The sequence below is a fragment of the Nonomuraea helvata genome (assembly GCF_039535785.1).
GTDB classification, from domain to species: domain Bacteria; phylum Actinomycetota; class Actinomycetes; order Streptosporangiales; family Streptosporangiaceae; genus Nonomuraea; species Nonomuraea helvata.
In genome coordinates this window covers 2356752-2469738 of record NZ_BAAAXV010000009.1, presented here as the reverse complement: position 1 = coordinate 2469738, position 112987 = coordinate 2356752, and the positions used below count along the sequence as shown (strand labels likewise).

Below are 112987 nucleotides of genomic sequence, written 5' to 3'. Positions count from 1 at the left end.
TAGGCGGGCAGCATGGCGAAGCCGCACGGGTTGAACGCGGCCACGGTGCCGGCCGTGAGTGCCAGGGCGAGCGGCAGATCGCTCATGCACGCTCCTGCGGGATGGATGAGGACATGGGAAAGTTACCGAACGAGGAGCTCGCGGAGGTGCTCGTCCAGCTTGTCCCGACTGAGCGGACCCGAGGCAATCGCGGTGGAGCCGTCCGGTTTCATGAACACGAACGTGGACTGCTGGCTGACACCCAGCTTCGTCCAGACCACCCCCTTGGCGTCTGACAGGTGCACGAGGTTGCCGGTGCCGGTGCGCTGGACGAATTCCTTCATCGCCGTCTCGGTGTCCAACCCCGCGACCCCGACGAACGCGACCTCGCTGTATTTGCCGGCCACGGCCTTCACTGCGGGCGCTTCGGAAAGGCACTTGGGACACCACGGCGCCCAGAACCAGAAAACCACCGGCCTTCCCGCCAGGCTCGCCCCCTGAAAGGCCTCACCGTCCAGCGTCCGGGCGGAGAACTCCAGCGCGGCGGGCGCAGAAGCCTTGCCTGCCGCTTCCGCTTCCTGGGACGCAGTCGGTAAGGGCGTCACGGAGGCCGCCGGGGACGCCGTCAGCGTGGAGGTCGCAGTGGAGGTCGCAGTGGAGGTCGCCGAGGCCGACGCGGTGCCACTCGCCGCCTCGCCCTGCCATGCGCCGCCGCACCCGGCCGCCAGCAGGGCAACTGCCGCCATCGCGGCCGCCGTTCGTACTGGGAACATGCCGTCCACCCTAGAAGCGCTGCTCTGCGTCACTTCTTACAAGCCGATGACGGCGACAGCCAGACCGGCACGACACGAGCCACACGCTGGTGCGACGCTCTCCCGGACACGCTGACGCGGCTGCCCTCAAGCACCGCCGAGCTGCTGGAAGGCACCGCGCTCGCTGAACGTTCGTGCCGCCGGCCTTCATGCCGATCCACGTCTGGGGCTGAATCGAGCGCACATCACTAGCGGATACCGGGCCATCCGGCAAGAGCCCTCATTTCGGTTCGGCGAGCCGTAACGAGCCGTAAACGTCCGTAAGAAACCCGCAATCTCCCCAGGACGAGGCCCATGGCACGATCTGGATGCGCTCGCTGGCGCAGTGCGTGATCGGTCTCGGTTCACAAGCGGAGAGGACAGTACATGCGCCGCTACATCACAGAGTTCATCGGCACCTTTTTCCTGGTTCTTACGATCGGCGCCACGGTCTTGACGAAGACGCCCCTGGCGCCCGTGGCCGTCGGCGCGATCCTGATGGTCATGGTGTACGCCGGAGGACACATCTCCGGCGCCCACTACAACCCAGCCGTGACCTTGGCCGTGCTGCTCCGCGGCCGGATCAGTCTGGCCGACGCCGTCCCGTACTGGATCGCTCAGCTGGCCGGAGGCGTCATCGCCGCGCTCACCGCTTCCTACCTCGTCAATCCCGGCAGCGTGCCACCGCTGTCACCCTCAGGCCGAGGGCTGGGGGTCGCGCTGCTGGCCGAGGCGCTGTTCACGTTCGCGCTCGCGTACGTGGTGCTGAACGCGGCCACCAGCAGGGACCACCCGAGCAACAGTTTCTACGGCCTGGCCATCGGATTCACCGTAGCGGCCGGCGCGTTCGCGGTCGGCGGTATCTCTGGCGGGGTCTTCAACCCGGCCGTCGCCGTCGGCGCCGCCTCCATAGGACTGTTCGCCTGGTCCAAGATCTGGATCTGGCTCCTGGCCGACCTGGCGGGCGGTGCCCTCGCCGGGGTGGCCTTCCTCGCGCTCAACCCCAAGGAACGTGCCCCGCTGGAAACCTCCGCAACCTGACCGCCTGGAGCCGACATGATCAGTGCGCGCGAAGTCGTCGAGCGAGCGGGCATCGATGTGACCATCCTGATCGACCGGCTCACCTCCGCTGCCACGGCGGAGCTGAGCGCCGTCTACCGCTACACGATCCTGACCGTTCATCCGCTCGGTTTCGCCGATGAGGGACTACACCAGATCCTCAAAGACATCCGCGATGAGGATCGCCGCCATTTCGACGCGCTCGTCAGCCGCATCCACGAACTGGACGGCAGGCTTCCCGAGGACATCCGGCAGTTCCTGGAAGGTGGGCCTGCACGGCCGGAGGACAGCTCTGCCGACGCGGAGGATCCGGTCACGGCGCTCGTCGAAGAGGTACGACGCGCCGTCCACCCTTATGGCGGCCTGTGCGACCTCACCGTAAGCAGAGATCAACGCACCTATCTCCTGGCCCGGGCGATCCACAACGAGAAGATCGAACACGTGGCGTGGCTGGAAGAGTTCCAGGGCACAGGACCGCCTGGGCGCTTCCACCGCGGCTTCCGCGGCCGCTCCCCCTTCCTCGCCCGTCTGCCCGCCGCTCCCGAGGGGACCGAACCACCCGTGTGACCCCGCCTCCTGATGATCTCTATCAGGTTCGTCTGGAGCGTCGCGAAGTGCTGTATGGACTCGCCGCTGGTCCTTGAGCGGGACGTGGGAGAAGTGTGCGATGGAGCCCGACCGTGCTTGGCGCATAACGCGGGGAGGCTCAGTCCGGGCGATGTAGCAGGACTGCGGTGAACTGCTGGGTGCTGCCCCAGGGGTCACCTGGTCTTCGCCGCTGGTGGCGATCATCTCGTAGTTCGGGGCGCAGGCACCGCTCGATCAAGGCGAAGTAGTCGGCATGTTCGTCAGGCTCGATGAGGAGACGGTAGACGCACGGCCGTGCCAGAGCGTGTATTGGCGGTTCGGATGCAGTCGAGGACGTCGGCCGGCTGGAAGATCACATGCTTCCGGGGGCCAGGTGGGAGCGGACGGTGTCGAGCACTGTCGTGGACAGGTCGACGGCGGTCATGTCCCGGTACTTGCGATCGACGAGGGTGGACCAGCCGACGCCGACCTGCTGGAGATGAGCGAGGAGACCTGGGACGACGTGTTCGCGGTGAACCCGCACGGGGCCTCCACCGGCGCGCGAGACGGCCCACCGCATGGCCGCGAGCTCGGACGGTGGCAGGGGCCGCGTCCAGCTCACGGCACGAAACCGGGTTTCCGAACGGGACAGGATGCCGAATGTCAACTGATTCACAGAATGATCGTCTGCGCGCTACTCTGCCTCCGGCCTAACTTGACCTGCTCCTCGCCCTGAAGGGACGGGGATTCCCGTGCCGCTATGCGGCAGCTCGTGCCACTTGCGCGGCCCGTGCTGTGGAACGGGGTGCTTGACGTTTCGCGGACCCGGGTGGGTCTCCACGCCCCTCAGCCGCGCTGACGCGACTCAGCCGCGTTCGCGCATCGTGAGGAAGCAGACGGCAGCCGCCACCGTCAGGACCGGAACTCCAACGAGGATCGGCGCTCTCAACCCCCACTCAGCCGCAAGCAGGCCACCGAGGAGGGCTCCCAGCGGAGACGCGCTCATCACCGCGGTCATCGCCGCGCTGCTCACTCGACCCAGCATCTCGGCTGGAGTGAGCCGCTGACGAGTAGTACGGGCCACGACGGCCCACACGCCGAACGCAGCACTGGTGATGACCAGACCCGCGGCCACCACCACGGCAGAAGCGGTAAGGCCGATCATCAGTTGCCCGATCGCGGCGCAACCGAGGCACCCGGCCAGAGCTCCCGCGGGTCCGATCATTCGCGTGACCCGTGTCGCGAAGAACCCTCCGGCGAGCCCGCCAACGGCGCCGATGCCCAGCAACACGCCATAGCCCCAAGCCGGTAGACCGAGGACCTGAGGCACGTAGAGCACGAGCACGGCGAACCAGGCACTGTCCATCGCCGCGAACACGGCGCCCAAGCCCACGATCATTCGCAGGCGAGGATGTTTGATCAGCCACCGCAGACCGGCGCGAGTATCGCTCCAGATCTGGCCCTTGCTGCTGTACGAACCGGCTTTCGAAGTAAAAACGTCAGGCAGGCTGAAGATCAGAGCGGCCGCCAAAGCCAGTGCTCCGCCATTGACCGCGAACGGGAGCACCAGCGCTACGCCGAAGAGATATCCGCCGATCGGCGGCCCTACCAATTCGTTCCCCGCGACCTCAGCGTTGACCAGCCCACCGTTGGCCCGATCGAGATCGGCGTCTTTCACCAGAGGCGGAAGGAGGGTGGCCGTTGCGGTGTCGCGCAGTGTCTCGCCCACACCACAGACGAACGCCACCACGTAAAGCAGCGCGATCCCGGCAACATGCAGAGAGACCGAAACGACCAGGACGGCCAGCATCGACACCCGAACCACATCGACGGCCGCGGCAAGGCGACGCTGGTCGAATCGATCAACGATCGCCCCGGCGAACAGCCCGAACAACAGCCACGGGCTCTGTCCGGCGATGGCGACACCAGCCACCGCAACGGGATCAGAGGTGATGGCGGCTGCCAACAACGGCAAGGCAGCCATCCGAATCCCATCGCCCAAATTGGACAGCGCCGTTGCCAGCCATAACCGGCGGTACGCCGGTCCTAATGACGCCGAAACCATCGGCTCCCTCTCCCCGCAATCTGATCATCTATGTGCAGGCAATCTGAGGCAGGCTTAGAAGATCAGATCACAATGGCGTTCGAGAGGTCTATCTTGATCCACTCTCGGCGAACAAGCTGAAGCAGCGCGCCCGCCTCCCCGGCCCCTCGTCGACGGCGCCTTCAGGAACACCCGGGCCAGACCATGAGACGCGGTCGTATGCCCCGATGCTCGTCGGCCGCACGCACGGTCAGCGCGTGCACGAGGTAGATGTCGCCCGGCAGCCCGGTCGCGCCCCCGCGACGGTCGCGGCTGTGGCGGGCCGGCACGGCCCCTTGGCGGCCGGGGCCGGGCCGGGGAGTCGACAGGCGCATGAGCCGGCGGCGTGCCGGACGGGTTCCCGTCAACCGGTGGGTGCCGCCTTGCTGCCGAGTGCGCGCTCGTCGTGGCGGGCCGCCCTTTCACGGCGGACCTGTTCGCTTCGGCGTGTCGCCTCGGCGCGGAGGGCTCGCTGGTTGCGGTGGGCCGCCATGACGACCAGGGCTGCCAGCAGCGCGGTCATGACGGCCGCCACCGCGAATGCGGTCCACGTGGCCGCGTCGGGGTGGATCAACGACTGGCCGCGCAGAGCCTGCCAGGCGGTGATGGCGAACAGGGCGCTGTAGCCGAAGATGACGACTCCGGCCAGTTGGGCGCGTACGCGTTCACGGCGCAGCCAGCCGATCCGGCCCCCAAGAAAGGTGAGAACCAGCACCGTGAGCACGAACAGCTGGATGGAGTGCAGGCTGATGAAGTGCGGAACGCGCAGGTCGCCGCCTGTGGTGCTCCAGTTTGTGATCGGCATGCCGCTGCCGTCCAGTGTCCCGACGCCGTGTCCGCCGACCAGCGGAACCGAGTTGCCATAGGCGTCCTCGACCGTGCGGGGTCCGGCCGATTGTGCCGACCCGGTGATGAAGGACGCCAGCGCCATACCGAGGACGGCCAGCCCGAGCCCGGCACGCAAGGACCAGGTGAATGCCGCGTTACCGATGCGCTGGAACAGCAGCATGACAGCCACGACGAGGCTCGCCCCGAACAGGCCGAACACGCCGGTCTGGAAGATCCGCTGCCCGATCTGGTCGAACATGTCGGTGCTGGCGTTGAAGTGGCTGTAGGTGCCGCGGGCGGCCTGCACGGCGATGAACCCGACGTCGATCAGCCCGGCGACGGCGAAGAGCGTTCCGACGGCCCACATCGTGCGCCGTGCCCGGCTCAGTTGCGGTATGAGCCAGGCGAGCGTCGCGCCGTACATGACGAACGACACCCCGAACTTCAGCGGCTTGGCCCACACCGACGCGTGCATGAGCTCACGACCGTCGACGAAGAGGCCGACGCCCGCGACGACGACGAGCGCGGACATGGCCGCCGTCATGATCATGAGCGGCTGGTGCCACGACCGTACGTCGATAGAAGAGAGGTTCAACTCGTCTCGCAACCGGTTCATGCCGCTTCCGATCCCGTACGGTCCCTGCCGTTGTGTGCGGCGGCGCGCATGAAGGGAGCGCCGTACGTTCCTTGCCTGGTTGTGCCGTACGCCCGTCGAGCGCGTGCGTACGATGTACTCATTGTCATGCGTACATCGTAGGCAGGCACCGGAAAGACATCGATATAAACCGTTCGATTGCGTACACAAAGTGCTCTAGTGTACTAGGAGGTGAACTAGTACACTCGGAGCTGGCATCGACCAGTTTTGAAGGAAATCGGAGGGCGCCGATGACCTCGGCCACACACCGTCCAGATCCGCCCTACCGGCGCATCGCCGCGGAGTTCCGTACTCGGATTCTGGCCGGCGACCTGCGGCCCGGCGATCGCGTGCCGTCCATCAGGCAGATCGCCCAGCGATGGGGTGTCGCGGTCGCCACCGCGACCAAGGTGGTGGCGGCTCTGCGCGAGGAGGGTCTGGTCGAGGCGAAGGTCGGCGCCGGTACGGTGGTCAGCGTCCGCGCAGGCCGGAACGAGGGGCCCTCGGCTCCCTCCGGGCCGCCGAAACCGCGGCAGGCCGGCGCCCCCAAGGGGTCGCTGAACCGCAGGTACGTCCTGCATGCCGCCATCGCGATCGCCGACGCCGAAGGGCTCGACGCCGTGTCCATGCGGCGGCTCGCGGCCGAGCTCGGGACGGGCCCGATGTCGCTGTATCGGCACGTGACCGGCAAGGACGAACTGGTGACGCAGATGGCCGACGAGGTGTTCGGCGAAACGGAGCTGCCCGACCCCGGGCCGGAGGGATGGCGGGCCAAGCTCGAGCTCGTCTCGCGCCGGCAGTGGGAGCTGTGCCGACGGCACTTCTGGCTACCCGAAGCCGTCTCCTTCACCCGCCCGTTGCTGGTGCCCAACATGATGGCCCACACCGAGTGGACCCTGCGCGCACTCGACGGGCTCGGGCTGCCCCCGCAGATCCGGATCCGTGAAGCGCTCACGCTGCCCGCGCTGGTCAGCACCGTGGCACTGTCCATGGCGCAGGAGGCCGAAGCCGCGCAGGAGACCGGTATGACGCACGACGGCTGGCGGCTGATCCAGCGCAATCGCGCCGACGAGCTCCTCAGCAGTGGACAATTTCCGCTGCTGGCCATGGTCCCCGAGGAGACGGTGGCGGACCTGGACGGGATGTTCGACTACATCTTGGCACGCCATCTCGATGGGTTCGCCGCCATGGTGGAACGGGGATTCGACTCGTCCTCGGTGACCGATTGACCGCCGAGAGTCCGTTCAACCTCGTACCGCAGGCCGGGGGTCGGTGGTCGGCGTCCGGCGGGTGGCGGTCAGGTAGGCGACCGCCGCCCCGAGGACCAGCAGCGCGGTCCAGACGTTGAAGCGGAGCCCGAGGACGACGGGGGCGGGGTCCATGCGCAGCCACTCGATCCAGGCGCGGCCGGTGGTGTAAGCGGCGGCGTACAGGGCGAACACCCGGCCACGGTCCAGCCGGAAGCGCCGCTCGGCCCAGAGGACGAGCCCGGCCACACCCAGGTCCCACAGCGACTCGTAGAGGAAGGCCGGATGGTAGGTGGCCGTGGATTCCATGCCCGGCGGTCGGTGGGCGGGGTCGATCTCCAGGGCCCAGGGCAGGGTGGTCGGCCTGCCGTACAACTCCTGGTTGAACCAGTTGCCCCAGCGGGCGATCACCTGCCCGAAGGCGATCCCGGGCGCGGCGGCGTCGGCGAAGTCGCGCAGCGGAATGCCGCGCCGGCGGCAGGCCAGCCACGCGCCCAGCGCGCCGCCGGCGACGGCGCCCCAGATGCTGATCCCGCCCTCCCAGATCGCGAAGGCGCGCAGGGGGTCCTTGCCCGGGCCGAAGTACTGCTGCCAGTCGGTGGCCACGTGGTAGATCCGCGCACCGATCATGCCCAACGGCACGGCCCAGGTGGCGATGTCCCCGACCGTGCCACGCTCGCCGCCGCGGGCGGTCCAGCGGCGCTGGGTGGCCCAGATGCCGACGGCGACGGCGAGCACCATGAGCAGGGAGTAGGCGCGGATGGGCAGCGGGCCGAGGTGCCAGACGGCTTGGGACGGGCTGGGGATGGCTGTCACACCGTCGAGTCTGGCTCCGGTACGGCCGCACGCACATCGAGCGGGACACCGATCGCCGGGTCAGTCGACTGGTTGATGCCGGAGCGGCGGATGGCTGATTATCGTCGGTGCTGTGGAGTCCTGGGAGCGGTCCCGACGCCGGTGGCAGCACGCCTTCTTCGCCTCGTGGCTGGTGCTGACCTCGGCCGGGCCGCTGATGGAGGTGGGGCAGGCCCTGCCGGTGGCGCTCGTGGCCGGGCTGGCCGCCTGGTATGCGGTGTGGTTCGTGCTGCGCACGCCTCCTGCGGGTGAGGTGCCCCTGCCGTACGTGGTCGGCGGCGGGCTGCTCTGGCTGGGGCTGTTCGCGATCGACTCGTCCTTCCTGGTGGTCGGCCTGAGCGTGCTCGTGCCGTACTGCATGGACGCCGTACGTGTCGGGCTGGTCGCGGTGCTGTCGTGCGCCGGGGCGTGGTTGTGGCACAGCTACCACGAAGGCGGGTCGATCACCTGGACCGAGATCGCCATCACCGCGCTGATCGCGATCAGCGCGGCCACCTCGGTCGGGTACTTCTACTCGGTGGCCCGGCAGAGCGCCGAGCGCAAGGAGCTGATCGACCAGTTACAGGCCGCCCAGGAGGCGCGGGCGGCGGCCGAACGGCAGGCGGGTGTGGCCGCCGAGCGGCAGCGGCTGGCTCGCGACATCCACGACAGCCTGACCCAGGGGTTCGCCAGCGTGGTGATGCTGCTGGAGGCGGCGCAGGAGCGGTTGCCGGACGACCGGCACCTGACCCAGGCGTTGCGGGCGGCCAGGGAGAATCTCGCAGAAAGCCGCCGCGTGGTGCGGGCGCTGCGGCCCGGCGAGCTCGACGACGGCGGCCTGCCGGAGGCGCTGCGGCGGTTGTCAGGCCGGCTGTCCGACGAGACCGGCATCGACGCGCACACCGTGATCACCGGGGCGCTGCGGCCCCTGGACGCGCACATCCAGGTGGAGCTGCTGCGGGTGGCGCAGGAGGCGGTCGCCAACGCTCGCCGCCACGCCCATGCCGAGCACGTCACCCTGACCCTGTCGTACATGGAGGACCTGATCGTGCTGGATGTCCATGACGACGGCGACGGCTTCGATCCCGAGCGGGCCGCCGCCGGCCACGGCCTGCTGATCATGCTTGAGCGGATGGAGCAGCTCGGCGGCACGCTCCTCGTGGAAAGCGCGTCCGGGGAGGGCACCACGATCGTGGCCAGCCTCCCGGTGGCGGCGCGATGACCGCGCCGGCCGCGATCCGGGTCCTGATCGCCGACGACCACCCGGTGGTACGTGACGGCATCCGGGCGATGCTCGGCACCCAGGACGATCTGGAGGTGGTCGGCGAGGCGGTCTCAGGCTCGGACGCGGTACGACTGGCGCGCGACCTGCGGCCGGATGTCACGCTGATGGACCTGCAGATGCCCGAGCTCGACGGCGCGACAGCGATCAGCCGGATCCGCGCGCACGACCCCGGCGCCAGGGTGATCGTCCTGACCACCTATGACACCGACAGCGACATCTCCCGTGCCATCGACGCAGGAGCGATCGGCTACCTGCTCAAGGACACCCGCCGTGAGCAGCTGTTCGACGCCATCAGGGCGGCGGCCCGAGGGGAGAGCGCCCTGTCGCCGGCGATCGCGACCCGGGTGTTGTCGTGGGCGCGCACGGACGCGCCCGGCGCCCTCAGCGGCCGGGAGATCGAGGTCCTGGGCGCGGTCGCCCAGGGGATGAGCAACAAGGCCATCGCCGCCCACCTGTGCATCAGCGAGGCCACGGTCAAGACGCACCTGCTGCACATCTTCGCCAAGCTCGACGTTGACGACCGCACCGCCGCCGTGACCGTGGCGGCCACGCGGGGGATCATCCGCCTCGGCGGCTAGGAGAGGCCTTCCGCGCTGCCTTCTTGGAGCGGTCGGGAACCGGGCCGCCCTCGTAAGCGGCCGCCTCAGGCAGCGGTGCGGCCGTCTTGGGCGGACGCGCCCATGTACAGCCTTGTAACCCGTTCTGAGCTGGCGTTTCTCGCCATCGGATCACCCGTCAAACGGCGCGTACGCCCGTACGGAGGAGCCCGTCGGACAGGCTGACAACACCGATCTTCTTGCGGACATGTGCGCAACCCGGAACGTTGAGTCCCGCCACACCGGAACCGCCGCCACCACCTGAACCAGGAGTAACGATGAAGCTGCCCGCACGCGCCGCCGCCCTCATGCCGGCCGTCCTGTTCACTTCGCTGATCGGAGTGTACGGGGCGTCGGCGGCACAGGCGGCCGACGCTGGGGCGCTTCCGAGCGTGAACATGGAAGCCACGGTCAAGGCGGCCCAGATCGACCCGCGGCGGCCCGACAGCACGCTGACGCCGGGTGCCAAGGCCAGCGTGCTCCTCGTTGAGCAGGCGCTGCGTGACCGAAACCTCCTCGACGCGAAGTGGGTGGACGGCTACTTCGGCACCACAACGGTCACCGCCTACACGAACTACCAGAAGTCGCTCGGCCTCACTGGTCTGGACGCCAACGGCCTGCCGACCAAGGCATCGCTCACCAAGCTCGGCACCGGCCGCTTCAAGGTCACGGACTCCATCGACCCGGGCGGCCGGGTGTCCACCGACGGTTTCGTCGTCAACAGCCGTACGCGAAGCATGCTGACAGAGGCCAAGCGGCTGCTCGGCCGCGACCTCAAGCTGGATCAGGGTTCGTACAACCCCGGTGGCGACCCCACGTCCGCGGGCACCCACGACGGCGGCGGCGTCGTCGACGTCTCGGTGCAGGGGATGACCTCCGCCACCCGCACCGCGGTCGTCCGCGCGTTGCGCCGTGTCGGCTTCGCCGCATGGCTGCGCAACCCTCAGCAGGACGACTGGCCGTGGCACATCCACGCCGCCGCCATCAACGACACAAGCCTCTCCGGTCAGGCCCAGCACCAGATCGGTGACTACTACCTCGGCCTGAACGGGCTCGCCGGCCGTGGCCCGGACGACGGCCCGAAGGTGACCATCCGCACCTGGGAGGAGTACCAGCGCCGCTGACTGATCCGAAACCCAGGCTCCGCAGACCATCCCGAATCCCAGATTTCGCAGACAGATTTCGCAGACAGAAGGAGAACAGCATGAGAACGGCAACCAGGATCCTCGCCGCGGCAACCACTGCGATGGCGCTCGGTGGGACGGTCCTCGCCACCGCATCGCCCGCCTCGGCGGCAAGCCGCGACGGCGTCTGCGATACCGGCGAGTTCTGCTACTACTTCAACAGCAACAACCAAGGATCCGTCTCCGACTTCACCGAATCGGTCGACGACTACGCCACCACGCAGCCCACCTGCTACGACTTCAAAGGCCCCGGCGAAGGCAAGGGCCAGTGCATCAAGAACGCCGCCGCCTCCGCCTGGAACCGCAGCAGCAAAACCGTCCGCGTCTACTTCAACAGCGGCCACACCGGCACCTACCAGGACTTCGCCCCAGGCGCCAAGGGCAACCTGAACGCCACGCTCAAGAACCAGAACGCCTCGCACGAGTTCGGCCCGGGGTCGTCGGGGTCGCGCACCAACATGTCGTACTCGCTCTACGCGACCAGCGGCGGCTCGATCACCTGTGGCTTCGACGGTTACAGCTCCACCCCCGGTCGGCACGAAGGCATCGACATCGCCCGCCGCGTGGGCTCGAGTGTGCACGCGCTGGTGGCGGGCACGGTCATCAACGTCGCACGCGGATCCACCGGCAGCGGGGGACTTTCCACGATCGCCATCTACAACTCCGCAGCGAACAAGACGGTGATCTACCTGCACTCCGCTCCTTCCTCCTCCTTGCGCGTGGGCCAGTCGGTCAGCCGCGGCCAGGTCATCGCCACCGAGTCGTGGCATGGAGTGTCGAGCAGCTCCGCCGCTCACACCCACGTCGAGATGCGCCCCGGACGGGTCACGCTTGCGGCCAAGAGCGTCGGCGACCCGCGCCTGGACAACCCGAACCCGACCTCGTTCTGGAACTCCCAGGGCTACAACGTCCGATAACGCTTCGCGGCCACTGACAGGAAGAGGAAGACGACTGTGCCTTTACGAACTGTCCGGCTGATCTCGCGGTTCGCCGCGGCGACCGCCGCGATGGCGCTCGGTGGGACGGTCCTCGCCACCGCATCGCCCGCCTCGGCGGCAAGCCGCGACGGCGTCTGCGATACCGGCGAGTTCTGCTACTACTTCAACAGCAACAACCAAGGATCCGTCTCCGACTTCACCGAATCGGTCGACGACTACGCCACCACGCAGCCCACCTGCTACGACTTCAAAGGCCCCGGCGAAGGCAAGGGCCAGTGCATCAAGAACGCCGCCGCCTCCGCCTGGAACCGCAGCAGCAAAACCGTCCGCGTCTACTTCAACAGCGGCCACACCGGCACCTACCAGGACTTCGCCCCAGGCGCCAAGGCCAACCTGAACCCCACGCTCAAGAACCAGAACGCCTCGCACGAGTTCCTGGGTTCCACATCGCCGACGCCGACGCCGACCGAGTGCAAGACCGACGGCACGGACACCAAGCTGCCCACGTCGATCCTCGTGTACCGGAAGGATCTCGATCGCGTGGAGCGGGTGGAGTTCAAGACCTACGTCAAGAACGTCCTGCCCAACGAGTGGGTGTCGAGCTGGCCGAGCGAGTCACTCAAGGCCGGTGCGATGGCCGTGAAGAACTTCGGCTGGTACTGGGCGCTGCACTCCAACCGCAAGACGTCAGACGGCCGGTGCTTCGATGTCTACGACCACACGTCGAGTCAGGTGTACGTGCCCGGCTCCGCGAAGGCGGTGACGAGCGCCGCGGTGGACGCGACGTGGGGCACCCGGCTGACTCGCAGCGGGAAGATCTTCCGGGCCCAGTACTGCTCCACGACGACGGCGTGCGGCAATTGGGTCGACGGGGACTGGATGTCGCAGTACGGCTCCCGCGACAAGGCGAGAGACGGCTGGAGCTACTCCAGAATCCTCAAGTACTACTACACGGGGATCGTTCTCAGCTCCTGACCCCCTGAGACCGTCCCACCCCGGTTCCCCGCCGTGCCACGCACGGCGGGGAACTATGGTGTTTCGACGATGATCTGGAAGTTGATCGGCCGGCTCCCCGGGAACGCGACCGCTCCCGAACCGTCCACCATCTTGAATCGCACGTAGCACAAGCCCGGTTTCCTGGGCGTGGTGATGATGGTCTGGATGTCGACCGTCTCGCCAGGTTGCGTGTCCTTGATCGGCACGTCGGAGATGGTCTGGCACTGATCAGCCTGCTGCGTGACGTCGAGGCGGCGCAGCGAATATCCCTTCCATGGCACGTTCCCGGCGTTCTTGAGCCGCCATACCTTGGTCATGGTCTGGCCGGGAGCGACGCGCGTGCAGTCGGTGAGCGTGACATCTTCAATGAACGCGGCCGCATCACCCTTGTGCAACGGCGGGGCCCAAGGTGGGTTGGTCGAACGCACGGGGCAGTCGGCTGGGGACGCCGCGGCAATCGATGGGCTGCCGGTCGGGTTCAGGCTGTGCCCCTCGGGCCCGGAGCCGCGATTGACGGCGACCACGACGAGGACCGCCGCCCCCATGATCACAGCCGCTGCCGCGAACGCGGCCGGGGGGACCAGCCGTGATCGCCCTCTGCTCCCCGGCTCAGGAAGCAGAGGCTGCTGCAGGTCGCCCGCGAATTCGTCGGACAGTGGCGGCGAAGTGGGCACCGCCGCCGAGGTCTCGCCGGCCGACCAGGGCGCTTGTGACTCGAGGGTGAGGCGCACGGTACGAAGCTCCACGGCGCCTGTGGCGGAGGCTGCGAGTTCACCGGACGAGGGGGCCACCGAGGTGTCCACGCGCATTGAGGGATTTCCAGCGCTCGCCGATCTGACCGCCCTGTTGGCTCTTTCCCAGAGTTCGCGATACGCGGCCGGATCCGCGTCGCACGCCTTGACGAACTCGACGGTGGTCTCCCAACTCGGGAGCCGGTTACCCTTCGTGGCTTCGTGCAACGTCGTGTGAGAAATCGCCCCCGAACGGCCGGACATCTCTCGGAAAGGTGGATTACCGACCGCGTTGCGCAGTTCTCGCAGGGTAGTCGCGAAATCCTCGATTATCTCCGCCCGTGCACGCCTGTCGTCCACCGTGTGAAGGTAACAGCACCCACGGTCTTCACTCAAGCGGAACCGGAATCTGCGCGAAGCCAGGCGGATGAGCGGGCAAAAAGCCATACGGGCCCATCCCCGCTGCCACTGAAAGCGGCCGCTTACCAGGCCGAACAGGCCTTTGTCCGGGCCGAACGCGACGACGGAGACCCGATAATGATGGACATAGGCGATTACGCCCAGGAGTCGGGGCGCTACAAAAACGAGACACGTCGGCAGAGCGATACATTTGAATACGGTGCGCAAGCAGCCCGAATTGCCAGAACTGTTGTTGTGGGTCGCCATGCGCCACACTTGTGTCGTGTCAGATCGGGCCCCACGTTCGCTCGCGACGCCGCGACCGCCGCCTATTACGAGCGGCTCGCGTGACGTGGTCAAATCCGTCACGATAAAGCTGCGCCGGGTTCCTGTCAGGCTCCGGCGGCGTCGAGGCGGGCGAGCTGCTCCCCGGTGAGCGTGACGTCGAGCGCCGGCAGCGCCGCCTCGTACTGCTGGAGCGTGCGCGGCCCGATCAGCGGCACGATCGCCGGCGACGTCTGGTGCAGCAGCCAGGCGAGGACCAGCGCGTTCGGGGTGACGCCGGTCTCGGCGGCCACCTCGGCGGCAACGGCGAGTCGGGCCTCGGCGTCCGGGCCCTGGTAAGGGTCCATCGCCCCGTGACCCGCGCGCTTGGCGGGGTCGTCGTAGATGCCCTTGAGGATCGGCGAATAGGCGACCAGGGTCAGGTCGTCGTGCGCCTGCAGGTAGTCGAGCTGCTCGTCGTCCACGATGGACGCGTGCCGGAGCCCGGCCCGGCGCCGCAGGTAGGAGTGCTGCTGCTGGAGCGCCACCGGCGCCGGCCAGCCGTGCTGGGCGCACAGTTGGCGGATCCGCTCCAGCCGCCAGGTCCGTACATTTGACCAGCCGATGTAGCGGGCCTTCCCCGCCTGGACGATGCCGGCCAGCGCCTCCAGCGTCTCCTCCAAGGGCGTGGCGCGGTCGTCGACGTGCACGTAGTACAGGTCGACATGGTCGGTGCCGAGCCGGCGCAGGCTGCCGTCGATGGCCTCCCGCAAGGTCTTCGCCCCGGCCCCGACGAACGTCCGGTAGGCGGCGTCCCAGTCAGGCCGGCCGTCGGACCAGACCGCGTCCAGGTCGCGTACCACGGCGCTGCCCTTGGTCGCGAGGAACACCTCATCGCGCCGGCCGTTCCTGGCCAGCCAGCGGCCCAGCAACTCCTCGCTCTCGCCGCCGTGGCTTCCCCGGCTCTCCCACCAGCAGTAGCAGTCGGCGGTGTCCAGGAAATTGCCTCCGGCCTCGTGGTACCGGTCGAGGATCGTGACGGCTTCGTCCTCCGGCGTCACCGTTCCCATGATCATGCACCCCAGGGCGAGCTGGCTGACCTGCTCGCCCGTACGGCCAAGCTGCACAGTTCTCATGTGATGTGCTCCCTTCTCGGTGCCGCCGACGCTAGGAGGTCGAGCGCGCTCCAGGTCAAGGGCCTACTGGTGGCTGCTCCTGTGACGTCCAGCACGCGGACGTATACGTACAAGAGCTATTGTGCAATGGCTCTTGTACGTATACGCTCCTCGCCATGCCCGACGACCAATCTGGGATCCTCGACTCGCGGGTCCTGGCAGCCATGGCGCACCCGGTGCGCCGCCGCCTCCTCGACCTGCTGAAACTCGACGGCCCCGCCACCGCCAGCACCCTGTCGGAACAGACCGGGGAAGCCGTCGGCAACGTCAGCCACCACCTGCGCGCCCTGGCAGCCGCCGGGCTGATCGAGGAGGCGCCGGAGCTGGCCCGCGACCGGCGCGAGCGCTGGTGGCGTCGGACCACCCCCACGCTCTGCTGGTCCTCCGCCGATTTCGCCGGCGACGCCGCAGGGGAAGCGGTGGCTCGGGCCGTCGAATCGCTCAACCTGGAGCGGCAGACCGGCCACGTGCGCCGCTGGGCGGACCAGCCCCAGTCCGAGCAGGAACGCTGGCCGCTCGGGCCGTTCTCCACCGAGGCCTGGATCCGCGTCACCGACGAAGAGCTGGCCGAATACGCCGCCGAGATCAAAGCCGTGATGAACAAGTGGGCAGAGCGCGAGCTGCCCGACGACGGCCGGGAACGCGCCACCGTCTTCACCTTCGCCCGCGCGGTGCCGGGCCGACCTTGACGATCATCGAGGGGACCCGTTCAGGGCTGCTGCGCCGGCGTGACTTCCGGCTGCTGTGGATCGGGGAGAGCATCAGCAGCCTGGGCAGCTCCGTCACCGGCGTCGCGCTGCCCCTGGTCGCGGTGACCGTGCTGGACACGCCGCCGTTCGCGGTCGGCGTGCTGGCGGCGGCCGCCTGGCTGCCCTGGCTGCTCATCGGCCTGCCCGCTGGTGTCTGGGTGGACCGCCTCCCCCGCCGCCCCGTGATGCTGGTGGCCGACTGCGTGTCGATGGCGGCCTTCCTCAGCGTCCCGATCGCCGCCGCTCTCGGCCGGCTGACGATCGGCCAGCTGATCGCGGTCGCGCTGGTCGCGGGGACCGCCAAGGTGTTCTTCGCCACCGCCTATCGCGCCTACCTGCCGTTCCTGGTGGACGGGCCCGACCTGCTGGAGGCCAACGCCAAACTCCAGGGCAGCGAGCAGGTGGCGAACCTGGCCGGGCCGGGTCTGGCCGGGCTGCTCGCCCAGCTCTTCTCGGCTGTCGGCAGCCTGGTCGCCGACGCCGCCAGCTTCGCCGTCTCGGCCATCTGCCTTGCCCGCATCGAACGCCGCGAAGCCCACACCCCCAAGCCCCGCCGGCGTCTCCGCGCCGAGATCCGCGACGGCATTCTCCTGGTCGCCCGCGATCCGTTGCTTCGCGGCAACACGTTGTACGGCTGCGCGGCCAACTTGGCGCTGACCGGCTACACGTCGTTGACCGTGCTGTTCCTGGTGGACGACGTCGGGATCGGCGCCGGCGAGACCGGCCTGCTGATCGCGGCCACCGGGCTGGGCGGCATCGTCGGCGCCATGGTCGCGCGGCCGATGGCGGCACGGTTCGGCAGCGCGCGGGCCGTTCTGCTCCGGTGACCTCCAGCGTGCAGCTGGTCAACTTCGGCGCGATGCCGCTCGGGGGCGTCCTGGCCGGCGCGCTGGCCGATGCGTTCACCGTCCGCACGGCGTTGTGGGTGATGCTGATCGGGTTCGCGCTGAGCGGCCTGATCCTCCTCGCCGGTCCTCTGCGCCGCCTGCGTGATCTGCCGTCCGGCCGGTTGGACACCCGCCTGTGACCCATGCCGGCTCTCCGCATTCCCTGAGTCAAGAGAGGACCCCCTATGAGGTACCGCACGATCGGCAGTGATCCGAAGACCCGCCGTGATGTCAGCGTGCTGAGCCTTGGCGCGATGCTGTTCGGCACCGCCGTCGACGAGACGACGTCGTTCGCCATCCTCGACCGGTTCGTCGAGGCCGGCGGCACCTTCATCGACACCGCCAACAACTACGCGTACTGGGTCAACGGCACTCAGGGCGGAGAGAGCGAGGCGCTGCTCGGACGCTGGCGCCGCAGCCGCGGCGTTGCGGATGAGATCGTCATCGCCACCAAACTCGGAGGGCGGCCCAACGCTCCGGCGACCACCCTCACCCACGACCTCGAGGGCTTGTCCGCCCAAGTGATCCGGGAGTCTTCGGAGCGGAGCAGGGAACGGCTCGGCGTGGACAAGCTGGACCTCCTGTACGCACACGTCTACGTCGAAGGTTCCAGCGTGCCGCTGGAAGAGACCGTCGAGGCTTTCGCAGGTCTGGTCGAGGAAGGCACTGTGGGTCTCCTCGGGGCGAGCAACCACTGGGCCTGGCGGCTCGAGCGGGCCCGGAGCCTGGCGGCCGTGGCAGGGCTGCCCGGCTATGAGGTCCTGCAGTATCACCACACCTACCTACGTCCGCGTACCGATCTGCCGACCCTGCGGTCCGAGGACGGCAACCTCGGCGTGGTCAGCGGAAACCTGCTCAGCTACCTGAGGGCCGAGCCCGGACTCACGCTGGTCGCGTACTCCCCCTTGCTGGGCGGCGGTTACGTCCGCCAGGACAAGCCGCTCGGCGCGGCGTTCGACCACGCGGGCACGCCCGTGCGTCTGGCCGCGCTGCGGGAGGTGGCGCAGGAGACCGGAGCGACCGTCAACCAGGTGGTGCTGGCCTGGCTCATGGGCGGCGCGATCCCGGTGATCCCGCTGGTCGGCGCCTCCTCGGTGGAGCAACTGAACGAGAGCCTGGCAGCCGTGGACCTGGAGCTGACCGCGGAACAGCGGGCGAAGCTGGACGCTGCGCATTGAGCAAGCAGCACCCGAGGTGATCGCCTCGAGGCCGGCGAAGACGAACCGTGCCTTGGCGCGGTGGGCTTCCGGAAGCAGAACGTCCGGAATGGACTCTACGGTGGCGCCATGACCAACAGCGATTACTGGTGGGAGCCGCCCCTCGCCGGCACCGAGGCCGAGCACCTCATCGGTGCACTCGACCGCCTGCGCACGACGTTCCGCTGGAAGACCGACGACCTCGACGCGGCCGGGCTGCGGACCCGCATCGGCGCCTCCTCGCTGACGCTCGGCGGCCTGCTCAAGCACCTCGCGCGCGCCGAGGATCAGATGTTCAGCACCAAACTCAGCGGCGCGCCGATGGGCGCACCGTGGGACACCGCGGACTGGTCCGCCGACCCCGACTGGGACTTCAACTCGGCCGCCGAGGACGCCCCCGAGGACCTTTACGCGCTCTGGGACGCCACCGTGGAGCGGTCGCGGGCGAGGCTCGACGCGGCGCTGGCCGCCGGCGGACTCGACCAGCTCGTCCACCTCACCTACGCCGACGGGCGCCGTTTCAGCCTGCGCCGGCTGCTCTGCGACCTGATCGAGGAGTACGGGCGCCACACCGGCCATGCCGACCTGCTCCGCGAGGCCGTGGACGGGGTCGCCGGCGAGGACCCACCGCCTGGATGGCACGCGAAGTCCAACCGGCCATGAAACGGCCTACCCGGGCCTGGGTTCACTTGCGGAATTGACCTGCACCTCGCCCTGAAGGGACGAGGATTCCCGTGCCGCCTGCGGCGGCAACCCACAGCGCTGAGCCGGCCGTCGGAGACGGTGAGCAGCCAGGCGGGGTAGCTGCCGTCGGCCGCGTCGAGCACCGCCCGCGCGTTCCCGCCGTCGCCGAGGAGGTGCGGGTTTCGGAGTTCGTCATGGCGAGAACGATCGCGCCCTCGGCCGGCACGGCACTGCCACGGCACTGAGACGCCGTGACAGCGGGAACCCCGGCGGGGTCAGTTCTCGGCGAGCACGATGACCAGGTCGCGGGGGCCGAGGGTGACCGGCTCGGATTTGCCGGGGTTGAGCACGACGCCGTAGTTCGGCGGGGAGGTGGATTCGACCTGCAGGCGGTAGCCGATGGCGGTCTCGCCGCGCATCCGGGCCGAGGCGACGAGGGTGGCGAAGCTGACCGTGACCCCGGGCTGGACGTAGTCGGTCGCGGGCTTGAGGTAGATCTCCGAGCCGTCGGAGTCGAAAAGGTAGCGGAAGACCGCGCCCAGGTGCGGGTTCTCCGAGAGCTGCGTCATCAGCAGGCTGATCAGCTTGTCGCTGACCACGAAGTCGTCGGCCTTGGTCACCTGGGCCAGGCGGCGGTTGCGGTCGTCGTTCATCTCGCTGACGATCGGGAAGCGCTGCCCCGTACGCGAGGCGAGGTCACGCAGGTGCAGCAGCGTCACCAGCGTGCGCGAGTCGGCGTGCTGTCCCTCCAGCCGGTCGTCGGCCAGCACGATGATGTGGTCGAACACACCCGGCTCCAGCGCCTCCAGGGTGATCCGGGAGGTGGTGTCGCACTCCTTGACGTTGACGGCCAGGTTGCGCAGGCCGACCTTCAGCTGTGCCAGGCGGTCGTCGTCCTCCATGACGTCGGCCGCGATGTTCAGCGTGGAGCCGGGCGCCACGTACTGGTCCATCTCGGCGACGATCTTCGGGGCTCGGCTGTTCCAGCCGATCAGCAGCGTGCGCTCCGGAGGTGCGGGCTGGCGGACGGGGTGGGCGATCGCCTGTTGGACGACGGGTGGGAAGCTGCGTACCAGCCGGATCGTGGAGTCGTCCTCGGCCACCACGATCATCTCGTCGCTCGGCTGGATCTCGGTGTTCATCGGCGGGTTCAGCACCACGGACCCGTCCCCGCGCCGGATCCCGATCAGGGAGGCGGTCTCGTACGCGAACAGCGCCTCCCCGTACGGGAACCCGGTCAGCTTGGGCTCGGGACGCATGTAGATCTCGTCGCCGCCGAAGTCCAGGAGGTCGGTGCAGACCACCGACAGGCCGGACTGGCGGGAGGTCTGCACGATGAGCCGTGAGGCGATGTCGTCGGTGTCGACCACCTGCGCGTGCCCGCCGCCGGCCAACTCGGCCGCCACCAGGTTGTCGGTGTCGGTGACCGAGGCGATGATCGGCGGGCGCCGTCTGCGCCAGTTGCGGTTGGTCAGCCCCAGCAGCGTCTTGATGACGTGCGCGTCCGAATCCTCGCCCTGCGGGGACAGCACGATGACGGAGCGGGCGGTGTCCAGGCTGAGCAGGTCGAGATCGGTCGGTTCGATGGGGCTGCCGCTGCGTACGACGATGCGGGTCTTGCCGGTGTCCCCGACCCGGGCGCGAAGCTCCTCCTCCATCTCCAGCTTGTCGCGATCGCCCAAGATGGCGATGCAGGATCTGGACTCGCTCGCGTTGGCCTCGACCAGTTCGGGGATGATGGTGAAGATCTGGTCCGACCAGCCGATCAGTGCCGTGTGCCCGGACTCGACGATGCGGGAGCGGCCCTTGCGCAGGTCGGTCAGCTTGTTGTCCAGGCCGGTGGTGAGCACACCGACCAGGCTGGAGACGATGAGCAGGCCGCCGATCGTGATGACGAACCCGAGGACGGTGAAGGCGGGGCTGCTGGCCTCGTTGTCGCCTGCCATGGTGCCCGCGTCCATGGCCCGCATGAGGCTGCCCCACAGCGCCTCGTACCAGCTGTTGTGCACGTCATCGTCGGCGAGGACCACGGACAGGGCCGCGAACACCACGACCATGACGACGGTGACCAGGGCGAGCCAGCCGATGAGGGCGGGCGTGCCCCTCGACATGCTGTTGTCGAACCAGTAACGCAGACGTTCTCGCCGTGTGGCCATGACCACCCTGTCCTCTCGGCCCGGGCCACCTGGGGATCTACTCGGTGAACGCTGGAGCTGAGAGCCGGGGGGAGGTGACCAAGGGATGCGCGAATATTAACACTTGCAACAATTGTCGCTTTGGTCCTTGCCCGTCGCTTGCATTTTCCTTGAAAATCATCGATCAGGCCCGCGCCTGGCTGATGTTGACCATCCACGGCACGCCGAACTTGTCGACGCACATGCCGAACTCGTCACCCCAGGCCTGCTTCTGCATGGGCATCGTGATGGTCCCGCCCTCGGACAGCTTCTCCCAGTATCCGCGCAGGAGATCGGCGTCGTCGCCGCTGAGGCTCAGCGAGGAGCCGGCCATGGGCTGGAATTCCATGTCGCCGGTGACGTCGCTGGCCATGATCGTGTAACCGGCGTCGGTCTCCAGCATCGCGTGCATGGTCCGGTCGGCGTCCGGTGAGTCCGTGGCGCCGAACTCGGCGAACGTGTTGAGGACCAGATTTCCGCCGAACACGTCCGCGTAGAACTCCATCGCCTGACGGGCGTCGCCGTTGAAGGTGAGGTACGGGTTGAGTCGTGAGGACATGACTTCTCCTGGAACTACGGTCGTACCATTCCTCAGCCTACGTCTCACGGTAAGGAGGAGACCGCGACGGGGCGGCCGAAGGTCAGCGGGTCGTCGAGGTGGTCGATGATGAAGGCGGCCAGGTCGGCGCGGGAGGTCCGAGTGCCGAGGCGCTCGGTCGCTCCGAGGGAGACGCGGGGGCGGCCGGTGCCCGGCCTGTCGGTCAGGCCGGTCGGCCGCACGGCCGTCCAGCTGAGGCTGGTCCCGGCGAGCAGGTGCTCCATGCGGTCCATGTCGGCGTACGGGTGACGCATGACGTGGTGCAGGACGCGGCCGAAGAGGCGGGCGGCGGGTCCGGCGTCGGCGGGGGTGGCCAGACCGGCCGAAGAGATCACGACGAGCCGGGCGGCCGGGGGCAGCGCCGCGATGATCGCGGCCGTGCCGGCCGAGTAGAGGGTGGTCGGGCCCCGCCCGGTCGAGCCGAGGGCGGAGACCACGATGTCGTGTCCGGCCAGCGCCTCGCGCAAGCGGGCGGGGTCCATCACGTCGGCGGCGCGGCGCGTGAGGTGGGGGTGGTCGAGCCCGAGGGCTGCGGGGTCGCGGGCGACGGCGGTGACGGAGTGTCCGGCCGCCAGGGCGCGTTCGACGACGAGGCGTCCGGTGCGCCCGGTGGCGGCGACGACGGCGAGCGAGGTCATGTGGGGATCTTCCGTACGCGTTCAGGCGTGGGCGGCGGCGGGCTTGCTGGCAGGCTGGAACTTGAAGGAGACGGCTTCCATGACCGCCTGGTGCTTGGTGTTCTGGAAGGCGGCGATCTTCCACTCGCCGTCCGCCTGGCGGGTCAGGGTGTAGGTCTGGATCTTGTGGAGCTTGCCGGGCCTGCCCTTGTAGGTGTCGCCACGGGTGACGACCAGGGCGGTGTCAGGGCCGGTGAAGCGGATGCTGACGGTCCTGGCGGCCAGTTTGGTGCCCTTGACGAAGCTGTCGAACAGCGCCTGGTGTGCGTCGCCGATCTCCTGGGCGCCGACGTACAGGGTGCCGACGTAGGTGATGTAGGTGGCGTCGGGGGTGAACAGCGCGCCGTAGGCGGCGCCGTCGCCCCGCTCCCAGGCGTCGGCCAGGCGGTCGAGCACGGCGGTGATGGCGGCGGTGTCGGCGGTACGAACGTTCATGATCTATGCCCTTTCGTGATAGCTTCTTAGAGGAAGTTGATTCCTCGAAGATTTATCTTCTCTGAAGAAGAGATTAAGCGGGAGGGCGGAACGTGTCAACACCCGAGAACGCCGGTGCGGTCTACCGGCGGTACCTGAGCGCCGTCATGCTGCACGGCCATGCCAGCGCCAAGGCCGTCGACCTGGGCGCGACCGACCTGTACGCGCTGAACATCCTGACCCTGAGCGGGGCGCTGACCCCCGGCGAGCTCGGCCGCCGCACAGGCCTGACCACCGGCCCCACCACCCGGCTGATCGACCGCCTGGAGCAGGCCGGCTACGTCCGCCGCGTCCCCGATCCCGGCGACCGCCGCAAGGTCATCGTCGAACCGATCGCCACCCCGTCCGGCCTGGACGAGGTCCTCGCTCCCGCCCGCGACAGGATCGCCGCGATCATCCAGCAGTACTCCCCCGAGCAGCGCGGCGTCCTGTTCGACTACTTCGCCAACGCCGCCACCGCCTACCAGGAGGCCGCCGACGAACTCCGCGGCCGCACAGCGGCCGAATCAGACTGAGCGGCGACATTCATGCGACACGATGTGCTCATGGTGGTCTATTGGCGAAAAATGCCCTTTGGGGTATAACAGCGACATGTCCGCATTTGGGCGGAAGTGAAGAAAAGGGAACGGTCCATAGGTGAGCGCTGAACCAGCCGGGCTCCAGTTCTCCGTCTTGGGTCCGCTGGTGGTGACGCGTGCGGGCGAACAACTCGACTTCGGGGGCACCCGTGTCAAAGCCCTGGTCGCGACCCTGCTCATAGCGCAGGGCAAGGTGGTGACGACCGACCGCCTCCTCGACGCCATTTGGGGGAGCAGGTCCCGAACAGCGGCATGTCCACGCTGTATTCGTACATCACCAGATTGAGAAAGGCCCTGGAGCCGGACCGCCCTCCGCGTGCGGCCACGGGGCTTCTCGACCGTCAGGGCCCCGGCTACGTCCTGCGGGTCAGGCCGGAATCGGTGGACTCCGAACGCTTCGCCGCTCTGGCGGAGCACGGCGCGAGGCTGCTGTCCGACGATCCGCCGGCGGCGGCGGAAAGCCTCGCGACGGCGCTGGCGCTGTGGCGCGGCCCCGCGTACGCCGACCTCGGCGACGCCGAGGTGGCGAGCGCCGAGATCGCCCGCCTGGAGAACGCCCGGCTGGCCGCCCGCCAGGACCACGCGGCGGCCCGCCTCGCGATGGGCGCGGCCGTCCAGGCGGTGGGCGAACTGGAGTCCCTGGTCCGTGAGCACCCTCTCGCGGAGCGGTCCTGGGAGTTGCTCGCGCTCGCCCTGTACCGGAGCGGGCGGCAGGGTGACGCTCTGGCCGCCCTCCGCACGGCACGCGAGCGGCTGATCGAGGAGCTCGGCGTGGACTCCGGTCCCTCGCTCCGCGCCATGGAGGCCGCGGTGCTCCGGCAGGACCCCGCCCTGGAGCAGGCGGCTCCTAAGGAGGCGGCGACGGTCGCCGAGCCGAGAGAGCCCGCCCGCCCGCGGCTACCGGTGCCGCTCACCCGCCTCATCGGGCGTGAGGCCGCCGTGAGCGCGGTGCGGGATCTGCTCGCCGCGCACCGGTTGGTGACGATCACCGGTCCCGGCGGCGCCGGCAAGAGCCGCGTGGCCCTGGAGATCGCCCGGGAGCACCCGGACGAGGACGCAGGCGGCCCGCCTGGTCGTGCACCTCGACCGCGTGCAGGACGTGACCTCCTGGCTGGCCTGCGCCCACGTGCTCGCCGGAGCCCTCGGCATGGCGGGCCGGGCGGTGGACGGCGCGGTGCTCCTCGGCGCGGTCTCGGCCCTCGGCTCCCGGGTGGGCTACTCCCCCGAGATCATGGATCCGCTGGACGGGCCCAGGAACGTGGCCACCGTGCGCGCCGCTCTCTCGCTGGAGGCCTAAGACGAGGCGACGGCCATGGGGGCGAGCCTCACGAAGGAGGACGCCACCGCGATGGCACGCCGCCTCATCGTGAGCACCCCTGGCGACGACGGCCGGCGTACGGTCCTGCGCCACTACTGAACCGGCGAGGGATCTTCCACGTTTCCGGGATATGCGCCTTCTCTGGACGTTTCTGATGACAGCTGTTTCGATGCTGCCGGCCACCGGCCACCCCGCCTCTGCCGAGGCCGCCCGGCCCGCCGAGAGACCGGCCGGCCGTCAGGTGGTGGCGATGCTGCGGGATTCGGGGGGCTACATCCGGCCCGGGTTCAAGGCGATCGATCCACCCGAGATCATCGTCTACGGGAACGGCCTGGCGGTCGCCGACGCCGACCGCCGGCTGCGGCTGACGTCCGCCGATGTCAGCGCCCTCGTCCGGTCACTCAGGAAAGACCTGGACGACCAGCCTCGGACCCCCACCCCGAGCGGACCGAGGGTCTACGACGCCACTACGACGACCCTCGGTGTCTGGACCGGCGGCAGCACCCTGCGTACGGTCAGCGCCTATGCCCTGGGATTCGGTGGCAAGCGCTACCCTGACGCCCTCTACCGCGCCCAGCGGACCCTGACCACGCTCGCCGACCGGGTGCGGCGCGAAGGAAGCGCCTACAGCGCCGACCGGGTACGGCTGGTGGCCGAGCGCTCGTCCGAGCGGAAGGCGGATGCGCCGTGGCCGTCCTCGATCCGGCAGCCTGCGAAGGGGGAGCCGGACGTCCTGGTCAGGAAGCTGACGGGCCGCCAGGCGAAAGCGGCGATCCGGTCCGTCAAGCGCGTCAAGGGGCCTGGAGGGTGGCCGCTCTATCGGGACGGCCATGGCCAGGTCTACGCCGTGACCTGGCGGTTCCTCCTGCCGTCGGAGTGATCCGCCGACAGATCAGGATTTATCCCGTTAGGGTGCAGAAGGTCCGTCCCGGCCGTCACAGGAGTAACTTCGCTCATGCCGAACGCCGAACCCCTGCGCCCAGGAGACCCCCAGACGATCGCGGCCTATCGGATCGTCGGGCGGCTCGGCGAGGGCGGCCAGGGCATCGTCTACCTCGGCCAGGCACCGGACGGGCGGCCGGTGGCGGTCAAAGTGCTGCGGCAGTCCGTCGGCGCCGGCGACCACTTCGCCAAGGAGATCGCCGCGGCCCGGCGCGTGGAGCCGTTCTGCATCGCCCAGGTGCTCGACGCGTCGATGGGTACGCGCCCGTACATCGTCAGCGAGTACGTCGAAGGGCCCTCGCTGGAGCGGACGGGCCGCTATTACGGCGCCGACCTGCAACGTCTGGCCGTCAGCACGGCAACGGCGCTGGCCGCCATCCACCGGGCGGGCATCGTGCACCGCGACTTCAAGCCCGCCAACGTGCTGCTCGGGCGCGACGGGCCGCGCGTCATCGACTTCGGCATCGCGCGCGTCGCCGACTCCGCGGTCACCGTCACCAGCAGTGTCGTCGGTACGCCCGCGTACATGGCCCCCGAGCAGCTCGCGGGCGCGTACATCGGCCCGGCGGCGGACGTCTTCGCCTGGGCTTCCGTCATGGTGTTCGCGGGGACGGGCACGCCGCCGTTCGGCGACGACTCGCTGCCCGCGGTCATCAACCGGGTCCTGAACCACGAGCCGTTCCTGGGCGACCTGCCGGAGCCGCTCCGCCCGATCGTGTACGCCTGCCTGGCCAAGGACCCCGGAGCCCGCCCGCAGATGCAGGACGTCCTGCTCCGCCTGCTCGGCGGGCAACGGTCCCCCTCAGCCGGCACGCCGGGGCAGCACGCCGCACCCGCCCCCTGGCACGCTCCGGCAGGCGGCGGGTCCCCCACCCTTCCGCCGCGGCGCACTGCCCTGCGGTTCCCGCTGATCGCCGGCGTCTCCGGAGCGGTCGCCGTGTGCCTGGCGGCCGGCGTCGTCGTCTGGAACGCCTCGGTGAACAGGGATCCGAACCCGGCGGCGCTGGCGGCCGGCTCCAGCGCGCCGTCCCCCTCCGCCACCACCAAGCACAGAAAGACCGTGGCGCCCAAGAAGACACGGACCCCGACGGTCACGCCGAAGAGCACGCGCCCGCGCCCCACCCCCTCGCCGTCACAGGAACGCACGACCGTCCGGCCCACGCCCACGCCCACGCGGACGCGGACGCCGACGAAGAAGCCGACCACGACGCGCCCGTCGCCCACCGCGAGCAGGACCAGGACCGCCTCGTTCAGCCTCGCCTACGTACGGGTCGCCGGCTCGTCGAAGATCAACCAAGAGGGCGTCACCTGCTACTCGGGCTCGCTGAGCTTCGGCATCGGCCTGGACTCGTCGCAGACGGGCGCCCCGTTCTCCTACCAGTGGCTGGTCGACGGCCAGGTGATCGAGAGCGGCTCCAGGCGGATCCCGTCCTACGGCCGGAGCGACTATTTCGGCTCGAAGAAGCAGATCACGCCTGAGCTCGGGTCCAGGCACACGGTCGTCTTCCAGCTCACCTCGCCGGTGCGCAAGGCGAAGTCGACCTCGTGGACCATGTGCTGACCCCGCTCGCTCCCGGTCAGGAGCCGTTGGGCGGGTTGTCCGTGAAATAGGCGGTCACTTTCAGCTCTTGCGGGACTTCCAACAGCCTGCGGACCAGCTTGCCGTCGAAGTCCATGACCTGCAGCTCGGTGTTGGTCCCGTTGTCCCACTCCCAGCAGTACAGCCGCGTCTCGTCGTACCAGCCGAGCACCTTGTCGCAGTCGGAGGAGAACTTGCGGATCTGCCTGCCGGTGGCGGTGTCCCAGAGACAGGTCTCCCCGTCGCGCCCCTGGGGGCATTCGGTCGCGAACGTCCTGCCCGAGGGCGAGAAGATGTCCCTGGCGTCGGACTGCAACGAGCCCACCCCCGGCAGGTCCCGCGTTCGCTTGCCGGAGGCGTCGAAGAAGCGCAGCCCTTCGTCCTTGCCGTAGACGATGGCCACGCCCTGCTCGTTGCCGTCCCAGGCGAAGTCGGAGCCGCGGATCGAGTCGTCTGCCACGTTCACCACGCCGACCTTGCTCTGGGCCAGGTCTCCCGCCCCCACCTCGACGACGGCGAAGCCCACCGTGACCCAGTCCTTCTTGATCTTCTTGTTGACGTTCAGCAGGATCCTGGTGCCGTCCTTCGACCAGGCGCGGATGGGGCTGTCCAGTGGCTTGCGCACGGTCTTGACCCGGAAACTGGATCCCGCCACCCTGTCGGCGATGAGGATCGAGTCGTAGCCGTCCGAGGTGTAATCCTCGGGCCGTCCCGCCAGATAGCGCCCGTTGGGCGAGACCCGCGACTCCAGGTTGCCGGGATACTTCGCGAACCTGCCGTGCAGCGACTCCCTCGCGTAGTCCACGCGGTCATCGGACTTCTTGTCGTAGATCTCGTACGCCGTCAGCGTCTTCGGGGCGGACGGGTATTCGTAGAGGGTGAGCGAGCCGCCGGGGAGTGTGGTCTTGACGGGCTCGGCGGGAGTCGAGGGCGGCGGCGTCTGAGCCGGCTTCTTCGATGTCGCGGCCGTGGATCCGCCGGCCGTGGGCGTACGCTTCGACAGCGCCACGGCCGCGACCATCCCGGAGACGAAAAGGAGCACAGCGGCCAGAACGGCCGCGCCGATGATGATCGGCTTGCGCGCCGACCGGGGAGCGGCCTGCTCGCCTCGCTCCTCGGGGATGTCCTGGTCAGGCGGCGGGTTCCACGTGGTGCCGGAGAATCCCTGCTCCTCTGGAGGGTCGGGAGCAGGCGGATTCCAGGTGGCGTCCTGGTCGGAGCCGGTGGACGGGTTCCGCAGCAGCCGCATGATCACTTCTCTGGCGGTCGGCCGCTGCGCCGGATCCTTGGCGAGGCACTCCCGCACCACGTCGAGGAGTGGCCCGTCGAGCGAGCCCAGGCGGGGATCGTTGTTGAGCACCCGGGCCCACACCGCGTGCGGCACGTCGTTGCCGAACGGCGCCCGCCCGCAGGACGCGAAGACCATCGTGCCGGCCCAGGAGAACATGTCCGCCGCGGGCCCGACCGCATGCCCCAGCACCTGCTCGGGAGACATGTACGCAGGCGTCCCGATCTGCGTGCTGCTGGTCATCGTGGCGGGACCCAGCTCCCGCGCGATGCCGAAGTCGATCACACGCGGCCCGTCGGCGGCGATGATGACGTTGGCCGGCTTGAAGTCCCGGTGCACGACGCCGGCCGCGTGGATCGCGGCCAGCGCCGACGCGGTGTTGATGGCCAGCCAGTCCAGCGCCGAGCCGGTGCGCGGGCCTTCGTTCCGGACGACCCGCGCCAGAGAGGGCCCCTCGACGAACTCGCTCATGATGTACGGACGGTCGTGCTCGACGCCCGTGCTCAGCACGGCCGCGGTGCAGAACCGCGCCACCTGCTGGGCGATCCGCGCCTCGCGCAGGAAACGTTCGACGCTCTTCTCGTCGTCGGACTGGTCGAGCCGCAGCCACTTGACGGCCACGTGCGCGCCCATGGGGGTCTCGGCCAGATAGACGACGCCCTGCCCGCCCTCGCCCAGCCTGCCAAGAAGCTTCAGGCCGGCCAGCCTCCCGGGATCACCGGGCATGAGCGGCGTGAAGGATGGCATGCGGTAATTGTGACCCTACGCAGTAAATCTACGGCACCTTACTGGACGGTAGCTTGCCCGGAAGACCCTTCTGTGAGGCGTGCGGGGACGGGCTCTCCCGTACGGCCTCGCCTGTGCCCGACCCCATCCCCAGCCCCGCGCCCGACGAAGGTCGCGAGCAGCAGCATGAGGGCGGACTGGGCGAGCATGCCGGGCGCGAGCGGCGGCGCCGGGCCCATGGTCTTGGTCAGCGCATACCACCAGCGCGTGACGGCCGGCAGGGCCTCCCACATCGTGGCGTAGCGCTGGTCGAGCGGCCCGCGTCGTAGTTCGCCGCGACGTGCGCTTTCGGGAACCTGGGGAGAACATGAACGGCGGCTGAGAACGTCAGCGATTGACCAGGGCGTCGCCGAGCGGCGTGCGCGCGTACAGGACGCCGCGGCCGACGCGAGTGCCCACGATCAGGCCCGTCCGGCGCAGCGCCGACAGATGGCCGCCCGTGGTGCCCAGGCTCTGCCCGAGCAGGGCCGCGAGCTGCGTGGTGGTGGCGGGCTCGGTCAACTCGGCGAGGATGCGGGCGCGGCTGCGGCCGATCAGCGTGGACAGGTCGGCGTCGGGCGCCGCCGGCGTGACCCCGGTGCCCCTGGCGGGATAGATCATCGCGTACGGCCAGGCGTCCTCCAGGTAGGCGCCGATGCGGGTCGTGAACGCCGAGGGCATGAAGAGCAGCCCCTTGCCGTCGAGCCGGTGCAGCCCGCTGGAGAAGATCATCTCGATCTCGATCTGGCCCCGCGGACGCCAGTGGACGCGCGGGCTGAGGTCCTCCAGTGCCGCCGCCCAGCCGTAGGCCGCCAGCCGTCCCGCCCGATGGGCCACGTCCCGCTGCAGGATCGCGCGGAAGCGCGGCCAGTCGTGGGAGATGATCTCCGTCCAGAGCGCCTCGTACGCGTCCGCGACCCGCTCCACCACCCGCGGCCCCGCCAGCAGGTCCCGGACCCATCCCGTCACGGGCCGCCCGGCCAGTGCCCTGGCGATCTCCGCGTGGGCCTGCTCCAGCGGCGTCGCCCGCATGGCGGCCAGCTCCGACTCGAACGGCACGTCCACCGCCGTGGGCGGCGGCGCGATGAAGTCGACGTTCGCGTCTCCCTTGTTGCCGCTGATCGCAGCCACGGCCCGCAGCGCGGGGTGGGCGCGTTCGAGCTCCCGGTACGTCCCCCGCCACCGCGCGGCCCACGGGCCGTGCACGCCCGCCTCGACCCGGCCCGCCAGCACCCACTGCGCGTGCATGGTCTCGATCAGCGGGGAGATCGCGAACCTGCTGGCCACCAGGTCCTGCGGGGTGACCTCGATCGTTACGAGCACCTTTCGGTTATATCCGAAACAGTCGCCAATTCGCCGGGCCGGTCCGAGCATCGTGGGCGTGAAAGCGGCGACGTTCGGCGAGGTGTTCGCCGTCAGGGAGTTCAGGGTGCTGTTCGGCAGCTTCGCGCTGCTGGTCGGCGGCGACTCGATCAAGATGCTGGCCATGTCCGTGCTGGTGTACGCGCAGACCGGCTCCCCCGGCCTGTCGGCCGCCGCCTACATGGTCGGTTGGCTGCCCTTCGTCCTCGGCGGGTTGTTCCTGCTCTCGCTGGCCGACCGGATACCGCCGCGAGCGCTGATGGTGGCCGGCGAGTTGGTCAGGGCGGTGACCTGCCTGCTGCTGGCGTACGCGGGGCTGCCGGTGTGGGCGATGCTGGCGCTGGTTCTGGTCACGGGGCTGTTCTCGCCGGTGTTCTTCGCCGCGCGGGCGGCGATGCTCCCCGAAGTGCTGCCGGGGGACGCGTTCGTGCTGGGGCGGTCGCTGCTGAACGTGGCCTCCGCGAGCGCGCAGATCGTCGGGCTGGCGGCCGGGGGCGCGTTTCTGGCCTGGGCAGGACCCACCGGGGCGCTGGCCGTGACCGCGGGCCTGTCCGTGGTGGCGGCCGTGGTGCTCAGGGTCGGGCTGCCGTACCGACCGGCGCGCGGCACGACCGAAGCAGGCACGGCCGAAGTGGGCGCGGCACGTGAGAAGAGGCCGGGCACAACCAAGGCGGGCGCGATACGTGAGACGGTGCGAGTGAACCGGCAGTTGCTGGCCGACAGGCGGGTGCGCGGGCTGCTGCTGGCCGGGTGGCTGCCGTGCGTGTGCCTGGCCGGGGCCGAGGCCATGGTCGTGCCGTACCTGGGCGGGCAGGGTCAGGCCGGGGCGGTGCTCGCGGCCGCTGCCGGCGGGATGGCGGTCGGGGAGTTCGCGGTGGGCAGGTTCGCCGCGCCGGGGCTGCGGGAGCGGCTTTCGTTGCCGCTGGCGGTGCTGCTCGGCGTGCCCTGGCTGGGCTTCGCGCTCGGGCCGGGGATCGCGTGGGCGGCCGTGCTGGCCGCGGTGGCGACCGCGGGGCTGTCGTACCAGCTCGGGCTGCAGCGGCGGTTCGTGGAGTCGGTGCCGGAGGAGGTGCGGGGCCAGGCGTTCGGGCTGCAGTCCTCCGGGCTGATGACGGGCCAGGCGGCCGGGGCGGCGCTGGTCGGAGCGCTGGGCGAGGTGCTCGCACCAGGGCCCGCGATCGCGGTGGCGGGCGGCGCCGGGGTCCTGGTCGCGCTGGCCCTGGCGGGCGCGCTGCGACCGGCGAGGACGCCGGTCAACAGCCCCGCTTGACGATGCTCTTGCGCTCGATGAAGCACTGGAAGCCGTTGGCGAAGTTCGATCCACCGTGGACGTTGTTGCTCTTCGGGGAGTTCTTCGCGAACGAGAAGTTGCCGCTGTTGATCTGGCGGCCCTTGCTCCAGTAGTTTCCGCTGTTCCAGGAGTTGCCGCCGTCCCTATGAGCTGCGTGCGGCATCGACATCGCGGTCGTCGCCATCATCAGCCCGAGATAGCACACGACCGCTCCTGCCCTGCGTATCACCGGCCACCGAGCCGCTGGGAGCCATTGGCGGTGTTGCCGCCATTGATGGTGTTGCTGCTGGCGGTGGAGCCATTGGTATTCGAGAAGTTACCGCTGTTGATGGGATTTCCGTCATTGTGGTAGTTGCCGCTGTTGGTGGAGTTTCCAGAGTTCTCCGGGCCGTTGATGCACTTCGTCGGCGAATTGGGCGCCGGCGAGTTGTAGTTCACCAGTCGATTGCCGCAGAAAACGCTGGGGAGCGCGCTCACCACCGAACCGAGGTCAGCGCCGAACAGGCCGGCGAGCAGGGATTTCTCGCGAGGCGGCGTGGAGGCCGACGCGGCGTTCGCGGCCAGCAATGCACTGCAGCCCATTACGGCTATTACGGCGATCCGTACGAATGTCCGCAACGTTCCCCCCGACAATCATGACGACATGACCCCCCGACGATAGCACTGAGTAATCAATGATTACGGAAAGCGATAGCCGTCATGTGAGAGTGAATGTCGCGATCGCCAGCGCGAGGAAGAGCCCCGGGAAAGCGATCTTGCCGTACGCCCGCGCCCGCACATGGGCGACGACGGCGCCCACGAAGAACAGCACGAGGCCGGCGGCCGCCATGCGTCCGACGGCGGGCACGCCGAGCAGCCCCAGCAGCAGGCCCGCCGAGCCGGCGGCCTTGAGCGCGCCCAGCGTCGGCAGCCACGCCTGGGGGACATTCACCTCGGCGGCGTTGGCCAGGACGAACTTGGCGCGGGCGAAGTCGGCGACGGCAATCCCCAGGTTGGCCGTGATGGTGACGACGGCCAGCGTGACGTAAGCGATCGACATGTGCAGGGGACGACGCAGCCGCGTGAAGTGTGAGGTCGTCCGCCGGGGGTCGGTGTCGCCTCACACTTGGAGATGGTGTTTCGTCATTACTGTCGTGATGAGTCCATTGGCAGAAGCGGAGAGAATGACGTTGCCGGCGGTGGACCGAGGGGTGCTCATGAGCGTCGCCTACCGTCTGCTCGGTTCGGTGTCGGAGGCGGAGGACGCCGTTCAGGAGGCCTACACGCGGTGGTACGCCCTGCCGGGGCCGCGGCGGGCCGAGATCGTCTCCCCGACCGGCTGGCTCGTCACGACGGTGAGCAGGATCTGCCTCGACGTTCTCGGCTCCGCGCGAGCCAGGCGCGAACGGTACGTGGGCGAGTGGCTGCCTGAGCCTGTTCCGACCTCGACCCGGTGGACCAGCCAGGCCGTCTCCGACAGAGCGGACGATCCGGCCGACCGGGTCTCGCTGGACGAGTCGATCAGCATGGCGCTGCTCGTCGTGCTCGACTCGATGACTCCGGCCGAGCGGGTCGCGTTCGTCCTGCACGACGTGTTCGCGTACACCTTCGTCGAGATCGGCGACATCGTGGGCCGATCGCCGCAGGCCTGCCGCAAGCTCGCCTCATCGGCACGCCGTCGCGTACGGGAACGCGGCGACGACCACGTGCCTTCGGAGGAGCGCACGCGCATCGTCACCGCGTTCAAGTCGGCATGGGAGAGCGGTGACCTGACGACCCTCGTCGAACTGCTCGACCCGGACGCGACCGCCATCACCGACGGCGGCGGCCGCGCCAGCGCGGCAGCCGAGCCCATCAAGGGGGCCGAACGGATCGCCCGGTTCATCCTCGGCGTGCGGCAGCGGCAACCCACGATGACCGTGCAGACGACCACCGTGAACGGACAGCCGGGGCTCGTGGTCCGGGATGAGGCAGGGCAGGTCCTCGCCGTGGCCTCGGCGAGAATCGCGAACGGTCGCATCGAACACCTCTGGGCCATGCGCAACCCCGAGAAGCTCACCGCCTGGTGAAAAGGCGAGCGCCGCCTCCTGGCGTACGGTGGAGGCGGCGCTCGCTAACTACCATCCCGGGTAGTTGTCTCAGCGGCCCTTGGACGGGATGCGCCTGGGTGGCGCGACCGGGCGTTGCGGCATCCTGGGCATTTGCCGTGGCGCGGGCAACTCGGGCCGGTTCTTCTTCTTGGCTGAACGAACTCGCATAAGGAAGCTCCTCTACGTAACTCGCGACGCGGCTCGTGGAGGCCGCTCGACATGCACAGCTGCCGCGTCTGGGTGGACTGAGGCGGTTTCGCTGCTGAGTGCGAATTACAGGTAAAGGCGCATGTCCGTAACCGTATGGGCTTGCCGAAACCCGGCGCAACCGAATTAACGGCTCACCAGGCCCCGCCGCCGCCGTCGCTGGAGCTGCTGCCGGAGCTGCCCGAGTCGGAGCTGCTGGAGCCGCCCGAGCTGCCGAAGTCGTAGCTGCCGGAGCTGCTGGAGCTGCTGGAACTGTCGGAACCGCTGCTCCAGGTGGTGTGCGAGTGGTAAGTGTGCCGGTGATAGGAGCGCGGGCGTGACGTCCCGGAGGACCACCCTCCCGCTCGGCCGGCCCTGGCCAGCAGGGACACCACGGCGATGATCAGGATCAGCACGAACATGATGCCCATCCACCCGGTGGACTCCGTGGGCGAGGAGCCGGTGTCTGAGAACGCGTCGAGCGGTTCGTAGTCCTGCTCCGCCGCAGAGCCCTCCAGCACGCACTCAGAGGTCGTGGCCGCCTCTGGCACGCTCTTCCCGAGCTTGGCCAGCCTGGCCGCGCCGGTCCCCTTCTGAGGGGTCACGTCGGTCAGCTGGGCAGTGGGGAAGGCCAGGTCGAGCGAGACGGGATGCCCGGCGGCCACGTCCCGGGCGGTGCCGGTGACGGTCCGCCTGTCCTTGGAGAGGGCGGGCTTGAAGCCGCTGTCCGAGCGTCCGTACGCCCGGTACTGCTCGTGGCCGCCCTTGGCGGCTCGCGGCAGCCGTACCGAGACCCGCAGCTCGTCCAGCCCGCCCTTCCAGCCGCTGCCCCAGAGCGGGAGGTGCAGGAACGCGTGCTTCTTGTACGCCGTGACCGCGCTCTTCAGCGTGTACGCCAGCCGGAACGTGTGCGTGCTCCCGGGCTCGGCGGAGAAGTACCAGACCACCCGATGCGGCCCGTCCGTGCAGTCGCCCTCCGCGAACGTCTCCCCCGGACGCTCCACGTTCAGCTCCGGCGTCCCCTCGGCACGGTACTGGGCCTGGCCTTCGCCGACCGTGACGTTCTCCACCTCGGTCCCGCCCAGGCGCGGGATGTCGACGTAGGCCCCGTGGCCGGCGGCCGAGAACCGGAACGTGTGGTCCTCGACCACCTTCACCGTGCCGTCGCGGTTCACCGTGGCGGTGACGACCGTCTCGGGCAGCGTGTAGGACGGTGCGGCGGCCGCGGCCGGCACGGGTGCCAGCACGAGGACCGAACCCAACGCGATCAGCATTCGCCGCATGTACAACCCCGTGACAGTAGGCGTATTTACCCCAGCTTGCGCCGAATTCCTTTCACCTTGCTGGATATTCACCTGATTCGGTCTTTCCGACCGTCACTCGCGCGCCCCGAGCGCGTCGGCCGGTCGGGGTCGCAGCGCGAACCTGGCCGGGATCGCCGTGGCCGCCAGCGCCAGCCCCGCCACGGCGGCGACCACCGCGAGATAGGTGAGCGGCGGCACGTACGGCAGCGCCGACCCCGTCATCCCCATGCTGAAGGCCGCCAGCGTGACCAGCGAGATCGCCGTCCCGACAACCACGGCGACGGCCAGCGCCGTCAGCGTCTCCGCGCGCAGCATCCGCGCCGCCTGCCGCCGGGTGGTGCCCACGATCCGCAGCAGGGCGAGCTCGCGGGACCGGGCCAGGGTGGACATGGCCAACGTGTTGACCACGGCGATGGCGCAGAAGGCGATGATCAGCCCCATGGCGACGAACGCGACCGCCCCGTCGGCCCCGCCGCCCGAGGTCTGGGCGAGCGCGGTCCCCGCGGGCAGCGCCGCCCCACCGGCCACCAGGAGCGTGCCGCGGGCGTCGTCCACGTGGCCCGCGACGAGCCCGCGTGACAGGGTCAGGTCGCCGAAGCCCAGGCCGCGGGTGTAGATCGCGGCGATCCGCACCGCGGCAGGAGTGCCGTCGCCGAGCACCAGTGAGACCTGGTCGCCCACGCCCACGTCCAGCCGCGCGGCCGCGGTGCGGCTGATCGCCGCCGACGTGTCGCTCAGCCCGTCCAGCGAGCCCGCCACCACGCCCAGGTCCATCGTCTGCTTCAGGCCGTCGAGGGTGACGGCCTGGGCCTCGTACTTCTCGAGGTCGATCCTGACCGAGGTGTGCAGCACCTCGGTCACGGCGCGCACGCCGGGCGTCCGGCGGACGGCGGCCACGGACGCGCCCGGGGCGAGCACGTGGTCGGCCATGACGCCCGCGGTCACCTCGCTCCGGGCGGCGTGGCCCATGGTGGTCTGCACGAACAGGATCGTGCACGTCATCGCCGTCATCAGGGTCAACGGCGTGATCAGCGAGGCCAGCCGCCCGGTCCCGGCGCGCAGGCTCTTCCGCGCCAGATAGCCCGCCACGCCGGGCGCCCGCAGCGGCAGCGCCGTCGCCGCTCGCGCGATCGCCGGTCCCAGCAGGGCGACCGCGATCGTCCACAGCAGCGCGGTCAGCATGGTGACGGGGGTGGATGCCGCCTCCGTGGACAGGTTGGACAGCACGATCGTCACCGCCACCCCGCCGGCGAGGGCGAGCAGGCCCGCGATCAGCCGGACGGGCGCGAGTGAGCCGGCGGGCATCGCCGTCTCCCCCAGCGCCTCCACCGGCCTGATCCTCGTGGTACGGCGGGCGGAGACGCGCGCCGCCACCCACGCGGCCGCCAGAGTGGTCAGCACCGCGACGATCGCCGGGAACGGGCTGACGACCAGCCGCAGGTTCGCGGGAATGGCGCTCAGTTCGACGAACCTGTCCCGCAGCCAGAACCCCAGCAGGATCCCGCCCCCGGAGCCGAGCACCCCGGCGGCCACGCTGATCAGCAGAGCCTCGCCGCCGATGAGCTTCCTGGCCTGCCGTGGCAGGGCGCCGACGGCCCGCAGCAGGGCGATCTCGCGCCGGCGCTGCTGCATGGAGAGCGCGAACGTGCCCACCACGACGAGGATCGCCACCAGCAGCGAGGTGCCGCCGAGCGCGCCGCCCAGGCTGACGAGCTTGACCCGGGCGCCCTCCGCCTCGGGGAACTCGACCGCGCCGCGCGCGTCGCCGGTGTAGGTGAGCGCGCCCTCGAGGGTGACGTCCAGGGCGGGCCAGACGCCGATCGCCGTGACCAGGCCGTCGCGTCCCGCCAGGCGGCGGGCCTCGCCGGTGGCGAAGAAGAGCGTGTCCTGACCGGGCAGCGCCTGCGCGGTCACTCCCACGACGCGGTAGCCGGGGACCGTCCGCCCGGAGTGGCGGGCGTCCACGACCACCTCGTTCGCGGCCCTGGGGGCGCGCCCCTTGGCGAGCGTGAACGGGGTGAGCGCGGCGGACTCCCACCCGTGGGCGGTGAACCCGGCGTAGGGGAAGGTCACCTCGGTCACCGCCTTGGTGACGCCGGGGACGCGCCGGATCTTCTCGGCCAGCGAGGCGGGGATCCATCTCCGCTCCGACAGGAGCTTGGCCTTCTCCTTGCCGCTCTCCTTGAGCTGCCTGACGTACTGGTCGCCCGCCACGATCACGGGGGCGCCGGCGTACCGCTCGGGCGCCACCTCACCGCGCAGGCCGGTCTCCAGCAGCATCCCGCACGCGGTCACCAGCGCGGCCGCGCACAGCAGGGCCACGAACGCGCCGGCGAAGCCGGCCTTGCGGTGCCTGAGCGTCCTCAACGCGAAGGAGATCATCACTTCCACGCCCCCAGCCGGGTCATGCGCTCGGCCACCTTCTCGGCGGTCGGGGCGGTCAGCGCGTCCACGATCCGGCCGTCGGCCAGGAAGAGCACGGTGTCGGCGTAGGAGGCGGCCACCGGGTCGTGGGTGACCATCACCACGGTCTGGCCGAGCGCCGAGACCACCTCCCGCAGCAGGGTCAGCACGTCGCGGGCGGTCATGGTGTCCAGCGCGCCGGTCGGCTCGTCGCCGAACACCACCTCCGGCCTGGTCACCAGCGCCCTGGCGATCGCCACCCGCTGCTGCTGGCCGCCGGAGAGCTGGGCCGGACGGTGATCGGCACGTCCGTCGAGGCCCACCCTGTGCACGACCTCCTCCAGCCAGGCCCCGTCGACGCGGGCGCCCGCCAGCTTGAGCGGCAGCGTGATGTTCTCCGTCACGGTCAGCGCGGAGACCAGGTTGAACGCCTGGAACACGAAGCCGACGCGCCGCCGCCTCAGCTCGGTCAGCGCGTTCTCGTCCATGCCGGTCAGGTCGGCGCCGCCCAGCCGTACCGCGCCCGAGCTGGGGACGTCGAGTCCGGCCGCGCAATGCAGGAACGTGCTCTTGCCCGAGCCCGAGGGCCCCATGACGGCGGTGAAGGTCCCCCGGGGGATGCCGACCGACACCTCGCGCAGGGCGGCGACCGCGCTCTGGCCCCTGCCGTACACCTTGCTCACCGCGTCCAACCGGACTGCTTCTGTCATGGGACCAAGCCTGCTGATCTGCGCTTTCACCCACCAGAGAGCCGGTCATGACCCCACCATGACCTCATCATGATCCGGACATAATGGTCAGGTGATTCGTATGCTCCTGGCCGAGGACCAGCACGTCATCAGGGAAGCCCTCGTGACCCTGCTCAGCCTCGAACCCGACATCGAGGTCGTCGAGGCGGTCGAGTCCGGGGACGCGGCGGTCTCCGCCGCCCTGGTCCACCGGCCGGACGTGGCCGTCCTGGACATCGACATGCCCGGCGAGATCGACGGCCTCGGGGCCGCCGGCGAGCTGCGCTCCAGGCTGCCGGGCTGCCGCACGCTCATGCTCACCGGCCACGGGAAGCCGGGCCACCTGCGCCGCGCGCTCGCCTCCCAGGTGGACGGCTTCCTCCTGAAGACCGCCTCGCCGGAGGAGCTGAGCGCCGCGATCAGGAAGGTGGCCAGGGGCGAACGCGTCCTCGATCCCTCGCTCGCCATCACCGCGTGGAACCTGGCCGACAACCCGCTCACCCCGCGCGAGGCCGACGTCCTGCGGCTGGTCGCTGCGGGCGCCGAGGCCACCGAGATCGCCGGTCAGCTGTTCCTGAGCGCGGGGACCGTCCGCAACTACATCACCGCGATCGTCACCAAGCTCAACGCCCGCAACCGCACGGACGCCGTACGGATCGCCACCGAGGCCGGCTGGATCTAAACGGGTACCCATGACTGCGTGGGCACCGTGGCGGTCAGCTCGAACCAGTCGTGCTCGCGGACGACTGCCAGCCGCCCGTCGAGCGCCGCCAGCCGGGTGGTGAGGTTGCCGATCCCGGCCGAGCCGCGGCGCCCCTGCGAGGAGCGCACCCCGTCGTTGCGCACGCTCAGCCGGACGGCGCCGTCCCGTACGGAGGTCGTGATCGTGCACCGGCCGGCCGAGCTGTGCCGGAGCACGTTGGTGACGGCCTCCCTGAGCACGATGCCGAGCGTGGTGTCCACCTCTCTGCCGAGCCGGTCGTGGCCCAGGTCGAGGACGGCCTCGATGCCTGCGGCGGCCAGCACCGAGCGTGCCGATTCCGCCTCCGCGGTCAGCGACAGCTCCCCGTGCTCGCCCGACACCGTCCGCAGGTCCTCCCTCGCCCGCTCGGTCATCGTCAGCACGTCGTCGAGCTCCTTCCGTGCCCGCTCGGCGTCGAGCCGGCGGGCGAGCTCGCATTTGAGCAGGATGGCCGCCAAGGTGTGGCCGAGGAGGTCGTGCAGGTCGCGGGCGGCACGCAGGCGTTCCTCGAGCACGGCGGCGCGGGCCAGGCCGTCCCTCGACTCGCGCAGCTCCCTGGCCAGCTGGGCCAGCCTGAGCAGCCCGTACACGGCCAGGCCGGTCACCAGAGTGCTGATCGCGTAGTTCACGGTCAGCGGGACCGGCAGGCCCAGCAGCACGCCGGCGGTCGCGACGACCGTCACGACGGCCGCCACCAGCGGCAGCGCCACCGCCCATGAGAAGGCCAGCAGGACCGGCCCCGCCAGGAACCCCGCCACACCCAGCCAGGCCTGGCCGAAGAGCGGAATCGGGGCGAACGTCAGCACCGCCATGATCGACAGCGCCACCGGGTGCCGCCCCTCGACCGATCGGAGCTGCATGACGACGATGACGGCCAGCAGGCCCGCCGGCCACAGCGAGCCGGCCAGCAGGAGCGCCTTGGCCGAGAACCCCACCAGCACGGCCGCCAGCAGCGCCATCGACAGGGCGCTGTCGCGGGCCGGCCGACCGGGCGGGCGCGTGGTGGGCAGCGTGGCCTCCACGGTCATCGAGGCGTTACCGGCGAGCCCGACGGTGAGCGTGCCGCCTGCCGCCTCGACCTGGGCCGGCAGGTCGCCGAGGCTCTCGTCGCCGGCCGTGCGCGCGCCGTCGTTGGAGACGCGCAGCCGTACCGTGTCGCCCCCGGCGAGAGGCTCCGTGAGGGTCTCGATGAGGCAGGTGGTGGCCGTGCGCCGCCGGACGATCTCTGTCACGGCCTCCCTGAGCACCGCCGCCAGGAGTGCGCCCGCCGGGCCGAGCGGCTCGGTGTGCCCCATGCGCACGTCCACGGTGACGCCCGCGGCGGTCAGCATCGCCTTGGCGGTGGTCATCTCGGGGGCCAGCGACATGGCCCGGTAGCTCGCCGCCGCCGCCCTGGCCTCGGCCAGAGCCTGGCGCGCCGTCTCCACGTCGGGGATGCCCGTACGCGCTCCGCCGGCGATCGTGGACAGTGCCCGGCCCAGGCCCGTGCTCAGCTCGGCGGCGATGCGCAACCGCTCCTCGGCCGCCGCCGCCACGGCCAGGGACAGCCTGGCCGCGTTCACCTCCTCGATCCGGTCGATCATCCTGGTCAGGCCGTAGACGACCAGGGAGATCAGGATCATGCTGATCACGGGGTCGGCGGGGCCGAGCAGGGCGGCACTGGCCACCACCGCCAGGGCGAGCGGCCACAGCGAGGTGAGCAGCAGCGACCCGCCGACGAAGCCGAGGATGCCGACGGAGGAGCCGTAGAGCAGCACGGAGGCGTACGCCAGCGCGGCCTGGAGGGCGACCAGCCACCACGATCGCCGCCGGGCGAAGGCGGCCTGCACCCCGAACGCGGCCAGCGCCAGGGGCGAGCCGGCCACCACGTAGATACTCGCGAAGGCCGCGAACGCCACGACCACGATCAGCTCCGCCTGCCTGCGCACCCGTGCAGCCTAAGAGACCTCTCGCCGCCGCCCGGACGCGGGGACCGGCTCACCGCCGGTGGACGGGAGGTCTCCGAGCCTCACCGCCCGGCGAGCGTCGCGGCCGGACGGACGGGCACGTCCGGTAGCCCGGCACGCCGGGTCGCGGAGACGGCCAGGACCACGACCGTGGCGACGGACACCAGTGCGACGAGCCCCGCGGCGGCCCCCAGCGTGAGCGCGTCGGGGTGGACGAGAGCCTGGCCGCGTTGCGCCTGCCACAGCACCAGCGCGGTGAGCCCCGCGTACCCGAACGCCGCGATGATCACCAGCGCCGTACGGGTGGCACCGCCCGCGAGGACGGCGAAACGGCGGGAGAGCAGGCGCAGGCCGATCGCGACCAGCGGGAGCACCTGCAGGGCGTGCAGGCCGACGAAGTGCGCCACCCGCAGGTCGCCCGAGCCGGTCTCCCAGCCGGTGACCGGCATGCCGGGGCCGCTGTCGGGTCCGCCGACGCTGTGCGCGCCGACCGTCGCCAGGCTCAGCCCTCTGGCCAGCTGCTGCGCCTGGTCCGGGGTGGGGGCGGTCATCAGGTAGCCGATGGACATGCCGGCGAGCGAGACGGCCAGCCCGAGCGGGATCGCCCACGCCATCGCCCGGTCCACCCGGCGCTGCGCCACCAGGAGGACCCCCATCGCGAAGGTCAGCAGCCAGCCGAGGTAGGCCGCGCCACCCATGATCATGAATACCGTCGTGTCCAGATGGGTGGAGAGGTTGAAGTGGCTGGGGACGCCGCGGACCGCCTGGAAGGTGATGGCCGTGATCTCCGGCGCGACGAACAGGGCCACGGTGACTGTGCCCAGCCACCAGAGCGCCCGCCGCCACCGCCCGGCTTGAGCGATCATCCAGGCCAGCGTGGTGGCGTACAGGCCGAAGGAGACCGCGAACTTGAACGGCTTGAGCCACACTCCCTGGTCGAGCACCGTTCGCTCGTCCACGACGAGCCCCACCACGCTGACGGCGGCCAGCACCGCCATCGCCACCGCACAGAAGCTCAGCGGGCCGTGCCACTTCCTGAGCAGGACACCCATGACGACTCCTTCAGATCGACTGGGTACAACCCTGCTGGCCTGCGAACTCGCCCACCAGAGACGCGATCATGAGCCGGGCATGACCTCATCATGAACCGGGCATCTCCGGACACCATTGACCTCAGGGGCCACCTGTCATACGTTCGCTACCGAAATATTCGACACCAGCCCGAAATTTTTCGGGAGACCGGTCCATGGGTAGGGCGCTGAAATTGGCCATCGTCGCGGTTCTGGGACTCGCCATGGGCACGGCGGGAGCGGCTGACGGGTCCTCCGAGCCCAGCGGACACTGGGTCACCACGTGGACGGCGATGCCGCAGCTCACCGAGCCCGGCAACATGCCGCCCGCGCCGTACACGCAGGAGGACCTGGTCCTGGCCGACAGCACGGTACGGCAGACCCTGCGGGTGTCGGTCGGCGGGCAGCGGATGCGGCTGCGCTTCTCCAACGCGTTCGGCGGCGCGCCGTTACCCATCACCCGCGTCACCGTGGCGCTCCCGAGCGACGGCAAGGCCGGGGTGAGCGCGATCCAGCCGCAGACCCTCCAGCCGGTGACCTTCTACGGGCGCCCCTCGACGGTCGTCTCCGTCGGCGCGCAGGTCGTGTCCGACCCGCTCGACCTGGCGCTGCCCGCGGGCACGGTCCTGAGCGTGACCGCGTACCTCGCCGACGGGCAGGCGTCCACCGACATCACGTCGCACCCCGGCTCCCGTACCACCTCCTACCTGGCGAAGGGCAACCAGGCCGAGGCCGCGGACCTGACCGGCGCCACCCCCGTCGACCACTGGTACTTCCTCAGCGGCATCGAGGTCTGGTCCAAGCCCGCCACCGCCACGCTCGCCCTGCTCGGCGACTCGCTGACCGACGGCCGGGGCTCCACCACCAACCAGAACAACCGCTGGCCCGACCAGCTCTTCGACCGGCTGCGCACCGATCGCCGCACCGCGGGCGTCGCCATCGCCAACCAGGCGGCCGGGGGCAACCGGGTGCTGAACGACGGCCTCGGGCCCAACGCCCTGGCCCGGCTCGACCGGGACGTGCTCGCGCAGAGCGGCGTCAACTGGCTGATCGTCTTCGAGGGCGTCAACGACCTCGGCACCGCGGCGGACACCCAGGACGCCCAGAAGAAGGTCGCCGACGAGCTGATCGCCGCCTACGACCAGATCATCGTGCGCGCCCACGCACAGGACATCCGGGTGTACGGCGCCACGCTCACCCCGTTCGGCGGCAGCTTCTACGACGACGCCCAGGGGCACCGCGAGGCGGCCCGGCAGGCGGTCAACGAGTGGATCCGCACCAGCGGCCGGTTCGACGCCGTGATCGACTTCGACCGGGCCACCCGCGACCCCGCCGACCCGCGCCGCCTGGTCGCGGCCTTCGACGTGGGCGACCACCTCCACCTGAGCCCCGCCGGCTACAAGGCGCTGGCCGACGCGGTCCCCGCCCGGCTGCTGCACCGGTGAGGGCGGCCTGAGCTATATCCATTTGCTTATGCCTTGAGGCGGATGGATGTCCGCGTACGTACCTCCATGCGGCAGATTCCGGTTTCGGGAGGTACGAATGCACCGCAGAGTCGTCCTGCTCTCCGCCGTCGCGATCACCGTGGCGGGCGCCCTGGCCCCTGTGAGCACCGCGCAGGCCGGCACCACGAACGGCCTCGACCCCAGGCCGGCCGGGTGGTCCGCCGCGGACTCCTGGTCGGAGGCCAGGAGCGTCCAGCAGTACTGGACGCCGCAGCGCATGCTGGCGGCGCAGCCGCTGGACACGCCCAGGCCGCGACGCACCCGCTCGGGCGGGCCGACCGAGGGCGACCCGTGGGCCACCCGCGGCGCCTCCGACACCACCATCCGGCGCACCCCTTGGACCACCCGCGGGGCCGCCTCGACCGTCCAGGGCTCCCCATGGTCGGTACGCGGCACCGCGGCCGTCGACGTCCAGCAGGTGGCCGCGGTGCCCAACAGCCCGGGCCTGCGCTGGACCGACGGCGGCGCGGTCGTGCGCACCACCGGGCGCGTCTTCTTCACCACCGCTGACGGCAACAACGCGTCCTGCTCCGGCTCCGCCGTGACCAGCGCCAACGAGAGCGTCGTGATGACCGCTGGGCACTGCGTGAAGCTGGACGGCGCCTCGCACCGGAACTGGGTGTTCGTCCCCGGGTTCGACAACGGCCGGCGCCCGTTCGGCACGTGGGTGGCCACCAGGCTGCTGACGACCCAGCAGTGGAACGCCAACGAGGACATCAACTTCGACGTCGCCGCCGCCGTGGTCGCGCCGCTGCAGGGGCGGACGCTGACCGACGTCGTGGGCGGGCAGGGCGTGGCGTTCAACCAGCCCAGGGGGCGGCAGATGTTCTCCTTCGGCTACCCGGCGGCGGCGCCGTTCGACGGCTCCCGGTTGATCTACTGCAGCGGGCGCACGTTCAACGACACCGTCATGACCACGGACCAGGGGCTGCGCTGCAACATGACCGGCGGAGCGAGCGGCGGGCCCTGGTTCCAGAACTTCAACGAGTCCACCGGGCTCGGCATGCTGAACTCCGTCAACAGCTTCAAGTACAACTTCGCCCCCGACTTCATGTTCGGCCCGTTCTTCGGCAACGAGGCGATGGCCGTCTACCAGGCGGCACAGCGCGCCAACACCCTCTGAGCCGCCGACCGTGCGGCCGGTGCTGACCCGCCCCGGCCGCGGTCACAGGCTAGGCGCAGGTCTTCTTCTCCGGGGCACAGAACTTGACCTCCGGGTAACGCGCCGACGGCTTGTCCAGGAGCGGCTGCGCCTGCTTGCGCACGTGCAGGTCGAAGAACGCGCGCACGTACTGGCGGGTGATCTCCAGGGATCGGGCGCCGGGCAGCTTGGCTCCGGAGTCGACGCCGATCTGATCAGTCAGCAGGCCGTAGTCGGTGAAGGAGACGTGCACCGCCCCGGTCACGACAAGCCAGCGCTTCCAGCCGGTCATGTTCTTCCAGTCACGCTCCCACGAGGCGGCCTCGTCCCCGGTTCCCGGCGTGTACATGGACTGCCTGCCCAGGAACATGAACGGCCGTGACAGCCCGTCGGCCGGGAGCGGAACGTCCGTGGTCCCGTCCATGTCGATCCCGGCGCGTACCCGGGAGTCCGCGACCATGGTGGTGATGGCGCTCGCGCCGCCGACCGACTGGCCGGCCATCGCGATCTTAGAGGAGTCGATCAGGCGAGCGCCCTTCCACTTCGGGTGCGACCCGGTCAGCTCGTCGAGCACGAAGGAGACGTCGGCCGCCCGGCTCTTCTCCAGCTTCTCCCACCACGTCGGGGTCTTGTCGATCTCGCACACGACACACGTGGTGACCCGTCCGTCGGGGAAGGTGGTGGCGACGCTCTCGTACGTGTGCTCGATCCCGGCCACCACGTATCCCTGGCTCGCCAGCTCCTCGGCCAGCCCCGTGAGCTCGCTCCTGGGCTTGCCGAAACCGGGCGAGAGCACGACAAGGGGCAGGCCGTGCCTGTGGCCCGCCGGCTTGGCATCGGTGAAGGCGTTGGTGCGGGTCCTGCTCAGCACGTCGGAGGGCACCCCGGTGATCTCACTGGCCTTCAGGAGGAGCTCCGACTCCTTCGCCGTCATGTACGGCGCCCGGTCACGGCCCGGCGCCTTGGCCGGGTACCAGAGGGAGACCATGAGCTCCCTGGCCTTGGCCGTGGGGACCCAGGGGTCCGGGCGGGAGGTGTCCGTGAGATGCAGGGATGTGGTGCCGACCGGATGCGCTCCGGTCGGCCGCGGGAGAGACGGCGTGGCGGACGCGGACGCCGCGGGCGCGGAGAAGAGGCCGGCGGTCGCCGTCACTGCGAGCAGGCCCACGGCGAGCGGGCGGATTGCCTTGGAGAGAGCGATCATGTCGTGGGACTATACCCTGAGTATATACATGCGAGGCATACGGCACCCGTACCCAGTCGCGGCGATTGTCTTATTAAGGCGGTCGCCTTATATTCGGAAGCGTCGGGCCTTTCGAGCTGAAGGACGAAGATGACTGCTGACGCGATCCCGGAGTTCCCGTTCGACCGTCCCACGGCCTTGGAGCCGCCGCCGCAGCTCGCGGAGTTGCGGGAGAAATGCCCCGTGGCGCACGTACGGCTGCCGAGCGGCGACGTGGCCACCCTGGTGACGAGGTACGACGACGCCCGCGCGGTGCTGGCCGACCCGCGCTTCAGCCGCAACCTCGCCAGGGAGGGCGCCGCCCGGCTGGCCACCACCGAGGACGGCGGCCTGTTCAACCGGCGCAGGGACGAGACCATGGACATCAGCGAGGGGCAGGGCCACATGCGGTGGCGACGCCTGCTCAGCCGCTGGTTCACCGCACGGAAGATGGAGGTGTGGCGGCCCAGGGTCCAGGCGATGGCCGACGACCTGCTGGACAGCATGCTGGCCAAGGGCTCCCCTGGCAACCTGGCGACCGGGCTGGGGCTGCCGCTTCCCGTGCGGGTCATCTGCGCGCTGGTCGGCGCGCCGCCCGAGGACCAGGACAAGTTCGCACGCTGGTCCACCACCATGCTCACGCTCACGCGCAACACCCAGGAGGAGGTCGACCAGGCCTACCAGGAGTTCACCGCGTACGTGTCGGACCTGATCGACCACAACCGGGAGAACCCCGGCGACGACCTGCTCAGCGAGCTGACCCAGATCACCGACGCCGAGGACGGCCGGCTCAGCAAGCCCGAGCTGATCAGCACCGTCAGAGGGCTGCTGCTGGCCGGCCACGAGACGACCTCGAACATGATCTCGATCATGATGGCGATGCTGCTCGCCGACCGGCAGCGCTTCGAGGCCGTGGTCGACGACCTCGACCTGGTGCCGGGCACCGTCGAGGAGGTGCTGCGCCTGGACAGCACGCTGTCGGCCATCGGCGGGGTGCCCAGGTACCTCACCGAGGAGATCACGCTCAGCGACGTCGATGTGCCCGCCGGCGCCACGCTGATCCCCAGCATCGCCGCCGCCAACCGCGACCCGGGCAAGTTCGCCGATCCGGATCGGTTCGACGCGCGCCGGCAGAACAGCAACCAGCACCTGACCTTCGGCGCGGGGCCGCACTACTGCCTCGGGCAGCCGCTGGCCAGGGTCGAGCTCCAGGTCGTGCTCGACACGCTGGCGCGCAGGCTGCCAGGTCTGCGGCTGCGCGACGCTCCCGAGGATCTGCGGATGCGTACCGGCGGGATGACCGGAGGTCTCCAGGACGTATGGGTCACGTGGTGACCGGGTAAGGGGCGATAATCGTCGGGGGACGGTGCAGAAAGAAGAGATCAAGGATCAGCCATGCAAGTCAGTACGGCGGTCGCCACGCCGTCTCCCCGATCGACGCGCGCCCGAGACAAGCTGATGCACACCGCCGAACGGCTCTACGCCGAGCACGGGTTCGCGAACGTCTCGATCAGGATGATCAGCGAGGCGGCCGGCCAGCGCAACAAGTCCGCCGTCCAATACCACTTCAGCACCCGTGACGAGCTGATCCAGGCGATCCTGGCCCGCCACGCGGCCGCCATCGACGAGCACCGGATCCCGATGGTGGCCGCGCTGGAGGCGTCGGGCGAGGTGTCGCTCCGAAGGTGGATCACCTGCATCCTCACGCCGCACATCGAGCACCACATCGAGCTGGGCACACCGTCCTGGTACGGGCGCTTCCTCGCCCAGGCCGTCGTCGAGCCCTCCCTGCGCGAGCATGCCACCCAGGCAAGCATGCGGACGCCCTCGTTCCAACGACTGGAGAAGCTCTGGCCCCCGAGGCAGGACCGTGACCCCGACCTGTCCGCCCAGTACCGGGCCATGATCCGCCTGCTCGTCGTGCACATGTGCGCCGAGCTCGAAGGCGACCTGGCCAGCGGGCTGGTTGCCGTGGCCGACGCCGAGCAGTCGTGGCGCCGGCTGGGCGAGCACCTGATCACGGCGGTATGCGGGCTCAGCACCGCCCTCCTGGAGATCTCAGAGCCCTGATCTCTCAGCCGTGGCCCTGACGACGACGCGGCCGGACCATGAGGACGACCATGGCTCCGGCCCCGATCGAGCACAGGGCCGCCACCGTGACCAGCCAGGGGATGCCGGTGTAACCGGTGGTCCTGTAGGCCACCGGCCGGGGCCGGGCCTGGACCGCCGCCGCGGTACGGAAGATCACGTCCGAGCAGGAGTAATAGGTGTCCGGGGTGTCGGAGTTCTGCCAGATCGTATAGATCAGGTGGCGACCGGTCCTGCCGGAGGGCAGGCGGCCCTTGATGACATAGGTGCGGACTTCGAGCCCCTTGAACTCGGGGATGCCGCCGCTGCACAGCTTGCCGTCCGGGATCACCTCGCGGTCCTTGCCCGCGACGTTCGCCACCCGCAGGTTGTCCCAGTCGGCGGGCATGGCCTTGCCGCTCGCCACCACGGCCGCGCGGCAGGCGGCCGGTCGTGTCTTGAGCGGGCTGTCGGCGCCGCAGGCCGCCGCCCGGCTGAGCGGTTTCTGCAACGCGCCGTGCGCACCCGCCGGTGCCCCGACCAGCGACAGCGACAGCAGCAGCCCGACGCTCACACTCGTGATCCGGCGGCGCATGTGGCCGACCTCCCCATCTCGCCCTACAGCGAGGTACGGCCCTCCGGCAGCGCGGGTTCAGCGGATTTATCACTGAGCCCCAATGACACCGCCGAGCTCGCCTGATACAAAGGCAAAAGCCTCGCAAGATGCATACATACGTAGATGCGACATATCGACATAAGAGGTGAAGCTCTTCGTGACGGACGACTCACCCCTGGACCCCGCACTCCTTTCCAGGATCGACACCAGCAAGCCGCACCAGGCCAGGGTGTGGAACTACTGGCTGGGCGGCAAGGACAACTACCCTGTCGACCGGCAGCTCGCGGAGAAACTCCGGGACGTCTATCCGGGGATGGAGGACATCGCCCGTCACACCCGTGTCTTCCTGGGGCGAGCCGTCAGGCATCTCGCCGGAGAGGCCGGCATCCGGCAGTTCCTGGACATCGGCACGGGCCTGCCGACCGTCGACCACACCCATGAGGTGGCCCAGCGGGTGGACCCGGCGAGCCGGGTCGTCTACGTCGACAACGACCCGCTGGTGCTGGTGCACGCGCGCGCCCTGCTCGCCAGCGACCCGCGAGGGGCGTGCGACTACATCGAGGCCGACGTGCGCGAGCCGGACACCATCTTGGAGTTCGCGTCCAAGACGCTGGACTTCAGCCGGCCGACCGCGCTCATGCTCCTGGGCGTGATGGGCACGATCTTCGACGACGACGAGGCGTGCGCGCTGGTGCGGCACCTGATGGACGCGCTGCCCTCGGGCAGCTACCTGGTGTTCGAGGACGGCACGAACACCGTCAAGCCCGAAGCGGCGGCGGAGGCCGAGCGGCTGCGCGACAAGGGCGAGGTGTACGAGTACCGGCTGCGCACCCCCGCGGAGATCGCCCGCTTCTTCGACGGGCTGGAGCTCGTGGATCCCGGCATCGTGTCGGTCTCCCGCTGGCAGCTGGAGTCCGACGTGTTCGGGCTGCCCCCGGAGGTCGACGCGTTCTGCGGGGTGGGCCGCAAACCGTGACGGTCAGAGCGAGTCGATGATCTTACGCAGGATGGCCGGGGTGTCGGGCGCGGGCGCGGCCTGCACGCCGAGCTCGTCCATCAGCGTCTGGTACGGCAGCACCTCGGACTCCTTGCCGAGGTACTGCGCGCCGGCCAGTTGCTCGAGGTAGACCACGTCGCGCAGCCCGGCCTGAGCGAAACGCAGGATGGTGACGGGTCCGACGCCGCCGACGACCCAGCCTTCGGTGAACGGGACCACCTGCACCGTGATGTTGGGCTGCGCGGCCATCCGGTCAAGGTGCTCGAGCTGGGCCCGCATGATCTCCGGACCGCCGACGCGGTGGTGCAGCACCGCCTCGTCCAGCACCACCCAGAGCTTGCGCGACATGGGCGGGGCGAGGATCCGCTGGCGGCGCATGCGCACCTCGACGCGGCGCTCGATCCGCTCCGCGGACTCGCCCTTGTTGCCCAGGCTGAAGATCGCGCGGGCGTACTCCTCGGTCTGCAGGAGGCCGGGCACGAACTGCACCTCGTACGTGCGGATCAGGGCGGCGTCCTGCTCGAGCCCGAGATAGTCCTCGAACCAGTCGTGGACCACGTCGCGGTAGTCGTGCCACCAGGAGGGCTCGTTGGCCTGCTTGGCCAGGGCGAGCACGGCCTCGCGCTCTTTCTCGTCGGCCACGCCGTACAGGGTGAGCAGGTCGGCGACGTCGCGCATCTTGAAACTCGTGCGCCCGCCCTCCATGCGGCTGATCTTGGAGTGGGATCCCCGGATGGCGTATCCGGCGTCCTCGCGCGAGATCCCGCCGGCCTCCCGGAACCGACGCAGCTGCGCCCCGACCAGGATGCGCAGCGCGGTCGGCCCGGACCGGGCGGCATCCTTACCGGGTGTTTCGGCCAGGTCACCCTTATCGTGAGCAGTCGCCATCCGTGCTCCTCAATCGGCAAACTCGCCACAGTCCGGCCCGCTCAATCTTGCCACGTCGCCCGCGGCAGATCGGATATTTCCCGGTGGTGAGATATGCGCCACCACTGAGCGCACCGCCGCTGCGGGCTGGGGTCCGTTGAGCGGGTGACCGGGGCCGGGTGGCGGGATGCTATGCGCCGCGAGGCGGTGCGGCGGAGGCGGACGTGAGGATCAGGGCGATCTCGTCGTGCAGCACCTCGGCCGCTCTCGGCCGGAGGTGCTGCTGGACGATGGTGCCCAGCAGCCAGGACACCAGCGCGTGGGCGGTCCTGTCGGGGCCTTCCGGTGCGAGCTCGGCCACGAGGTCGAGCAGGAGGGCGTGGACCTCGCCCAGCATGCGGTCGGCCACGTCAAGGGAGTCGCGGCGTCCCGCGTTGATCCAGTACTCGAACCAGAGGAACGCCGCGTGCGGCTTGTCGGCGAACGTGGTGAGGTAGGCGTCCACCACGCGCAGCAGCCGCTCGTACGGGTCCGCCGTCTCCCCCGCCACCCGCCGAAGGTCGTCGAGCATGGTGTCGACGTGCGCGAACACGGCGCGATCGACGATCTCGTTGATGTCGTTGAAGTAGTAGTGGATGGCGCTCTTGGTGAGAGGGCTGGCGTCGGCGACCGCGCGCGCCGTGCAGGCTGCCACGCCCTCACGGGCGAGCACGTCCTTGGCCGCCTCGATGATCTGCTCCTGCTTGGCCCGCCGGTTGCCGTCGGTGTGCTTCGCCCTGCTCGCTGAGGATGCCGCCACGGCGGCCAGCGTACCTCACGTCTTGACCGATCAGGACACGTGTCCTAAATTCAGGACGCATGTCCCAACTTACCGAAGGGAGGGAAGCATGAACCACCCGTTCGTCTTCATGGATCTGCGGACCACCGACCGCGAGCGATCCCGCCGCTTCTACGGCGAGTTGCTCGGATGGACGGTCACCGACGTGCCCGCCGGGTCCGGGTCCGTGCCGATGTTCACCGACGGCGGCGCTCTGTGGGGTGGCCTCACGCAACTCGCCGAGAACGACGGACGCCGCCCGCAGTGGATCCCGTACGCGCCCGTGGCGCACCTCGACCGGGCGGTGAAGCAGGCCGTCGAGCTGGGCGCGACCGTGGTACGGGCCCGGGTGGACCTTCCCCAGGGATCGGTCGCGGTGATCGACGATCCCACCGGCGCCACTCTCGCGCTGTGGGAAGCCAGGCGATGACGCCCCGATATTCGTGTGCCCTGCCTCCCGGCGCCGACATCGTCGACAAGGCCCGGCTGGCCGAGCGACTGGGCTACCACCGCGTCTGGGTGTTCGAGTCACCGGCCGTTTACGGCGACACCTGGATCGCGTTGGCCCGCGTCGCGGAGGCGACCGAGCGCATCGGCCTGGCCACCGGAGTCGCGATCCCGGGGCTGCGGCACCCGATGGTGACGGCGTCCGCCGTGGCCTCGGTCGAGGAGCTGGCGCCCGGCCGGCTGGTCGTCACCTTCGGTACGGGCTACACCGGCCGCAGCACGCTGGGACAGCGGCCCGTCACGTGGTCGGAGCTGGCGCGCTACGTCCGCCAGGTGAGGTCCTTGCTGCGAGGCGAGGCGGTCGAGATCGACGGCCGCCCGTGCCAGATGACGCACCTGCCCGGCTCCGCCCCGGACCGTCCGATCGGCGTGCCGGTGTGGGTCGCGGCTTCGGGGCCGAAGGGCTTCGGCGTGGCACGGGAGCTCGGCGTGCCCGGAGTGATCGTGACCGCCGTTCCCGAGGGAGGCGACCAGAGCGGCTGGCCCGAGTTCGCGCTGCTGCGCTTCGGCACCGTTCTGGAGCCCGGCGAGGATCACACCAGTCCACGCGTGGTCGAGGCCGCCGGACCCGGCTACGCCAGCACCGTCCACGCCGTGTGGGAGCACGGGAAGGAGGCCGTCGACGCCGTGCCCGGCGGCGCCCGGTGGCGGGCGGCCCTTGAGGCGGACCGCGCGGAAGGCCTGCGCCATCTCGTCGCCCACCAGGGCCATCTCGCGTCGCTGACCGACCGGGACCGCAGCCTGGTCGCCGCCGCCGGGCCCGCCTTCCTGCACGCCGGATGGAGCGGCGACGCCGCCTCGATCGGCGAACGGGTCCGCAAGGCCGGCGTCGCGGGCGTCACCGAGATCGTGTACATCCCGGCCGGTCCCGATGTCGAGCGCGAACTGCACGCCTTCGCGGCGGCCGCCCGTTCCTAGATGTTGACGTCTCCGCACACGTGCACCTCCACGCCCAGGCGGTGGAAGAACCTCGTCGTGACGTTCTGGATGCGGCGCAGCCTGCACGAGACCCCCGTCTTCACCGAGGCCGTGGCCGCTCGGCCTCGAGAAGACCCGTTCGCGGTGTACAAGGCGCCGGAGTCCTTCCGCCGCGACCTCAGCGCCACCGGCGAGAGCGTGCGCTGATCAGTGCTCCCAGTGGTCGGCCGGCCCTTGACCCATGGGGCCGGCCGGGCTGAACAGGACGGGCAGCTCCTCCAGCCCGCGCACCCAGACGGAGGGCCGCCAGCGCAGCTTCTCCGGCTCCACCGCGAGGTGCACGTCGGGCAGCCGGTCCAGGAGCACTTCGATGGCCGTCTTGGCGATGATCTCGGCGAGCTCCGGTGCCGGGAAAGGGCAGCCGTACTCGCCGTGGCTGAACGACATGTGCGCCCTGTTCGCGTCGGAGTGGACCGGCGCGGCCGGGCGCACCTGCGGGTCGGCGTTGGCCGCCGCGAGGCCGAGCACCAGGAGGTCGCCCTTGCGCACGCGCCGCCCGGCCACGTCGCAGTCGCGTACGGCCCAGCGCGACGGCATGGCCTGCGTGGGCGGGTCCCTCCACAGCACCTCGTTCAGCGCCTGGCCGACGCTGCTCCGGCCGCCCTGGAGCGTCATCGAGAAGTGGTCGTCCACCAGCATGAGCCGCAGCGTGTTGCCGATCCAGTTCACGCCGCTGCTGTGCGAGGCCAGGACCAGCACCATCAGGTCCTGGACGATCTCCTCGTCGGTGAGCCGCGCGGCGTGCGCCAGCAGGTGCGACGTCACGTCGTGCCCCGGCCGGGCGCGCTTGGCGGCCACGAGCCGGCTCACCTGCTCCACCATCCGCAGCCACGCCGGGAAGGACTCCTCGCCCACGTCCGTCACCAGGAAAGCGTCCTTGACCAGCTCGGGCAGCTCCGCCGGCGGCAGGCCGTACAGGCGGGTGACGACCTGGGCCGGGATCTGGGAGGCGTACTGGCTGATCAGGTCGGCGCGGCCGTCGCCCGAGAACTCGTCGATCAGCAGGTCGGCGACCCGCTCGCAGATCATGGTCAACTCGATACGGTCGACGGAGTCCAGCGCGTCGGCGATCGCGCCGCCCCGGCGCTTGCGCTCCGCGCCCTCGGTGAAGACCATGGACGGCTGCCAGGTCACGAACGCGCGCGACGGCCAGTTCTCGGGGAGGTGGTCCCACAGGTTCCAGCGCCTTGAATCGCGGCCGAAGAGCTGCGGGTGGCTGGTGACATGGTGCAGCTCGCGGTAGCCGACCACGAGCCAGGCGGGGATGTCGTCTTCGAGCAGGACCGGCACGATCGGCCCGTGCTTGCGGCGCATCTCCTCGTACAACGTGAACGGGTCGGCGCAGACCTCCGGCCCGTACAGCCGCATGGCGTCGACGTGATCGGGATAGCCCTCCATGAGTGGGTTCGTCATGACTTGCCCTCCCGCGTGCCGGCGATGTGCTTCACGAGCGTGATGAGCACGTGCTTGGACGAGGTGCGCTTGCGCGCGTCGCACTCGATGAGCGGGACCTCGGGCGACAGCGCGAGCGCCTCGCGCACGGCGTCCAGCGAGGGGCCGTCGGCGAAGCGGTTGACGGCCACGACGAACGGCGTCTTGTGGTGCTCCAGCCGGTCGATGGAGTACCAGGAGTCCTGCAGCCGACGGGTGTCCACCAGCACGACCGCGCCCAGGCTGCCGGCGAACAGCTGGTCCCACACGAACCAGAAGCGCTGCTGCCCCGGGGCGCCGAACAGGTACAGCACCTTGTCGGGGGTCACCGTGATCCGGCCGAAGTCGAAGGCGACCGTCGTGGTGGTCTTGGCCCGCACCCGGCTGGCGTCGTCGATGCCCTCGCTGGCCTGGGTCATGACCTCCTCGGTGCTCAGCGGGCGGATCTCGCTGACCGAGCCGACCATGGTCGTCTTGCCCACGCCGAAGCCGCCGACGATCACGATCTTCAGGGCGTCGAGTGCGGTTCCGCTCAGCGGTGTGCGTACGTCATCAGAGGTCGTGGAGGGCACTGAGCACCTGCCTCAGGGTCTCGGGGTCCGGCCGCCCGGCCTGCAGGGCGGACGACGGATGGCGGACGGTGATGCGGCCGGTGTCCAGCAGGTCGCGCAGCAGGATCTTCACCACGCTCACCGGCAGCCGCAGCTCGGCGGAGATCTCCACCACTGCCACCGGCGCCCGGGTCAGCTGGAGGATCTTGACGTGCTCCGACTGCATGCCGGGGGCCGGCTCGCACTCGCTGACGATCAGGGAGACGGAGTCGAAGGCGTTCTCGTCGGCGCGGGTGCGGCCGCCGGTGACCGTGTAGAGCCGGTCCGGGTCCTCCCGGTCGACAGGGCGCGGTGTCATGGGCGCTCGCCGCTGTTCCCCGCTCGACGCGGCGCCGCGCTGAGGTAGACCCCGATCTGCTCGACCATCTCGTTCATGTTGTGCGCGACGAGCCCGACGTCGCCGTCCTCGTCGGCGATCACGGCCAGGTGGGCGCCCTCGCCTGCGGGGACGATGAGCAGCAGCCCGCCGGCGAACTCCACCATCGCCTGCCCGGCGCCGATGCCGTCGCCGAACTCGGCGGAGGCGCTCAGCGACAGGCTCTGGATCCCGGCGGCCAGGGCCGCGAGCTGGTCGGCCTTGTCGCGATCAAGGCCCGAGGTGATGCACATCTTGAGACCGTCCCTGGTCAGGACCAGGACGTGCCTGACTCCAGGGGTCTTCTTCCTGAGGTTCTCCAGCAGCCAGTCGAGCTCGCGATCGGCGGTGCCTGCAGCGTCGGTAGTGCTCATCGAAACGACGGGACGCGCGTGTACGGCGCGGGCGTCCCTGCCTCCTTACTGTGATCAGAAAGTTCCGGGGGCCGGCGACGGGTGCTCACGCGTCGTCGGTGACCGGAGAAGACGTACGCCCACGGCCGCCCGCCTGGCGGAACGCGGCGAACCTCGCCGCCGAATCACGCCCGTCGCGGGCCACCGCCTTGGCCTCCGGCGCCTGCCGCGCCCCGCTCGCCTCGGCCAGCGTCTGCCCGCGACGCCGCCTGGGCAGCAGCTCATCGCCGGTCGGCAGCTCCTCCACCGGCGGCGCCTGCGCGGGCACGGCCGGCGGCTCGGCGGCCCTGGGCTGTGTGATCAGTACGCGCGGGATCAGCATCACGACCCCGGTGCCGCCGCGGGCCGACGGCCGGAAGCTCACGGTCAGGCCGTACTTGTCGACCAGGCGGCCCACCACCGCGAGGCCCAGCCTGGTGCCGGAGAGCGTGCGCAGGTCGAGCGGCTCGGAGACGAGCTTGGCGGCGTGCTGCCGCTCGCGAGGCCGCATGCCGAGGCCGCTGTCGTCGATCGTGATCACGATGCCGGCGTCCTCCTCGTCCACGTACACGTGCACCTCCGTGCCGTGCGCCGAGAACGTGGCGGCGTTGTCCATCAGCTCGGCCAGCGCGTGCATGACGCCCTCGGCGGCGTACCCGACCACGGCGGCGCCGCTGGTGGAGTGGAGCCGGACGCGGCGGTAGGCGCCGATGCGGCCCATGGCGCCGCGCAGGATGCTCTCCATCACGATCGGCCGCGTCCACCGCCGGCCCGAGCGTCCGCCGCTCAGCAGGGCGATGTTGTCGGCCAGCCGGCTCATCTGGGAGACGCGGTGGTCCAGGTCGAGCAGGTCGCTGAGGACGTCCTCCTGCTCGCCGTACTGCTCCTCCAGGCCGCGCAGCTGCGCGAGGAGGCTGGTCGCCTGGGCCTGCACCCGAGCCGCGGCGCCGGCGCAGGCGGCCATCACGGCGGCTCCTCTGCGCTCACTCTCACCGAGGTGCCGCGCCGTCTCGCCCAGCAGGTCGCGCAGGGGGTCGTGCTCCGGCTGCGGCACATCCGCCAGCGCGGCGCCGACCGACATCCGCTCCTTCTGGAGCCGGCGTACGAGCTCCGGCAGCGTGTCGGAGGACAGCCGGGAGATCTCCTGCTCCAGCGCCTCGCGGGACGCCCTGGCGCCGGACTCGGCCGACTCGCGGGCCTTCCTTGCCGTGTCGAGCTCGCGCCGGAGCACGCCGAGCTCGTTGCCGGCCGCTCGGAGCACCCGCTGCAGCGAGCTCTCGCCGAGGCTCGGCATCTGGGCGAACGCGTCCACGACCGGCACGCCCTCGCGCACCTGGCGCCCCAGCACGGGCAGCGCCTCCTCGGCCACCCGCACGTTCTCCTGCCGCAGCCACATGTACCGCGACTCGGCCCACCTGGCCTGCCGGCGCAGCTCGCGGCCGGTGGCGGCGTAGTAGGCGGCGGCCCCGGCGGCGCAGGCCAGCAGCAGGGTCGAGCCCGCGCCCACGGCCGCCATCAGTCCCTCGGCCCCGGCAGGCGCGGCGGTCACCGCCCACAACCACACAGCAGCCGCGACCACCATCGTGCCCACGAAGGCCACGACCGCCAGCTCGTTGGAGGTGAGCTTCCGCTCGGGCGTCCGTTGAGGTACGTCTGCTTGCATTCGGGGGTCCTCAGGGCGGGGGGTCATGCAGGACTTAAGGCCCACGACTTACTGTGTCCGCCTCACGACCGTGCGCGAACGCGAACGGCACTCACCGTAGCACCGCGAGTACCATAAGAACAGACAACCACCCTGGAACCGGTCGCTTCACCAGTAACAGAACATTCGTCACACCTCCTCGGCGACGCCGAGATACATCACCCCCGGGTTGGAGGGGTTGAAGGCGATGGAGGTGACCCGGTCGTAGGAGTTGTGGTGGACGGTGACCCGGTTCAGGCGGGAGTCGTACCGGTAGATGTCCGTGCCGATGCCCGACCATCCCGTGCCGAAGTCGAAGTAGAGCACGCCCGGGTCCGTCGGGTGCGGGGCGAGCAGCGGCCCGTTGGGGATCGTGACCTCGCCGCCCTGGTCCACGACGCGCGTGAAGCGCCGGCCTCCGTCGTAGGACCGGTAGATGTGCCGGCCGCCGGACGGCGCGCCCGCCTCCGACTCCGCGATGTCGAGCCCCATCGCGTAGACGACGTTCGGGGCGGCCGGGGAGATCGCGGCGCTGAACACGTTGACCTTGCCGCCGGTCGCGCTCAGCCCGGTGGACGTGCGCCACGTGCGGCCGCCGTCGAAGGTGACGCGGGCGCCGGTGTTCGACGCGCCGAGCACCACATGGTCCAGGTCGTACGGGTCGAACACCGCCGTGTAGGCCATCAGCAGGTCGCTCTGCGGCCAGGCGGGCACCCCGATGGGCCGCCACGTACGCCCGCCGTCCCTCGAGTCGTACAACCGGCCGGAGCCGTCGGCCGCCCGCAGGCGGTCGCCGCGGAAGCGGTCCACGCCGAGCCCGGTCAGCTCGCCGGCCGGTGAGGTGAGCGGGGTGACGCCCTCGGGCATGGCGAGCGTGAGGTTGCCCTCGCGGTCCCAGGCATAGGCCCGCCCGCCCCGGGCCGGGACCAGCTCGATCTGCGAGCCGCTCACCTCGCCCGCCGCCGTCCACGTGCAGCCCGCGTCCTTGGAGCTCAGCAGCTGGTTGTTCGACATGGCGAGCAGTTCGTTCGGGCGGTCGAGGGCGACGACCCCGGTGGTGTAGACGACCGGGCGCAGCACCTGGCTGGTGGGTGCGATGGTCCTGCCGTCGTTCCGCGTGTACGTCACCGACCCGTCGCCGGTGACCGTCCGGCAGACGGGCTGGCGCCAGAAGCCGGCGAGCCCGTCGCCGGTGGGCTCGTCATCCGCGCGTGCGGGTGTGGTGGCCGACAGGACCGCCAGCGCGGTCGCGAGTCCGATGGTCAACGCCTTGTTCAACACTGCCTCCCCGACAGGGCCGGTCTTACAGGAGTCCGTCCTATCGGGGAGCGGAGCGCCCGGGCCAGCGCAAATGGCGGCAGATTTGTGCCATGGCAGGCATCTGACACACTGATCGATCATGAACGCGGACGACAACGCGCTCGCGGCGGTGGGGGTCGACGCCGAGGACGAGCGGATCTACCGGGACCTGCTGCGGCACCCGCGTGCCACGCTGCCCGAGCTGGCCGCGCACACCGGCCGCACCGCCGTGGCCCTGCGCCGGGCCTGCTCAAGGCTCGAGGCGCTCGGCCTGGTCAGCCGCATGGCGGGCCGCCCCGTCCGGTGGGTGCCGACCAGGCCCGACGTCGCGGTGGCCGCCCTCATCTCCCGCCGCGAGGAGGGGCTGGCCCAGGCGCGTCTGGCCGCGCTCGCGCTGCTGGCCGAGACGCCGCGGACGGAGAACCAGTCCCCCGAGGAGCTGGTCGAGGTCGTACAGGGGCAGGCGGCCGTGGTGCAGCGGTTCACGCAGTTGCAGCAGACGGCGACCGAGGAGTTGCTGGTGCTGGACCGGCCGCCGTACGCGCAGGACCCCGCCAAGCAGAACGTCGCCGAGATGGAACGCCTCGCGCACGGCCTCCTGGTGCGCGGCATCTACGACGCCTCGGCCCTGGAGATCCCCGGCAAGCTGCGCCTCGCCCAGGAGTCGGCGGCGGCGGGAGAGCAGGCAAGGGTCAGCCCCGAGGTGCCGATGAAGCTGGCCATCGCCGACAGGAAGACCGCGATCCTGCCGCTGAGCACGGACGCGTCCGCCTACGCCGACAGCGCGGTCATCGTGCACTCATCGACGCTGCTCGACGCGCTGGTCACCCTGTTCGAGGTCCTGTGGCGGTCGGCGCTGCCGCTGCCGGTCAAGCCCTCGGCCGCCGGCTCCTCCCCCGCCGAGCTGCCGGATCCTGAGCTGTTCACGCTGCTGGCGGCCGGGCTCAAGGACGAGTCCGTCGCGCGTCAGCTCGGGGTGAGCCTGCGTACCGTGCACCGGCGGGTCAGCGAGCTCATGGACCTGCTGGGCGCCCGCACGCGGTTCCAGGCCGGGCTGCTCGCCGCGCGCCGCGGCTGGTGGGGCGCGGACTCCTGACCGTCACAGGCGGTCGCCGTGCGCCATCAGGTGGGCCGCCGCCAGTGACCGCCATGGGCGCCACCGTTCATGGCAGGCGGCGGGGTCGAGGCCGAGGCCGGCCAGCGCGGCGCGGAGTGACGCGTCGCCGAGCGGGAACGCCTCGCGGCTCCCCAGCCGGAAGGCCAGGTCGTGGCGGAGGTCGTGATCGGCGTAGGGCAGGGTGGCCGGCGCGTCCAGGCCGGTGCCGTGGTCGAGCGCCCCGTGCCCACGGGCGACGTCGGCCGCCAGCGCCCCGACCAGCGCCGCTTCCTCCTCCGTGACCTCGGCCCGGGCGATCGCGGCGGCATCGGGAAAGGTGTGTGTGAGGCCGCCCGGCAGCCCCGGCACCTTCGTCCCCAGCCTGTGCGTCAGCGCCCCGAGCCGGTCCGCCGCCTCGCGCGGCGTCCTGCCGCGCCCGAGCACCGCACGGACACCGGCCTCCAGGGCGTTCCACGCCACCGGCACGGCGAGTCCGGGGCGGGCCCGTACCAGCGGGCCGAGCACCGGATCGGCCGACAGGGCCGCCACCCCCGCCGTGTGGTCGGTGTCCACGCCGAGCATCCGTCCCGCATGCCCCACCACGTGGATCAGCCCCTCCCAGTAGGGCAGGTGGGCGCGGAGCAGCAGGTGACCGTCGCCGCCCGGCGACACCTCCAGCACCCCCGGCGCGCCCTCCACGGTGATCGTGCGGCGGTAGGTGTCGCCGTCCACCTCCTCGACCCCCGGCACAGCCCGTACGCCGAGGAACTCCCGCACGGCGGCCCAGTCGTAACCGGGCACGAACGGCAGCCGCAGCACCAGCCCGCCGTCGGCCACCAGCCGGTCGGCGCGGCGGCGCCGGTCGCGCAGGTCGGTCGGCGAGGCGCGGAACACCTCCCGCATGGTCCTGTTGAACTGCCGCAGGCTCCCGAAGCCCGAGGCGAAGGCCACGTCCAGCACCGTCAGATCGGTGTCGTCGAGGAGCCGTCTGGCGAAGTGCGCCCGCCGCGAACGCGCGAGCTGGTCCGGGGTCGCCCCCATGTGCTGGACGAACAGCCGGCGCAGGTGCCGCGGCGACAGGCCCATCCGCGCCGCCAGCGCCGCCTCGGTGCCGTCGTCCAGCACGCCGTCGATGATCAGCTGCCACGCCCGGCACACCAGCTCGGGCGCGCCCGCCGCGACCGGCGCGGCCACCCGGTAGGGCCGGCAGCGCAGGCACGCGCGGAACCCGGCGGCCTCGGCGGCGGCCGGGTGCTCGTACGTGCGCGTGTTGCGGGCCAGCGGCTTGGCACCGCACCCCGGCCGGCAGTAGATGCCGGTGGTGACGACGGCGGAGTACGTGGTCATGCCCCATGTGTACGTCACCCGCGACCCGCCCACCGGCCGGATCCGGACACGCTCGTGACTGCTAGCGGGTGGCCTGGAAGCGGTGGACAACCTCGTGACCACGTGAAACACATCGAACTCTTTTTCGATTACACTGCTGGCCATGCCAACCCCCCTGGCCCTCAGCCTGGAGACCGCGCGGCGGCTGGCCGTGACCTGTCAGCACCTGGCCGGGCCGCGGCCCGGCGGCGGCGTGGAAGGGATGCGTCAGGTGCTGCGCACGTTGCGGTGCCTGCAGCTCGACCCGATCAACGTGGTGGCCCGCAGTCACCTGCTGGTGCTCTGGAGCCGGCTCGGGGCCTACAACCCCGCCGACCTCGACACGTTGCTGTGGGAGGAGCGGTGGCTCTTCGAATACTGGGCGCACGCCGCGTCCATCGTGCTGTCGGAGGACTATCCGATCCACCAGGTCATGATGCGCGGCTATCCGCGGGGGGAGTCGGCCTACGCGCGGCGGGTCCGTGACTGGCTGACGGCCAACGACGAGCTCCGGCAGCACGTGCTCGACCGGTTACGCGAGGCGGGGCCGCTGCCGCCCGGGGCGTTCGACGGCCGCGTGAGCGTGGCGTGGCAGTCCTCCGGGTGGACCCACGGCCGCGGTGTCGAGCGCATGCTCGACTTCCTCTGGCTCCAGGGCCACATCATGGTCGCGGGCAGGGCGGGCCGCACGCGCCACTGGGACCTGGCCGAGCGCCGGCTGCCTGCGTGGACCGGCGCCACGCCGCTGCCGCGGCGGGAGGCGGTGTCCCTGGCGGCCGAGCACTCCCTGCGCGCGCTCGGCGTGGCCCGCGCCGCCGACATCGAGCGCCACTTCGTCCGCGACCGCTATCCCGGCCTCGCGGAGGTCCTGCACGAGCTCGAGCACTCGGGCCGGATCCTGGCCGCCGAGGTCGAGGGCGGCCAGGAGCGCTGGTACGTGCACCGCGACGCCCTGGGCCTGCTGGAGCAGGACTGGCAGCCGCGCACCACGCTGCTGTCGCCGTTCGACAACCTCATCTGCGACCGGGCCCGCACCGAGCGGCTGTGGGGCTTCGAGTTCCGCACGGAGATGTACGTGCCCAAGGCCAAGCGGCGGTACGGCTACTACATCATGCCGATCCTGCACGGCGAGCGCCTGGTCGGGCGGCTCGTGCCACGCCTGGACCGCCGCCGGGGCGTGCTGGAGATCGAGGGCGTGTTCCCGGAGCCGGGTTTCCCTGGCGACGAGGCGTCCGTCGGGGCCATCGGCGAGTCGGTCGCCGAGCTGGCCGCGTTCGCGGGGGCAGGCGAGGTCTCCTACGCGCACACCGTCTCAGCGCCGTGGCGGTCCGGCCACGGGTCCGTCGGCCCGGAGGCCGGGCCGACGCTGGTGCGGGCGTGACCCGCCGCTACCCGTGGCGGCAGTCGCGGGGCCGCTGGGGACGGTCGTCGGTCCAACCGGACTCCGACGTCGATGCCATGTAGTCCACGATCGTCCCCTTGGGCAGTCCCTCCGTGCTCTCCCCCGCCGCCGTGACATCCGCCAGGATGACGCCTGTGCGCAGGTCGAGGATGGTCGTATGGTCCTCGGTAACCTCGTCGTCCTTGCCGAACTCCCGGAAGGAACGCTTGCCCTTGACCAAGTCCACCTCAAGGCCGGCGCGTCCCAACGGGTCGGTGGCGCGGCCCCGCACGTCGGTCGTCGGCAGGTCCGCGAGCAGGCGCAGCACGGCGGCCCTGGCCGCGGGCCTGATCGGCATTTCCAGCAAGAAACGGGAACGGGCAAGCACCTCGTCGTCCGTCTGTTTGACCTTCCTGCCCATGGCCGCCCAACGGCCGCGCACCCATTCCCGCAGCCCTCTGTCGTCGGTGGGCAGGGCAGCGAGCTCCGCTACGGTGACCTCCCCTACCCGCCGGTCGCCGAGCAGGCCGTCCGGCTGGACCGTGCGCGTGTAGCGGCAGTCCGGGTTCTTGGACTTCATCGCCAGCTTCGGGCAGTCGCCTGCTTGGGTGCCGGGCGTGCACACCCTCTGGACCTTGGCAGGAGACCCGGCCGCCCGCCACGCGCGCTCGTCCGCCGGGGTCGCGGGGCGCAGGCCCAGGTCCTCGATCTGATTCTGGAAGGTGTCGCCGGGATCACGCGGCTGCCAGAGCTCGAGCCGGGTCGAGAAGATCGCGTTGAAGGTCTCGCCGCCCGCCCGTACCCGGGTCAAGCCATCGTCCACCAGTGACCTGCGCCAGTACGCGCCGCTGTCGTCCGGCAGTTTCGCCACCCGGTCCGCCAACTGGCGCAGGGCGTCGTTGCCACGGGGCGGCACCAGCACGGGCGCGGGCACGGCGGTCATGTTCGACACCAGCGTGACGACGGCCATGACGACGGCGATCGTGACCACGGCCGTCCCAAGAGCCCAGCCGAAGCGGCGCCGTACCGGCCGGAACTTCAGGGACGGCAGGGTCGCATCGAACCGCGCGGACGGCCGTACCGGCCCGAACCTCACGGACCGCCGGGTCGGCTCGTGCTGGGCGGCGGAGAGGCGGGCGCGGGCCCGCTCGACCACCTCCGCCGAGGGCGGCGGCGCGTCGGGCAGCGATCTGGCCAGGAGGTCGAGCTCATCCATGGGACTCCTTCAGGGGGTTCACTTCGCCGAGCGCCGTGCGGAGTTTCTTGCGTGCCCGGTTGAGCCGGGACGCGACCGTGCCCTGCGGAATCCGGAGTGCCGCGGCGACCTCGGCGTGGCTGAGCTCGCCCAGGGCGCTCAGCAGGACCACGTCGCGGTCGCCGCGGTTCAGCCCGGCCAGCGCCTCCGCCAGCCTCCCGGTCACCTCGCCCGCCGCCACGCGGGACAGCGCGGCGTCCTGGGGGTCGTGCTCGTCGCGCTCTGCGGCCCTGCTGAGCGCCTTCCACCGGCGGATCTCGGCACGGCGATGCCGCGCGACGAGGTTGGTGGCGACGCCGTACAACCACGGTCGCACCCCGCCTCGTGAGGCGTCGTACCCGCCGCGGTAGGCCGCCAGGAACACCTCGGCGGCCAGATCGTCAGCGGCGTCGTCCGACAGGCGCCTCGCGATGTAGCGGTGGATCTCGGCGAAGTGCGCGTTGAAGATCTGCTCGAAGCCGGCCCGCAGATCGGGAGGGTCGGTCAGGTCGGGTGGAACGGCCATGCAGGCGTCTCCGCTGGGTCAGGTGAACGACGGTCGCCCCTTCTTGCCCGAAGCGCCGTCAGACTTTCACGGCATGCCGTCACCGGCCCGGCCGTAGACGGAGTCCAGCAGGTCGCGGGCGAAGCCGGCGGGGTCGTCCAGGCCGGTGGCGGTCAGAGTGCGCGGGCCGCCCGCGAGCAGGTGCGGGATCGCGGCATGCAGGGCCAGCGTGACGGTGGCGGCGCGCTCCGGCGTGACCGGCAGGCCGGCGGCCCGCTGCGCCTCCTCGAAGGCGGCGAAGTCGGCCTCCGCGATGGCGTCCACGATGCCGGCCAGCCAGGGCGCGCGGGCCGCCTCGGCCTGGAGCTCAAGGTAGGCGAGCAGGCGTGGCCGCCCCGGGCCCGCGACGTCGGCGAGCAGCGCGCTTATCATGGCGACGAGCGTCTTCCTGTCACCGGGCGCCGGCCTCGGGACGTCGCGGTAGAGCTCGACGCAGCGCTCGGCCACCGCCCTCAGCAGCGCCTGCCTGGTCGGGAAGTAGTTCTTGGCAGTGCCCAGAGGAACGCCCGCGGCGGTGTCCACGGCGCGATGGGTCAGCCCGCGCCCGCCGTGCTCGGCCAGCACCTCGATGGCGGTGTCCTGCAACCGTTCCCGCCGATCCTGATTTCCCACGGATGCGACATTACCCCAAGTGTGGTACCACAGTTGTGGTAGTTGGCCGACGAGGAGGGTGTCATGGCGGGATCGGCGGTTGTGGTGGGCGCGGGCGTGGGTGGCCTGGCGACGGCGATCGGCCTGCGCCGGGCCGGCTGGCACGTCACGATCCTCGAACGGAGGGCGGAGCTGGAGCGGTACGGCACGGCGTTCGGGATCCACCCCACCGCGCAGGCGGCGCTCGACCGGCTCGGAGTCGGTGACGCCTTTCGCGCGCGGGCTCTGCCGTACCGGGACGGGCGCATCCGCACACCGGACGGGAAGGTGATGGCGCGGCTGCCGCTGGAACGCATCGAGCGCCGGGCAGGACGTCCTGAGCTGCTGATCTCGCGGCCGTACCTGCTGGACGCGCTGCTGGGGGCGCTGGACGTGCCGGTGCGCTACGGCGAGAACGTCTCGGACGCGGCCGCGCTGGTCGAGGGGCCCGATCTGGTGGTGGGCGCCGACGGGATCAACAGCGCCGTGCGTACCGCCGCGTTCGGCACGCGTAGCGGCGTCCGGCAGGTCGGCACGGTCACCTGGATCGGCATCGCGGACTTCGAGACGGGCGTGTACGGCGAGACCTGGGGCCGCGGGCGCTTCTTCGGCATGACCCCGATCGAGCCGGGCCGCACCAACTGGTACGCCGCGGCGCCGGAGGCGACCACGGCCGCCGGCCTGCGCGATCGTTTCGCCGGATGGCACGAGCCGATCCCGCGGGTCCTGGCCGAGACGGATCCCGCCTCGTGGATCCGGTACGAGATGCGGCACCTGTTCCCTGCCCTGCCCACGTTCGTCCGCGGTGGCAGGGTCGCGCTTGTCGGGGATGCCGCCCACGCCATGACGCCCAACCTCGGGCGGGGCGCGTGCACGGCCATCCTCGACGCGGAGGCCCTCACGCGGGCGATCGCCCGGTACGGCAGGGCCGGCCTGCCGTCGGCCCTGCGCGCGTACGACACCGAGCGCCGCCGCAGCGCTCAGCGGGTCGCCTTCGGCTCCCGGACCCTGCACCGCCTCATGAGCACCGAACGGTCCCGGCTACGCGACTCTCTGGTGCGCCTGATCCCGGCCTGACGGGCCGCCACCGTCAGAGGGAGGCGAGCCCCAGGACCAGCGCCGCCACCGACGGAACGAACATGATCAACGCGTTGGGCATGCCCTTGAAGTCCCTCTTGACCAGGTGCGTGCCCAGCGCGCCGACGAAGTAGAGCACCAGGCCGACGGCGGCCGCGATGCCGAGCGGCGCGTACCAGAGCCCGATCAGCAGGCCCACCGCTCCGGCGATCTCGCACGCCGCCAGGAACGGGAACAGCCCGAGCGGCACGCCCAGCCCGGTGAGCCCGGTCACGATGCGCTCGTTGCGGGTGAGCTTGGCGTATCCCGACGCGCCGAGTGCGATCGCCAGCAGGACGGCGATGACGGCATAGGCGATGAACATGGTCGGCTCCCAACAGTCGTCAATACAGCACCGTGGAGCCTAGCAAATCGTTGAAAACTATCAACTATTGATTTGTGATGATGATTCGATGTACTGCTAGAGTTTTTGGCGTGATGGTCGATCGTCCCGGCTTGGCGCTCGCCCTCTCGGGCCAGATCGCCAACACACGGATCAAGAAGGCGCTGGCCCAGCACGGGCTCAAGCCCGCCCACGGCCACGTGCTGATGCTGCTGTCCGATCAGGGCGCGACGAGCCAGCAGTCGCTCGTGGAGACCCTCGGCGTCGACCCGAGCGTGGTGGTCGCCATACTCAACGACCTCGAGGGCAACGGACTGGCCGAGCGGCGCCGCGACCCCGCCGACCGCCGCCGCCACATCGTCGAGATCTCGGCCCGCGGCACGGTCATGGTCAACGGCATCCACGACGCCATCGCCGCCGTCGAGTCGGCGCTCTTCGCCGACCTCGACAGCCAGGAGATCAGCACCCTGCAGCGCCTGCTGTCCCGGATCAACACTTCCATCGACGAGACCGCCTGCACCGAGGACTGATCCCCGACCTCAGGCGGAGACCTTCGGCGTGGCGCGCATGCCGACGTAGCACACCGGGGTTCCGTTGGGCAGGGTCGAGAAGACCACGGGCATGTAGCCCTCGCTGAACGCCGGTCCGGCGCCCGTGGCGGCGAACACCGTCTCCGAGACCGGGATCAGCTCCCCCTCCAGCGGCGGCGACAGGTCCTTCATGCCGTCGACGAACTCGTACCGGATCCGGTCGGGACTGATGGTGATGACGACGCCCTCGCGCTTGTACGTGCCGACGTACGGCGTCATGTCCACCGCGGGCGGAGCGGCCGGCGGGCCGAACGGCTCCGGCATGCGTACCCCGGCCAGCTCGTCGAGCAGCTCGCGGAAGAGGTCGGAGTACAGCTGCCTGGCCCCGCCCCCGTTGGTCATCAGGGCGACGGCCACGCCCGCCTCCGGGATGACGCGCAGGTAGGCGTACTGCCCGATGGCGGCACCGTCGTGGCCGTAGCCGAAGACACCGTCCCAGTCATAGAGGGTCCAGCCCAGGCCCCAGCCGTCCGAGCTGACGGTCCACTTGTCCGGCACGTCCACCTCACGCCGCTGCATGGCCGCGACCGCGTCGGCGTCGACGACGCGCGTGCCGTCGGGGGCCAGGCCCCCGGCCAGGTGCATCCGGGCGAAGCGCACCATGTCGCCGGACGAGGTGATGATCCTGCCGGCCGGGCCCGCCGAGCGCGGCATCATGTCCCAGACCGGCGCCGGGTCGGGGTCCTGGCCCGGCTCGCCCAGGTGGCTCATCGCCGCCTGGAACGCGAGCGCCTCCTCCGGCAGCGTCATCGAGCGCTCCAGCCCGAGCGGGGTGAAGATCAGGTCCTTGAGCGCCTGGTCCCAGGTCTTGCCGGTCACCACCTCGATGAGGCGGCCGAGCACGACATAGCCGAGGCCGCCGTAGGAGACCGCCGTCCCCGGCGGGCAGTCCAGGGCCACGTCCCGGGCGGCCTTCACGTACTCGGCCAGGCAGTCGTCCCCACGGCCCGAGTCGTGGTTGAAGTCGTTGGTGACCCCGCCGGTGTGGCTGAGCAGCTGCCGCACGGTGATCACCTTGGTCGCCGCCTCGTCGGGCGTGGCGAACTCCGGCAGCACGTCCACCACCCGGGCGTCGAGGTCCAGCTTGCCCTCCCCGACCAGCCGCATCACCAGCGTCGCCGTGTAGACCTTGGCGATCGAGCCGGACAGGAACACCGAGTCGGGGCTCACCACCACGCCGGTGCCCCGGTGCAGCACACCGCTGGCCAGCTCGTAGACCTGCCCACCGGCCAGCACGGCCAGGGTCGCGCCCGGCACGTGGTGGGCGGCGCGCAGCTCGTCGAAGCGGTGCTGCCAGCGCTCGGGGTAGAAGCTCCGGCCGGTCGAGCTCAGCGTGCCCCAGTCGCCCGCGGCGGTCCAGTTCGTGTCCATGATCTTTCTCCTTGCTGTCAGAGGATCTTGATGTCAGGGGGTCTTGCTGTCAGAGGTTCAGGAAAGGGCGGTCTTCTTGGGCAGCACCAGCAGGGCCAGTACGGCGGCGGCCACCACGCCGGCGGCGCTGATGAGGAAGGCGGAGGACATGGCCGTGGTGAAGGCCTCGCGGGCGGCCTGCGCGATCCCGGCGTCGCCGAGGCCGAGCGCGCTGCCGATCGACAGCCGGGCCGCGTCCGGCGCGGTCGCGGGCATGGCCGCGGTGTAGGAGCTCGCCAGCACGCTGCCCAGGACGGCGATGCCCAGCGCCGCACCGGCCTGCTGGATGGTGTCGTTCAGCGCCGATCCGACGCCGGCGTGCTCGGCCGGGATCGTGCCCATGAGGGCGGAGACCGCCGCGGGCATGGCCAGGCCGCCGCCCGCCCCCATCAGGAGCAGCGCCAGGGCCGCGATGATCAGGCCGCTCGCCGGGTTCATGGTGCTCAGCAGCACGAATCCGGCGGCGCTCACGGCGAGCCCGGTGACGATCAGCGCCCGGTTGCCGATCTTCGAGCCGAGAGCGGCGCCCAGGGTGTTGCAGGCCAGCGAGGCCACGGCCATCGGGATGAAGACCAGACCCGCCTGGGTGGGCGTGTAGCCGAGCACGTACTGCAGGTACTGGGTGAGCACCAGCAGCAGGCCGCCGTTGCCGATCTGGACCAGGGTGAGCGAGAAGCTGCCGCCGCTGAAGGTGCGGTTGCGGAACAGGCGGAGCGGGACCATCGGGTGCGTCGTACGCAGCTCCCAGGCCACGAACCCGGCGAGCGAGACGACGGCCACGGCCAGCGCGGGCACGGACAGGCCGTGCGGCAGCTCGATGATCGTCCAGACCAGGGCCGACATACCGGCCACCGACAGGATCGCGCCGAGCGGGTCCGGCCTGGTCTGCGGCCCCTTGGACTCGGGCATGAGCACCAGGGAGGCGACGATCGCCAGCGCCGCGATCGGCACGTTGATCAGGAAGACCGCGCCCCACCAGAACCACGCGATCAGCGCTCCGCCCAGCACCGGCCCGCCGACCAGTCCGACCATGGCGACCGCGCTCCAGGCGGCCATCGCCTTGCGCCGCTCCCGCTCGTCGAACACGGTGATCAGGATGGACAGGGTGCTCGGCATGATCAGCGCCCCGCCGACGCCCATCACCGTGCGGGCCGCGATCAGCAGCACGGGGTCGGCGGCGTAGGCGGCCGCCAGCGAGGCCACCCCGAACAGCGCCAGCCCGATGACCATCACCCGGCGCCTGCCGTACCGGTCGGACAGGCTGCCCGCCGTCAGCAGCAGCCCCGCGAAGACCAGGATGTACGAGTCCAGGATCCACTGGACGTCCTGCGCGCTCGCGCCCAGGTCGGCGGTCAGCGGCGGGATCGCCACGGACAGCACCATGTTGTCGATCACCAGCACGAGCGTGCTGAGGCAGAGCACCACCAGGATCAGCCAGCGGCGGGAACTTGTATACATCGCAACCTTCCACGGTCTGCGTACGTCGCTCTCGTTATGCGAACATTGTACGCATGAGAGTGGGATGTACGCAACTCGCCTATGGGTGGACGGCCGTCGATGGGCGGCGGAGAGTGGCTGTTGCACATCGACCTCACGGCCGGGCGCCACCCGCCCCTCGAACCGAGGAGGAAGTATGCCTACCAGCCACCACGCCGAACACGTCGGCAGCCTGCTGCGCCCGCCCGAGTTACTGCAGGCCAGGCGGGCCCGCGAGCGCGGCGAGCTGAGCGCCGAGGAGCTGGCCAGAATGGAGGAGAGCGCGGCGCTGGCCGCGCTCGACCTCCAGCGCGAGGCCGGCATCGAGGTCTTCACCGACGGCGAGGTACGGCGGGCCACCTGGATGGCCGGCCTGATGGAGTCGCTCGGCGGGGTGGAGCCCGTGCCGGTGCCCAACTCCACCTGGTTCAGGGACGGCGGGGAGGTGCCGCCCGAGGAGACCGCGTTCGAGATGGTGGTCGCGAGCGGCAAGCTGACCCAGAAGACGCAGCTCACCGCCGTCGAGGCGGACTTCCTCGCCCGGCACGCGCCCGGTCAGTTCAAGATCACGATGATGAGCTCGTCCATGGGGAACCTCCTGTGGCGACCCGGGCTCAGCGACGCCGTCTACCCGACGCCCGGAGACATGATGCGCGACCTCGTCGCGCTGCGGATCGCCGAGATCAAGGATCTGCTGGACCGGGGCGTGAACTGGATCCAGCTCGACTCCCTGGGCTACAACCAGGTCATCGACCCCGAGTTCCGCGTGCGCATGCTCGGGCCCCACGCGCCGGCCCCGGAGACGATCCTCGACTCGACGATCTCGGTGGACGCCGAACTGGTGCGCGCGGCCAAGGCCATGAACCCCGAGGTCACGGTCGCGATGCACATCTGCAGGGGGAACAACCGCAGCGCGTGGATGTCCAGGGGCGGCTACGAGCCGATCGCGGAGCGGCTGTTCGGGGAGGTGCCGGTCGACCGGTTCCTGCTCGAGTACGACACGGAACGGGCCGGGGGGTTCGAGCCGCTGCGGTTCGTCCCTCAGGGCACGACCGTCGTGCTCGGGCTGGTCTCGTCCAAGATCCCGGGGCTGGAGTCGCAGGACGAGCTGCGCCGCCGTATCGACGAGGCCGCCAAGTACGTACCGCTCGAGAACCTCGCGCTCAGCCCGCAGTGCGGCTTCGCCTCCACCGCCAGGGGGAACCTGCTCACGGTGGACGACGAGCGGCGCAAGCTGGAGCTCGTCGCGGACACGGCGAGGAAGGTCTGGGACTGACCCCAGCGCCCGGCCCGCCCTGATGAGCGGGCCGGGCCGACCTTGAGAAAAACTTCCGGCCGGGGTGTAGGTGCTGCCTGCGGCGATAAGGCCGGTATCAGGGCGGGCCGGGCACGGGGATCTTCGCCTTAACCAGGTCTTACTCGCCGTTCGTCACTCTTATGTCATCGGGACTCTAGGAGATGACATGGACGCGAACGCCCCTCGCGAGGACAACGCCGCCGGCGGCTGGAGTCAGTTCGGTGACAGGCCGCCCACAGCCGGAGGCTTCACCCGGCCGGGCCCGGTGCTTCCGCCGCCCCCGCCGCCGAGGCGGGCGGGGTTCGTGCTCACGCGCAAGGCGATCGCGGGGCTCGCGCTGGCCGCCGTGACGGCGTTGACGGTGGCGGCGCTCGGGGGCGGGGCCGTGGGCGCGTACGTGGCGGAGGGGGCCCGCCCGGTGCCGACCGTCACCAAGACGGCCACGGCGAGCCCGGTCTTCCGCACGGCCTCGGGCCAGCTCACGGTCGCGCAGGTGGCGGAGAAGGTGCAGCCGTCGGTGGTGATGATCCAGGGTCAGAACGCCGAGGGGTCCGGCGTGGTGCTGTCGGAGGACGGCCTGATCCTGACCAACAACCACGTCGTGGCCGGGCAGGGCGCCCAGCTGACGGTGAAGTTCAGTGACGGCAAGACGGCCAAGGCGACCGTGGTCGGCACCGACCCGGCCACCGACCTCGCCGTCATCCGGGCGGCGGACGTCTCGGGGCTGGCCAAGGCCACGCTGGGCGACAGCGACCAGCTCAAGGTCGGGGACGACGTCCTGGCCATCGGCAGTCCGCTCGGACTCGACGGTACGGTGACGGCGGGCATCATCAGCGCGCTCGACCGTACGGTGACCTCCGGGAGCGGCGGTCAGGACCAGCAGCTCCCGCCGGGCTGGGGCCGGCAGGGGCAGGCGGCCGAGACGACCACGCTCGGCGGCATGATCCAGACGGATGCGGCGATCAACCCCGGCAACTCGGGCGGCGCGCTGGTCAACGCCGCCGGCGAGCTGGTCGGCATCAACAGCGCGGTCGCCGCCGACGGGGTCAACCTCGGCTTCGCGATCCCGGTGAACACCGCCAAGCAGGTCTCCGAGCAGCTCATCAGCAAGGGGAAGGTGAGCCACGCGTTCCTCGGGGTGAGCGTCACCGACGCGACCGGCGACGTGCCCGGCGCGCTGGTCCGCCAGGTGACCGCGGGCAGCCCGGCGGAGAAGGCCGGGCTGAAGCAGGGCGACCTGATCACCAAGATCGGCAACACGCCGGTCCAGGGCGGTGACACGGTCGTCGGTCAGGTCCGCGGGTTCAAGGTGGGCCAGCAGGTGGAGGTCACGTACCAGCGGGACGGGAAGACGAGCACGGTGACCGTGACCATGGAGGAGAGGAAGTAAAGGTGACGGCGCTCCGCGTCAGTGGAGGACGATGTGGAGCGCCTCGCCCACCTTCCGGTAGCCGACCCGGGCGTAGACCCGGGCGGCGCCGTCGTCGCCGGGTGTGAGGAACGGGGTCGTGATCCCGGCGGCCGTGCCCCCGCGCGTCAGCAGCGCCGTGACCGCCCCGGCGATGCCGCGCCGCCGGTGCGAGGCGCGGACCGCGATGCCCGCCACCTCGGCGACCCCTCGGTGCGGGCGGCCGAGCTGCCCGGCGCCGACGGCCTCCGCGCCGTCCAGGGCGACGGCGACCAGGCCGCCGCCGTCGAGGACCCGCCGGAACCGGGCGACATCGTGCTCGGTGGCCTCGGGCGCCTCGAACGCCTCGTTCATCACCCGCGCGGCCTGCCAGAGAGCGGCGTCGTCGGTCACGAGCTCGACCCGGATGTCCACCGGAGTGTCCACCACCTCGTCCGGCGGGCAGACCAGCAGCGGGTAGCGGCCCTCCACGGTGAACCCCGCCGCGGACAGGGCGCCTTCCACCTTCGGGGCCGCCTGCGGCACGTACTCGAGCCGGGGTGTCCTGGCCCGCCCGCGGAACTCCGCGATCAGCGCGGCGATCTCGTCCGCGGTCGGCGCGGCGTCGTCGTCGGGGATGGCGTAGTTGAACGCGAGCGCGTCGTCATGCTCGTCGAACCGGATCATGAACGGCCCGGACCGGACGGCCCGATCCCCTGCCGCCGCCCTGAGATAGGCGTGCACATCGGCGCCGAACAAGCGCGCTCCTCTCCTCGTACGAGGATCCACACGTTACTCTTCCCACATCAGGTCAGGCCGACGATCGTGGCGCTCGGGCTGAAGGCGACCACGACGGCCCCAGCGGCGGGGAGCAGCGTGAACCGGCCCTCCCGCCCGTCGAGGTCCATGTCGAACGGGATGTCCGTGCCGCTCGCCGCGTCCCACGGCATGACGTGCGCCGTGACCCGCATCGAGGTCGTGCCGGTCGCCGTCACCTCCGCCACGAGCATGCCGTCCTTCAGCGGAAGCCGCCCCGTCCTCCAGTCGGAGGGATCGCCCTGGTCCGGTGTCGAGGCGGTCCTCGCCCCGCCCCCGGCGTACGGCCGCGCGCGTCCGCCCTCGTACCCGAGCGCGGTCTCGCTCCCGGTGACGCCGTTGATCGCCTTCCCGGTCCGCTGGTCCAGCAGCACGTCCTTCACACCGGCGCCGTCCATCTCAGGGCCCGAGATCCGCAGCCGCACGGCGCTGAGGTCGGAGGAGGGGGCGATCTCCGCGGAGCCGGGCCCGCCGCCCTCGTGCCGCCACAGCTCGGCGCCGTCGGCGGGGTCCAGGCCGGTCACCACGCTCGCCTCGCCGCAGTCGGACACCACGGCGACGACGTCACGCAGCACCGCGTACGGCTTCGCCAGCCGGCGGTCGACGTGGCAGCCCTTCCGTACGGGACGCTCCCAGACATGCCTGGCGGGATCCGCCGGGTCCCTGCCGATCATCGTGCCGTCGCGGGAGACGCCGATGAGAGCGTGCGAGGCCGGATCGGTGTCCGCGAACGGCTGCCCGGCGTGCTCGGCCCGTACCTCGCCGGTACGGGCGTCCAGCACCACCGTGCGTCCTCTGGTCTTCTCCGCCCCCGTCGCCTGGCCGAAGATGAGCACCATGACGCTCCCGTCGGGGGCGACCTCGAACCCGGTGGCCCGCGCCGCGGGCCTGCGGTAGTGCCACCGCTCACGGCCGGTACGGGAGTCCAGCGCCACGACGCCGTCGCCGATCCGCACCAGCGCGGTGCCGCCCGCGACCGCCACCTGTCTGGCGGGGGTGCCGTCCGGGACCCGCCACCGCCAGGCGAGTCTGCTCACCGACGCTGCCACGGCCGTCTCAGTACGTGCGCTCCCACCAGCGGTGACCGCCTCGACGGGCAGCGTCGCGCCGGCGAACGACACCGCGGCCAGCGCCGCGGCCACGGCCGCCAGCCCCGCCCCCATGCCCGCGAAGGGCTTGGCCGTGAAGTCGGGCACCATCCCCGCTATGAGGACGAACCCGGCAGCGGCGGCCACGAGTCCCGTGCCGAAGAGGATCTCGCCGTGTTCGGGCAGCCCTCCGGCGAACGTCTCCCGTACCCGGACAAACCCGTGCACGGCGAGCGGCACGGCGACGAAGGCCACCGCAATGGCCCGTACGCGCACGGTGACCTGCGCCTCGGCCGGCCCGAGGTCGTCCCCCTCCGCGCGAGCCGTCACGCGTGCCAGCCGGACCACGTCGATCACCAGCCAGGCCAGCAGCCCGAGCGCGAGCACCAGCCCGAGGTCGATCAGCACCGGCAACTCGGCAGGCAACGGGCGCCGCAGGAAGTACCCCCATCCCGCCGCGCCCATCCCGGCCAGGGCGATCCCCGGCCCTAACCATCCCTTCCCCACGATCTGTGCAACGCGCCTTTTGACTGCCTCGTTCCACGATCAGATAACGATCGTGTCATCGGCCGCGGCTCGCGTAGTGCCCGCGGACGAGCGCGGCGGCGCAGGCCAGCGTGAGCAGGCCGAACCCGATGCCGATGAAGACGTTGGCGCCGACGGTGGACGTCACCATGTTGCAGACCGCGAAGACCGCCAGCAGCAGCCACAGCACGGGACGGGAGATGCGGAGGCCGGTCATGATGTGCTCCTCACGTGATCGATGATGAGGAGGACGCTACGGATCACGGCCGCCTCCCGGCGATCCCGCCAACGAGACGGCCGAGGTACAGCAGGCTGTACTTTTCGTCCGGCTGTCGCGTCTCCGTTCCGGCGGTGTCCTAGGGTCGGAGAATGCCGACTCAGGACGCGAAGCCGGCTCGCCCGTCGGACGTGGTGGCCCGGGCCCGCGCCACTCTCGACGCACTTGAGCATCTTGTCGGCGGCGTCGGCACCGCGATCCTCGCGCTCGTCGCCGTGCTGGGCCTGGCCCTCACCGCGCTGGCCTGTCTCCTCGGCGTGGGCCTGCTCGCGGTGCCCACCGCGCTGCGCGGGCTGCGCGCGGTCGCCGACCGGGAGCGCGCGCGGCTCTCCCGCTGGGGGCCCGACGTCGTCATAAGTCCCGACCCGGTGCCGTCCGGGTTGCGGGCCGCCGTCACGAACCCGGCCTCCCGGCGCGAGCTGTGCTGGGCGCTGACCCACGCCGTCTTCGGCCTGCTGATCGGGATCATCGGCATGACGCTGCCGCTCAACGCGGTACGCGACGGCACGTTCCCGCTGTGGTGGTGGCTGCTGCCGCCGGAGGAGTCGGCCGGCGCCGCCATGGGGCTCTGGAAGGTGCACGGCTTCTCGACCGCCCTCGCGATCTCGCTGCTGGGCCTGGGCTGGATCGCACTGTCCCTGTCCCTGGTCCCGGGCATGGCCCGGTTACAGGCGTGGCCGGGGCGGCGGCTGCTCTCCGCCGACCCCAGCACGGACCTCGCGCTGCGGGTCGCCCAGCTCACCGCGACCCGCGCGGAGGCGCTCGACGCCCACGCCGCCGAGCTGCGGCGGATCGAGCGGTCGCTGCACGACGGCACGCAGAACCGGCTCGTCGCCGTCAACGTCATGCTCGGCGCGGCCCGCCGCGCGCTCGCCCGCGACCCGTCCACCGCCGACGCCATGCTCGAGCGCGCGCAGGACGCCGCCGAGCAGGCGCTCGCCGAGCTCCGCGCGGTCTCCCGGAGCATCCTGCCGCCGGTGCTGGCGGACCGCAGCCTCGCGGACGCCTTGACCGGGCTGGCCGCGAGCTGCCCGATCCCCTGCGGGATCGACGCCGACGTGCCCGGCAGGTGCGCCGCGTCCGTCGAGGCCACGGCGTACTTCGTGGTGGCGGAGGCGCTCACCAACATCGCCAGGCACAGCGGGGCCGGGCACGTCACCGTCACGGTCCGCAGGCGCGACGACCGGCTCGACCTCCGGATCACCGACGACGGCCGCGGCGGGGCGGACGAGGGCCGTGGATCCGGGCTCGCCGGCATCCGCCGCCGCGCCGAGGCCCATGACGGAACGTTCGCACTGACCAGCCCCGAAGGGGGCCCGACCACCCTGGAGGTGAGCCTGCCATGCGGATTGTGATCGCCGAGGACGACCCGCTGCTGCGCGAAGGGCTCGCGCTGCTGCTGCGCGCGGAGTCGCTGGACGTCGTGGCGACCGCTCCCGACCCCGACGGCTTCCTGGCCGCGGTCGACGCCCACGGGCCGGACGTCGCCATCGTGGACGTACGCATGCCGCCGACCCACACCGACGAGGGGATCGTGGCGGCCGTCGAGGCCAGGCGGCGCCGGCCCGGGCTGGCCGTGCTGGTGCTGTCGGCGTACGTGGAGCAGGCGTTCGCCACCGACCTGCTCGCCCACGGCAGCTCCCGCCTCGGCTACCTGCTCAAGGAGCGGGTCGGGCGGGTCGAGGAGTTCATGGGCGCGCTGCGCCGAGTGGCGGACGGGGGCACGGCCATCGATCCGGAGGTCGTCGCGCAGCTGCTCGCCCGCAGCAGGCCCGACAGCCGGCTCGACCGGCTCAGCCCGCGCGAGCGCGACGTGCTGGCCCTGATGGCCGAGGGGCTGGGCAACGCCGCCATCGCCGAGCGGCTCTTCGTCACCGACGGCGCCGTGCACAAGCACATCCGCAGCATCTTCGCCAAGCTCGATCTCGCGCCGACCGACCGTACCGACCGGCGGGTGGCGGCCGTCCTGCACTACCTGGAGAACGGAGGGTAGCGCAGGCGTGGATCAGGCGCCGAGGTCGCGGGCGACGTTGTCCAGCCGGATCGCCAGGTCCTCCAGAGCCTGGTCGGACAGCTCACCCTCCGGCAGCCAGGCCGCGAGGTCGTCGCGGCTGGCGATGACCAGCCCCTTGTGCGCGTCGTCCACCTCGTTCGCGGGCAGGACCACGCACTCACCACGGACGTAGACGAGCGTGGCGTCGGGGTGCTCCGACCGCAGCAGTTCGCGAACGCAGTCGCAATCGATGAGAGACATCTCAGCTCCTCTGCCCCGCACTGAGCCTCAGCAGGGCGCTTACCCAGATAACCGCCCCAGTCACCCGAAGGTCGGCGGGCCGCCGTCGGAGCGCGTGCGCCGCACGCCGAACCCCACGAGGTAGACGGCCGCCGCCAGCGCCACGAGGGCGGGCGGGATGGCCAGGAGCGGCCGCCCTGCCAGCAGGGCCAGCACGGTCAGGACCACCCCGGCGAGCAGCGCGAGCGCGACGGCCAGCAGCCGCACGCCGAGCCAGCTCGAGGGCGGCGGCGACGTCGGCCACTCGCCGTGGCCGCCTCCGGGCACGTCGGGCACGCCGGTGTCGCTCACCACGCCGGAGGGACTGACCTCCTCGGGAGGCGGCGGCTCACGCAGCACGGGAGCGAAGAACTCGTCCTCGGGATCCTCGTCTGGCCTCTTCATCCTCGATCACCTCGCCGGATCGGCTTCCTCCAGCTCGCGCAGGAACGGGTTGACCACGGCGTTCAGTTCGGCCAGGAGCGCTTCGAGCGAGGCCTGGGCGTCGTCGAGGTTCGGCAGTCCCTCGGCCCGCGCGTGGGTGGGCGTGGGCAGGCCGTCCACCGGCAGCGGCACGCGGAGCTCCAGGGTGCTCAGCGCGGTCGGCCGCTCGTACGGCGGCGGCACGTAGGTCGGCTCCTGGCGCTGCCAGCTCGACCAGCCGGCAGGCAGGCCGACCTGGGGCGGGGCCGCGAGCTCGACCACGGCGAGCAGCCCTGCCGCCTCCTCGGGCCGGTGGCAGGTCGCGTCCAGCACCCGCGGATGGCGGCGTACGTACGCGTGCTCCGCCACCGGGCGCGTGGCCACCTCCCACGCGCCCAGCGCGAAGTGCAACGGGTCCAGCGTGATGCCGCCCGCGGCCGGTTCACCGTCAACGGCCTCGAACGCGTGCCTCCATTTGCGCAGCTCTTCGCCGTAGCGCTCCTGTGCGCTGCCCTGGTCCTCGCCGTCGTCTCCTCGTATGGCGCCGATCCAGAAGGCCTGCGTGCCGGCCATGCGCCTCCCCCGTGTCAGCCCTTGATCTCGATGCGGCGGGCGCGGCCCTTCTCCGTCTTGGGAACGCGCACGGTCAGGATGCCGTCGGCCAGCTCGCCGCCGATGTGCTCGGTGTCGGCGTCGCTCGGCAGGATCGTCCGGTAGACGAACCGGCCGGTGCGCCGCCGCAGCATGTTGCCCTTCTCCTCCTCGTTGATCTCCCCGGAAACGCAGAGCTCGCTGTCGTTGACCTCGACGTTGATGTCCTCGCGCCTCATGCCGGGCAGCTCGGCGCGTACGACGTAGGCATCCGGGGTCTCCTCTGTCTCCGCGGCAGGCCGCCAGGCGGCGACGTCGGTCTCGGCGCCCTGCTCGAACAGCCGCCCCATCTGATCCCACAGTTGCTGGAACTCCGTGAAGGGATCCCATGCGCGCCGCTGCCAGGGCGCGCCCGGCTGCATCGCCCCGCGATTACGCCTTATCGGCAAAGCCACTGCTTTCTCACCTCCGTGGCGTGAGGGGCCCCCTCGCCCCCCTCCTCCAGATTCATCCCGTCACTACCCGCGCCAATACCCGAAAACTCCTCCTCTGAACGGTTGCGCCGCAGGCCAGAGGGGGTGTCGAAGCCGCCCGGCGGGGAAGCTGGACGCATATGACCGAGGGAACGCGACGGCATCGGGGGCCCGCGATGACGGTCACGCTGGCGCTGGCCGGTGACACGATGCTCGGGCGCGGCGTCGCCCAACGGCTCGAGCTGAGCGCCGATCCGGCCCACTTCTTCGACACGGGTGTGCGCGCCGTGCTCGCCCGGGCCGACCTCGTCCTGCTCAACCTCGAATGCTGCATCTCGGACCGCGGCCGGCAGTGGGACCCGATGCGCAAGCCGTTCCACTTCCGCGCCCCGCCGCAGGCCGCGGCGATGCTGGCGGAGCTGGGCGTGCACGCGGTCACGCTGGCCAACAACCACGCGCTCGACTACGGCCAGGACGCCCTCCTGGACACCCTCGACCACCTGGCCGCTGCCGGGATCCGCACGGTGGGCGCGGGCGCCGACCTGGACCGGGCGTGGGAGCCCGCCGTGCTGGAGGCCGGTGGCCTGCGCCTTTCCGTGCTGGGCGTCACCGACCATCCCTCGGAGTTCGGGGCCACCGAGCGCAGGCCCGGGGTCGCGTACGCCGACCTGGGCACCGGGGCGCCGGACCGCCTCATGAGCGCGATCAGGGGCATGAGCGGCGACGCGGTGATCGTCTGCGTCCACTGGGGCCCGAACATGACCGCCGCGCCCGTCACCCACGTCCGCCGCTCGGCCAGGGCGCTGGTGGGCGCGGGGGCGACCCTGGTGGCCGGGCACTCCGCGCACGTCTTCCATGGGGTGGCCGGGCCGGTCCTGTACGACATGGGCGACTTCATCGACGACTACATCGTGGATCCCGAGCTCCGCAACGACCTCGGGCTGATCTTCCTGGTCACCCTGGACGAGCACGGTCCGGTACGGCTGAGCGCCGTGCCCATAGCGCTCGACTACTGCCGTACGAGGATCGCGGACCCGGCGGAGTCGGGCTGGATCCGCCACCGCTTCATCGCCGCCTGCGCCGGCCTGGGGACGGAGGTCCGGACCGAGGAGGGCACGCTCACCGTCGATCTCCGGCCATCAGCGGCCTGACCTGCGCATTTGGGTGGACGCGCCGCGACTGTAAGTAATCGGTCAATTGCTGACAGCGCTCGTAGGGTGAGGTGCGTGGGCCCCAGTGAGGCTCGGCACCCAGCGAGAGGATCGATCATGGCGCAGGCACCGAGAATCGACGTCGAGACCAGAGCCGGGACGGTCAGGGGCAGTCTGACCGAGGAGCAGGCCGAGCGGATCACGGACGCGCTCGGGCAGCAGGGGGTCTGGTTCGCGGCTCCGCGGCCTGACGCGGTCAAGGCTCCGAGACCCGTCCACGTCTGGGATCTGGTGGGCGACCAGCCGCATCAGGGACGCACGGTCACCGGCCGGGCCGCGGTCCACCTGGCCCACGGGCACGCCGCGCTGACCCGGCCGCTGATCTTCGCCGACGGCTTCGACTACGGGCCGAGCGACCTCGACGCGATGTGGAGCCGCTTCGACGCGGGCGCTCCCGGCTTCCTGGACCGGCTCAGGGCGATGGGCATCGACGTCATCCTGCTCGGCTTCGACGAGCGGCAGACCCACATCCAGGCCAACGCTGCAGTGGCGGCCGCCTGCGTCCGGCGTGCCATCCAGGAGCGGCGGGGCGACCTCCCGCTGGTCGTCGGCGGCGTCAGCCTGGGCGGCATGATCACCAGGTACGCGCTCGCGCGCCTGGAGAGCGAGGGCTTCGACCACCAGACCGACAAGTACTTCTCCTACGACACGCCGCACCTCGGCGCCTGGATCCCGCTGGTGCTCCAGCAGCTCGCCTATCTCGACGAGTCGCTGCGGCCGCCGTCCGGCGGTCCCGGCCAGGCCGAGCTGATCCGCAGCCCGGCCGCGCAGCAGCTCCTGTGGGGCTGGGTCGAGGGCGAGGACTACTCGGGACCGGTGACCACCGCCAGCCGGCTGCGTACGGACTTCCTGGACGACCTGCGCAGGGTCGGGTGGTTCCCGATGCGGCCGTACAAGCTGGGCCTGGCCAACGGGGCCGGGGACGGCGCGGGGCCGGACCTGCCGCCGGGGACGCCGGTGTTCGACCTGCACCACGACCCGCTGCAGCTCACGGCCAGGATCCAGCCGGACCGGGGCGAGCTGGAGAGCCTCGGCGCGGTCAAATTCGGCGCTCCGGTGTGGACGAGCGCCACGTCGGGCGTGCCGGCGTTCGACGGGGCGCCCGGGGGCAGGCTGGACTTCTGGGGCAGGGTGGCCGACGCGATCGGGCTGCCTGTCCAGGAGGGGTTCCGCAGCAGCTGCTTCGTCCCCACGGTCAGTGCGATCGCCCTGGCCAGGGACCCGTTGCAGTGGCAGGCCGACCTTTACAAGAACCTCGCCGACCTGCCGAAGGACGAGACGTTCCTGGACGCGTTCTGCTGCGACACGGGCAACTCCGCGCACGGCGAGGTGTCCCAGGTGCTGATCGACTGGCTCCTGGAGCAGCTCGCCGGCTGGTGATCAGTGGCTACCTTTCGATCACGTCGGGATCGGACCAGTCGGCGTTCAGGACGAGGCGTTACTGGCCGAAAAGGGGGTAGCGGCCCTGCGTAGCTCTGATGCGCTTCAAAGGGATAGGAAGGGCCCGGCACGCCGCCGGGCCCTTCCGCAGTTCACAGGCGATTCACAAGCGGCAATCAGCAAACCTTCATACAGGCACGTCATCGTCACGAGCATGCACACGACCAGCCCGAACTCCCGGTCCGAGCCCGTGCGCCGAGCCGACGGCAGCTCGATCAACATCCTCGTCGTGGATGACGAGCCCTCGCTGACCGAGCTCCTTTCCCTGGTCATGCGCCAGGAGTCCTGGGACGTCCGCAGCGTGCGCAACGGATCGGCGGCCATCCGCGCGGCCCGCGGCTTCCGTCCCGACGCGATCGTCCTGGACGTCATGAACGGGATTCAGCTTCTGCCCCGGCTGCGCGGCGTGCTGCCGGATGTGCCGATCCTGTTCCTGACGGCCCTGGACTCGCTCCAGGACCGGCTCGTCGACCTGCGGGCAGGCGCCGACGACTACGTCACGAAGCCGTTCAGCCTGGAGGAGGTCGTCATCCGGCTGCGCGGGCTGCTGCGCCGCTCGCGCGCGGCGCGGGCACGGCCCGACGACGGGCTCGTGGTCGGGGACCTCACGCTGGACCAGGAGACCCATCAGGTACGGCGGGCAGACAAGGAGATCAGGCTCACGCCCACGGAGTTCGAACTGCTCCGGTTCCTCATGCACCATCCGGGACGGGTGCTGAGCAAGGCGCAGATACTCGACCGGGTGTGGGCGTACGACTTCGGCCAGAGCAACGTCGTCGAGCTGTACATCTCCTACCTCCGGCGCAAGATCGACGCGCACCGCGAGCCGATGATCCACACCGTGCGCGGCGTCGGCTACACGATCAGACCCGCCGTGGTCGCGTCCGTCAGCAGACCTTGATCTCTATGGTCTTGGAGCGACGCGTGCCCGGCCTGAGAAGCCAGAAGGTGGCCTTGTGGGTGCCGGGTTCGATGAAACCCGCCGGGGTGACGACCTCGAATGGCCCCTTGCCTGTGTAGGTGGTGGTCACGCCGCTCTCACGGCCGTCGAGCACCCAGCGGTGCCCTATCGGTTCGGCGTCGTCGACGATCTTCCCTCGGAACCGGACGCGGACGCCGCTCTTGTAGCAGGTTCCGTTCTTGCTGCCCTGCGCGGCCAGGCTGACGAACACGACAGCCTCCGGCGCCGAATCGGCCGGGGACGGCGAGGACTCGGAGGCTCCGGTGACCGGTGAGCTCGTGGCGCCGTCCGCGGGAGGATTCGTGGCTCGGCCCGGGTCTCCCCCCGGAAGGCCGAGCAGCAGGGTCACGCTGAGGGTGACGGAGGTGACGACGACGGCGGTGCCGCCGACGAGCAAGCCGGTGCGCAGGGGCGTGGAACGGACGGTGGGTCTGGTGTCCGCGACCAGTTCGGAAGGGGCGATCGGCCGTACGCGCTGCTGCCCCAGCAACTGGAGCAGCACGTCCTGCATGGTAGGGCGGCGGGACGGCTCCTTTGCCAGGCAACTGGTGACGATGGAGCGCAGGGGTTCGGCCATGTCGCCGAGGTCGGGGGCGGCGTACAGGATGCGGGAGATGACGGCGGGCAGGTGGTCGACGCCGAAGGGCGGGCGGCCGGTGGCGGCGAAGACCATCACCGAACCCCAGGCGAACACGTCGGCGGCAGGCCCGGTGTAGTGGCCGCCGAGTTGTTCCGGCGCCATGTAGGAGGGTGTGCCGACGATGCTGCTGGTGACGGTGAGGGATGCCTCGGTGTCGCGGGCGATGCCGAAATCGATGACGCGAGGCCCGTCCTTGGCGAGCAGCACGTTGGCCGGCTTGAAGTCGCGGTGCACGATTCCGGCCCGGTGGACGGCGGCGAGCGCCGTCGCGGTGGACACCGCCATCCGGTGCAGCGCGGGGCCGTGGTGTACGCCGGCCTGCTGCAGCGAGAGCCCTTCGACGTACTCGGTGACGATGTACGGCCGCCGGCCCTCGAAGGAGGCGTCGAGCACCTGGGCGACGCAGAACGGCTCGACCCGCCGGGCGGCGGCCAGCTCCTTGGCGAACCGCTCGAGCACCTGGTCGGAGACCGCGTCATGCAGCACCTTGACCGCCACGTACCTCCCGTCCCTGGCCTGGCCCAGGTAAACGACACCCTGACCGCCGGCTCCCAGGCGGCCCATCAGCCTGTATGGGCCGATTGCGGGTGGATCATCCGGATAAAGAGGCTCGGGCATGATCCAGGACCTTATTACGTGTCGGAGGAGGCTGCTCAGCTACCAGGCGACCGCCAGGGAGCTCAGGCCGTACACGATGTGGGAGGAGCGGAAGTCCGCGGCGCCGGCCTCATGCAGCCCCGGGAAGCGCTCGAGCAGTGCGGGGAAGGCGATGCGCAGCTCCATGCGCGCCAGCGGGGCGCCCAGGCAGTGGTGGATGCCGTGGCCGAAGGCGACGTGGCCGGGGGCGCCGCGGGAGATGTCGAACGCGTCCGCGTCGGGCAGCAGCGCCGGGTCGCGGTTGGCCGCGGGCAGGGCGCAGACGATCAGCTCACCGGGCGGGATGGTGCGGCCGCCGAGCTCGACCTCCGTGGTCGTGACCTTGGTGGTGCCCGAGTTGACGATGCTCAGCCAGCGCAGCAGCTCCTCCACCGCGGCGTCGATGCGCTCGGGCTCCTTCCTGAGGAGTTCGAGCTGTTCGGGGTGGCGGAGGAGGGCCAGAGTGCCGAGGGCGAGCATGTTGGAGGTGGTCTCGTGGCCGGCGAACAGCAGCAGGGCGCCGATCCCGACGAGCTCGTCCGTGCTCAGGTCGTCGCCGTGCTCACGGACCAGCATGCCGAGCAGCTCCTCGCCCGGGTCCTGCTGGATGCGGCGGACCAGGGCCTCCATGTACGCCCGCGACTCGAACTGCAGCGCCAGCCGCTCCTCGCCGGGGACCGACATGTCGAGCATCCTGCTGGTGCGGAGCTGGAAGCCGGCGCGGTCCTCGTACGGGACGCCGAGCAGCTCGCAGATGACCAGCGACGGGATCGGCAGCGCGAACGACTGCACCAGGTCGGCGGGCGCCCCGGCGGCCTCCATGGCGTCCAGGTGGTCGTCCACGATGCGCCGGATCCGCGGCTCCAGCCGCTGCATCCTGCGGATGGTGAACTCGGGCGTCAGCATCCTGCGCAGGCGGGTGTGCTTGGGCGGGTCCGCGCCGAGCAGGTTGCCCGCCTGCGCCTTGGCGAGCTGCTCCGGGGTCATCTCCGGGGCTCCGGGCAGCCGCCCCACCGTCTGCTCGGCGATCTTGAAGCGCTCGGCGTCGCCCAGGACCTCGCGTACGTCCGCGTACCGGGTCACGAGCCAGGCGTCCAGGCCGAACGCGCTCGTGACGCGCACGATCCCCGCCTCGTCCCGCATCGCCGCCAGCTCGGGCGCCGGGTCGAACCCCACCCGCCGCATGTGCGGCGGCATCGCCGAGGTCTCGGTCATGGGTACCCCTTGGTGATCGTGGCCCTTGATGATCGTCGTTGACGCGACAACCGTAACAATCGGGGAGGTCGGTCTCCAGCGCTCCGCCATACAGGGTTGGACTTGGACGGCGTCCTGAGGCGGGCACTCTAGACGGCGATCACGACCTTGCCCGCCGCGTGACCGGCCTCCTGGTAGCCGACGGCCGCCGGGACCTCCTTGAACGGGTAGCTCCGGTCGATGACCGGATGGACCTCGCCGCCCTCGATGAGCTCGGCCAGCGTCGTCAGGTTCCGCTTGTTCTCCGTGCAGCGCACCACGTCCGCCACGGCGACTCTCTGCGACATGAACGGCGCCACCGCGAGTGTCGCGAACACGTGGCTCGCGGGCTGCAGCCAGCGTCCGGCCGGACCGCCGACGAGGACCAGGGTTCCCTTGCGGGCCATCACCCGCCGGCAGGCCGAGGCGGGACGGCTGCCCGCGATGTCCACCAGCACGTCGTAGTGCCGCCCGGCACGGGTGAAGTCCTCTTTGGTGTAGTCGATGACCTCGTTCGCGCCGATCGACCGGACCATGCCCACGTTCCGCCTGCCGCAGACGCCGGTGACCCGCGCGCCGAACGCCTTGGCGAGCTGCACGGCGAACGTGCCCACGCCGCCGGAGGCCCCGTTCACCAGGACCTGCTGCCCCGGCTGGACGCGTGCCTGGTCGCGCAGGGCGATCAGGGCGGTGTTCGCCGCCATCGGCACCGCCGCCGCCTCCTCGAACGACAGGTTCGCCGGCTTGCGCACCAGCTCGCTCTCCGGCACGCACACGTACTCGGCGAAGCCGCCCTGCTTGGGCATCGCGTACACCTCGTCGCCCGGGGCGAACTCCGTCACCCCCTTGCCGATCTCCTCGACCTCCCCCGCCACGTCGGCGCCCGGGATGTCGAACGGCGGCTTGCGCAGGCCGGGGCCGCCGGCCATGAGACGCGCGACGTACGGCTCGCCGCGCATGAGGTGCCAGTCGTAGGGCTGGACGGAAGTGGCGCGCACCCGGACCAGCACCTCGCCGTCGCCGGGCACGGGCCTGTCGATGTCGGTGAGCTGGAGGGACGAGCCGTACGAGCGTAGGACGAACGCCTTCATCGCATTTCTCCTGACTGGGGACTCGCGACCAGTGTCGCCAGGCCCGCGCGCCGGCTCCACAGCCGAAAGTACGACTTTCGCGCCGGCCGATCGGCCAGGTCAGGGGCGTACGCGCCGGGTCTCGTAGGCCCACATGGCGATCTCGACGCGATTGCGTACACCGAGCTTCATCATGAGGCTGGCGATGTGGCTCTTGACGGTGCTGAGGGAGATGTGCAGCTCGTCGGCGATCTCGCTGTTGGTCCGGCCGCGCGCCACGGTGGCGAGGATCTCCTCCTCCCTGCTGGTCAGCGCCTCGACGGGTTGCGCGGGCGGTGCGACGGTGCCGGCGAAGGCGAAGCTCTCGAGCAGGCGTGCGGTGATGTTGGGCGCGATGAGGGCGTCGCCGTTGGCGGCGGCGCGTACGGCCTGGGAGAGCAGGTCAGGGCCTGCGTCCTTGAGCAGGAAGCCGCGGGCGCCGGCTCTGAGCGCGGCGTAGACGTACTCGTCGAGGTCGAAGGTGGTGATGACGACGACGGCGAGGGGTTCGGCGACGCCAGGACCGGCCAGGCGGCGGGTGGCCTCGATGCCGTCGAGGCCGGGCATGCGGATGTCGAACAGGCACACGTCGGGGCGCAGGCGCCGCGCCAGCTCGACGGCCCGGCGCCCGTCGGCGGCCTCGCCGACGACCTCGATGCCGGGCTGCGCGTCGAGGATCATCCTGAGCCCGGTGCGCGCGATCTCCTGGTCGTCGGCGACGACCACCCGGATGTCCCCGCCGGTCATGTCGCCGCTCCGGTGCGGGGCAGCACGGCGGTCACGGTCCAGCCCCGGTCGGGGTTCGGTCCTGCCTGGCAGGTGCCGCCGAGCAGGCCGGCGCGTTCGATCATGCCGATGAGCCCGTAACCGGGCATCGAGTGTACGGAGCTCACCTCGCCGTCGTCGCTCACGCGCAGGCGTACCGATGTGTCGTCGGCGGCGACCTGGATCGCGATGCGGGTGGCGTGGCGGGCGTGCCGCCGGGCGTTGGTGACCGACTCCTGCGCGATGCGGAAGATCGCGGACCCGACCGACGGCGGCAGGCCGTCGACGTCGCCCGAGATCTCCACGTCGACGGACGGGCCGACTTTCGTGCGCCCTGCGAGCTGTTCGAGATCGGCGATCTGCCGGCCGGGGGCCAGCTCCGCCGGCTCGTTACGGCGCAGGAGCCGGACCATGGCGCGCATCTCGGCGAGGGTGCGCGACGCCTCGGCCTCGATCACCCGGAGCGCCTCGGTCGCGGCCTCCGGACGCGAGGGCGCCGTCGCCAGGCCCGCCTGCGCGCGGATCGCCATGGCCGACACGTGGTGGGCCACGGTGTCGTGCAGGTCGCGGGCCAGCTGCTCGCGTTCGAGCAGCTTGACCTGCTCGAGCTCGCGCATCCGTGCCCCGGTCCGGTACCGGACCGCCGTCCCCAGCGCGACGGCCGAGAAGGTGACGGCGAACGCGCCGACCGCGTCGGCCGGGGCGAGGTCGTAGAAGGACGCCGAGACGCCGACGGACCCGAGCATGATCGCGAAGCCGAGCACGATCTCGCGCCCCGACCCCCACCGGTACAGCGCGTACACCACGATCAGCAGGAACGCCATCGTGTACGTCTCGGCACGGTGACCGCCCGTCACCAGCGGGGCCAGCGCCGTGATGACGAAGGGGATCGCGAGCATCAGCAGCGGCTTGGCGCGCCGCCAGAGCAGCGTGAACACCAGCCCGACCGTGAGGGTCACGGAGACCGCCCGCCACGGGAGGTCGGGGCGAACGACCCCTTCCAGCACCGCGAGCGGCACGAGCACCCCTACAAGCGCCCAGTCCCGCCACACGCGTGTCGGAGGATCGGGGGGACGGGGCTCGTCCCACAAGGAGCGAAGCACGCCTTCATTTTGGCAGATCACTACGCAACAGCGCAGGGGACGCAGATACGGTTGGGACAACGGTCCAGGTGCGCAGGGGCGGTGCGGTGATGGCGGGACTGGTGCTCTGGGATGTCGATCACACGCTGATCGAGAACGGCGGAGTGAGCAAGGAGACCTACGCCCGGGCCTTCGAGTTGCTGACAGGGCGGCCTGCCACATACCGGGCGGAGACCGACGGCCGTACCGATCCGCAGATCATGGTCAACCTGCTGCGGCGGCACGGTATCGAGCCGTCCCCTGACCAACGGGCGCGGCTGGGCGAGGCGCTGGAGACGGCGATGGCCCTCAACCGGTCGCGACTGAGCGAGCGTGGGCATGCCTTGCCTGGAGCACTGGACGCGATCACCGCGCTCGCCGGAGTGCCCGGGGTCGTCCAATCCGTGCTGACCGGCAACATCAAGCCCAATGCGATGGCCAAGGTGTCGGTATTCGGCCTGCACGACCGTCTGGATTTTGAGATCGGCGGATACGGGTCGGACGGCAGGGTACGTGCCGACCTGGTCGCAGTCGCTCAGCAGCGCGCCGCGCGCAAATATGGCCACCCCTTCTGCCGCTCCTCGACCGTTCTGATCGGCGATACGCCACGCGATGTAGCGGCCGGAGTGGACGGCGGGGCCGCGGTCATCGGCGTGGCGACAGGGTTGGACAGCATGGACGTGCTGGCAGCGGCCGGTGCGGATGTGGTGTTCTCGGACCTGACTGACACCCCGGCACTGGTCGCCGCGGTCACGAAACTGACCGGCCTGTCCCGGTAGAGACCTGGCGTTGCTGCCAGAAGTCGGAATCTTCAATAGGGCAGGAGGATTCCCACACCCGCTCGAAGCTGCGGACGTAGGTGTCGAAGAAGTCTGCGCCTTCAAGACGGCGGAGATGGAGGATGGGCGCCAGATATCCGTAGGTGCCGTAGATGTGCTGGTTGACCAACATGTGGTCGTCGTACCGGAAGATTGAGTTGTAGAGGGAAGCGCGGTGCAGGCGGAACGCTACGCCGTCGATCCCCACCAGCGGCGCGTAGTAGGTCAAAGCCATTCTGATACGGGCGGGGATGGCATCGTACAAACGCTCCTCGACGCCTCGTAGCGCCATCTCTGAGCTGTCCGGATCACCCATCATGATTCGCACTGTTGCACCCTGTTCGGCTTTGCGGGCGAGAATGTCAATTGACTCTGGATTCTCCTCGGGCAAGAAAAGGCTGGCATTGGCGAACAACCAGATCTCGTCCTGCGCATTTGCGAGCAGATCGCGCCACAGGTGGTTCGGCGTGTCAGCTCGGCGCGGATACAACGTGACGATTTCCGATTTGGAGGCGTTTCGGGCGTCCTCGTTCAACTTCGGCCATAGCCAACTGGCGGCCACTCCGAGCAGTTTGGCCGCCGCATATGCGGTCGAGCGACGTGGCGTGATGTCGCGGGTGACCCACCGCTGCACGCTCTTGGAGTCCAGGCCTAGTTCCGAGGCCAGTGCGCCCTCTGTGTAGCCGCTGGCAGCCAGCGTGGTGCGAAGACGGTCGTTGGCCATGGGAACCTCCGGGGACGTTTGAGGGCGTTTTTATCATCGCTGTAACGCCCCGTAAAGTCCTCGTCACGAGGTTTCATTGTCGCCGGCACTGAGTTGAACTGCTCTTACGCATTCTGCGCTCTCAAAGCAAGACGTGAGGAGCATGTGAGGTGGCAACTAGCAGAAAGGTCGCATCAGCGGGTCAAATTAAACAAAACGGGGCACTTTTCGTATGACGACGACCAAGCGATTCCCCGGCTGGGAGATCTTGGAAGGCGCCGGAGGCGGCTACATCGCCTTCCGCACCGTTCTGGTGCCCGACCACAGCGGACTCTCCAACGTACGTTGCGGCGCAACGATGCCCGAGCTCTTCGAGCACTTGGAGCAGGAGATGCGACACCAAAGGCGATCGTCGCCGACCAGGACAGTACGTAACGCGGCATGAAGCCGAGATCGGCGCCGCATTCATCGAAGAAGGAGATTTCGGCATGGGCAAGCATGAAGATCCTAAGAGCCCCAAGGACGAGCCGTTCAAGGCCGACCCCAGCAAGGCCTCGCCCGACGGCTGCAAGGAGTCCGGCGGCAAGCACGCGGACGGCGGAGAAAAGGACGGCAAGAAGTAGTGGATGAGGCCGTTGCGCAGTACATCGAGCGCCTGGTCGCGTACATCGACGGATTCGACGACATCCAGCGCTTCGTCGCGGAGGCCATCCGTGCGGTGCCGCGCCACCTGTTCATTCCCGAAGTCGCGCTGGCCACCCCGGGCGACCCGGAGGACACGTTCGTCATCGATCGGGTCGCCGACCCCGATACGTGGTGGGACACCGTCTACTCGCAAAGTCCCATCGTGACTCAACTCGACGATGGTGACACGGACATCAGGGCCCGCACAGGTGCTTACACGTCTTCCTCGTCCGCGCCCAGCACCGTTGCGCACCTGCTGCAGATCCTCGACCCGGAGCCGGGCGATCGGGTGCTGGAGGTGGGCACCGGGACGGGCTGGACCGCAGCGTTGCTCGCTCACCTGGTCGGCCCGCACGGGAGCGTAACGTCGATCGAGATCGACGAGATGGTGGCTGATCAGGCCGCCGAGAATCTCACCTCAGCCGGCGTGCGCGCGGATGTGGTCGTGGGCGACGGCGCCGGAGGCTGTTCTCAGCGGGCGCCCTACGATCGGGTCCACGTCACCTGTGGCATCCGCTCCATCCCTTACGCGTGGGTCGAGCAGTGCCGCCCCGGAGGGGTCGTCGTCCTCCCGTACTGCCCCGGCTTCGGCGACGATCACGTGCTGCGGCTGGTGACGTTACCGGACGGCACCGCGATCGGCCGCTTCCCTGGCCATGCCACCTACATGATGATGCGCTCGCAGCGGCCGATTCCGTACGTCGCCGACGACGGCAGCGGTCAACACCACCCCACCTCGGTGCACCCGCGGACCATCGGGCTGGCCCCAGCCGGCGCAGATCTGGCCATGGCGGCCATCACCGGCCTCTACTCGCACATCAGCCGGGAAGAGAACAGATTCCTGACGTATGTCCTTAATCCGGCCGACTCCGGAGAGTGGGCAGTCGCTGTCCATCAGCGCGGCGACCTGGACCACACCGTCTACCAGATGGGCGACCGCCCGCTCTGGGAAGAGGTCACCGACGCCTACTTCCGGTGGGTCAGCTGGGGTGAGCCGGGACGTGACCGGTTCGGGATGACCGTGACCCCGGAAGGCCAGTACGTGTGGCTGGACACTCCCGACCACGTGGTATGCGGGCTCAGTCGCGGGTAATGCGGGTGCCGATGTCTTCAGCCCAGGACCGCGCCGATCGCGGTCATCATCGGGATGGACAGGCCCGTGGTCAGCAGGATCGTGCTGCGGGCCAGGCGCCGGCCCGTGTCATAGTTCACCGCGTACACGTAGATGTTCTGCGCCGTGGGCAGGGCGGCGAAGAGGGTGGCGGCCAGGAGCGCGCTGCCGTCGAGGCCCAGGACCAGGCGCGCGGTCAGGTAGGCGACGGCCGGTTGGACGAAGGCCTTGAGCGTGACCGCGAGGAAGACGTCCTTGCCGACGCCGTTCGTCTCGGGGGTCGTGGGGACGCGCTGGGCGCCGTACAGGCTGAGGCCGTACGCCAGCAGCGCCACGGGCACGGCCGCGCCGCCGAGCAGCTCGACCGGGCGCATGACCGGGGTAGGCAGGGAGATGCCGCTGATCGCGAGAGCGAGACCGAGGAGCGAGGCGACCGTGAGCGGGTTGCGGAACGGGAGGAGCAGGGCCGCGCGCACCGAGCGGGCCCCCTTGTCGAGGATAAGGAAGGAGACCGGCGTGAGGACGAGCAGCTGGAAGAGCAGGATCGGGGCGACCAGCGCGCCGTCGCCCAACACGTAGATCGAGATAGGCACGCCGAGGTTGCCGGCGTTCACGTACGACGAGGCCAGCGCGCCGATCGTGGCCTCGCGGCGGTCGCGGCCCCAGGCCAGCCGGGCCACCAGCACGTAGACGAGCTGGACGCACGCCACCGCGACCACCTCGGTCAGCAGCACCGGCGAGAAGAGGATGTGGAGGTCCGCCCGGGACACGGTGGCGAACATCAGCGCCGGGGTGGCCACGAAGAAGGCCAGGCGCGACAGCACTAACTCGTCGCTGGCCCGCAGCAGGCCCCCCATCCCGATCAGGTAGCCGATCACGGCAACGGACACCAGGGCGGCGAACGCCGCGACAACCCCCGACACTGACCAACCTCCGAAATGGGACGTTCAGCAGCGTATCGGGACGGTTGGCCGGCGAAGCGGTGGGTCTACGCTGGGCGCATGCGAGTAGCGGTGATTGGCGCCAGCGGTCATATCGGCACGTACCTCATCCCCCGGCTGGTCGACGCCGGACACGACGTGATCGCCGTGAGCCGCGGCAAACGGGACCCCTACCGCCCGCACGGCGCCTGGCAGCAGGTCACCCACGTCACCGCCGACCGCGACGCGGAGGACGCCGACGGGACGTTCGGGCGGCGGATCGCGGACCTGGACGCGGACGTCGTCATCGATCTCATCTGCTTCACGGAGACCAGCGCCCGGGACCTGGCGGCGGCACTCACCGGGCGGGTCCGGCACTTCCTGCACTGCGGGACGATCTGGACGCACGGGCCGAGCGCCCGGGTGCCCACGACCGAGGACCGGCCCAAGCGCCCGATCGGCGAGTACGGCAAGCAGAAGGCCGCCATCGAGGCCCACCTCCTCGAACGCGCGCACCGCGACGGCTTCCCCGTCACGATCATCCACCCGGGCCACATCACCGGACCGGGCTGGGTGCCGGTCAACCCGGCGGGCAACGTCAATCCCGCCGTGTTCCAGACCCTGGCCGACGGCTCCGAGCTGGCGCTGCCGAACTTCGGCATGGAGACCGTCCAGCACGTGCACGCCGACGACGTGGCTCGGCTGTTCATGGACGCCATGGCCAACCCGTCCGTCGCCGTGGGCGAGAGCTTCCACTCCGTCGCCACCACCGCCCTGACGCTGCGCGGTTACGCCGAGGCGGTGGCGGGCTGGTTCGGGAGGGAGGCGCGGCTGACCTTCCTGCCGTTCGAGCGGTGGCGGGAGACGGTCTCGGAGCAGGACGCGAACATCACGTACGACCACATCGCCTACAGCCCCCACTGCAGCATGGAGAAGGCCGAGCGGCTCCTCGGGCACCGGCCCCGCTACGCGCCGCTCGAGGCCATCTCCGAGGCGGTCGACTGGCTGGTCAGGGCGGGCACCATCACCCCGTGAGGCCCATCACCCCGCAAGCGGTCTCGCGCTGACTGTGTACGTACGGGTGACCGCCACGAGGTCGCCGTCCTCGCGGGTCGCCGCCACCACACCCGCCGGCCTCTGGACGAACCCGGGCACCTGCCGGAAACCGTCGCTCTCGGCGATGGCCGTCACCCTGAACCGGCCGGCCTGCGGCACCCGCACGGTGATCTCCGCGCCGGTGTCGGGCAGGCCGCGGAAGCGGATCTCGCCGGGCCAGGTGTTGGCCCGCGTGCCGGTGACGTCCACTCTCACGGGGCTCATGCCCGCGGCCGCGGCGGTCGCGCCGGTGATGGGCCGCTCGATCCTCAGCGTGATCGATCGGGCCGCCCTGCCGGCGGTCACGCGGAGCCTGACCGTGTCGCCGTCGTCGCCGTCGCGCGAGAGCACGGTGACGCGGGGCTCGGCGGCCCTGATCGCGGGCGCGGGTCCCGTCCAGAGCGAGGCGCCGCGGGCGTAGCCGGGAGGCAGCTTCGCGGTGTCATTGCTAGACACGTACGTCCTGGTCCAGGCGGGCGGCTCCGGATCGGCGCTGACCCAGCTCGCGGTCCTGGCGTCGGCGTCCAGCACGTACGCGAGGTGCGTGCGCCGCGGGTCGTCCGCGTCGAAGCCGTCGGTGGCCAGGCCGCCGCCGACCAGCATCACGGCGAGCCCGGCGGCGGCGAGCGGGACCAGGCCCGGCACCCGCTCCGGCAGGCACAGCTCCACGATCGGCAGCACCGTCAGCCCGAACAGCGCCAGCACCAGCGCCGGCACCCCGCCGAGCGCGAGGCCCATCCCGTCGAACGCGTTCCCGGCCAGGCCGGGCAGCAGCGTCGCCGCCATGACCGCGCCCAGCGTCGCCGCCGCCACCCGCCAGACCGCGTCACGCAGCAGGATCGCGGCCGTCCCGCCGAGCGCGCAGAACAGCGCGGGCAGCGTGAGCACGAACGACGCGCCCGGCGCGACCTGGGCGCACAGCAGCCCCAGCCCGGCGGGCCAGGCCAGCGCGCCGATGGCCAGTGCGGCGGGCCCGAGCCGGCGGCGCAGCGGCAGGTACCAGCAGAGCAGCGCCAGCACCGACAGCACCACGACGGCCGCCTGGAACGTCCGCGGGTGGTGCAGCAGCCCGCCCATCCCGTCGTACGCGGGCCGCGCGGCCACCAGCACCTCCCACAGCCCCTGCGCCAGGACCGCCGCGAGCACCGGCGGCACGACGCCGGACACCGCGCCGACGGCGAGCCGGGGCAGGCTGATCAGCCGGCGCCGGCGCGCGAGCAGCGCCAGCCCGGCCACCGCCGCTGCCGCGAGCCCGGCCAGCGGCCATACGAGGGCGTTCGAGTACGTGACCATGGTCCCGAAGACGCGGAAATAGGTGACGTCGTGGTCGGCGGCCAGGGCCGGGAGGTCGGCGTTCCCGAGGGCGCGGGCCAGGGCCAGCATGTTCGAGCCGTGGTGCTGCAGGCTGCCCCGGTCGAGGTGGGCCAGCGAGTCGTCGGCGGTGTGGTAACGCGACGAGCCCTCGATGTAAGCGAAGTTCATGCCGGTGAAGCCGCTCTTGGACATCGGGGTGAAGTCCGTGTTGTTGGGGAGCAGCCGGTACATCTCCACCATCGTGGAGTCGCCGCGCGGGTGCGGCACGGCACTCGCGAACGTCTCGACCAGCCCGGCGTTGTCGCTGGACGTCTCGAACATCAGCGACGGGCCGCTCACGCCCCGGGCCTCCCAGTTGAGCAGCACCCCGCCCTTGCGGCCGAGCGGGTCCTCCCTGACGAACGCCTGGGCGCCCAGCGTCCCGTCCTCTTCGCCGTCAGTCATCAGCAGCACCAGGTCGTTGCGGAGCCCGCCGCCCTTGAGCGCCCGTACCGTCTCCACCATCGCCGCCACCGCGGCGGCGTCGTCGGAGGCGCCCGGCCCCATCGCCGCGGAGTCGTAGTGTGCGGCGATCACCACCGTCCCGGTCGGGTCGGCGCCTTTCGCCGTGGCCACGATGTTCTCCACCTGCCCGAACGACGCCAGCCCCGTCGAGGAGTTCGCCCCGATCGCCCGCTGGACCCGCACGTCGAGCCCGGCCTCGCGGAGCTGTCCGGCGAGGTAGTCCCTGGCCCGGTCGCCGGCTTGGCTGCCGATCGGGCGCGGCTCGGTGGCGAACCTCTCGAGGTGGCGCAGGGCCCGCTCGGCGCTGAACTCCCCGGCCGGCGCGGAGGCGGGCAGCGGCTGCATCGTGCTGTTCGCCATCGCGGTCAGCATGATCACTCCGGCGAGCACGGCCAGGGCGCACGCCCCCGCGAGTGCCCGCCGGGGGACGTCGAACAACTTTGCCATCATGACCTGGAACGCTAGGTACGCTGGCCTGGGTGCCGGAATGATGCACGCGCCCGGATCGACCTGCGGTTTTCCACACCCTGCGTCTCATAGTTTGGGACCGATCGTCTTAGAAGATAAGACATGCCCTAAAGTCTCAAGACATGACACCTTGGGAGATGGCCGCGGTGCTGGCGGCCGGCGTCGCAGGCGGGGGCATCAACACCGTCGTCGGCTCCGGATCGCTGATCACGTTCCCCACGCTGCTGGCCGTCGGCCTGCCGCCGATCACGGCGAATGTCTCCAACAACATCGGCCTGGTCCCGGGCGGCCTCACCGGGGCCATGGGCTACCGGCCAGAGCTGAAGGGCCAGCGCGAGCGGCTGCTCCGGCTGGCCCCCGCCTCCGTCATCGGCTCGCTGGCCGGCGGCCTGCTGCTGCTCAACCTGCCCGAGAGCAGCTTCAACGTGATCGTCAGCGTGCTGATCGCGCTGTCCTGCGTGCTGGTCGTGATCCAGCCCAGGCTCAGCCGCATGCTGGCCGCCCGCCCGGTGCAAGGGCACGGCGGCCCGTGGCTGTGGATCGGCGCGCTGGCGGCCGGCGCGTACGGCGGCTACTTCGGCGCCGGGCAGGGCATCCTGCTCCTCGGCCTCATGGGCATCCTGCTGAACGAGGAGCTGCAGCGGCTCAACGCGGCCAAGAACGTCCTCGTCCTGCTGGTGAACTTCACCGCCGCCATCCTGTACGCGCTGGTCGCCGACGTGGACTGGCTCGCCGTGCTGCTGGTGGCGCTGGGCTCCATGATCGGCGGCTTCCTCGGCGCCCGCGTGGGACGCAGGCTGCCGGCCCCGATCCTGCGCGGCGTGATCGTCTGCATCGGCGTCGTGGCGATCGTCAAGCTCCTGGCCGCCTAGCGCCTCAGCCGGACATGCCGAAGAAGAACGCGGCCGGGATCAGGCCGATGGTGAGGGCGACGACCCACCAGCGGGGCGCCGGCCCGTCGCGCAGCACCTCGACGCCCAGCGGCACGAACGCGACCGCCAGCCCGGCCAGGGCGACCAGCGAGATCGGATCGCTGCTGCCCTTGAGCACGCCCAGCGGCAGCCCGGCCGCCAGGGCCAGGCAGACGCACCTGATCACGCCCAGTGCCCTGGCCCGGTAGGCGCCGACGGCAAGCACGATCCAGCCGCCCATGATGCAGATGTTGACCGCCTTGAACACGTGGAACGCGCCGTAGGTGGCCTCGACCGCCCGCTGCGCCGCCTCCAGTCCGAGGGTATCCACGAGGTGGAAGGCCAGGTGGCTCACCCCCGCGTGGAACACCCGCCCGAACAGCCCGAGGATCACCAGCGTGGCTCCCCACCGCGCCCAGCCCGGGTGCTCGGCGCCGATCCGGCGGGCGAGGGCGGTCACCGCGGGCCACAGCAGCACGACCCCGGCCGCGAACAGGCTGTAGGACAGAACCATCTCGTCCGGCCGCGCGGCGTAGGCGGCGAGCTGGTCGGGGAAGAAGTCGTTCTCGCCCGACCGGATGAGCACCCCGGCGATGAGCAGCGACGGGCCGAGCACCAGCCCGGCGCCCTCGACCCAGCGCCCGGGAAGCGTGTGCGTGATCGTCATGCCCTCGATCCAAGCAACGGGGGCGCGGGCGCACACGGGCCCTGCGGCGAGAACCGGAGGTAGTGCCGGCACTACCTTCCCCGCACCTTATGCACAGGATGTCGATAGTCTGCGTAGCTTTAGGGACGACCGAATCCTGCGACAGAAGGGACCAGGCACGTGCTCGACGATGCCGGCCTCCAGGCTCTCCGCGAGGCGGCACGCCTGTCTCCGGACAATCTCCCTCTCCGGCGGCATCTCGCCGAGCAGCTCCTGGCCAAGGGGTATCTGGCCGACGCCGAGGCCGAGTTTCGCGCCGCGCTTCTGCTCGCGCCGAAGGATCCGGATGTCACGGCGGGGCTGGCCGAGGCGTTCGTACGGCAGAGCGCCCATGGCGCCGCGCTGTCGGCGCTGGAGCCGTTCCTGGCCGCTCCCGGATATCCGCCGCGCATGGGCGTGCTCGCGGCCAGGGCGCTGCTGGGCGAGGGGGACATGGGCCGGGCGGGTCACCGCTACCACGAGGCGGTCTCCCGTGACCCGTCCGTCGCCGATCCCGAACTGGCCGCCCGCCTGACCGTCCCGCCCACGCCCGCCTACCCGCCCCCGCCGGGTCCCGCGGCGCCCGCAGCGCCCGCGTACGCGACGCCGGCCGACGCGCCCTCGGGGGCCGAGGTGGAGAAGGCGAAGCACACCTTCGCCGACGTGGCCGGCATGGAGGCGGTCAAGGAGTCGCTGCGGGTGAAGCTGCTGCTGCCGATCCAGCAGCCCGAGCTGTTCGCCGCGTACGGCAAGCGCGCCGGCGGCGGCGTCCTGCTGTACGGCCCGCCGGGAGCGGGCAAGACCCACCTGGCCAGGGCCGCGGCCGGCGAGCTCGGTGCGGCGTTCGTCAACGTCGGCCTGGCCGACATCCTCGACATGTACGTCGGCTCGAGCGAGCGCAACCTGCGCGCGACCTTCGACCTGGCCCGCCGCAACCGCCCGTGCGTGCTCTTCTTCGACGAGGTGGACGCGCTGGCCGCGCGCCGCTCCGACATGCGCCAGGCGCACACCCGGCAACTGGTCAACCAGTTCCTGGCCGAGCTCGACGGCGTGGACCAGAACGCCAACGAGGGCGTGCTCGTGCTGGCCGCCACGAACGCCCCCTGGTACATCGACGTGGCGTTCCGCCGCCCCGGGCGGTTCGACCAGCTCGTGTTCGTGCCGCCGCCGGACGCCTCGGCGCGCGCGGCCATCCTGCGCATCCTCTGCCGCGACAAGCCGCTGGCCGAGATGGACTTCGACGCGGTGGCGCGGGTCACCGACCACTACGTCGGCGCGGACCTCAAGGGCCTGGTGGACCGCGCGGTGGAGGTCAAGCTCCAGCAGTCGCTCAGCGCGGGCCGCCCCATCCCGATGACCACCGGCGATCTGCTGGCCGCCGCCCAGGGCACCAGGCCCACGGCGGTACGCGAGTGGCTGGCCACCGCGCGCAACTACGTGCTGCACGCCAACGAGTCCGGCGCGTGGGACGAGCTGATGCCCTGGATCAAGGGCAAATGGTGAACCCGCGCGAGTCGATCCTGCGGGCCAGCTCGCTGCTGCAGATGCGCCGCCCGGCCGACGCGGAGCGGGAACTGCGCGGCGTGCTCGCCGAACTGCCCGACCACTTCACCGCGCACTCCCTGCTCGGCCTGGCGCTGGCACGGCAGGGCAGGTTGACGGAGGCGGTGTCGGAGGCCCAGGAAGCGGTACGGCTGGCTCCCGACCAGTCCTACCCGCACTACATCGCCGGGACGGTCTACCTCGACATCCGCAGGCCGGACCTGACCATCACCTCCGTGCGGACGTCGCTGGCGCACAATCCCGAGGACGAGGCGGCCTGGCGGCTGCTGGCCCGCGCGCACGTGATGATGGGCCAGTACCGCGAGGCGATCGAGGCGGCCCGGCGCGGGCTGGCCGTCGATCCGCAGTCCTCGGAGCTGGTGGGCGTGCTGGCGGTGGCCCACGAGCAGCTCGGGGAGACGGAGCAGGCCAGGGCCGCCGCCGCGAACGCCGTACAGCTGGATCCGGAGAGCGCCACCGCGCACCTGGCGTACGGCCGCGCGGCGCTGGCCGCCGGCGATCCCAGGACGGCCGCCGAGGCGTTCCGCGAGGTGCTCAGGCTCGAGCCCGGCTTCGACCCGGCCAGGGACCTCCTCGTGACGGCGCTGAAGCAGCGCAACCCCCTCTACCGGATGCTGGCGGGCCTGCGCAGGTTCAGGGGCGGCTGGCGGATGGTGTTCCTGCTGCCCGCGATCCCGCCGCTCATCGCCGTGTTCGTGCTCATCGCGGTGCTGCACTGGGCGGCGTGGGTGGCCGAGGCGGTGACCGTGCTGCGGCTGGCCCGCGCCCGGGCTACCCGCCTGCTCTTCGAGGGCGTCGAGGCCCGCGCGGCCATGGCGAGCTGCGCCCTCGTCGTGGCCGGGGCGGCGGTGCTCGCGTCGGGCATCGCGCTCGGCCAGGAGGCGCTCGGCATGGCCGGGGCGGCGGTCATGGCGCTGGTCACCCCGGTGCAGGAGGCCACGCACACGAGCTCGGCCCGGGGACGCGGGGTCCTGTACGGCTGGGCGGGCCTGCTGGGGGTGGCGATCGTCACGTCCGCGATCGTCGCCTCGCCGACCGTGGCACTGCTCGCCGTGTACGCCGGGCTGGGCACGATCTGGCTGGCCGCAGGGGTACGCCGGATCGGTCGAACCCGCTCACCGAGCTGAATGTATCTGTGACGTACCTGCTTGGTATGTGAATTGTCAGGACCGTTTCTAACGTCGTGGGTGATCCAAAAACGCCCGACGAGAGGCGGTTCGTATGAGAATCGGAAAGCTGACCGACTGGCTGCTGGCCAAGGTCGTCCCGGAGCACTCGGCGCAGGCCGCGTGTCCGTGCTGGTGGGAGGGCACCACGTGCCTGATCCGCAAGTGCTGCACCTGGGGCGCCTCCTGCGGCACCGGCGAGTCGTGCGGCCCCTGGCAGTACAACTGCTGACGGCCGCATAGATGACCACGTTCGCGTGGACGGCCGGTCTCCTCGCCGTCGCCGGGCTGCTGCCGGCCCTCCTGGTCCTGCGACGCCGGCTCGCCGTCGTCGTGGTGTCCGGCCTCAGCATGGAGCCGACCTTCCACGCGGGCGACCGGCTCCTGGTGAGGCGGGCCCGGCTGACCGGCATCTCAGCCGGAGACGTCGTCGTGTTCGAGACGCCCGACTGGCTGGAGACCGGCGAGCCCCTGCCGCCCGAACGGCGCTGGATGGTCAAGCGAGCGGTGGCGCTTCCCGGCGATCCCGTCCCCGACTCGGTCCGGCCGGTGGTGCCGGATCACCGGGTGGCGCCGGACCGGCTGGTGGTGCTGGGCGACAACCCCTCGGCCAGCTTCGACTCCCGCCAGTGCGGCCTCATCGACGGAGGCACCCTGCTGGGAGTCGTGCTCCGCCGCCTGTCCTGAGCTCTGGCCGTCGAACCCCGCGGCCGTCGCCCTGATCCTCGCGGTCTGGCGGCGACGGCCTGATCGACCTGTTCAGCCCCCCCTTCCTGACCTGGAGGCCAGCCATGCCCTACCTCGTCACCCTTGTCACTCTGCTGAGCGTTCTGTGCGTGCTGAACCTGATGCTGACCGTCGGTGTGATCCGGCGACTGCGCAAGCACTCCGACGCTCTCGCCTCCCGATCAGCGGACGGGCGCCAGGCGGTGATCACCGAGGGCTCGGTCGCGCCGCCGTACGCCACCGTGGCCACCGACGGGTCCGCCGTCTCCCGGGACCTGATCACCGAGCCGGTCCTCGTGGGCTTCTTCTCGCCCGGCTGCGACGCCTGCCACGAGGCGATGCCCGACTTCATCGCCCAGGCCGCGCGGTTCCCCCGCGACCAGGTGCTCGCCGTGATCGTCGACCAGAAGGGCGGCCTGGCGGGACCGCAGCGGGAACAGCTGGAGCCGGTCGCCCGCGTGGTGGTCGAGGACATGGACGGACCGATCACCACGGCGCTGCGGGTGCAGGCGTTCCCGGTGTTCGCGCTGGTGGGCCGCGGCGGCCGGATCCTGGCCGCCGGGCTGCGGCTCAGCCAGGTCGTCACCCTGGCCCGCGCCTAGCGACCATGAACCCCACCTCCCTGGCAACCCTCCGGAGACCGTCCCGATGAACCCCACCACATCGGCCGACACCGCCTCGGCCGAGACCCCACCGACCGGCCACGCAACGCCGGCCCCCAGCTCGACCGAGCCCACCTCGGCAGTCGGCCCGCCCGCAGTCGCCGGTTCCACGGGTGACGCGTCGGTGGGGGCGGCGGAGGTGCGGATGAAAGCCAGTCCCGCCGCCCTGGGGCGGGCGCTCGGCCTGGCCTGGCAGGCGGGCCGGTGGCACATCGTCGCGTACGCCGTCCTGGCCCTGCTGGAGGCGGCCGTGCCCGTGACCGCCGCCTGGCTGACCAAGTCCGCGCTGGACGTGGTCGCCCACCGGGCGGACGACGCGTCCGCGCTGGTGGCGGTGGGCGGGGCGCTGGCGGCGGCGGGTGTGGCGGCGATCGCGCTCCCGCACGTCTCCCGCTACGTACGGCAGGAACTCGAGCGCCGCACCGGCCGCCTGGCCCAGGACCGGCTCTTCGCCGGCGTCGAGCGCTTCACCGGCCTGGCGAGGTTCGAGGACCCGGCCTTCCTGGACCGGATAAGCCTCGCCCACACCTCGGGCGGCGCCACCCCGAGCGCGGTGGTCGCCGGGACGCTGGCCATCTGCCGGGCGTTCGTCACGGTGCTGGGCTTTCTCGGTGCGCTCCTGGTCGTCAACCCGCTGCTGGCGGGCGCGGTCCTGGTGGCGGCCCTGCCCGCGCTGGCGGCAGAGCTGCGCCTGTCGCGCCAGCGGGCGTCCATGATGTGGCGGATCGGCCCGATGGAACGGCGCCAGCTGTTCTACCGGCAGCTCCTCACCAGCGTCCGCGCCGCGAAGGAGCTGCGCCTGTTCGGAGCGGGCCGGTACTTCCGGTTCAGGATGAACGCCGAGCGCGCCGCGGCCGACTCCGAACGGCGCCACCTCGACCGCCGCGAGCTGGGCGTCGAGGGCGGTCTCGGCCTGCTGTCCGGCGTGATCGCCGGGGCGGGGCTGATCTGGGCGCTGCTCGCCGCCCGGGACGGCCGGCTCACCGCGGGCGACATCGCGCTGCTCGCCACCTCGATCGTGGGCGTGCAGTCGGCGCTCGCCGCGCTGGTCAACGAGGTGACGATGGCCCACCAGCAACTCCTGAACTTCGACCACTACCTGACCGTGACCAGCGCCGAGCCCGATCTGCGGCGGCCGGCACGACCGGTGGCGCCGCCGGCGCTGCGGCGCGGCATCGAGTTCCGCGACGTGTGGTTCCGCTACTCCCCCGAACACCCCTGGTCGCTGCGCGGCGTCAGCTTCACGGTCCCGTACGGCTCCGCGGTCGCGCTCGTCGGCAGGAACGGCGCGGGCAAGAGCACGATCGTCAAGCTGCTGTGCCGCTTCTACGACCCGGAGCGGGGCACCATCCTGTGGGACGGCGTCGATCTGCGCGATCTCGACCCTGGGGAGCTGCGCGCCAGGATCGGAGCGGTGTTCCAGGACTACATGGAGTACGACCTGACCGCCGCCGAGAACATCGCGATCGGCGACGTGGCGGGCCGCGAGAGGCTGACCGCCTCCGCCGCCCGGATCGAGGCCGCGGCCAGGAAGGCCGGCGTGCACGACGCGGTCAGCGCGCTGCCGCGCGGTTACGACACGCTGCTGAGCAGGATGTTCTTCGGGCCTGACCCCGAGGCGGGGGTCGTGCTGTCGGGCGGGCAGTGGCAGCGGCTCGCGCTGGCCCGGGCGGTGCTGGGCGACGGACGCGATCTGCTGATCCTGGACGAGCCGAGCTCGGGGCTCGACGCGGAGGCCGAGGCCGAGATCCACAACCGGCTGCGCGAGCACCGGGCGGAGCGTACGAGCCTGTTGATCTCGCATCGGCTGGGGGCGGTCCGGGAGGCGGACGTGCTCGTGGTGCTCGACGGCGGGCAGGTGGCCGAGCGGGGCTCGCACGACGAGCTGATGAGGCTCGACGGGCTCTACCGGCGGCTCTTCACCCTGCAGGCCCAGGGCTACCGGCCCGACGGTCATCCATAGGTCAGGCGCGGCCCGGGACAGGGCGACGGTGGCAGCGCAGGCGGCGGCGGTGCCAGCCCAGCGCGGGGCCGCTCAGGCGCGGATCCCGGTTCAGCATGAGGTGATGCAGTTCGGCCAGCTCTGGCCCGGGTTCGATGCCGAGCTCGAGGTCGAGGGTCTGCCTGGCCTGGGCGTACACCCGCAGGGCGCCCGCCACGTCGCCGGTGCGGTACAACGCCACCATGAGGTAGCCCCACAGCCGCTCCCTGGTGGGCCGCAGGGCCAGCGTCTCCCGGAGGCCGCCGATGATCTCGCTGTGCCTGCCGAGCGCCAGCCTGGCCCGCGCGCACTCCTCGACCACCATGTAGCGCTGCTCCTCCAACGCGTCGAGCTGGGCGGCCACGCCGACCGTCCTGGGCAGGTCCTCGGCGGCGGCTCCGCGCCACAGTCCGAGTGCCGCGGTCAGCAGACCCAGGGCCTCCTCGTAACGGTCGCCGGCCATCGCTTCGCGTCCTTGCCGTACGCGCTCGTTGAACTCGGTGACGTCCAGCTCGCCGGCCTCGACGCTGAGCAGGTAGCCGGGCGGGTTCGCCCGCAGGCGACCGTCGAGGTCCTTGCGCAGCAGGTTCGCGTAACTGCGCACGTTGGCCAGGGCCGATTTGGGCGGGCTGTCCTCCCACAGAGCGCTGAACAGGCGGTCGTGGGAGACCGCGCGGTTCGGCTCCAGCAGGAGGCGGGTGAGGAGGAGCCGCTGTTTCGTCGTGCCCAGCGGCGCCAGCGCGCCGTCTCGCCAGATCCGTACCGGTCCGAGAATGCCGAACCGAAGATCCATCATTTTCCTCCCGCTCGCTTTCTGGGAGCGCTCCCACGAGACGGTACGTATGTCACGATCATGTGTCAATGGCGTCCCGCCCACCCTCCCCGGAAGCGCCGCAACGCGCGGCCTCCTGTGAAACTTTCACGCGTTCGCGCAGGTCAGAGCGGATTTTCGGGCGACGCGTTGACGTGCCCGAAGCGGTCTGGTGAGCATGACGCCGCGTTCTCCCTCTCCGAAAGGGCACCCCATGCACTTGTCAAAGGCGATGACGGCCGCCCTCGCCACACTGGTGGCCGGGGCGTCGGTCGCGGTCGCCGTGGCCACCGCCGCCCCGGCAGGGGCGCTCGCCGGCACGGGCACCGGTTACCTGCACACCAGCGGGAACAAGATCGTCGACAGCACCGGCGCGACCGTGCGCCTGACCGGCATCAACTGGTTCGGCATGGAGACCGACAACAGGACCTTCCACGGCCTGTGGTCGAGCACCCCCTGGAAGGGCCACATCGACAAGATGGCCTCTCTGGGCTACAACACGATCCGGGTCCCGTACTCCAACGACGCGCTCAAGCCCGGCGCCACGGCCACCGGCATCAACGACTACGTCAACCCCGACCTGGTCGGTCTGTCACCGATGCAGATCCTGGACAAGATCATCGCGTACGCGGGCGGCAAGGGCATGCGGATCATCCTCGACCGCCACCGCCCGACGGCCGCGGGCCAGTCGGCGCTCTGGTACGTCTCTGCCACGCCGGAGAGCACCTGGATCAACGACTGGAAGACACTGGCCCAGCACTACGCGAACAACCCCACCGTCATCGGCGCAGACCTGCACAACGAGCCGCACGCCGAGGGCACCAACCCCAACGCGACCGGCTCGTGCTGGGGCTGCGGCGACCAGGCGCGTGACTGGCGGCTGGCCGCCGAGCGGGCCGGCAACGCGGTCCTGTCGGTCAACCCGAACTGGCTGATCTTCGTGGAGGGCGTGAGCTGCCCGAGCGGCGGCCTGTCCAACATCTGGGACGGCGATCCCAGCAACGACGAGGACTGCGGCTGGTGGGGCGGGAACCTCTCGAAGGCGGGCCAGTATCCGGTACGGCTCAACGTGGCGAACCGCCTGGTCTACTCGCCCCACGAATACGCGACCTCGGTCTACCACCAGCCCTGGTTCGACGCCCCCGACTACCCGGCCAACCTGCCGGCCATCTGGGACAAGTACTGGGGCTACCTGTACAAGCAGAACATCGCGCCGATCATGATCGGCGAGTTCGGCACCACGCTGACCGCGAACGTGGACAAGATCTGGCTGCAGGAGCTCATGAAGTACACGGGGACCGGGGTGAACGGGATGTCGTTCACGTACTGGTCGTGGAACCCGAACTCCGGTGACACCGGCGGCATCCTGAACGACGACTGGACCACGGTCAACCAGGCCAAGCAGGCCATTCTCCAGCCGTACCTGATCCCGCCGACGGGCGGCACCGGCGGGCCCTCCGACACCCCCACGCCCAATCCGCCGGGTCAGTGCGCGGTGACGTACAAGCAGACGAACTCCTGGCAGGGCGGCTTCCAGGGCGAGCTGACGGTGAAGAACACCGGGACCGGCACGATCAGCAACTGGACCGCCACCTGGACGTTCCCGTCAGGGGTGACGCTGGTCAACGGCTGGAACGCGGTCGTGACCCAGTCGGGCACCACGTGGACCGCCAAGGGCCCCGACCACGCCAAGAACCTCGCACCCGGCGCGTCGGTGGCCATCGGCTTCACCGCCAACGGCCCCGCGAGCCAGCCGGCCAACGCCGCCTGCTCCTGACCAGGCGTCGCGGGCGGACGCGCTCCCGCCCGCGGCTCCCCCAACGAGCGCCCGCCCCGCGCTTCCCGACCGAGCACCGCGGGGCGGGCGCTCGCTCTTCTGACCCCTATGGCGGGAAAGGCGAGGGTTGACCCGGGCTCACACGTATTGGATAACGGTATTCCGACAAAGGGAGTAAACCTGCACTGTTACGGAGACCCCGATGGCGAGCGCAGCTTCTCCCGCACTGATCGGGCGCGACGCCCAGCTGCGGCTGCTCAACGGCGCCATCACGGAGCCGCCCTCCGTCACCCAGGTGCAGGGCGAGGCGGGCATCGGCAAGACCAGGCTGGTCAGGGCGGCCATCGACCCTCTGCGCGAACGCGGCGGCGAGCGGACGGTGCTGCTCGGCCACTGCCACCAGATCCGGGAGCCGCTCCCGTACGGGCCGGTGTTCGACGCGCTGCGGCACGTCGCCGCGGCGCTGCCGCCCCAGGACCGGCTCGGCCCGCTCACCGGGGCCCTGCGCGGCTACCTCCCCGAGCTGGCTGATCGTCTTCCGCCCGCCCCGTCGCCGGGGCCGCTCGACGACCCGCGGGCGGAGCGGCATCGGCTGTTCCGCGCGGTCCACGCGCTGCTGGCCGCCGCGGGCCCGGTCGTGCTGGTGGTCGAGGACCTGCACTGGGCCGACGACGGCACGCGTGACCTGCTGCGCTTCCTGACCGATCAGCCGCCGGACGGACTGGCGCTGGTGGTGACGTTCCGTAGGGAGGAGCTGCCGGTTCCGGGGTTGCCGTTCGGGCACGCGTACCGGCGGGCTCCCGGGGTGCGCGGCGAGGTGATCTCGCTGACGCCGCTCGACGTCGAGGGGGTGCGCAGCCTGGCCGGCGCGCTGCTCGGCCGGTCGGCGCCGACCCCGGAGTTCGCCGCCAAGCTGCACGAACGCACCGCGGGGGTGCCGTTCGTGATCGAGGAGGTGGTGCGCTCGCTGCTCGACGACGAGGGCCGGTTGCCCGAGCCGGAGGCGCTCGATCGCATGGCCGTGCCGCTGCTGCTCCGCGAGGCCATGGCCGAGCGGCTCGCCGGGCTGTCGCCGGCCGCGCTGAGCACCGTGCGCGCCGCCGCCGTCCTGGGACTGCCCGCCGACGAGCCCCTGATCGCCGCCGTCTCCGCCCCCGCCGCGTCCGACATGGGGCTGGGCCAGGCGCTGGAGGCGGGCGTGCTGCTCGAGCACCCCGACGGCCAGTACGGCTTCCGCCACACCCTCGCCCGGCAGGCCGTCTACGACACGATCCCCGGCCCCGAACGCCGGCTGATCCACCAGCGGGCCATGGCCGCGCTGTCCACGCTCGACCCGCCGCCCCTCGTCCAGCTCGCCCACCATGCCCGCCGCGCCGGCGACTTCGCGGCCTGGCAGCGCCACGGCGGCGCCGCCGCCGACCGGGCCGCCGCGCTCGGCGACATCCCGCTCGCCGTCGAGGTGCTCGAAGGGCTGCTCGCCGACCCCAAGCTGCCCCGTGACGCCCGCGGCCCGCTGGCGCTCAGGCTCAGCAGCCTCGCCGCCATCGGCCTGTCCCACCGGCGCGTCGTCCGCATCCTGCGCCACCTGCTCAAGGACGACTTCCTGTCCCCGCAGGTACGCGGCCAGGCCCGGCTCAACCTGGGCATCCTCCTGTCCAACCAGGCAGGCGCGGTCGCCGCGGGACGCCAGGAGATCCTGGCCGCGCTCCCCGACCTGCACGACTGCCCCAGCCTCGCCGCCCGCGGACTCGCCCTGCTGGCGATGCCCGCATGGGGCGGCGATCCGCTCTCCATGCACCAGGAGTGGATGGACGAGGCCGAGAAGCTCCTCGAGGAGGACCAGGACCCCGAGCTGACCGCCGCCGTGCTGGCCAACAAGGTCAGCATCGCCATGCTGGTGGGCGCGCCCGACGCGTTCGAGCTGGTGGCGGCGCTGCCGGTCGACGACCCGGCCCCGGCGGTGCGGCGTCAGGTCGCGCGCGGCTACTCCAACCTGTACGACGCCGCGGTGGCGCTGGGCCACTACGCGGCGGCCGAGCGGTTCGCGGAGCAGAGCAGGCGCATCGCGGAGGAGACCGGCGCGCTCTATCCCGAGTTCCTGGTGGAGATGTCGTCGATCAGGCTCGACCTGCTGACCGGCCGCTGGAAGGGCCTGCGCGAGCGCGCCGTCGCCGCCGTCGAGATGACCTTCGAGGCGCCGCTGCTGGCCGTCGACGCCCGGCTGACACTCGGCATGCTGGCGCTGGCCAGGGGCGAATGGGACGAGGCGGGCGAGCATCTGGAGGCGGCCGGCGTACGGGACCTGGACTCGGGTTTCCTGCCCGTCGCCGCGGCGGCCTCCAGCGGGCTCGTCGAGCTGCACCTGACCCACGGCTCGCTCGAGTCCGCGCTGCACGAGGCCGACCTGGCAGTGGAGAAACTACGGCGCAAGAGCGTGTGGGTGTGGGGTGACCAGCTCGTGCCCGCCGCCGTGGGCGCGCTGCTCATGGCGGAGCAGCGGGACGAGGCGGCGGGCCTGGTGGCCGAGTTCGCCGCCGGGATCGAGGGCAGGAACGCGCCGTCGGCGGAGGCCGGGCTCGACGCCGCCAGAGGGGCGCTGGCCCAGGACGCCGACGAGGCCGCGCACTATTGCGCCAGGGCGCGCGGCGCCTACGAGGCGATGCCGCGGCCGTACAGCGCGGCCAGGGCGGCGGAGTCGGAGTCGGCCGCCCGGCTCGTGCTCGGCGACCGGGAACGGGCCGCCGACCTGCTCGCCGACGCGGGCGAGCGGTACGCGGCGCTCGGCGCCACGCACGACGCGGCCCGCTGCCGCCACCTGCTGCGCGAGATCGGCCCGAGCGCGGCGCGGCGCAAGGGCCGCAGAGGCGCGAGCGGGGTGCTGTCGCCGCGGGAGAGCGAGGTGGCCAGGCTGGTCGCGCTCGGGCGGACCAACAGGGAGATCGCCGAGGTGCTGTTCCTGTCACGCCGGACGGTGGACACGCACGTGGCCAAGGTGCTGCGCAAGCTCGGCGTGCGCAGGAGGGCGGACGTGCGGGAGCCCCGGCCGGACGACCGGCCGGGGCTCGTGGAGAGCTAGACGGTGATGCTCCAGGTGTCCAGGTAGCCGGTGTCACCCAGGTAGACGTCCTCGATCTCGAGGATCCAGGTGCCCGCCGCCTGCTGGCTCACCGGGACGGAGAACGTCCTGGTGCCGTACTGCGTGCAGGTGGTGCCGCCGTACCTGTCGACGGCGTACCACGTGCCGTTCGGACCGCGCAGCCAGATGTCGAGGTCCTCCGCGCAGGTGTGGCTGATCGTGATGGACAGCTTGACCGGGGAGGTCGCGGTGCCCGTCGCGGTGGAGGTGATCGAGCTGTCGATGGTGCTCCAGTCGTCGATCGTGTAGTTGGTGTCGTTGGTGAACGTCCTGCCGCCCGAGGTGCCCGTGACGGTCAGCGCGTACGTCGCCGTGTGCGTCGCCGTCACGCCCGTGCCGGTCACCGTGACGGTGTAGTTGCCGGCCGGTGTGGTGGGCGCGGTCGAGATCGTCAGCGTTGACGAGGCGCCCGAGGTCACCGAGGCCGGGTTGAACGCGGCCGTGGCGCCCGTCGGGAGGCCGCTGGCCGACAGGTTCACCGTCTGGGCCGTGCCCGCCGTGGTGGCCGTGCCGATCGTGGTCGTCGCCGCCGAGCCCGCCTGCACGGTGCCGGACGCGGGACTGGCCGAGATCGAGAAGTCACGCGTCGGCGGGTTCGAGCTGACGGTGAGCGCGTACGTCGCGGTGTGCGTCGTCGAGCCGGTTCCGGTGACGGTGATGTTGTACGTCCCCGCCGCCGTCGACGAACCGACCGAGAGCGTCAGCGTCGAGGAGTTGCCCGAGGTCACCGACGACGGGCTGAAGCTCGCCGTGGTGCCGCTGGGCAGACCCGACGCGCTCAGGCTCACGGTCTGGGCGCTGCCGGAGGTGGTCTGCGTGCCGACCGTGGCCGTCGCCTGACCGCCGGGAGCCGCGCTGCCGGACGTCGGGCTGAGCGAGATCGAGAAGTCGCTGGTCGACGTGCCGCACGCGGGCTCGCCCGACGCCGCCGCCACGCTGACCGCGCTCCATGCCGCCTTGGTGGTGTTGCACTGGGCGCTGTTGGCGCCGAACAGCTCGATCGCGGCCGCGACCGAGGCGGCGCGGATGTTCGTGTACCGCCAGGACGAGGTCTTGCGGGCCAGCGCGCCCATGTAGATCTTGCCGGCGTTCTGGATGCCGACGCCGGTGACCGACGAGGGGCCGCCGGAGCAGATCGGGCTGGACGGCTTGCCGCCGCCGGGGTTGTTGCCCTCGGCCAGCAGGTAGAACCAGTGGTTCAGCGGGCCTGCCGCCGCGTGCACCTCGGTGCTCGGGATCGAGGAGGAGTAGCAGTTCGGGTCGCCGAGCGCGCTCGGGTTGTACATGTTGCGGATCGGCCCGTCGCCGACCAGGTTGACCTCCTCGCCCACCAAGTAGTCGGGCGGGTCGTTGGGGTTGTTGGCGTACGCCTCGGTCAGGGCGCCGAAGATGTCGCCGGTGCCCTCGTTGATCCCGCCGTTCTCGTTGCCCGACCCGGCGCCGCCCGGCGTGGTCTGGAAGATCGCGTGGCCGAACTCGTGCGACACGACGTCGATGTTGGTCGCCTGCCGGGCGTTGTCCTGGCTGTGGCCGAAGTTGGTGTAGCTGCCGTTCCAGTAGGCGTTCACGTCGGCGAGCCCGACCCGGGCCGGGAAGCCGCGGCCGCTGCCGTTGATGCCGTTGCGGCCCAGCCAGTCACGCAGCATGTCCCACTCGCGCTGCACGCTGTAGAGCGCGTCCACGCAGGCGGTCTCCAGATTGGTGCCCGAGGCGTTGCCCCAGGCGTCGTCCGTGCCGGTGTACGCGCTGCCGTTCTGGCCGCCGCACTGGATGCCGGGCCTGCTCGTGTCGGTCATCGAGTACGAGCTGCCGGATCCGCTCGTCCCGATGGTCACCTGGCCGTAGTAGTAGCCGTTGCCGGAGCCCTCGCGTACCAGGTCGTACGAGTCGGCGATCTCGCCGGTGCGCGCGTCCACGAACACGTGCTGGATGCTCGGCTTGCCCTCGGCAATGCCGCTGACCATGGCGTCCCAGGTCAGTCTCGGCTTCTCGCCCCAGGCCAGCACGACCAGGCGGGGCGCGGCGGTGTCGTCCACGCGGGACAGCTTGCTCTTTGCGACCTCGGTGGCCCGACCGGCGCTGATCGTGGCCCTGGTCGGCACGTCGCTCGGGCTCGGGCCCCGCGCCGAGACCGTGTCCCTGACGTTGCCCGCCGCGTCGGTGACCACGACGGCGTCGCCGCCGACCATCGGCAGGCCCTTGTAGGTGCGCTCGTACGACACGTAGTACATGTCGGCCGCGCCCGGGGTGACCGCCACGCGGCTGTAGGCCTCGTCCGGCCCTCGGGTGAGCTCGTCGAGCTGGCTGGAGACGGCCTTGTCCGCGACCTGCGCGGCGAGCGACGCGGGGTCGCCTGCTCGCGTGGTCTGCTTCTGCGGGGCTGCTCCGGGAGGTGCGGCGTTGGCAGGTGGCGCCTGTAAGGCCAGTGCCGCGGCCGTGGCCACGCCGACGACCGCCGCGAGTAAGGCTTTACGTTTCACGCTGTGCTGCTCCTTTCGACGTTCTCCCTCGGGGGTCGGCACGCTTCGTGAGCGCACGACGGCCCGCGCGCCGCACGGGGATCGCCTCGGCGGCGGGACTTGCGGGGAGATTGGGGGGTGGGAAGCTAGCAGTACTGTTGCGCCTTGATGCCGCGACGCTAAACGGTCACTCCCGACTGGGAAATACGTATATGCATCGGTAGGTATACCGATAATTCCGTTCTTAGTGGTCAGTTGGGGGACAATCGGGGGCGTGCAGTTCGGCATCCTGGGCCCGCTCCTGGTGCGCTCCCCCGACGGCGACCCTCTGACCATCGGCGGCCCGCGCCCGCGTGCCCTGCTCGCGTTGCTCCTGATCGACGCCGGGCGGATGGTGAGCGTCGAGCGCCTCATCGACGGCCAGTACGGCGACCGGCCGCCCGCGGAGGCCGCCAACGCCATCCAGGCGCAGATCTCCCGGCTCAGGCGGAGCCTGCCCGCCGGTCTGATCGAGTTCCACGGGGCGGGGTACCGGCTGGCGGTCTCGCCGGACGACGTGGACGCGCACCGGTTCGAGCGGCTGTCGCGCGAGGGACGCAGGCTGCTGGTGGCCGGGCGGTTCCCGGGAGCCGCGTCCTCGCTCAGGGAGGCTCTCGATCTGTGGCGGGGACCGGCGCTCGCGGACGTGGCCGACGCGCCGTTCGCGGGACCGCAGGCACTCCGCCTGGAGGAGCTCCGCCTGTCCGCCATGGAGGACCTGATGGAGGCCGAGCTGGGCCTGCCCGAGGGCAGCCCCGTGGGCGCGCTCCAGGACCTGGTGGCCGCGCATCCGCTGCGCGAGCGGCCGCGCGGGCTGCTCATGCGCGCGCTGGAGGCGGCGGGGCGGCCGTCCGAGGCGCTCGCGGTCTTCGACGAGACGCGCCGCCTGCTCGCCGA

The 112987-nt window shown here is 70.8% G+C and carries 110 protein-coding genes (2 of these 110 only partly in view); 53 read left to right on the top strand and 57 right to left on the bottom strand.

Translation table 11 applies throughout. The features are described 5' to 3' along the window. Both ABD830_RS44915 and ABD830_RS44910 read right to left on the bottom strand, forming a co-directional pair. Positions 1–86: the beginning of a cytochrome c biogenesis CcdA family protein gene (locus ABD830_RS44915; RefSeq protein ID WP_345001095.1), read on the bottom strand. Its footprint begins 763 nt before the window's first position; only the first 86 of its 849 coding nucleotides appear in the window; the start codon lies at positions 84–86; its stop codon lies beyond the left edge, outside the window. 36 nt (positions 87–122) lie between these two features. After that, positions 123–752: a redoxin domain-containing protein gene (locus tag ABD830_RS44910; RefSeq protein WP_345001093.1), complete on the bottom strand. Its 630-nt coding sequence runs from the start codon at positions 750–752 to the stop codon at positions 123–125. A gap of 405 nt (positions 753–1157) precedes the next feature. On the opposite strand from ABD830_RS44910, the gene ABD830_RS44905 reads away from it, so the two are divergent. After that, positions 1158–1811, top strand: a complete 654-nt coding sequence (locus ABD830_RS44905; protein WP_345001091.1) for an MIP/aquaporin family protein — start codon at positions 1158–1160, stop codon at positions 1809–1811. 15 nt (positions 1812–1826) lie between these two features. Further along, on the top strand, positions 1827–2396 hold the full coding sequence (locus ABD830_RS44900) for a ferritin-like domain-containing protein (protein ID WP_345001089.1): 570 nt from the start codon (positions 1827–1829) through the stop codon (positions 2394–2396). A 373-nt stretch (positions 2397–2769) separates the two neighbouring features. On the opposite strand, the gene ABD830_RS44895 is transcribed toward ABD830_RS44900, so the two are convergent. From ABD830_RS44895 to ABD830_RS44885, 3 genes are all read right to left on the bottom strand, one after another. Continuing rightward, on the bottom strand, positions 2770–3072 hold the full coding sequence (locus ABD830_RS44895) for a hypothetical protein (RefSeq protein ID WP_345001086.1): 303 nt from the start codon (positions 3070–3072) through the stop codon (positions 2770–2772). Positions 3073–3261: 189 nt separating this feature from the next. Next, the gene (locus ABD830_RS44890; protein WP_345001084.1) at positions 3262–4461 is read right to left on the bottom strand and encodes an MFS transporter; all 1200 of its coding nucleotides are present in this window, start codon (positions 4459–4461) and stop codon (positions 3262–3264) included. 382 nt (positions 4462–4843) lie between these two features. Further along, positions 4844–5923, bottom strand: a complete 1080-nt coding sequence (locus ABD830_RS44885) for a hypothetical protein (RefSeq protein ID WP_345001082.1) — start codon at positions 5921–5923, stop codon at positions 4844–4846. A 269-nt stretch (positions 5924–6192) separates the two neighbouring features. On the opposite strand from ABD830_RS44885, the gene ABD830_RS44880 reads away from it, so the two are divergent. Further along, entirely contained in the window at positions 6193–7170 is a 978-nt protein-coding gene (locus tag ABD830_RS44880; RefSeq protein ID WP_345001080.1) for a GntR family transcriptional regulator, read from the top strand. A gap of 15 nt (positions 7171–7185) precedes the next feature. Here ABD830_RS44880 and lgt read toward each other — a convergent pair whose 3' ends face one another. After that, positions 7186–8004: a prolipoprotein diacylglyceryl transferase gene (lgt, locus tag ABD830_RS44875; protein WP_345001078.1), complete on the bottom strand. Its 819-nt coding sequence runs from the start codon at positions 8002–8004 to the stop codon at positions 7186–7188. Positions 8005–8116: 112 nt separating this feature from the next. On the opposite strand from lgt, the gene ABD830_RS44870 reads away from it, so the two are divergent. From ABD830_RS44870 to ABD830_RS44850, 5 genes are all read left to right on the top strand, one after another. Beyond that, positions 8117–9244, top strand: coding sequence for a sensor histidine kinase (locus ABD830_RS44870; RefSeq protein ID WP_345001076.1), 1128 nt, complete (start codon positions 8117–8119; stop codon positions 9242–9244). Further along, entirely contained in the window at positions 9241–9885 is a 645-nt protein-coding gene (locus ABD830_RS44865) for a response regulator (protein ID WP_345001074.1), read from the top strand. The genes ABD830_RS44870 and ABD830_RS44865 overlap by 4 nt, the downstream gene beginning before the upstream one ends. Before the next feature lie 296 nt (positions 9886–10181). Further along, on the top strand, positions 10182–11027 hold the full coding sequence (locus ABD830_RS44860; RefSeq protein ID WP_345001072.1) for a peptidoglycan-binding domain-containing protein: 846 nt from the start codon (positions 10182–10184) through the stop codon (positions 11025–11027). Positions 11028–11107: 80 nt separating this feature from the next. Further along, positions 11108–12004 (top strand): peptidoglycan DD-metalloendopeptidase family protein, encoded by an 897-nt coding sequence (locus ABD830_RS44855; protein WP_345001070.1) that lies wholly within the window; start codon positions 11108–11110, stop codon positions 12002–12004. Between the two features lie 36 nt (positions 12005–12040). Beyond that, entirely contained in the window at positions 12041–13000 is a 960-nt protein-coding gene (locus ABD830_RS44850; protein ID WP_345001068.1) for a SpoIID/LytB domain-containing protein, read from the top strand. Positions 13001–13053: 53 nt separating this feature from the next. Here ABD830_RS44850 and ABD830_RS44845 read toward each other — a convergent pair whose 3' ends face one another. Further along, the gene (locus ABD830_RS44845) at positions 13054–14418 is read right to left on the bottom strand and encodes an NBR1-Ig-like domain-containing protein (RefSeq protein WP_345001066.1); all 1365 of its coding nucleotides are present in this window, start codon (positions 14416–14418) and stop codon (positions 13054–13056) included. Positions 14419–14543: 125 nt separating this feature from the next. Beyond that, positions 14544–15551: an aldo/keto reductase gene (locus ABD830_RS44840; protein ID WP_345001064.1), complete on the bottom strand. Its 1008-nt coding sequence runs from the start codon at positions 15549–15551 to the stop codon at positions 14544–14546. 155 nt (positions 15552–15706) lie between these two features. On the opposite strand from ABD830_RS44840, the gene ABD830_RS44835 reads away from it, so the two are divergent. The 5 genes from ABD830_RS44835 (at position 15707) to ABD830_RS44815 (ending at position 19085) form a co-directional block, all read left to right on the top strand. Continuing rightward, on the top strand, positions 15707–16279 hold the full coding sequence (locus ABD830_RS44835; protein ID WP_345001062.1) for a winged helix-turn-helix domain-containing protein: 573 nt from the start codon (positions 15707–15709) through the stop codon (positions 16277–16279). Continuing rightward, on the top strand, positions 16276–17166 hold the full coding sequence (locus ABD830_RS44830; RefSeq protein ID WP_345001060.1) for an MFS transporter: 891 nt from the start codon (positions 16276–16278) through the stop codon (positions 17164–17166). The genes ABD830_RS44835 and ABD830_RS44830 overlap by 4 nt, the downstream gene beginning before the upstream one ends. Continuing rightward, positions 17163–17366, top strand: coding sequence for a hypothetical protein (locus tag ABD830_RS44825; protein ID WP_345001058.1), 204 nt, complete (start codon positions 17163–17165; stop codon positions 17364–17366). Before ABD830_RS44830 ends, ABD830_RS44825 begins: the two co-directional genes overlap by 4 nt. A gap of 45 nt (positions 17367–17411) precedes the next feature. After that, positions 17412–18404 (top strand): aldo/keto reductase, encoded by a 993-nt coding sequence (locus tag ABD830_RS44820; RefSeq protein WP_345001056.1) that lies wholly within the window; start codon positions 17412–17414, stop codon positions 18402–18404. Between the two features lie 108 nt (positions 18405–18512). Further along, complete coding sequence (locus tag ABD830_RS44815; RefSeq protein WP_345001054.1) at positions 18513–19085, top strand: mycothiol transferase; 573 nt, start codon at positions 18513–18515, stop codon at positions 19083–19085. A 296-nt stretch (positions 19086–19381) separates the two neighbouring features. Here the strand turns inward: ABD830_RS44815 and ABD830_RS44810 are convergent, their stop codons facing one another. The 4 genes from ABD830_RS44810 to ABD830_RS44795 all read right to left on the bottom strand — a co-directional run bounded on the left by ABD830_RS44810 (position 19382) and on the right by ABD830_RS44795 (position 22990). Beyond that, the gene (locus tag ABD830_RS44810; protein WP_345001052.1) at positions 19382–21262 is read right to left on the bottom strand and encodes a CASTOR/POLLUX-related putative ion channel; all 1881 of its coding nucleotides are present in this window, start codon (positions 21260–21262) and stop codon (positions 19382–19384) included. 163 nt (positions 21263–21425) lie between these two features. Continuing rightward, on the bottom strand, positions 21426–21839 hold the full coding sequence (locus ABD830_RS44805) for a VOC family protein (RefSeq protein ID WP_345001050.1): 414 nt from the start codon (positions 21837–21839) through the stop codon (positions 21426–21428). Between the two features lie 44 nt (positions 21840–21883). Continuing rightward, a complete protein-coding gene (locus ABD830_RS44800; protein ID WP_345001048.1) occupies positions 21884–22516 on the bottom strand; it encodes an NAD(P)-dependent oxidoreductase in 633 nt (210 codons plus the stop codon). A gap of 21 nt (positions 22517–22537) precedes the next feature. Next, a complete protein-coding gene (locus ABD830_RS44795) occupies positions 22538–22990 on the bottom strand; it encodes an SgcJ/EcaC family oxidoreductase (RefSeq protein ID WP_345001046.1) in 453 nt (150 codons plus the stop codon). Positions 22991–23082: 92 nt separating this feature from the next. On the opposite strand from ABD830_RS44795, the gene ABD830_RS44790 reads away from it, so the two are divergent. From ABD830_RS44790 to ABD830_RS44775, 4 genes are all read left to right on the top strand, one after another. Next, positions 23083–23544: a MarR family winged helix-turn-helix transcriptional regulator gene (locus ABD830_RS44790; RefSeq protein ID WP_345001044.1), complete on the top strand. Its 462-nt coding sequence runs from the start codon at positions 23083–23085 to the stop codon at positions 23542–23544. Positions 23545–23859: 315 nt separating this feature from the next. Beyond that, positions 23860–25080 (top strand): AfsR/SARP family transcriptional regulator, encoded by a 1221-nt coding sequence (locus ABD830_RS44785; protein ID WP_345001042.1) that lies wholly within the window; start codon positions 23860–23862, stop codon positions 25078–25080. Continuing rightward, the gene (locus ABD830_RS44780) at positions 25080–25805 is read left to right on the top strand and encodes a hypothetical protein (protein WP_345001040.1); all 726 of its coding nucleotides are present in this window, start codon (positions 25080–25082) and stop codon (positions 25803–25805) included. The genes ABD830_RS44785 and ABD830_RS44780 overlap by 1 nt, the downstream gene beginning before the upstream one ends. Before the next feature lie 75 nt (positions 25806–25880). Further along, entirely contained in the window at positions 25881–27428 is a 1548-nt protein-coding gene (locus tag ABD830_RS44775; RefSeq protein ID WP_345001038.1) for a serine/threonine protein kinase, read from the top strand. Positions 27429–27444: 16 nt separating this feature from the next. Here ABD830_RS44775 and ABD830_RS44770 read toward each other — a convergent pair whose 3' ends face one another. Continuing rightward, a complete protein-coding gene (locus tag ABD830_RS44770) occupies positions 27445–29481 on the bottom strand; it encodes a protein kinase domain-containing protein (RefSeq protein WP_345001036.1) in 2037 nt (678 codons plus the stop codon). 366 nt (positions 29482–29847) lie between these two features. Continuing rightward, positions 29848–30822, bottom strand: a complete 975-nt coding sequence (locus tag ABD830_RS44765; protein ID WP_345001034.1) for a DUF5937 family protein — start codon at positions 30820–30822, stop codon at positions 29848–29850. A gap of 58 nt (positions 30823–30880) precedes the next feature. Here ABD830_RS44765 and ABD830_RS44760 point away from each other — a divergent pair, with 58 nt between their 5' ends. Continuing rightward, the gene (locus tag ABD830_RS44760; RefSeq protein WP_345001032.1) at positions 30881–32131 is read left to right on the top strand and encodes an MFS transporter; all 1251 of its coding nucleotides are present in this window, start codon (positions 30881–30883) and stop codon (positions 32129–32131) included. On the opposite strand, the gene ABD830_RS44755 is transcribed toward ABD830_RS44760, so the two are convergent. The 3 genes from ABD830_RS44755 to ABD830_RS44745 form a co-directional block, all read right to left on the bottom strand. Continuing rightward, the gene (locus ABD830_RS44755; protein WP_345001030.1) at positions 32115–32357 is read right to left on the bottom strand and encodes a hypothetical protein; all 243 of its coding nucleotides are present in this window, start codon (positions 32355–32357) and stop codon (positions 32115–32117) included. The two genes, ABD830_RS44760 and ABD830_RS44755, sit on opposite strands and share 17 nt — an antisense overlap. 20 nt (positions 32358–32377) lie before the next feature. Next, a complete protein-coding gene (locus tag ABD830_RS44750; RefSeq protein WP_345001028.1) occupies positions 32378–32719 on the bottom strand; it encodes a hypothetical protein in 342 nt (113 codons plus the stop codon). 130 nt (positions 32720–32849) lie between these two features. Next, entirely contained in the window at positions 32850–33191 is a 342-nt protein-coding gene (locus tag ABD830_RS44745; protein ID WP_345001026.1) for a DoxX family protein, read from the bottom strand. 97 nt (positions 33192–33288) lie between these two features. On the opposite strand from ABD830_RS44745, the gene sigJ reads away from it, so the two are divergent. Continuing rightward, positions 33289–34200 carry an RNA polymerase sigma factor SigJ gene (gene sigJ / locus ABD830_RS44740; RefSeq protein WP_345001024.1) on the top strand — a complete coding sequence of 304 codons (912 nt, stop codon included), beginning with the start codon at positions 33289–33291 and terminating at the stop codon, positions 34198–34200. Between the two features lie 362 nt (positions 34201–34562). Here the strand turns inward: sigJ and ABD830_RS44735 are convergent, their stop codons facing one another. The 3 genes from ABD830_RS44735 to ABD830_RS44725 all read right to left on the bottom strand — a co-directional run bounded on the left by ABD830_RS44735 (position 34563) and on the right by ABD830_RS44725 (position 38824). Further along, a complete protein-coding gene (locus ABD830_RS44735; RefSeq protein ID WP_345001022.1) occupies positions 34563–35681 on the bottom strand; it encodes a DUF2207 domain-containing protein in 1119 nt (372 codons plus the stop codon). 102 nt (positions 35682–35783) lie between these two features. Continuing rightward, the gene (locus tag ABD830_RS44730) at positions 35784–38093 is read right to left on the bottom strand and encodes an FtsX-like permease family protein (RefSeq protein ID WP_345002250.1); all 2310 of its coding nucleotides are present in this window, start codon (positions 38091–38093) and stop codon (positions 35784–35786) included. After that, positions 38093–38824 carry an ABC transporter ATP-binding protein gene (locus tag ABD830_RS44725; protein ID WP_345001019.1) on the bottom strand — a complete coding sequence of 244 codons (732 nt, stop codon included), beginning with the start codon at positions 38822–38824 and terminating at the stop codon, positions 38093–38095. The genes ABD830_RS44730 and ABD830_RS44725 overlap by 1 nt, the downstream gene beginning before the upstream one ends. A 91-nt stretch (positions 38825–38915) precedes the next feature. On the opposite strand from ABD830_RS44725, the gene ABD830_RS44720 reads away from it, so the two are divergent. Continuing rightward, entirely contained in the window at positions 38916–39524 is a 609-nt protein-coding gene (locus ABD830_RS44720; RefSeq protein ID WP_345001017.1) for a response regulator transcription factor, read from the top strand. On the opposite strand, the gene ABD830_RS44715 is transcribed toward ABD830_RS44720, so the two are convergent. Both ABD830_RS44715 and ABD830_RS44710 read right to left on the bottom strand, forming a co-directional pair. Further along, the gene (locus ABD830_RS44715) at positions 39521–41512 is read right to left on the bottom strand and encodes a sensor histidine kinase (protein WP_345001015.1); all 1992 of its coding nucleotides are present in this window, start codon (positions 41510–41512) and stop codon (positions 39521–39523) included. The genes ABD830_RS44720 and ABD830_RS44715 overlap by 4 nt on opposite strands. A gap of 80 nt (positions 41513–41592) precedes the next feature. Then, positions 41593–42582: a hypothetical protein gene (locus ABD830_RS44710; RefSeq protein WP_345001013.1), complete on the bottom strand. Its 990-nt coding sequence runs from the start codon at positions 42580–42582 to the stop codon at positions 41593–41595. 194 nt (positions 42583–42776) lie between these two features. Here ABD830_RS44710 and ABD830_RS44705 point away from each other — a divergent pair, with 194 nt between their 5' ends. After that, positions 42777–44045, top strand: a complete 1269-nt coding sequence (locus ABD830_RS44705; RefSeq protein WP_345001011.1) for an SGNH/GDSL hydrolase family protein — start codon at positions 42777–42779, stop codon at positions 44043–44045. Positions 44046–44142: 97 nt separating this feature from the next. Next, positions 44143–45228 carry a trypsin-like serine peptidase gene (locus ABD830_RS44700; protein WP_345001009.1) on the top strand — a complete coding sequence of 362 codons (1086 nt, stop codon included), beginning with the start codon at positions 44143–44145 and terminating at the stop codon, positions 45226–45228. Between the two features lie 49 nt (positions 45229–45277). Here ABD830_RS44700 and ABD830_RS44695 read toward each other — a convergent pair whose 3' ends face one another. After that, a complete protein-coding gene (locus ABD830_RS44695; protein WP_345001007.1) occupies positions 45278–46450 on the bottom strand; it encodes an alpha/beta hydrolase family protein in 1173 nt (390 codons plus the stop codon). A gap of 129 nt (positions 46451–46579) precedes the next feature. Here ABD830_RS44695 and ABD830_RS44690 point away from each other — a divergent pair, with 129 nt between their 5' ends. Together ABD830_RS44690 and ABD830_RS44685 are read left to right on the top strand one after the other, a co-directional pair. Further along, positions 46580–47803 carry a cytochrome P450 gene (locus tag ABD830_RS44690; RefSeq protein ID WP_345001005.1) on the top strand — a complete coding sequence of 408 codons (1224 nt, stop codon included), beginning with the start codon at positions 46580–46582 and terminating at the stop codon, positions 47801–47803. Positions 47804–47863: 60 nt separating this feature from the next. Beyond that, positions 47864–48538 (top strand): TetR/AcrR family transcriptional regulator, encoded by a 675-nt coding sequence (locus ABD830_RS44685; RefSeq protein ID WP_345001003.1) that lies wholly within the window; start codon positions 47864–47866, stop codon positions 48536–48538. A gap of 4 nt (positions 48539–48542) precedes the next feature. Here the strand turns inward: ABD830_RS44685 and ABD830_RS44680 are convergent, their stop codons facing one another. Beyond that, positions 48543–49130 (bottom strand): lytic polysaccharide monooxygenase, encoded by a 588-nt coding sequence (locus tag ABD830_RS44680; RefSeq protein WP_345001001.1) that lies wholly within the window; start codon positions 49128–49130, stop codon positions 48543–48545. A gap of 178 nt (positions 49131–49308) precedes the next feature. Between ABD830_RS44680 and ABD830_RS44675 the strand changes: the two genes are divergently transcribed. After that, entirely contained in the window at positions 49309–50127 is an 819-nt protein-coding gene (locus tag ABD830_RS44675) for an SAM-dependent methyltransferase (RefSeq protein ID WP_345000999.1), read from the top strand. A gap of 3 nt (positions 50128–50130) precedes the next feature. Here ABD830_RS44675 and ABD830_RS44670 read toward each other — a convergent pair whose 3' ends face one another. Both ABD830_RS44670 and ABD830_RS44665 read right to left on the bottom strand, forming a co-directional pair. Beyond that, positions 50131–51036 carry a helix-turn-helix domain-containing protein gene (locus ABD830_RS44670; protein ID WP_345000997.1) on the bottom strand — a complete coding sequence of 302 codons (906 nt, stop codon included), beginning with the start codon at positions 51034–51036 and terminating at the stop codon, positions 50131–50133. A 169-nt stretch (positions 51037–51205) separates the two neighbouring features. Continuing rightward, positions 51206–51814: a TetR/AcrR family transcriptional regulator gene (locus ABD830_RS44665; protein ID WP_345000995.1), complete on the bottom strand. Its 609-nt coding sequence runs from the start codon at positions 51812–51814 to the stop codon at positions 51206–51208. Positions 51815–51902: 88 nt separating this feature from the next. Here ABD830_RS44665 and ABD830_RS44660 point away from each other — a divergent pair, with 88 nt between their 5' ends. From ABD830_RS44660 to ABD830_RS44650, 3 genes are read left to right on the top strand one after another with little or no spacing between them, the layout of a single operon-like run. Continuing rightward, positions 51903–52262, top strand: a complete 360-nt coding sequence (locus ABD830_RS44660) for a VOC family protein (protein ID WP_345000993.1) — start codon at positions 51903–51905, stop codon at positions 52260–52262. Then, positions 52259–53257, top strand: coding sequence for an LLM class flavin-dependent oxidoreductase (locus ABD830_RS44655; RefSeq protein ID WP_345000991.1), 999 nt, complete (start codon positions 52259–52261; stop codon positions 53255–53257). The genes ABD830_RS44660 and ABD830_RS44655 overlap by 4 nt, the downstream gene beginning before the upstream one ends. Beyond that, positions 53258–53464 (top strand): hypothetical protein, encoded by a 207-nt coding sequence (locus tag ABD830_RS44650; RefSeq protein ID WP_345000989.1) that lies wholly within the window; start codon positions 53258–53260, stop codon positions 53462–53464. Here the strand turns inward: ABD830_RS44650 and ABD830_RS44645 are convergent, their stop codons facing one another. From ABD830_RS44645 to ABD830_RS44620, 6 genes are all read right to left on the bottom strand, one after another. Continuing rightward, positions 53465–54730, bottom strand: a complete 1266-nt coding sequence (locus ABD830_RS44645) for a cytochrome P450 (protein WP_345000987.1) — start codon at positions 54728–54730, stop codon at positions 53465–53467. Continuing rightward, a complete protein-coding gene (locus tag ABD830_RS44640) occupies positions 54727–55320 on the bottom strand; it encodes a GTP-binding protein (RefSeq protein WP_345000985.1) in 594 nt (197 codons plus the stop codon). The genes ABD830_RS44645 and ABD830_RS44640 overlap by 4 nt, the downstream gene beginning before the upstream one ends. Continuing rightward, complete coding sequence (locus tag ABD830_RS44635) at positions 55301–55657, bottom strand: DUF742 domain-containing protein (RefSeq protein ID WP_345000982.1); 357 nt, start codon at positions 55655–55657, stop codon at positions 55301–55303. Before ABD830_RS44635 ends, ABD830_RS44640 begins: the two co-directional genes overlap by 20 nt. Further along, positions 55654–56088 (bottom strand): roadblock/LC7 domain-containing protein, encoded by a 435-nt coding sequence (locus ABD830_RS44630; RefSeq protein ID WP_345000980.1) that lies wholly within the window; start codon positions 56086–56088, stop codon positions 55654–55656. The genes ABD830_RS44635 and ABD830_RS44630 overlap by 4 nt, the downstream gene beginning before the upstream one ends. A gap of 85 nt (positions 56089–56173) precedes the next feature. Further along, positions 56174–57769, bottom strand: coding sequence for a sensor histidine kinase (locus tag ABD830_RS44625; protein ID WP_345000978.1), 1596 nt, complete (start codon positions 57767–57769; stop codon positions 56174–56176). A 168-nt stretch (positions 57770–57937) separates the two neighbouring features. Continuing rightward, complete coding sequence (locus tag ABD830_RS44620; protein ID WP_345000975.1) at positions 57938–59065, bottom strand: WD40/YVTN/BNR-like repeat-containing protein; 1128 nt, start codon at positions 59063–59065, stop codon at positions 57938–57940. A gap of 121 nt (positions 59066–59186) precedes the next feature. Here ABD830_RS44620 and ABD830_RS44615 point away from each other — a divergent pair, with 121 nt between their 5' ends. Next, on the top strand, positions 59187–60182 hold the full coding sequence (locus tag ABD830_RS44615) for a LuxR C-terminal-related transcriptional regulator (protein WP_345000973.1): 996 nt from the start codon (positions 59187–59189) through the stop codon (positions 60180–60182). A gap of 3 nt (positions 60183–60185) precedes the next feature. Here ABD830_RS44615 and ABD830_RS44610 read toward each other — a convergent pair whose 3' ends face one another. After that, a complete protein-coding gene (locus ABD830_RS44610) occupies positions 60186–61529 on the bottom strand; it encodes an AlkA N-terminal domain-containing protein (RefSeq protein ID WP_345000971.1) in 1344 nt (447 codons plus the stop codon). Positions 61530–61671: 142 nt separating this feature from the next. On the opposite strand from ABD830_RS44610, the gene ABD830_RS44605 reads away from it, so the two are divergent. Further along, positions 61672–62928, top strand: coding sequence for a winged helix-turn-helix domain-containing protein (locus tag ABD830_RS44605; protein WP_345000969.1), 1257 nt, complete (start codon positions 61672–61674; stop codon positions 62926–62928). A gap of 7 nt (positions 62929–62935) precedes the next feature. Here ABD830_RS44605 and ABD830_RS44600 read toward each other — a convergent pair whose 3' ends face one another. The 3 genes from ABD830_RS44600 to ABD830_RS44590 form a co-directional block, all read right to left on the bottom strand. After that, positions 62936–64144 (bottom strand): hypothetical protein, encoded by a 1209-nt coding sequence (locus tag ABD830_RS44600; protein WP_345000967.1) that lies wholly within the window; start codon positions 64142–64144, stop codon positions 62936–62938. Next, positions 64137–64688 carry an RNA polymerase sigma factor gene (locus ABD830_RS44595; RefSeq protein WP_345000965.1) on the bottom strand — a complete coding sequence of 184 codons (552 nt, stop codon included), beginning with the start codon at positions 64686–64688 and terminating at the stop codon, positions 64137–64139. The genes ABD830_RS44600 and ABD830_RS44595 overlap by 8 nt, the downstream gene beginning before the upstream one ends. A 66-nt stretch (positions 64689–64754) precedes the next feature. Then, entirely contained in the window at positions 64755–65339 is a 585-nt protein-coding gene (locus tag ABD830_RS44590; RefSeq protein ID WP_345000963.1) for a TetR/AcrR family transcriptional regulator, read from the bottom strand. Between the two features lie 63 nt (positions 65340–65402). On the opposite strand from ABD830_RS44590, the gene ABD830_RS44585 reads away from it, so the two are divergent. After that, complete coding sequence (locus tag ABD830_RS44585) at positions 65403–66434, top strand: FAD-dependent oxidoreductase (protein WP_345000961.1); 1032 nt, start codon at positions 65403–65405, stop codon at positions 66432–66434. Positions 66435–66447: 13 nt separating this feature from the next. Here ABD830_RS44585 and ABD830_RS44580 read toward each other — a convergent pair whose 3' ends face one another. Then, on the bottom strand, positions 66448–66798 hold the full coding sequence (locus ABD830_RS44580; protein ID WP_345000959.1) for a DoxX family protein: 351 nt from the start codon (positions 66796–66798) through the stop codon (positions 66448–66450). Positions 66799–66911: 113 nt separating this feature from the next. Between ABD830_RS44580 and ABD830_RS44575 the strand changes: the two genes are divergently transcribed. After that, positions 66912–67346 carry a MarR family winged helix-turn-helix transcriptional regulator gene (locus tag ABD830_RS44575; RefSeq protein ID WP_345002249.1) on the top strand — a complete coding sequence of 145 codons (435 nt, stop codon included), beginning with the start codon at positions 66912–66914 and terminating at the stop codon, positions 67344–67346. Between the two features lie 9 nt (positions 67347–67355). On the opposite strand, the gene ABD830_RS44570 is transcribed toward ABD830_RS44575, so the two are convergent. Together ABD830_RS44570 and ABD830_RS44565 are read right to left on the bottom strand one after the other, a co-directional pair. Next, entirely contained in the window at positions 67356–68777 is a 1422-nt protein-coding gene (locus ABD830_RS44570) for a serine hydrolase domain-containing protein (protein WP_345000957.1), read from the bottom strand. A 57-nt stretch (positions 68778–68834) separates the two neighbouring features. Continuing rightward, positions 68835–70274, bottom strand: coding sequence for an MFS transporter (locus ABD830_RS44565; protein ID WP_345000955.1), 1440 nt, complete (start codon positions 70272–70274; stop codon positions 68835–68837). 175 nt (positions 70275–70449) lie between these two features. Between ABD830_RS44565 and ABD830_RS44560 the strand changes: the two genes are divergently transcribed. Both ABD830_RS44560 and ABD830_RS44555 read left to right on the top strand, forming a co-directional pair. Further along, positions 70450–71568, top strand: a complete 1119-nt coding sequence (locus ABD830_RS44560; RefSeq protein ID WP_345000953.1) for a cobalamin-independent methionine synthase II family protein — start codon at positions 70450–70452, stop codon at positions 71566–71568. Positions 71569–71755: 187 nt separating this feature from the next. Continuing rightward, positions 71756–72979, top strand: coding sequence for a S1C family serine protease (locus ABD830_RS44555; RefSeq protein ID WP_345000951.1), 1224 nt, complete (start codon positions 71756–71758; stop codon positions 72977–72979). 18 nt (positions 72980–72997) lie between these two features. Here the strand turns inward: ABD830_RS44555 and ABD830_RS44550 are convergent, their stop codons facing one another. The 3 genes from ABD830_RS44550 to ABD830_RS44540 are packed head-to-tail and all read right to left on the bottom strand — an operon-like array spanning position 72998 to position 75622. Further along, positions 72998–73735: a GNAT family N-acetyltransferase gene (locus tag ABD830_RS44550; RefSeq protein ID WP_345000949.1), complete on the bottom strand. Its 738-nt coding sequence runs from the start codon at positions 73733–73735 to the stop codon at positions 72998–73000. Between the two features lie 47 nt (positions 73736–73782). Then, positions 73783–75387: an outer membrane protein assembly factor BamB family protein gene (locus ABD830_RS44545; protein ID WP_345000947.1), complete on the bottom strand. Its 1605-nt coding sequence runs from the start codon at positions 75385–75387 to the stop codon at positions 73783–73785. Positions 75388–75442: 55 nt separating this feature from the next. Further along, positions 75443–75622, bottom strand: coding sequence for a hypothetical protein (locus tag ABD830_RS44540; protein WP_345000945.1), 180 nt, complete (start codon positions 75620–75622; stop codon positions 75443–75445). 152 nt (positions 75623–75774) lie between these two features. Here ABD830_RS44540 and ABD830_RS44535 point away from each other — a divergent pair, with 152 nt between their 5' ends. After that, entirely contained in the window at positions 75775–77037 is a 1263-nt protein-coding gene (locus ABD830_RS44535; protein WP_345000943.1) for a sensor histidine kinase, read from the top strand. Further along, positions 77025–77675: a response regulator gene (locus tag ABD830_RS44530; protein ID WP_345000941.1), complete on the top strand. Its 651-nt coding sequence runs from the start codon at positions 77025–77027 to the stop codon at positions 77673–77675. Before ABD830_RS44535 ends, ABD830_RS44530 begins: the two co-directional genes overlap by 13 nt. A gap of 12 nt (positions 77676–77687) precedes the next feature. On the opposite strand, the gene ABD830_RS44525 is transcribed toward ABD830_RS44530, so the two are convergent. From ABD830_RS44525 to ABD830_RS44510, 4 genes are read right to left on the bottom strand one after another with little or no spacing between them, the layout of a single operon-like run. Beyond that, entirely contained in the window at positions 77688–77936 is a 249-nt protein-coding gene (locus tag ABD830_RS44525) for a hypothetical protein (protein WP_345000938.1), read from the bottom strand. A 60-nt stretch (positions 77937–77996) separates the two neighbouring features. Continuing rightward, on the bottom strand, positions 77997–78359 hold the full coding sequence (locus ABD830_RS44520; protein WP_345000936.1) for a hypothetical protein: 363 nt from the start codon (positions 78357–78359) through the stop codon (positions 77997–77999). Between the two features lie 6 nt (positions 78360–78365). Then, on the bottom strand, positions 78366–78950 hold the full coding sequence (locus ABD830_RS44515) for a hypothetical protein (protein WP_345000934.1): 585 nt from the start codon (positions 78948–78950) through the stop codon (positions 78366–78368). Between the two features lie 14 nt (positions 78951–78964). Beyond that, positions 78965–79423, bottom strand: coding sequence for an Hsp20/alpha crystallin family protein (locus tag ABD830_RS44510; RefSeq protein WP_345000932.1), 459 nt, complete (start codon positions 79421–79423; stop codon positions 78965–78967). 158 nt (positions 79424–79581) lie between these two features. Here ABD830_RS44510 and ABD830_RS44505 point away from each other — a divergent pair, with 158 nt between their 5' ends. From ABD830_RS44505 to ABD830_RS44495, 3 genes are all read left to right on the top strand, one after another. Further along, a complete protein-coding gene (locus ABD830_RS44505; RefSeq protein WP_345000930.1) occupies positions 79582–80592 on the top strand; it encodes a CapA family protein in 1011 nt (336 codons plus the stop codon). A gap of 117 nt (positions 80593–80709) precedes the next feature. Further along, positions 80710–82032, top strand: coding sequence for a hypothetical protein (locus ABD830_RS44500; protein ID WP_345000928.1), 1323 nt, complete (start codon positions 80710–80712; stop codon positions 82030–82032). A gap of 214 nt (positions 82033–82246) precedes the next feature. After that, on the top strand, positions 82247–82993 hold the full coding sequence (locus ABD830_RS44495; RefSeq protein WP_345000926.1) for a response regulator transcription factor: 747 nt from the start codon (positions 82247–82249) through the stop codon (positions 82991–82993). Here the strand turns inward: ABD830_RS44495 and ABD830_RS44490 are convergent. The 5 genes from ABD830_RS44490 to ABD830_RS44470 all read right to left on the bottom strand — a co-directional run bounded on the left by ABD830_RS44490 (position 82980) and on the right by ABD830_RS44470 (position 88539). Next, positions 82980–84257: a serine/threonine-protein kinase gene (locus ABD830_RS44490; RefSeq protein WP_345000925.1), complete on the bottom strand. Its 1278-nt coding sequence runs from the start codon at positions 84255–84257 to the stop codon at positions 82980–82982. The genes ABD830_RS44495 and ABD830_RS44490 overlap by 14 nt on opposite strands. A 93-nt stretch (positions 84258–84350) precedes the next feature. Then, positions 84351–85544, bottom strand: a complete 1194-nt coding sequence (locus ABD830_RS44485) for a cytochrome P450 (protein ID WP_345000923.1) — start codon at positions 85542–85544, stop codon at positions 84351–84353. Between the two features lie 128 nt (positions 85545–85672). Further along, positions 85673–86653, bottom strand: a complete 981-nt coding sequence (locus ABD830_RS44480; RefSeq protein ID WP_345000921.1) for an NAD(P)-dependent alcohol dehydrogenase — start codon at positions 86651–86653, stop codon at positions 85673–85675. Positions 86654–86752: 99 nt separating this feature from the next. Then, entirely contained in the window at positions 86753–87418 is a 666-nt protein-coding gene (locus ABD830_RS44475; RefSeq protein WP_345000919.1) for a response regulator, read from the bottom strand. Continuing rightward, the gene (locus ABD830_RS44470) at positions 87415–88539 is read right to left on the bottom strand and encodes a sensor histidine kinase (protein ID WP_345000917.1); all 1125 of its coding nucleotides are present in this window, start codon (positions 88537–88539) and stop codon (positions 87415–87417) included. Before ABD830_RS44470 ends, ABD830_RS44475 begins: the two co-directional genes overlap by 4 nt. 89 nt (positions 88540–88628) lie before the next feature. On the opposite strand from ABD830_RS44470, the gene ABD830_RS44465 reads away from it, so the two are divergent. Further along, positions 88629–89336: an HAD family hydrolase gene (locus ABD830_RS44465; RefSeq protein ID WP_345000915.1), complete on the top strand. Its 708-nt coding sequence runs from the start codon at positions 88629–88631 to the stop codon at positions 89334–89336. Here the strand turns inward: ABD830_RS44465 and ABD830_RS44460 are convergent. After that, on the bottom strand, positions 89308–90099 hold the full coding sequence (locus ABD830_RS44460) for an XRE family transcriptional regulator (RefSeq protein WP_345000913.1): 792 nt from the start codon (positions 90097–90099) through the stop codon (positions 89308–89310). The two genes, ABD830_RS44465 and ABD830_RS44460, sit on opposite strands and share 29 nt — an antisense overlap. A gap of 467 nt (positions 90100–90566) precedes the next feature. On the opposite strand from ABD830_RS44460, the gene ABD830_RS44455 reads away from it, so the two are divergent. After that, positions 90567–90701 carry a hypothetical protein gene (locus ABD830_RS44455; protein WP_345000911.1) on the top strand — a complete coding sequence of 45 codons (135 nt, stop codon included), beginning with the start codon at positions 90567–90569 and terminating at the stop codon, positions 90699–90701. After that, positions 90701–91855: a methyltransferase domain-containing protein gene (locus tag ABD830_RS44450; RefSeq protein ID WP_345000909.1), complete on the top strand. Its 1155-nt coding sequence runs from the start codon at positions 90701–90703 to the stop codon at positions 91853–91855. Before ABD830_RS44455 ends, ABD830_RS44450 begins: the two co-directional genes overlap by 1 nt. A 17-nt stretch (positions 91856–91872) precedes the next feature. On the opposite strand, the gene ABD830_RS44445 is transcribed toward ABD830_RS44450, so the two are convergent. Continuing rightward, positions 91873–92796, bottom strand: a complete 924-nt coding sequence (locus ABD830_RS44445) for an AEC family transporter (RefSeq protein ID WP_345000907.1) — start codon at positions 92794–92796, stop codon at positions 91873–91875. Between the two features lie 78 nt (positions 92797–92874). Here ABD830_RS44445 and ABD830_RS44440 point away from each other — a divergent pair, with 78 nt between their 5' ends. After that, positions 92875–93828: an NAD-dependent epimerase/dehydratase family protein gene (locus ABD830_RS44440; RefSeq protein ID WP_345000905.1), complete on the top strand. Its 954-nt coding sequence runs from the start codon at positions 92875–92877 to the stop codon at positions 93826–93828. Between the two features lie 6 nt (positions 93829–93834). Here the strand turns inward: ABD830_RS44440 and ABD830_RS44435 are convergent, their stop codons facing one another. Beyond that, entirely contained in the window at positions 93835–96156 is a 2322-nt protein-coding gene (locus tag ABD830_RS44435; RefSeq protein WP_345000903.1) for a M20/M25/M40 family metallo-hydrolase, read from the bottom strand. 140 nt (positions 96157–96296) lie between these two features. Between ABD830_RS44435 and ABD830_RS44430 the strand changes: the two genes are divergently transcribed. Continuing rightward, entirely contained in the window at positions 96297–97046 is a 750-nt protein-coding gene (locus ABD830_RS44430) for a sulfite exporter TauE/SafE family protein (RefSeq protein WP_345000901.1), read from the top strand. 4 nt (positions 97047–97050) lie between these two features. Here the strand turns inward: ABD830_RS44430 and ABD830_RS44425 are convergent, their stop codons facing one another. Beyond that, a complete protein-coding gene (locus ABD830_RS44425) occupies positions 97051–97752 on the bottom strand; it encodes a hypothetical protein (protein WP_345000899.1) in 702 nt (233 codons plus the stop codon). 159 nt (positions 97753–97911) lie between these two features. Here ABD830_RS44425 and ABD830_RS44420 point away from each other — a divergent pair, with 159 nt between their 5' ends. From ABD830_RS44420 to ABD830_RS44395, 6 genes are all read left to right on the top strand, one after another. Then, positions 97912–99273 carry an AAA family ATPase gene (locus tag ABD830_RS44420; protein ID WP_345000897.1) on the top strand — a complete coding sequence of 454 codons (1362 nt, stop codon included), beginning with the start codon at positions 97912–97914 and terminating at the stop codon, positions 99271–99273. After that, a complete protein-coding gene (locus ABD830_RS44415) occupies positions 99267–100460 on the top strand; it encodes a tetratricopeptide repeat protein (protein WP_345000895.1) in 1194 nt (397 codons plus the stop codon). Before ABD830_RS44420 ends, ABD830_RS44415 begins: the two co-directional genes overlap by 7 nt. A gap of 94 nt (positions 100461–100554) precedes the next feature. Beyond that, positions 100555–100731, top strand: coding sequence for a hypothetical protein (locus ABD830_RS44410; protein ID WP_345000893.1), 177 nt, complete (start codon positions 100555–100557; stop codon positions 100729–100731). Between the two features lie 11 nt (positions 100732–100742). Further along, complete coding sequence (locus ABD830_RS44405) at positions 100743–101186, top strand: S26 family signal peptidase (RefSeq protein WP_345000891.1); 444 nt, start codon at positions 100743–100745, stop codon at positions 101184–101186. A 104-nt stretch (positions 101187–101290) separates the two neighbouring features. Further along, positions 101291–101827: a TlpA family protein disulfide reductase gene (locus ABD830_RS44400; protein WP_345000889.1), complete on the top strand. Its 537-nt coding sequence runs from the start codon at positions 101291–101293 to the stop codon at positions 101825–101827. Positions 101828–101873: 46 nt separating this feature from the next. Beyond that, a complete protein-coding gene (locus tag ABD830_RS44395) occupies positions 101874–103850 on the top strand; it encodes an ABC transporter ATP-binding protein (protein ID WP_345000887.1) in 1977 nt (658 codons plus the stop codon). A gap of 1 nt (position 103851) precedes the next feature. Here ABD830_RS44395 and ABD830_RS44390 read toward each other — a convergent pair whose 3' ends face one another. Further along, the gene (locus tag ABD830_RS44390; RefSeq protein ID WP_345000885.1) at positions 103852–104664 is read right to left on the bottom strand and encodes an AfsR/SARP family transcriptional regulator; all 813 of its coding nucleotides are present in this window, start codon (positions 104662–104664) and stop codon (positions 103852–103854) included. Positions 104665–104893: 229 nt separating this feature from the next. On the opposite strand from ABD830_RS44390, the gene ABD830_RS44385 reads away from it, so the two are divergent. Continuing rightward, complete coding sequence (locus tag ABD830_RS44385; RefSeq protein ID WP_345000883.1) at positions 104894–106456, top strand: cellulase family glycosylhydrolase; 1563 nt, start codon at positions 104894–104896, stop codon at positions 106454–106456. A 202-nt stretch (positions 106457–106658) separates the two neighbouring features. Beyond that, on the top strand, positions 106659–109532 hold the full coding sequence (locus ABD830_RS44380; RefSeq protein ID WP_345000881.1) for an ATP-binding protein: 2874 nt from the start codon (positions 106659–106661) through the stop codon (positions 109530–109532). Here the strand turns inward: ABD830_RS44380 and ABD830_RS44375 are convergent. Next, positions 109529–112072, bottom strand: coding sequence for a M4 family metallopeptidase (locus tag ABD830_RS44375; RefSeq protein ID WP_345000879.1), 2544 nt, complete (start codon positions 112070–112072; stop codon positions 109529–109531). The genes ABD830_RS44380 and ABD830_RS44375 overlap by 4 nt on opposite strands. Before the next feature lie 253 nt (positions 112073–112325). On the opposite strand from ABD830_RS44375, the gene ABD830_RS44370 reads away from it, so the two are divergent. Further along, positions 112326–112987 carry the beginning of an AfsR/SARP family transcriptional regulator gene (locus tag ABD830_RS44370; protein WP_345000877.1) on the top strand. It continues 2392 nt past the right edge of the window, so the window shows 662 of its 3054 coding nt (coding positions 1–662); it begins with the start codon at positions 112326–112328; its stop codon lies off the right edge, out of view.

Coding starts and splice junctions, on each gene's coding strand:
- ABD830_RS44910 (WP_345001093.1), bottom strand. CDS start 752: ATGTTCCCAGTACGAACGGCGGCCGCGATGGCGGCAGTTGCCCTGCTG.
- ABD830_RS44905 (WP_345001091.1), top strand. CDS start 1,158: ATGCGCCGCTACATCACAGAGTTCATCGGCACCTTTTTCCTGGTTCTT.
- ABD830_RS44900 (WP_345001089.1), top strand. CDS start 1,827: ATGATCAGTGCGCGCGAAGTCGTCGAGCGAGCGGGCATCGATGTGACC.
- ABD830_RS44890 (WP_345001084.1), bottom strand. CDS start 4,461: ATGGTTTCGGCGTCATTAGGACCGGCGTACCGCCGGTTATGGCTGGCA.
- ABD830_RS44885 (WP_345001082.1), bottom strand. CDS start 5,923: ATGAACCGGTTGCGAGACGAGTTGAACCTCTCTTCTATCGACGTACGG.
- ABD830_RS44880 (WP_345001080.1), top strand. CDS start 6,193: ATGACCTCGGCCACACACCGTCCAGATCCGCCCTACCGGCGCATCGCC.
- ABD830_RS44865 (WP_345001074.1), top strand. CDS start 9,241: ATGACCGCGCCGGCCGCGATCCGGGTCCTGATCGCCGACGACCACCCG.
- ABD830_RS44860 (WP_345001072.1), top strand. CDS start 10,182: ATGAAGCTGCCCGCACGCGCCGCCGCCCTCATGCCGGCCGTCCTGTTC.
- ABD830_RS44855 (WP_345001070.1), top strand. CDS start 11,108: ATGAGAACGGCAACCAGGATCCTCGCCGCGGCAACCACTGCGATGGCG.
- ABD830_RS44845 (WP_345001066.1), bottom strand. CDS start 14,418: ATGGCGACCCACAACAACAGTTCTGGCAATTCGGGCTGCTTGCGCACC.
- ABD830_RS44840 (WP_345001064.1), bottom strand. CDS start 15,551: ATGAGAACTGTGCAGCTTGGCCGTACGGGCGAGCAGGTCAGCCAGCTC.
- ABD830_RS44835 (WP_345001062.1), top strand. CDS start 15,707: ATGCCCGACGACCAATCTGGGATCCTCGACTCGCGGGTCCTGGCAGCC.
- ABD830_RS44820 (WP_345001056.1), top strand. CDS start 17,412: ATGAGGTACCGCACGATCGGCAGTGATCCGAAGACCCGCCGTGATGTC.
- ABD830_RS44815 (WP_345001054.1), top strand. CDS start 18,513: ATGACCAACAGCGATTACTGGTGGGAGCCGCCCCTCGCCGGCACCGAG.
- ABD830_RS44810 (WP_345001052.1), bottom strand. CDS start 21,262: ATGGCCACACGGCGAGAACGTCTGCGTTACTGGTTCGACAACAGCATG.
- ABD830_RS44805 (WP_345001050.1), bottom strand. CDS start 21,839: ATGTCCTCACGACTCAACCCGTACCTCACCTTCAACGGCGACGCCCGT.
- ABD830_RS44800 (WP_345001048.1), bottom strand. CDS start 22,516: ATGACCTCGCTCGCCGTCGTCGCCGCCACCGGGCGCACCGGACGCCTC.
- ABD830_RS44795 (WP_345001046.1), bottom strand. CDS start 22,990: ATGAACGTTCGTACCGCCGACACCGCCGCCATCACCGCCGTGCTCGAC.
- ABD830_RS44785 (WP_345001042.1), top strand. CDS start 23,860: ATGTCCACGCTGTATTCGTACATCACCAGATTGAGAAAGGCCCTGGAG.
- ABD830_RS44780 (WP_345001040.1), top strand. CDS start 25,080: ATGACAGCTGTTTCGATGCTGCCGGCCACCGGCCACCCCGCCTCTGCC.
- ABD830_RS44775 (WP_345001038.1), top strand. CDS start 25,881: ATGCCGAACGCCGAACCCCTGCGCCCAGGAGACCCCCAGACGATCGCG.
- ABD830_RS44770 (WP_345001036.1), bottom strand. CDS start 29,481: ATGCCATCCTTCACGCCGCTCATGCCCGGTGATCCCGGGAGGCTGGCC.
- ABD830_RS44745 (WP_345001026.1), bottom strand. CDS start 33,191: ATGTCGATCGCTTACGTCACGCTGGCCGTCGTCACCATCACGGCCAAC.
- sigJ (WP_345001024.1), top strand. CDS start 33,289: ATGAGTCCATTGGCAGAAGCGGAGAGAATGACGTTGCCGGCGGTGGAC.
- ABD830_RS44735 (WP_345001022.1), bottom strand. CDS start 35,681: ATGCTGATCGCGTTGGGTTCGGTCCTCGTGCTGGCACCCGTGCCGGCC.
- ABD830_RS44730 (WP_345002250.1), bottom strand. CDS start 38,093: ATGATCTCCTTCGCGTTGAGGACGCTCAGGCACCGCAAGGCCGGCTTC.
- ABD830_RS44725 (WP_345001019.1), bottom strand. CDS start 38,824: ATGACAGAAGCAGTCCGGTTGGACGCGGTGAGCAAGGTGTACGGCAGG.
- ABD830_RS44710 (WP_345001013.1), bottom strand. CDS start 42,582: ATGGGTGTCCTGCTCAGGAAGTGGCACGGCCCGCTGAGCTTCTGTGCG.
- ABD830_RS44705 (WP_345001011.1), top strand. CDS start 42,777: ATGGGTAGGGCGCTGAAATTGGCCATCGTCGCGGTTCTGGGACTCGCC.
- ABD830_RS44700 (WP_345001009.1), top strand. CDS start 44,143: ATGCACCGCAGAGTCGTCCTGCTCTCCGCCGTCGCGATCACCGTGGCG.
- ABD830_RS44695 (WP_345001007.1), bottom strand. CDS start 46,450: ATGATCGCTCTCTCCAAGGCAATCCGCCCGCTCGCCGTGGGCCTGCTC.
- ABD830_RS44690 (WP_345001005.1), top strand. CDS start 46,580: ATGACTGCTGACGCGATCCCGGAGTTCCCGTTCGACCGTCCCACGGCC.
- ABD830_RS44685 (WP_345001003.1), top strand. CDS start 47,864: ATGCAAGTCAGTACGGCGGTCGCCACGCCGTCTCCCCGATCGACGCGC.
- ABD830_RS44680 (WP_345001001.1), bottom strand. CDS start 49,130: ATGCGCCGCCGGATCACGAGTGTGAGCGTCGGGCTGCTGCTGTCGCTG.
- ABD830_RS44670 (WP_345000997.1), bottom strand. CDS start 51,036: ATGGCGACTGCTCACGATAAGGGTGACCTGGCCGAAACACCCGGTAAG.
- ABD830_RS44660 (WP_345000993.1), top strand. CDS start 51,903: ATGAACCACCCGTTCGTCTTCATGGATCTGCGGACCACCGACCGCGAG.
- ABD830_RS44655 (WP_345000991.1), top strand. CDS start 52,259: ATGACGCCCCGATATTCGTGTGCCCTGCCTCCCGGCGCCGACATCGTC.
- ABD830_RS44650 (WP_345000989.1), top strand. CDS start 53,258: ATGTTGACGTCTCCGCACACGTGCACCTCCACGCCCAGGCGGTGGAAG.
- ABD830_RS44645 (WP_345000987.1), bottom strand. CDS start 54,730: ATGACGAACCCACTCATGGAGGGCTATCCCGATCACGTCGACGCCATG.
- ABD830_RS44635 (WP_345000982.1), bottom strand. CDS start 55,657: ATGACACCGCGCCCTGTCGACCGGGAGGACCCGGACCGGCTCTACACG.
- ABD830_RS44630 (WP_345000980.1), bottom strand. CDS start 56,088: ATGAGCACTACCGACGCTGCAGGCACCGCCGATCGCGAGCTCGACTGG.
- ABD830_RS44625 (WP_345000978.1), bottom strand. CDS start 57,769: ATGCAAGCAGACGTACCTCAACGGACGCCCGAGCGGAAGCTCACCTCC.
- ABD830_RS44615 (WP_345000973.1), top strand. CDS start 59,187: ATGAACGCGGACGACAACGCGCTCGCGGCGGTGGGGGTCGACGCCGAG.
- ABD830_RS44610 (WP_345000971.1), bottom strand. CDS start 61,529: ATGACCACGTACTCCGCCGTCGTCACCACCGGCATCTACTGCCGGCCG.
- ABD830_RS44605 (WP_345000969.1), top strand. CDS start 61,672: ATGCCAACCCCCCTGGCCCTCAGCCTGGAGACCGCGCGGCGGCTGGCC.
- ABD830_RS44600 (WP_345000967.1), bottom strand. CDS start 64,144: ATGGATGAGCTCGACCTCCTGGCCAGATCGCTGCCCGACGCGCCGCCG.
- ABD830_RS44595 (WP_345000965.1), bottom strand. CDS start 64,688: ATGGCCGTTCCACCCGACCTGACCGACCCTCCCGATCTGCGGGCCGGC.
- ABD830_RS44585 (WP_345000961.1), top strand. CDS start 65,403: ATGGCGGGATCGGCGGTTGTGGTGGGCGCGGGCGTGGGTGGCCTGGCG.
- ABD830_RS44580 (WP_345000959.1), bottom strand. CDS start 66,798: ATGTTCATCGCCTATGCCGTCATCGCCGTCCTGCTGGCGATCGCACTC.
- ABD830_RS44575 (WP_345002249.1), top strand. CDS start 66,912: ATGGTCGATCGTCCCGGCTTGGCGCTCGCCCTCTCGGGCCAGATCGCC.
- ABD830_RS44570 (WP_345000957.1), bottom strand. CDS start 68,777: ATGGACACGAACTGGACCGCCGCGGGCGACTGGGGCACGCTGAGCTCG.
- ABD830_RS44565 (WP_345000955.1), bottom strand. CDS start 70,274: ATGTATACAAGTTCCCGCCGCTGGCTGATCCTGGTGGTGCTCTGCCTC.
- ABD830_RS44560 (WP_345000953.1), top strand. CDS start 70,450: ATGCCTACCAGCCACCACGCCGAACACGTCGGCAGCCTGCTGCGCCCG.
- ABD830_RS44555 (WP_345000951.1), top strand. CDS start 71,756: ATGGACGCGAACGCCCCTCGCGAGGACAACGCCGCCGGCGGCTGGAGT.
- ABD830_RS44540 (WP_345000945.1), bottom strand. CDS start 75,622: ATGACCGGCCTCCGCATCTCCCGTCCCGTGCTGTGGCTGCTGCTGGCG.
- ABD830_RS44535 (WP_345000943.1), top strand. CDS start 75,775: ATGCCGACTCAGGACGCGAAGCCGGCTCGCCCGTCGGACGTGGTGGCC.
- ABD830_RS44530 (WP_345000941.1), top strand. CDS start 77,025: ATGCGGATTGTGATCGCCGAGGACGACCCGCTGCTGCGCGAAGGGCTC.
- ABD830_RS44525 (WP_345000938.1), bottom strand. CDS start 77,936: ATGTCTCTCATCGATTGCGACTGCGTTCGCGAACTGCTGCGGTCGGAG.
- ABD830_RS44520 (WP_345000936.1), bottom strand. CDS start 78,359: ATGAAGAGGCCAGACGAGGATCCCGAGGACGAGTTCTTCGCTCCCGTG.
- ABD830_RS44515 (WP_345000934.1), bottom strand. CDS start 78,950: ATGGCCGGCACGCAGGCCTTCTGGATCGGCGCCATACGAGGAGACGAC.
- ABD830_RS44505 (WP_345000930.1), top strand. CDS start 79,582: ATGACCGAGGGAACGCGACGGCATCGGGGGCCCGCGATGACGGTCACG.
- ABD830_RS44500 (WP_345000928.1), top strand. CDS start 80,710: ATGGCGCAGGCACCGAGAATCGACGTCGAGACCAGAGCCGGGACGGTC.
- ABD830_RS44495 (WP_345000926.1), top strand. CDS start 82,247: ATGCACACGACCAGCCCGAACTCCCGGTCCGAGCCCGTGCGCCGAGCC.
- ABD830_RS44490 (WP_345000925.1), bottom strand. CDS start 84,257: ATGGGCCGCCTGGGAGCCGGCGGTCAGGGTGTCGTTTACCTGGGCCAG.
- ABD830_RS44485 (WP_345000923.1), bottom strand. CDS start 85,544: ATGACCGAGACCTCGGCGATGCCGCCGCACATGCGGCGGGTGGGGTTC.
- ABD830_RS44480 (WP_345000921.1), bottom strand. CDS start 86,653: ATGAAGGCGTTCGTCCTACGCTCGTACGGCTCGTCCCTCCAGCTCACC.
- ABD830_RS44475 (WP_345000919.1), bottom strand. CDS start 87,418: ATGACCGGCGGGGACATCCGGGTGGTCGTCGCCGACGACCAGGAGATC.
- ABD830_RS44465 (WP_345000915.1), top strand. CDS start 88,629: ATGGCGGGACTGGTGCTCTGGGATGTCGATCACACGCTGATCGAGAAC.
- ABD830_RS44460 (WP_345000913.1), bottom strand. CDS start 90,099: ATGGCCAACGACCGTCTTCGCACCACGCTGGCTGCCAGCGGCTACACA.
- ABD830_RS44455 (WP_345000911.1), top strand. CDS start 90,567: ATGGGCAAGCATGAAGATCCTAAGAGCCCCAAGGACGAGCCGTTCAAG.
- ABD830_RS44440 (WP_345000905.1), top strand. CDS start 92,875: ATGCGAGTAGCGGTGATTGGCGCCAGCGGTCATATCGGCACGTACCTC.
- ABD830_RS44435 (WP_345000903.1), bottom strand. CDS start 96,156: ATGATGGCAAAGTTGTTCGACGTCCCCCGGCGGGCACTCGCGGGGGCG.
- ABD830_RS44430 (WP_345000901.1), top strand. CDS start 96,297: ATGACACCTTGGGAGATGGCCGCGGTGCTGGCGGCCGGCGTCGCAGGC.
- ABD830_RS44425 (WP_345000899.1), bottom strand. CDS start 97,752: ATGACGATCACGCACACGCTTCCCGGGCGCTGGGTCGAGGGCGCCGGG.
- ABD830_RS44415 (WP_345000895.1), top strand. CDS start 99,267: ATGGTGAACCCGCGCGAGTCGATCCTGCGGGCCAGCTCGCTGCTGCAG.
- ABD830_RS44410 (WP_345000893.1), top strand. CDS start 100,555: ATGAGAATCGGAAAGCTGACCGACTGGCTGCTGGCCAAGGTCGTCCCG.
- ABD830_RS44405 (WP_345000891.1), top strand. CDS start 100,743: ATGACCACGTTCGCGTGGACGGCCGGTCTCCTCGCCGTCGCCGGGCTG.
- ABD830_RS44400 (WP_345000889.1), top strand. CDS start 101,291: ATGCCCTACCTCGTCACCCTTGTCACTCTGCTGAGCGTTCTGTGCGTG.
- ABD830_RS44395 (WP_345000887.1), top strand. CDS start 101,874: ATGAACCCCACCACATCGGCCGACACCGCCTCGGCCGAGACCCCACCG.
- ABD830_RS44390 (WP_345000885.1), bottom strand. CDS start 104,664: ATGATGGATCTTCGGTTCGGCATTCTCGGACCGGTACGGATCTGGCGA.
- ABD830_RS44385 (WP_345000883.1), top strand. CDS start 104,894: ATGCACTTGTCAAAGGCGATGACGGCCGCCCTCGCCACACTGGTGGCC.
- ABD830_RS44380 (WP_345000881.1), top strand. CDS start 106,659: ATGGCGAGCGCAGCTTCTCCCGCACTGATCGGGCGCGACGCCCAGCTG.